Source organism: Pseudomonas pseudonitroreducens (genome assembly GCF_021603645.1).
GTDB lineage: Bacteria > Pseudomonadota > Gammaproteobacteria > Pseudomonadales > Pseudomonadaceae > Pseudomonas > Pseudomonas pseudonitroreducens.
Genome location: NZ_BQHJ01000011.1, coordinates 1 through 109,540, shown reverse-complemented (window position 1 = coordinate 109,540; position 109,540 = coordinate 1). Strand labels below are relative to the sequence as shown.

At 65.2% G+C, this 109,540-nt stretch carries 114 protein-coding genes, 1 pseudogene and 1 riboswitch (1 of these 116 cut by a window edge); of the genes and pseudogenes, 60 read left to right on the top strand and 55 right to left on the bottom strand.

From position 1 onward, the window contains the following. The 3 genes from L6D89_RS24485 to L6D89_RS24475 all read left to right on the top strand — a co-directional run. Positions 1–126, top strand: partial view of an alpha/beta hydrolase gene (locus L6D89_RS24485; protein WP_236201469.1) — the final stretch only. Its footprint begins 828 nt before the window's first position; only the last 126 of its 954 coding nucleotides appear in the window; the start codon falls outside the window, past its left edge; it ends in the stop codon at positions 124–126. After that, positions 123–593, top strand: coding sequence for a MaoC family dehydratase (locus tag L6D89_RS24480; protein ID WP_236171744.1), 471 nt, complete (start codon positions 123–125; stop codon positions 591–593). The genes L6D89_RS24485 and L6D89_RS24480 overlap by 4 nt, the downstream gene beginning before the upstream one ends. A 142-nt stretch (positions 594–735) precedes the next feature. Then, entirely contained in the window at positions 736–1,917 is a 1,182-nt protein-coding gene (locus L6D89_RS24475) for an MFS transporter (protein WP_236201468.1), read from the top strand. Here the strand turns inward: L6D89_RS24475 and L6D89_RS24470 are convergent. The 7 genes from L6D89_RS24470 to L6D89_RS24445 all read right to left on the bottom strand — a co-directional run bounded on the left by L6D89_RS24470 (position 1,898) and on the right by L6D89_RS24445 (position 6,563). Continuing rightward, entirely contained in the window at positions 1,898–2,755 is an 858-nt protein-coding gene (locus L6D89_RS24470; protein WP_236171749.1) for an efflux RND transporter periplasmic adaptor subunit, read from the bottom strand. The genes L6D89_RS24475 and L6D89_RS24470 overlap by 20 nt on opposite strands. 13 nt (positions 2,756–2,768) lie before the next feature. Next, positions 2,769–2,978, bottom strand: coding sequence for a DUF1656 domain-containing protein (locus tag L6D89_RS24465; RefSeq protein WP_236201467.1), 210 nt, complete (start codon positions 2,976–2,978; stop codon positions 2,769–2,771). Continuing rightward, positions 2,965–4,953 (bottom strand): FUSC family protein, encoded by a 1,989-nt coding sequence (locus tag L6D89_RS24460; RefSeq protein WP_236201466.1) that lies wholly within the window; start codon positions 4,951–4,953, stop codon positions 2,965–2,967. Before L6D89_RS24460 ends, L6D89_RS24465 begins: the two co-directional genes overlap by 14 nt. 182 nt (positions 4,954–5,135) lie before the next feature. Further along, the gene (ccoM, locus tag L6D89_RS32645; RefSeq protein WP_024764625.1) at positions 5,136–5,246 is read right to left on the bottom strand and encodes a cytochrome c oxidase subunit CcoM; all 111 of its coding nucleotides are present in this window, start codon (positions 5,244–5,246) and stop codon (positions 5,136–5,138) included. A 204-nt stretch (positions 5,247–5,450) separates the two neighbouring features. Next, on the bottom strand, positions 5,451–5,612 hold the full coding sequence (locus L6D89_RS24455) for a hypothetical protein (protein WP_088419735.1): 162 nt from the start codon (positions 5,610–5,612) through the stop codon (positions 5,451–5,453). Beyond that, a complete protein-coding gene (locus L6D89_RS24450) occupies positions 5,609–6,208 on the bottom strand; it encodes an alpha-ketoglutarate-dependent dioxygenase AlkB family protein (protein ID WP_236171755.1) in 600 nt (199 codons plus the stop codon). Before L6D89_RS24450 ends, L6D89_RS24455 begins: the two co-directional genes overlap by 4 nt. A 49-nt stretch (positions 6,209–6,257) precedes the next feature. Then, a complete protein-coding gene (locus tag L6D89_RS24445; protein WP_236171757.1) occupies positions 6,258–6,563 on the bottom strand; it encodes an aspartate-semialdehyde dehydrogenase in 306 nt (101 codons plus the stop codon). Between the two features lie 228 nt (positions 6,564–6,791). Here L6D89_RS24445 and rapA point away from each other — a divergent pair, with 228 nt between their 5' ends. Next, positions 6,792–9,644: an RNA polymerase-associated protein RapA gene (rapA, locus tag L6D89_RS24440; protein WP_236201465.1), complete on the top strand. Its 2,853-nt coding sequence runs from the start codon at positions 6,792–6,794 to the stop codon at positions 9,642–9,644. A gap of 499 nt (positions 9,645–10,143) precedes the next feature. Beyond that, the gene (locus tag L6D89_RS24435) at positions 10,144–10,596 is read left to right on the top strand and encodes a universal stress protein (RefSeq protein ID WP_236171760.1); all 453 of its coding nucleotides are present in this window, start codon (positions 10,144–10,146) and stop codon (positions 10,594–10,596) included. 79 nt (positions 10,597–10,675) lie between these two features. Here L6D89_RS24435 and L6D89_RS24430 read toward each other — a convergent pair whose 3' ends face one another. After that, complete coding sequence (locus tag L6D89_RS24430) at positions 10,676–12,334, bottom strand: phosphoethanolamine transferase (RefSeq protein ID WP_236201464.1); 1,659 nt, start codon at positions 12,332–12,334, stop codon at positions 10,676–10,678. A 297-nt stretch (positions 12,335–12,631) separates the two neighbouring features. Here L6D89_RS24430 and L6D89_RS24425 point away from each other — a divergent pair, with 297 nt between their 5' ends. Next, the gene (locus L6D89_RS24425) at positions 12,632–14,794 is read left to right on the top strand and encodes a putative bifunctional diguanylate cyclase/phosphodiesterase (RefSeq protein WP_236201463.1); all 2,163 of its coding nucleotides are present in this window, start codon (positions 12,632–12,634) and stop codon (positions 14,792–14,794) included. Positions 14,795–14,808: 14 nt separating this feature from the next. Here the strand turns inward: L6D89_RS24425 and L6D89_RS24420 are convergent, their stop codons facing one another. Next, on the bottom strand, positions 14,809–15,600 hold the full coding sequence (locus L6D89_RS24420; RefSeq protein WP_236201462.1) for a hydroxypyruvate isomerase family protein: 792 nt from the start codon (positions 15,598–15,600) through the stop codon (positions 14,809–14,811). Further along, positions 15,597–16,496, bottom strand: coding sequence for an NAD(P)-dependent oxidoreductase (locus L6D89_RS24415; RefSeq protein WP_236201461.1), 900 nt, complete (start codon positions 16,494–16,496; stop codon positions 15,597–15,599). Before L6D89_RS24415 ends, L6D89_RS24420 begins: the two co-directional genes overlap by 4 nt. Positions 16,497–16,661: 165 nt before the next feature. Here L6D89_RS24415 and L6D89_RS24410 point away from each other — a divergent pair, with 165 nt between their 5' ends. From L6D89_RS24410 to phnE, 4 genes are read left to right on the top strand one after another with little or no spacing between them, the layout of a single operon-like run. After that, entirely contained in the window at positions 16,662–17,519 is an 858-nt protein-coding gene (locus tag L6D89_RS24410) for a putative selenate ABC transporter substrate-binding protein (RefSeq protein WP_054907404.1), read from the top strand. Further along, positions 17,516–18,322 (top strand): phosphonate ABC transporter ATP-binding protein, encoded by an 807-nt coding sequence (locus L6D89_RS24405; protein ID WP_236201460.1) that lies wholly within the window; start codon positions 17,516–17,518, stop codon positions 18,320–18,322. The genes L6D89_RS24410 and L6D89_RS24405 overlap by 4 nt, the downstream gene beginning before the upstream one ends. Beyond that, positions 18,316–19,158, top strand: coding sequence for a PhnE/PtxC family ABC transporter permease (locus tag L6D89_RS24400; RefSeq protein ID WP_236201459.1), 843 nt, complete (start codon positions 18,316–18,318; stop codon positions 19,156–19,158). The genes L6D89_RS24405 and L6D89_RS24400 overlap by 7 nt, the downstream gene beginning before the upstream one ends. Then, positions 19,155–19,925 (top strand): phosphonate ABC transporter, permease protein PhnE, encoded by a 771-nt coding sequence (gene phnE, locus L6D89_RS24395; RefSeq protein ID WP_236201458.1) that lies wholly within the window; start codon positions 19,155–19,157, stop codon positions 19,923–19,925. The genes L6D89_RS24400 and phnE overlap by 4 nt, the downstream gene beginning before the upstream one ends. Positions 19,926–20,013: 88 nt before the next feature. Here the strand turns inward: phnE and L6D89_RS24390 are convergent, their stop codons facing one another. Further along, entirely contained in the window at positions 20,014–20,379 is a 366-nt protein-coding gene (locus L6D89_RS24390) for a DUF5064 family protein (protein WP_236171777.1), read from the bottom strand. A 66-nt stretch (positions 20,380–20,445) separates the two neighbouring features. After that, positions 20,446–20,763, bottom strand: a complete 318-nt coding sequence (locus L6D89_RS24385) for a DUF2288 domain-containing protein (protein ID WP_236171779.1) — start codon at positions 20,761–20,763, stop codon at positions 20,446–20,448. Positions 20,764–21,072: 309 nt separating this feature from the next. On the opposite strand from L6D89_RS24385, the gene L6D89_RS24380 reads away from it, so the two are divergent. The 6 genes from L6D89_RS24380 (at position 21,073) to L6D89_RS24355 (ending at position 26,538) form a co-directional block, all read left to right on the top strand. Continuing rightward, a complete protein-coding gene (locus L6D89_RS24380; RefSeq protein ID WP_236201457.1) occupies positions 21,073–22,194 on the top strand; it encodes a branched-chain amino acid ABC transporter substrate-binding protein in 1,122 nt (373 codons plus the stop codon). A 116-nt stretch (positions 22,195–22,310) separates the two neighbouring features. Continuing rightward, a complete protein-coding gene (gene livH / locus L6D89_RS24375; protein ID WP_192430664.1) occupies positions 22,311–23,234 on the top strand; it encodes a high-affinity branched-chain amino acid ABC transporter permease LivH in 924 nt (307 codons plus the stop codon). Then, positions 23,231–24,487 carry a high-affinity branched-chain amino acid ABC transporter permease LivM gene (locus L6D89_RS24370; RefSeq protein ID WP_236171783.1) on the top strand — a complete coding sequence of 419 codons (1,257 nt, stop codon included), beginning with the start codon at positions 23,231–23,233 and terminating at the stop codon, positions 24,485–24,487. Before livH ends, L6D89_RS24370 begins: the two co-directional genes overlap by 4 nt. Continuing rightward, the gene (gene livG / locus L6D89_RS24365; RefSeq protein WP_054907399.1) at positions 24,484–25,251 is read left to right on the top strand and encodes a high-affinity branched-chain amino acid ABC transporter ATP-binding protein LivG; all 768 of its coding nucleotides are present in this window, start codon (positions 24,484–24,486) and stop codon (positions 25,249–25,251) included. Before L6D89_RS24370 ends, livG begins: the two co-directional genes overlap by 4 nt. Positions 25,252–25,254: 3 nt before the next feature. Beyond that, entirely contained in the window at positions 25,255–25,956 is a 702-nt protein-coding gene (locus L6D89_RS24360) for an ABC transporter ATP-binding protein (RefSeq protein ID WP_024766892.1), read from the top strand. Positions 25,957–26,205: 249 nt separating this feature from the next. Further along, complete coding sequence (locus L6D89_RS24355) at positions 26,206–26,538, top strand: hypothetical protein (protein ID WP_236201456.1); 333 nt, start codon at positions 26,206–26,208, stop codon at positions 26,536–26,538. Positions 26,539–26,603: 65 nt separating this feature from the next. On the opposite strand, the gene L6D89_RS24350 is transcribed toward L6D89_RS24355, so the two are convergent. The 5 genes from L6D89_RS24350 to xerD all read right to left on the bottom strand — a co-directional run bounded on the left by L6D89_RS24350 (position 26,604) and on the right by xerD (position 31,910). Then, positions 26,604–26,885 (bottom strand): DUF3509 domain-containing protein, encoded by a 282-nt coding sequence (locus L6D89_RS24350; RefSeq protein WP_236171787.1) that lies wholly within the window; start codon positions 26,883–26,885, stop codon positions 26,604–26,606. A gap of 171 nt (positions 26,886–27,056) precedes the next feature. After that, positions 27,057–28,466 (bottom strand): threonine synthase, encoded by a 1,410-nt coding sequence (gene thrC / locus L6D89_RS24345; RefSeq protein ID WP_236201455.1) that lies wholly within the window; start codon positions 28,464–28,466, stop codon positions 27,057–27,059. Positions 28,467–28,556: 90 nt separating this feature from the next. Further along, positions 28,557–29,861: a homoserine dehydrogenase gene (locus L6D89_RS24340; RefSeq protein ID WP_236171791.1), complete on the bottom strand. Its 1,305-nt coding sequence runs from the start codon at positions 29,859–29,861 to the stop codon at positions 28,557–28,559. A 174-nt stretch (positions 29,862–30,035) separates the two neighbouring features. After that, complete coding sequence (locus L6D89_RS24335) at positions 30,036–30,764, bottom strand: thioredoxin fold domain-containing protein (protein ID WP_236171793.1); 729 nt, start codon at positions 30,762–30,764, stop codon at positions 30,036–30,038. Positions 30,765–31,013: 249 nt separating this feature from the next. After that, positions 31,014–31,910, bottom strand: a complete 897-nt coding sequence (gene xerD / locus L6D89_RS24330) for a site-specific tyrosine recombinase XerD (RefSeq protein WP_236171796.1) — start codon at positions 31,908–31,910, stop codon at positions 31,014–31,016. 89 nt (positions 31,911–31,999) lie between these two features. Here xerD and L6D89_RS24325 point away from each other — a divergent pair, with 89 nt between their 5' ends. Together L6D89_RS24325 and L6D89_RS24320 are read left to right on the top strand one after the other, a co-directional pair. Continuing rightward, positions 32,000–33,844 carry a cation:proton antiporter gene (locus L6D89_RS24325; protein ID WP_236201454.1) on the top strand — a complete coding sequence of 615 codons (1,845 nt, stop codon included), beginning with the start codon at positions 32,000–32,002 and terminating at the stop codon, positions 33,842–33,844. Positions 33,845–33,942: 98 nt separating this feature from the next. After that, a complete protein-coding gene (locus tag L6D89_RS24320) occupies positions 33,943–34,620 on the top strand; it encodes a cyclic di-GMP-binding domain-containing protein, MshE-related (protein WP_236171800.1) in 678 nt (225 codons plus the stop codon). A gap of 142 nt (positions 34,621–34,762) precedes the next feature. On the opposite strand, the gene L6D89_RS24315 is transcribed toward L6D89_RS24320, so the two are convergent. From L6D89_RS24315 to ffh, 6 genes are all read right to left on the bottom strand, one after another. Next, on the bottom strand, positions 34,763–35,176 hold the full coding sequence (locus L6D89_RS24315; RefSeq protein ID WP_026079396.1) for an acyl-CoA thioesterase: 414 nt from the start codon (positions 35,174–35,176) through the stop codon (positions 34,763–34,765). 159 nt (positions 35,177–35,335) lie between these two features. After that, on the bottom strand, positions 35,336–35,686 hold the full coding sequence (gene rplS / locus L6D89_RS24310; RefSeq protein WP_017522234.1) for a 50S ribosomal protein L19: 351 nt from the start codon (positions 35,684–35,686) through the stop codon (positions 35,336–35,338). Positions 35,687–35,729: 43 nt separating this feature from the next. Then, on the bottom strand, positions 35,730–36,473 hold the full coding sequence (gene trmD, locus L6D89_RS24305) for a tRNA (guanosine(37)-N1)-methyltransferase TrmD (RefSeq protein WP_024766884.1): 744 nt from the start codon (positions 36,471–36,473) through the stop codon (positions 35,730–35,732). Between the two features lie 3 nt (positions 36,474–36,476). Continuing rightward, entirely contained in the window at positions 36,477–37,013 is a 537-nt protein-coding gene (rimM, locus tag L6D89_RS24300) for a ribosome maturation factor RimM (protein ID WP_045210464.1), read from the bottom strand. Positions 37,014–37,018: 5 nt separating this feature from the next. Beyond that, the gene (rpsP, locus tag L6D89_RS24295) at positions 37,019–37,267 is read right to left on the bottom strand and encodes a 30S ribosomal protein S16 (RefSeq protein ID WP_017522237.1); all 249 of its coding nucleotides are present in this window, start codon (positions 37,265–37,267) and stop codon (positions 37,019–37,021) included. 144 nt (positions 37,268–37,411) lie between these two features. Next, the gene (gene ffh / locus L6D89_RS24290; RefSeq protein ID WP_236201453.1) at positions 37,412–38,785 is read right to left on the bottom strand and encodes a signal recognition particle protein; all 1,374 of its coding nucleotides are present in this window, start codon (positions 38,783–38,785) and stop codon (positions 37,412–37,414) included. A gap of 221 nt (positions 38,786–39,006) precedes the next feature. On the opposite strand from ffh, the gene L6D89_RS24285 reads away from it, so the two are divergent. The 3 genes from L6D89_RS24285 (at position 39,007) to L6D89_RS24275 (ending at position 42,741) form a co-directional block, all read left to right on the top strand. Then, positions 39,007–39,807, top strand: coding sequence for a cytochrome C assembly family protein (locus L6D89_RS24285; RefSeq protein WP_236171802.1), 801 nt, complete (start codon positions 39,007–39,009; stop codon positions 39,805–39,807). Positions 39,808–39,849: 42 nt separating this feature from the next. Beyond that, entirely contained in the window at positions 39,850–41,142 is a 1,293-nt protein-coding gene (locus tag L6D89_RS24280; protein WP_236201452.1) for an HlyC/CorC family transporter, read from the top strand. Between the two features lie 285 nt (positions 41,143–41,427). Next, positions 41,428–42,741, top strand: a complete 1,314-nt coding sequence (locus L6D89_RS24275; protein WP_236201451.1) for an MFS transporter — start codon at positions 41,428–41,430, stop codon at positions 42,739–42,741. Positions 42,742–42,791: 50 nt separating this feature from the next. On the opposite strand, the gene L6D89_RS24270 is transcribed toward L6D89_RS24275, so the two are convergent. Then, complete coding sequence (locus L6D89_RS24270; protein WP_236201450.1) at positions 42,792–43,805, bottom strand: alpha/beta fold hydrolase; 1,014 nt, start codon at positions 43,803–43,805, stop codon at positions 42,792–42,794. Positions 43,806–43,999: 194 nt separating this feature from the next. Here L6D89_RS24270 and L6D89_RS24265 point away from each other — a divergent pair, with 194 nt between their 5' ends. The 3 genes from L6D89_RS24265 to L6D89_RS24255 all read left to right on the top strand — a co-directional run bounded on the left by L6D89_RS24265 (position 44,000) and on the right by L6D89_RS24255 (position 46,609). Further along, positions 44,000–44,443: a CopD family copper resistance protein gene (locus tag L6D89_RS24265; protein ID WP_236201449.1), complete on the top strand. Its 444-nt coding sequence runs from the start codon at positions 44,000–44,002 to the stop codon at positions 44,441–44,443. A 113-nt stretch (positions 44,444–44,556) separates the two neighbouring features. Continuing rightward, positions 44,557–45,477 (top strand): transcriptional regulator MetR, encoded by a 921-nt coding sequence (gene metR, locus L6D89_RS24260; protein WP_236171814.1) that lies wholly within the window; start codon positions 44,557–44,559, stop codon positions 45,475–45,477. Between the two features lie 118 nt (positions 45,478–45,595). Further along, a complete protein-coding gene (locus L6D89_RS24255) occupies positions 45,596–46,609 on the top strand; it encodes a tellurite resistance/C4-dicarboxylate transporter family protein (RefSeq protein ID WP_236201448.1) in 1,014 nt (337 codons plus the stop codon). 585 nt (positions 46,610–47,194) lie between these two features. Here the strand turns inward: L6D89_RS24255 and L6D89_RS24250 are convergent. From L6D89_RS24250 to L6D89_RS24240, 3 genes are all read right to left on the bottom strand, one after another. Next, complete coding sequence (locus tag L6D89_RS24250; RefSeq protein ID WP_236171818.1) at positions 47,195–47,839, bottom strand: glutathione S-transferase family protein; 645 nt, start codon at positions 47,837–47,839, stop codon at positions 47,195–47,197. 56 nt (positions 47,840–47,895) lie between these two features. After that, positions 47,896–49,218, bottom strand: coding sequence for an APC family permease (locus L6D89_RS24245; protein WP_236201447.1), 1,323 nt, complete (start codon positions 49,216–49,218; stop codon positions 47,896–47,898). Positions 49,219–49,376: 158 nt separating this feature from the next. Further along, positions 49,377–50,198 carry a carbon-nitrogen hydrolase family protein gene (locus L6D89_RS24240; protein ID WP_236201446.1) on the bottom strand — a complete coding sequence of 274 codons (822 nt, stop codon included), beginning with the start codon at positions 50,196–50,198 and terminating at the stop codon, positions 49,377–49,379. A gap of 147 nt (positions 50,199–50,345) precedes the next feature. Here L6D89_RS24240 and L6D89_RS24235 point away from each other — a divergent pair, with 147 nt between their 5' ends. The 3 genes from L6D89_RS24235 to L6D89_RS24225 all read left to right on the top strand — a co-directional run bounded on the left by L6D89_RS24235 (position 50,346) and on the right by L6D89_RS24225 (position 54,664). Then, entirely contained in the window at positions 50,346–51,125 is a 780-nt protein-coding gene (locus L6D89_RS24235; protein WP_236201445.1) for a helix-turn-helix transcriptional regulator, read from the top strand. A 212-nt stretch (positions 51,126–51,337) separates the two neighbouring features. Beyond that, on the top strand, positions 51,338–52,717 hold the full coding sequence (locus tag L6D89_RS24230; RefSeq protein WP_236201444.1) for an L-serine ammonia-lyase: 1,380 nt from the start codon (positions 51,338–51,340) through the stop codon (positions 52,715–52,717). Positions 52,718–53,053: 336 nt separating this feature from the next. Further along, positions 53,054–54,664, top strand: a complete 1,611-nt coding sequence (locus tag L6D89_RS24225; protein ID WP_236201443.1) for an FMN-binding glutamate synthase family protein — start codon at positions 53,054–53,056, stop codon at positions 54,662–54,664. Positions 54,665–54,735: 71 nt separating this feature from the next. Here the strand turns inward: L6D89_RS24225 and L6D89_RS24220 are convergent, their stop codons facing one another. After that, positions 54,736–55,140 (bottom strand): hypothetical protein, encoded by a 405-nt coding sequence (locus L6D89_RS24220; protein ID WP_373874989.1) that lies wholly within the window; start codon positions 55,138–55,140, stop codon positions 54,736–54,738. Positions 55,141–55,325: 185 nt separating this feature from the next. Here L6D89_RS24220 and L6D89_RS24215 point away from each other — a divergent pair, with 185 nt between their 5' ends. The 3 genes from L6D89_RS24215 (at position 55,326) to L6D89_RS24205 (ending at position 58,429) form a co-directional block, all read left to right on the top strand. Next, positions 55,326–56,162: an AraC family transcriptional regulator gene (locus L6D89_RS24215; RefSeq protein ID WP_236171832.1), complete on the top strand. Its 837-nt coding sequence runs from the start codon at positions 55,326–55,328 to the stop codon at positions 56,160–56,162. A gap of 52 nt (positions 56,163–56,214) precedes the next feature. Further along, entirely contained in the window at positions 56,215–56,823 is a 609-nt protein-coding gene (locus L6D89_RS24210; RefSeq protein ID WP_236201441.1) for a LysE family translocator, read from the top strand. 67 nt (positions 56,824–56,890) lie between these two features. Then, positions 56,891–58,429, top strand: coding sequence for a diguanylate cyclase (locus tag L6D89_RS24205; protein ID WP_236201440.1), 1,539 nt, complete (start codon positions 56,891–56,893; stop codon positions 58,427–58,429). A 4-nt stretch (positions 58,430–58,433) separates the two neighbouring features. Here the strand turns inward: L6D89_RS24205 and L6D89_RS24200 are convergent, their stop codons facing one another. Further along, positions 58,434–59,342 carry a LysR family transcriptional regulator gene (locus L6D89_RS24200; RefSeq protein ID WP_236171991.1) on the bottom strand — a complete coding sequence of 303 codons (909 nt, stop codon included), beginning with the start codon at positions 59,340–59,342 and terminating at the stop codon, positions 58,434–58,436. Between the two features lie 117 nt (positions 59,343–59,459). Between L6D89_RS24200 and L6D89_RS24195 the strand changes: the two genes are divergently transcribed. Both L6D89_RS24195 and L6D89_RS24190 read left to right on the top strand, forming a co-directional pair. Further along, complete coding sequence (locus L6D89_RS24195) at positions 59,460–61,217, top strand: amidohydrolase (protein WP_236201439.1); 1,758 nt, start codon at positions 59,460–59,462, stop codon at positions 61,215–61,217. Positions 61,218–61,368: 151 nt separating this feature from the next. Further along, the gene (locus L6D89_RS24190) at positions 61,369–62,112 is read left to right on the top strand and encodes a TorF family putative porin (protein WP_236171839.1); all 744 of its coding nucleotides are present in this window, start codon (positions 61,369–61,371) and stop codon (positions 62,110–62,112) included. On the opposite strand, the gene L6D89_RS24185 is transcribed toward L6D89_RS24190, so the two are convergent. The 4 genes from L6D89_RS24185 to L6D89_RS24170 all read right to left on the bottom strand — a co-directional run bounded on the left by L6D89_RS24185 (position 62,109) and on the right by L6D89_RS24170 (position 64,327). Continuing rightward, positions 62,109–62,501, bottom strand: a complete 393-nt coding sequence (locus L6D89_RS24185) for a DoxX-like family protein (RefSeq protein WP_236201438.1) — start codon at positions 62,499–62,501, stop codon at positions 62,109–62,111. The two genes, L6D89_RS24190 and L6D89_RS24185, sit on opposite strands and share 4 nt — an antisense overlap. Then, the gene (locus tag L6D89_RS24180) at positions 62,494–62,922 is read right to left on the bottom strand and encodes a thiol-disulfide oxidoreductase DCC family protein (RefSeq protein WP_236201437.1); all 429 of its coding nucleotides are present in this window, start codon (positions 62,920–62,922) and stop codon (positions 62,494–62,496) included. Before L6D89_RS24180 ends, L6D89_RS24185 begins: the two co-directional genes overlap by 8 nt. A gap of 69 nt (positions 62,923–62,991) precedes the next feature. Then, entirely contained in the window at positions 62,992–63,447 is a 456-nt protein-coding gene (locus tag L6D89_RS24175) for a DUF3237 domain-containing protein (RefSeq protein WP_236171845.1), read from the bottom strand. Positions 63,448–63,514: 67 nt separating this feature from the next. Continuing rightward, positions 63,515–64,327, bottom strand: a complete 813-nt coding sequence (locus tag L6D89_RS24170; RefSeq protein ID WP_236201436.1) for a class I SAM-dependent methyltransferase — start codon at positions 64,325–64,327, stop codon at positions 63,515–63,517. A 352-nt stretch (positions 64,328–64,679) separates the two neighbouring features. Here L6D89_RS24170 and L6D89_RS24165 point away from each other — a divergent pair, with 352 nt between their 5' ends. Further along, positions 64,680–66,284, top strand: a complete 1,605-nt coding sequence (locus tag L6D89_RS24165) for an esterase/lipase family protein (protein ID WP_236201435.1) — start codon at positions 64,680–64,682, stop codon at positions 66,282–66,284. 19 nt (positions 66,285–66,303) lie between these two features. Here L6D89_RS24165 and L6D89_RS24160 read toward each other — a convergent pair whose 3' ends face one another. The 8 genes from L6D89_RS24160 to L6D89_RS24125 all read right to left on the bottom strand — a co-directional run bounded on the left by L6D89_RS24160 (position 66,304) and on the right by L6D89_RS24125 (position 74,136). Beyond that, entirely contained in the window at positions 66,304–66,690 is a 387-nt protein-coding gene (locus L6D89_RS24160) for a nuclear transport factor 2 family protein (protein WP_236171850.1), read from the bottom strand. A gap of 91 nt (positions 66,691–66,781) precedes the next feature. Further along, positions 66,782–67,606: an aldo/keto reductase gene (locus L6D89_RS24155; protein WP_236201434.1), complete on the bottom strand. Its 825-nt coding sequence runs from the start codon at positions 67,604–67,606 to the stop codon at positions 66,782–66,784. 102 nt (positions 67,607–67,708) lie between these two features. Further along, a complete protein-coding gene (gene ddlA, locus L6D89_RS24150) occupies positions 67,709–68,803 on the bottom strand; it encodes a D-alanine--D-alanine ligase (protein WP_236171852.1) in 1,095 nt (364 codons plus the stop codon). Between the two features lie 92 nt (positions 68,804–68,895). After that, entirely contained in the window at positions 68,896–69,765 is an 870-nt protein-coding gene (locus L6D89_RS24145) for an ABC transporter substrate-binding protein (protein ID WP_236201433.1), read from the bottom strand. Between the two features lie 131 nt (positions 69,766–69,896). After that, on the bottom strand, positions 69,897–70,601 hold the full coding sequence (locus L6D89_RS24140; RefSeq protein WP_236201432.1) for a (2Fe-2S) ferredoxin domain-containing protein: 705 nt from the start codon (positions 70,599–70,601) through the stop codon (positions 69,897–69,899). After that, positions 70,601–72,475, bottom strand: a complete 1,875-nt coding sequence (locus L6D89_RS24135) for a TonB-dependent receptor plug domain-containing protein (protein WP_236201431.1) — start codon at positions 72,473–72,475, stop codon at positions 70,601–70,603. The genes L6D89_RS24140 and L6D89_RS24135 overlap by 1 nt, the downstream gene beginning before the upstream one ends. A 175-nt stretch (positions 72,476–72,650) precedes the next feature. Further along, positions 72,651–72,857, bottom strand: a riboswitch (cobalamin riboswitch). Between the two features lie 61 nt (positions 72,858–72,918). Then, positions 72,919–73,347 carry a VOC family protein gene (locus tag L6D89_RS24130; protein WP_236171858.1) on the bottom strand — a complete coding sequence of 143 codons (429 nt, stop codon included), beginning with the start codon at positions 73,345–73,347 and terminating at the stop codon, positions 72,919–72,921. A gap of 60 nt (positions 73,348–73,407) precedes the next feature. Continuing rightward, positions 73,408–74,136 carry a class I SAM-dependent methyltransferase gene (locus L6D89_RS24125; protein WP_236201430.1) on the bottom strand — a complete coding sequence of 243 codons (729 nt, stop codon included), beginning with the start codon at positions 74,134–74,136 and terminating at the stop codon, positions 73,408–73,410. A 165-nt stretch (positions 74,137–74,301) separates the two neighbouring features. On the opposite strand from L6D89_RS24125, the gene L6D89_RS24120 reads away from it, so the two are divergent. Next, positions 74,302–74,670, top strand: a complete 369-nt coding sequence (locus L6D89_RS24120) for a cupin domain-containing protein (RefSeq protein WP_236201429.1) — start codon at positions 74,302–74,304, stop codon at positions 74,668–74,670. Positions 74,671–74,680: 10 nt separating this feature from the next. On the opposite strand, the gene L6D89_RS24115 is transcribed toward L6D89_RS24120, so the two are convergent. From L6D89_RS24115 to L6D89_RS24105, 3 genes are all read right to left on the bottom strand, one after another. Then, complete coding sequence (locus L6D89_RS24115) at positions 74,681–75,007, bottom strand: helix-turn-helix domain-containing protein (RefSeq protein ID WP_236201428.1); 327 nt, start codon at positions 75,005–75,007, stop codon at positions 74,681–74,683. After that, positions 74,991–75,245 carry a type II toxin-antitoxin system RelE family toxin gene (locus L6D89_RS24110; protein ID WP_236201427.1) on the bottom strand — a complete coding sequence of 85 codons (255 nt, stop codon included), beginning with the start codon at positions 75,243–75,245 and terminating at the stop codon, positions 74,991–74,993. Before L6D89_RS24110 ends, L6D89_RS24115 begins: the two co-directional genes overlap by 17 nt. A 91-nt stretch (positions 75,246–75,336) precedes the next feature. After that, entirely contained in the window at positions 75,337–76,335 is a 999-nt protein-coding gene (locus tag L6D89_RS24105) for a GlxA family transcriptional regulator (protein WP_236201426.1), read from the bottom strand. A gap of 102 nt (positions 76,336–76,437) precedes the next feature. On the opposite strand from L6D89_RS24105, the gene L6D89_RS24100 reads away from it, so the two are divergent. The 4 genes from L6D89_RS24100 (at position 76,438) to L6D89_RS24085 (ending at position 80,599) form a co-directional block, all read left to right on the top strand. After that, the gene (locus tag L6D89_RS24100) at positions 76,438–76,986 is read left to right on the top strand and encodes a cysteine hydrolase family protein (protein ID WP_236201425.1); all 549 of its coding nucleotides are present in this window, start codon (positions 76,438–76,440) and stop codon (positions 76,984–76,986) included. A 213-nt stretch (positions 76,987–77,199) separates the two neighbouring features. Continuing rightward, positions 77,200–77,796 carry a LemA family protein gene (locus L6D89_RS24095; protein WP_236171867.1) on the top strand — a complete coding sequence of 199 codons (597 nt, stop codon included), beginning with the start codon at positions 77,200–77,202 and terminating at the stop codon, positions 77,794–77,796. Between the two features lie 21 nt (positions 77,797–77,817). Beyond that, positions 77,818–79,728, top strand: coding sequence for a M48 family metallopeptidase (locus tag L6D89_RS24090; protein ID WP_236201424.1), 1,911 nt, complete (start codon positions 77,818–77,820; stop codon positions 79,726–79,728). A 496-nt stretch (positions 79,729–80,224) separates the two neighbouring features. Continuing rightward, positions 80,225–80,599, top strand: a complete 375-nt coding sequence (locus tag L6D89_RS24085) for a 5-carboxymethyl-2-hydroxymuconate Delta-isomerase (protein WP_236201423.1) — start codon at positions 80,225–80,227, stop codon at positions 80,597–80,599. Positions 80,600–80,659: 60 nt separating this feature from the next. On the opposite strand, the gene L6D89_RS24080 is transcribed toward L6D89_RS24085, so the two are convergent. From L6D89_RS24080 to L6D89_RS24070, 3 genes are all read right to left on the bottom strand, one after another. Next, the gene (locus L6D89_RS24080) at positions 80,660–82,039 is read right to left on the bottom strand and encodes an amino acid permease (protein ID WP_236201422.1); all 1,380 of its coding nucleotides are present in this window, start codon (positions 82,037–82,039) and stop codon (positions 80,660–80,662) included. 325 nt (positions 82,040–82,364) lie between these two features. Then, a complete protein-coding gene (locus tag L6D89_RS24075) occupies positions 82,365–83,042 on the bottom strand; it encodes a class I SAM-dependent methyltransferase (protein ID WP_236171874.1) in 678 nt (225 codons plus the stop codon). Between the two features lie 62 nt (positions 83,043–83,104). Continuing rightward, positions 83,105–83,359 carry a hypothetical protein gene (locus L6D89_RS24070; RefSeq protein ID WP_236201421.1) on the bottom strand — a complete coding sequence of 85 codons (255 nt, stop codon included), beginning with the start codon at positions 83,357–83,359 and terminating at the stop codon, positions 83,105–83,107. Positions 83,360–83,670: 311 nt separating this feature from the next. On the opposite strand from L6D89_RS24070, the gene L6D89_RS24065 reads away from it, so the two are divergent. Next, positions 83,671–86,787, top strand: a complete 3,117-nt coding sequence (locus tag L6D89_RS24065) for a transglycosylase domain-containing protein (protein ID WP_373874987.1) — start codon at positions 83,671–83,673, stop codon at positions 86,785–86,787. A gap of 222 nt (positions 86,788–87,009) precedes the next feature. Here L6D89_RS24065 and L6D89_RS24060 read toward each other — a convergent pair whose 3' ends face one another. From L6D89_RS24060 to L6D89_RS24050, 3 genes are read right to left on the bottom strand one after another with little or no spacing between them, the layout of a single operon-like run. Then, positions 87,010–87,231, bottom strand: a complete 222-nt coding sequence (locus tag L6D89_RS24060; RefSeq protein WP_236201420.1) for a VF530 family protein — start codon at positions 87,229–87,231, stop codon at positions 87,010–87,012. A 47-nt stretch (positions 87,232–87,278) separates the two neighbouring features. Continuing rightward, positions 87,279–87,587, bottom strand: coding sequence for a DMT family transporter (locus L6D89_RS24055; RefSeq protein ID WP_236201419.1), 309 nt, complete (start codon positions 87,585–87,587; stop codon positions 87,279–87,281). Continuing rightward, positions 87,587–88,225 carry an FMN-dependent NADH-azoreductase gene (locus L6D89_RS24050; RefSeq protein WP_236171882.1) on the bottom strand — a complete coding sequence of 213 codons (639 nt, stop codon included), beginning with the start codon at positions 88,223–88,225 and terminating at the stop codon, positions 87,587–87,589. Before L6D89_RS24050 ends, L6D89_RS24055 begins: the two co-directional genes overlap by 1 nt. 139 nt (positions 88,226–88,364) lie before the next feature. Here L6D89_RS24050 and L6D89_RS24045 point away from each other — a divergent pair, with 139 nt between their 5' ends. Both L6D89_RS24045 and L6D89_RS24040 read left to right on the top strand, forming a co-directional pair. Then, positions 88,365–89,279: a LysR substrate-binding domain-containing protein gene (locus tag L6D89_RS24045; protein ID WP_236171884.1), complete on the top strand. Its 915-nt coding sequence runs from the start codon at positions 88,365–88,367 to the stop codon at positions 89,277–89,279. Positions 89,280–89,438: 159 nt separating this feature from the next. Next, positions 89,439–90,635, top strand: a complete 1,197-nt coding sequence (locus tag L6D89_RS24040; RefSeq protein WP_236201418.1) for a sugar transporter — start codon at positions 89,439–89,441, stop codon at positions 90,633–90,635. Positions 90,636–90,902: 267 nt separating this feature from the next. On the opposite strand, the gene putP is transcribed toward L6D89_RS24040, so the two are convergent. Then, complete coding sequence (gene putP / locus L6D89_RS24035; RefSeq protein ID WP_169941314.1) at positions 90,903–92,420, bottom strand: sodium/proline symporter PutP; 1,518 nt, start codon at positions 92,418–92,420, stop codon at positions 90,903–90,905. 786 nt (positions 92,421–93,206) lie between these two features. Continuing rightward, on the bottom strand, positions 93,207–93,956 hold the full coding sequence (locus tag L6D89_RS24030) for an AraC family transcriptional regulator (protein WP_236201417.1): 750 nt from the start codon (positions 93,954–93,956) through the stop codon (positions 93,207–93,209). A gap of 248 nt (positions 93,957–94,204) precedes the next feature. Between L6D89_RS24030 and L6D89_RS24025 the strand changes: the two genes are divergently transcribed. Next, complete coding sequence (locus L6D89_RS24025; RefSeq protein ID WP_236201416.1) at positions 94,205–96,253, top strand: TonB-dependent receptor; 2,049 nt, start codon at positions 94,205–94,207, stop codon at positions 96,251–96,253. A gap of 3 nt (positions 96,254–96,256) precedes the next feature. Here the strand turns inward: L6D89_RS24025 and L6D89_RS24020 are convergent, their stop codons facing one another. After that, the gene (locus L6D89_RS24020; RefSeq protein ID WP_445009256.1) at positions 96,257–97,120 is read right to left on the bottom strand and encodes an ATP-binding protein; all 864 of its coding nucleotides are present in this window, start codon (positions 97,118–97,120) and stop codon (positions 96,257–96,259) included. Positions 97,121–97,219: 99 nt separating this feature from the next. Between L6D89_RS24020 and L6D89_RS24015 the strand changes: the two genes are divergently transcribed. Both L6D89_RS24015 and lon read left to right on the top strand, forming a co-directional pair. Continuing rightward, a complete protein-coding gene (locus tag L6D89_RS24015; RefSeq protein ID WP_236201414.1) occupies positions 97,220–98,026 on the top strand; it encodes an AraC family transcriptional regulator in 807 nt (268 codons plus the stop codon). Positions 98,027–98,145: 119 nt separating this feature from the next. Continuing rightward, positions 98,146–100,545: an endopeptidase La gene (gene lon, locus L6D89_RS24010; protein WP_236171894.1), complete on the top strand. Its 2,400-nt coding sequence runs from the start codon at positions 98,146–98,148 to the stop codon at positions 100,543–100,545. Between the two features lie 317 nt (positions 100,546–100,862). On the opposite strand, the gene L6D89_RS24005 is transcribed toward lon, so the two are convergent. After that, a complete protein-coding gene (locus L6D89_RS24005) occupies positions 100,863–101,087 on the bottom strand; it encodes a hypothetical protein (protein ID WP_236201413.1) in 225 nt (74 codons plus the stop codon). Positions 101,088–101,098: 11 nt separating this feature from the next. Further along, the gene (locus tag L6D89_RS24000; RefSeq protein ID WP_236201412.1) at positions 101,099–101,914 is read right to left on the bottom strand and encodes a S24 family peptidase; all 816 of its coding nucleotides are present in this window, start codon (positions 101,912–101,914) and stop codon (positions 101,099–101,101) included. Positions 101,915–101,991: 77 nt separating this feature from the next. Here L6D89_RS24000 and L6D89_RS23995 point away from each other — a divergent pair, with 77 nt between their 5' ends. The 16 genes and pseudogenes from L6D89_RS23995 to L6D89_RS23925 all read left to right on the top strand — a co-directional run. Beyond that, positions 101,992–102,330: a helix-turn-helix domain-containing protein gene (locus L6D89_RS23995; protein WP_236201411.1), complete on the top strand. Its 339-nt coding sequence runs from the start codon at positions 101,992–101,994 to the stop codon at positions 102,328–102,330. A gap of 2 nt (positions 102,331–102,332) precedes the next feature. Further along, positions 102,333–102,776, top strand: coding sequence for a hypothetical protein (locus L6D89_RS23990; protein ID WP_236201410.1), 444 nt, complete (start codon positions 102,333–102,335; stop codon positions 102,774–102,776). Further along, positions 102,773–103,012: a hypothetical protein gene (locus L6D89_RS23985; protein WP_236201409.1), complete on the top strand. Its 240-nt coding sequence runs from the start codon at positions 102,773–102,775 to the stop codon at positions 103,010–103,012. The genes L6D89_RS23990 and L6D89_RS23985 overlap by 4 nt, the downstream gene beginning before the upstream one ends. Beyond that, positions 103,009–103,203 (top strand): hypothetical protein, encoded by a 195-nt coding sequence (locus tag L6D89_RS23980; RefSeq protein WP_236201408.1) that lies wholly within the window; start codon positions 103,009–103,011, stop codon positions 103,201–103,203. The genes L6D89_RS23985 and L6D89_RS23980 overlap by 4 nt, the downstream gene beginning before the upstream one ends. Beyond that, the gene (locus L6D89_RS23975; protein ID WP_236201407.1) at positions 103,196–105,250 is read left to right on the top strand and encodes a DNA-binding protein; all 2,055 of its coding nucleotides are present in this window, start codon (positions 103,196–103,198) and stop codon (positions 105,248–105,250) included. The genes L6D89_RS23980 and L6D89_RS23975 overlap by 8 nt, the downstream gene beginning before the upstream one ends. A 17-nt stretch (positions 105,251–105,267) precedes the next feature. Further along, positions 105,268–105,987 carry an AAA family ATPase gene (locus tag L6D89_RS23970; protein ID WP_054906993.1) on the top strand — a complete coding sequence of 240 codons (720 nt, stop codon included), beginning with the start codon at positions 105,268–105,270 and terminating at the stop codon, positions 105,985–105,987. A gap of 2 nt (positions 105,988–105,989) precedes the next feature. After that, positions 105,990–106,199: a hypothetical protein gene (locus tag L6D89_RS23965; protein ID WP_236201406.1), complete on the top strand. Its 210-nt coding sequence runs from the start codon at positions 105,990–105,992 to the stop codon at positions 106,197–106,199. Further along, positions 106,192–106,986 (top strand): MarR family transcriptional regulator, encoded by a 795-nt coding sequence (locus tag L6D89_RS23960; RefSeq protein WP_236201405.1) that lies wholly within the window; start codon positions 106,192–106,194, stop codon positions 106,984–106,986. The genes L6D89_RS23965 and L6D89_RS23960 overlap by 8 nt, the downstream gene beginning before the upstream one ends. Next, the gene (locus L6D89_RS23955) at positions 106,983–107,369 is read left to right on the top strand and encodes a helix-turn-helix domain-containing protein (RefSeq protein ID WP_236201404.1); all 387 of its coding nucleotides are present in this window, start codon (positions 106,983–106,985) and stop codon (positions 107,367–107,369) included. Before L6D89_RS23960 ends, L6D89_RS23955 begins: the two co-directional genes overlap by 4 nt. After that, positions 107,353–107,679, top strand: a complete 327-nt coding sequence (locus L6D89_RS23950) for a hypothetical protein (protein ID WP_236201403.1) — start codon at positions 107,353–107,355, stop codon at positions 107,677–107,679. Before L6D89_RS23955 ends, L6D89_RS23950 begins: the two co-directional genes overlap by 17 nt. 17 nt (positions 107,680–107,696) lie before the next feature. After that, on the top strand, positions 107,697–108,314 hold the full coding sequence (locus L6D89_RS23945) for a DUF3164 family protein (RefSeq protein WP_054906990.1): 618 nt from the start codon (positions 107,697–107,699) through the stop codon (positions 108,312–108,314). A gap of 80 nt (positions 108,315–108,394) precedes the next feature. Then, positions 108,395–108,517 carry a hypothetical protein gene (locus L6D89_RS32640; protein ID WP_276574833.1) on the top strand — a complete coding sequence of 41 codons (123 nt, stop codon included), beginning with the start codon at positions 108,395–108,397 and terminating at the stop codon, positions 108,515–108,517. Then, positions 108,510–108,782, top strand: a complete 273-nt coding sequence (locus L6D89_RS23940; protein WP_236201402.1) for a hypothetical protein — start codon at positions 108,510–108,512, stop codon at positions 108,780–108,782. The genes L6D89_RS32640 and L6D89_RS23940 overlap by 8 nt, the downstream gene beginning before the upstream one ends. A 1-nt stretch (position 108,783) precedes the next feature. Further along, complete coding sequence (locus L6D89_RS23935; RefSeq protein WP_038803273.1) at positions 108,784–109,002, top strand: hypothetical protein; 219 nt, start codon at positions 108,784–108,786, stop codon at positions 109,000–109,002. Further along, on the top strand, positions 108,999–109,217 hold the full coding sequence (locus L6D89_RS23930) for a hypothetical protein (protein WP_024767767.1): 219 nt from the start codon (positions 108,999–109,001) through the stop codon (positions 109,215–109,217). Before L6D89_RS23935 ends, L6D89_RS23930 begins: the two co-directional genes overlap by 4 nt. A 1-nt stretch (position 109,218) precedes the next feature. Beyond that, positions 109,219–109,540: pseudogene (locus L6D89_RS23925) on the top strand (hypothetical protein); the annotation flags it as partial.

Sequence of the window (109,540 nt, the reverse complement as noted above, 5' to 3'; positions counted from 1 at the left end):
TATCCCGACGCCCGCCACGAGTTGTTCAACGAGAGCAACCGCGACGAGGTCACCCGCAACCTGATCGACTGGCTGGCGGCGCACTGCCCCGTCCCGCAGGTCGAGAAAACCGAGGAGCCCCTATGACTGCCGTGCAAAACATCCCCTATGAAGAACTCGAAGTCGGTCAGAAGGCCAACTTCCAGCGCAGCGTCACCGAGCGCGACATCCAGCTGTTCGCCGAGGTCTCCGGCGACCGTAACCCGGTGCACCTGGACGCCGAGTACGCCGCCACCACCCAGTTCAAGGAACGCATCGCCCACGGCATGCTCACCGGCGCGCTGATCAGCGCGGCAATCGCCACCACCCTGCCCGGCCCGGGCACCATCTACCTCGGCCAGAACCTGAGTTTCACCCGCCCGGTGAAGCTCGGTGACGAGCTGACGGTAGAACTGGAGGTGCTGGAGAAGCTGCCGAAGAACCGCGTGCGCATCGGCACCGTGGTACTCAACCAGGACGGCAAGGCCGTGGTGAAAGGCGAGGCTGAAGTGCTGGCGCCCACCGAGAAACTGAATATCGAACTGCCCGCGCTGCCGCCGATCACCGTCGGCTGACGCAGATTCCGGGGCCGGCCAGCCGGCCCCGGAAACTTGTATACAGTTTCCCGCTCAACTACCCTGCCCCCGTCACTTCACATTCATCCGGGATAACCGAAGGCTTCGTGCCCGAAACCCCTCACCGGGAATCGGAGCCGCCATGGACCTTCGACTGCTATTGCTGTCCCTCTGCACCTTCGCCGCGGGCCTCGCCGAGGCCATCCTCACCGGCATCCTGCCTTCGCTCGCCGCTGACCAGCAGGTTTCCCTCAGCCTCGCCGGCCAGCTCACCAGCCTGTTCTCCCTGAGTTTCGCCATCGCCGCGCCTGTGCTCGGCTGGCTTACCCGCGGCGCCGATTGCCGGCGGCTGCTGGTCATTACCCTGCTGGTGTTCGCCGCGTTCAATGCCGGTGCCGCACTTAGCCCCGGCTACGCCACGCTGTTGTTGATGCGCATCGGCATGGCCGCCTGCTGCGGGCTGCTGATCATGCAGGCCAGCCTGCTGGCGGTGGAACTGGCGCCGCCGGCTCAACGCGGGCGGGCCATCGGCCTGATCTTCATGGGCATCAGCGGCTCGCTGGTGTTCGGTGTTCCGGCTGGCGTACTGGTCAACGACTGGTTCGGCTGGCGCTGGATCTTCGCCGCCATCGCCCTCTACTCGCTGCCGCTGGCCGTTCTGCTGCGCCTCGCCCTGCCCCGGTGCCGCCTGGAGAGCCCGGCCAACGCTGCAGCTTACAAGCGCCAGTTGCGCAGCCCAGCGCTGAACCTGGCGCAACTGGTGTCGATCCTGCTGCTGGGCGGGCACTTCACGCTGTTCGCCTACATCACGCCGTGGTTTCAGCAGGTCGCCGGGATCACCGACAGCCAGGGCATCGCGCTCACGTTGCTGCTGATCGGCCTGGCGGCCATCGGTGGCGGCTATCTGGGCGGTTGGCTGAGCGACCACCTCGGGCACCGCCGCACGCTGCTGGTGGTCCCCGTGCTGTTCGGCCTGGCGATGCTGGCGATCCCACTGAGCCTCGGCCACCCCTGGCTGCTGCTTGGCGCACTGATGGTCTGGAGCACCATCAGCTGGATGATCTCGCCAGCGGTGCAGAGCTACCTGTTGGCCAGCGATCCGGCCAGCGGCAGCGCCGGAGTGGCGCTGAACACCTCGGCGATGCACCTGGGGGTGGCCCTCGGCGCGGCGCTGGGAGGTGCAGTGATCAGCCTGGCCGGCATCGCCTGGACGCCCTGGGTCGGCGTCAGCCTGGTAGCCGCGTCGGTGCTGTGCGCAGCGCTATCCTGCCGGTTCGGGCGTGAACCCCCGCAGGTGGAGGGGCTCAGCGCTCCTTCACGGTGACGCTGGCGGTCATCCCGGCGCTCAGGTGCACGCCCTCGGGCACCTTGTCAAGGTGGATACGCACCGGGATGCGCTGCGCCAGGCGCACCCAGTTGAAGGTAGGCTCGACATTGGCCAGCAGCTGGCTGTCGGGGATCGCGTTGCGGTCGGTGATGCCGCTGCTGACGCTCTCCACGGTGCCGTCGATGGCAATGTTGCCGCTCATCAGCACCACCTGGGCCGGCTGGCCGACGCGGATGCCGGGCAGCTTGGTTTCCTCGAAGTAGGCGGTGACGTAGAACGACTTCTGGTCCACCAGCGCCATCATCGCCTGACCAGCCTGCACATAGTTGCCCTGCGCCAGGCGCAGATTGGTGATCTGCCCGTCACGCGGGGCACGCATCTCGCTGCGGGTCAGGTTCAGTTGCGCCAGGCGCACCTGGGCCTGCGCCTCGTCGTATTCGCTCTTGGCGATGGCGGCGTTGATCTGTGAGGTTTCCTTGTCCTCGGCACTGATGGCGGCAATACCCAGCTTGCTGCGCCGCGAGGCCTCACTCAGGCGCAGCAGGTACTGCTGGTGCCGGGTTTCAGCCAGGGCCTTGGCCTGTTCCAGGTTCGCCGCGTAGCGCTCGTGATCGATGCGCATGATCAGGTCACCGGCCTTGACCTGCTGGTTGTCCTGTACGGCGAGGTCGGTGACCCAGCCGGAGACGTCCGGGGCAATCACCACCACGTCGGCGCGAACCCGCGCATCGCGGGTCCACGGCGAGAGCATGTAGTAGCGCCACAGCCAGGTACCGGCGAGCACGGCAGCGATGACCAGAATGATGGTGACAGTTACGCGAAGGTATCCGCGCATACAGCTTCTCCTCTCAAGGCGCAGTACCGAGCGCCCAGGTGATGGCGCAGAGAATCAGTACGAACAGCGCACAGTCGAACAGCGCCTCGTGCCAGATCCAGCGCCCGAAGGGGGTGGCCTGCAGCAGCAGGCGCAACACGACCGTCAGGCCCAGGGCAAGCACCGCGTAGATGAACAGCGGGCTCAGGAACACCCCGCCCCAGCCGTACTCATGCAGTCCCATTGGCGTCCTCCAGACGGCACCACTGGCGCCAGGTATGGCGCAACTGCGCCAGCGCGGCGCGGGCCAGACGGTTGGGTTCGTTGTCGCCCTGCAGATCGTGCGTGAGGGCTTCGTCCAGGGCCGGACACAGGCTTTCCAGACGCTGCTCGCGCCCTGCCCCAGGGCCCTTTTCCAGTACGCTGCCCAGGGCGCCGAGGAACTGGTCGCGACGCTTGCGCAACTGGCCCTGCGCACCGTTGAGGCAGGCACGCAGGTGAATCAGTTCGTTGCCCAGGTCAAGGGCGAACAGGCCGTCCTGCCAGCGCCGCTGCTCCTCCCTGGGCAACAGGGTGTAGTGCCGCGCCAGGCGGATCAGGCGGTCGGCCATGCGCCCGCCAAACCAGCTCTCGGCTTCAGCCAACGGCCGCCGGGTCAGGCGCCCGAGGTCTTCGCAAGTGGCCTGGATCAGCCGGCGGTTGAGCCAATCTGCAGGTAGCGTGAGCAGACGGAACACCAGAACCGCGAAGCCTACGCCGATGACGATGCCCTGGGCGGAATTGAGCAGGTTGGCCAAGTCGTACTTCATCACATTGCTCGGTGCCACCAGGGTGATGAAATGGATCGAGAAGGACGTCGCCGTGCCCGCCAGCGCCGGCGTGGCCATGCCCAGCAGGGCGAAGAACAGCGGCACGCCCAGCGCCAGGCAGAGCAGCGGGAAGCCATTCCACTGCGGCAGCAGCCACTGGCTGACGACGGCTGCCGCAGGGATCGCATAGAGAATCCCGCGCAGGAATCCCAGGCCGATGGTGACGGCATTGTCGCGGTTGGCGAACAGGCTGCAGATCACCGCCGCCAGCAGCATGCCGCCGGTAGCCGCCGGCCAGGCAGTAGCCATCCAGAAAGCCGACATGCCCAGCAGCGCCAATGCACTGCGCAGACCATAGAACAGCGCCATGAGCCAGTCGCGGTGCCAGGACAGGGTGCCAGTGGCGACATCGTCCACCCGCCCGTCGGCAACCGCACGCATGGTCTGCTCCGAGCTCAGCGCCTTGAGCAGCAGCAAGGAGCAGCGAGTCAGGCAGTAACGCAGGTCGTTGGAGTAGTTTTCATCCAGGCCGGCCTCCTGCAGGCGCTCCTGCAACGAGCGCATGGCGTCGACCTGGGGGTCCTCCAGGGTGGCGCGCAGCTCCTCGAACCAGGGTTGCAGGCGCGCCCGGTCTTCGGCATCCAGCACGCTGCGTTGACGAGCCACGCCGCGCGCGGTGCGCAGCAGGCTGAGCAGATCGCGGGAAAGAATCCGCAGCGCGCGCGAACGCATCCGCCCACGGTACCCCTCGAACCAGGCGTGGTCGCGTTGCACATCGACCTCGACGATCTTGCCCAGCGCCTGCAGCAGGCCCTTGATCTGCCGCGCGTCGGCGTCGATCTCGCTGCGCGCGGCCTGCATACCGGTGAGCCAGGTAGCGTGCGCCTGCTTGTCCAGGTTGGCCTCGACGCGCCGCGGCCAGAGGATGGCGCTGACCGCCGAGGCGCAGAGAATCCCCAGGCAGATTTCCGTACTGCGCGCCACGGCCTGGTCGAAAACGTCCAGCGGATGGCTGATCGCCGGCAGGCCGATGATCGCCACGGTGTAGCCGGACAACACGAAGGCGTAGGAGACGTGATTGCGCAGGGTCGTCGAGGCCGCCGTGCAGAGGCCGAGCCAAAGCGAGATGGCCAGCAGGAACAGCCAGGGCGTCTGGGCGAACAGCGCAATCATCACCACCGACATGATGGTGCCGACCACCGTGCCGATCAGCCGGAAGATGCCCTTGGCTACCACCATGCCCGACAACGGCTGGGACACGATGAACACCGTCATCAACGCCCACTGTGGCTGCTCCAGGTCGAAACGGAAGGCGCACCAGAGCGCCAGGCCGCCGGCAAGCAGGGTCTTGATCGCGAATTTCAGCGCCAGCGTATCCGGCGCGAGGAATGCCTGTAGCGTAGGTCGCACGCGGTCTCTCGAAAGGGTCCGGGTCTATCGCTTAACGATAGTCGGCAAAGGGAATGACGGAATCGTTGCTCATAATATTATTAGCAAGCTAACAATATGTCATCCCCACTTTCGTCGAGGCAAAAAAAACGGGCGACCTAAGTCGCCCGAAGTGCCTTGCGTGCTCTGTGTATCTGTAAGGATCAGCTCTTCTTGTGGCTGTCCTTCCAGATGAAAATTCCGACCCCACCGAAGAAAACAACCATCAGTCCGACGGTAAGGATGCCTGCTAGAACCACTTCGTCGATGAACATGATGCTGGCCTCCTGTTGCCTCACATCGTCTGGGGATGTGTGCAGATTACCGGCGGCCGGGCGGGGCAAATTGACCTGGATCAATGGTCGACAAGGCGCTTTCCGAGGAGGGCCGGAGCACTGACGCAGGTCAAGTTTCGAAGGCGATCGGGTGCGGCGGGAAGCCGCGCAGAGCGGGGCCTTGCGGCCCTGGGAGGGGATAAATCAGCGTTTCTTGGGCTTGCTCTTGCCTTTCTTGCGCGGCTTGCCCAGAGGCAACGCCTGCTCGAAGGCCTTGCGCACGTCCTGCAGACGCTTTTCGTGCACGTCGTGGATGCGCTTGTCGCGCTCGGCGGTGAAGTCGATCAGCTTGTCGTCGTTGCTCATGGCAGGGCATGCACCAGGCGGAAAGTCAGATTCAGGCGCGGCGCAACCGGACGGCGCGTCTTGGCGACCTGATGCTGCCAATAATGCTGTGTCGCGCCGGACATGACCAGCAGCGATCCACCGGGCAGCTCGATGGAATGTTCGATTGTGTTTCGCCCCTTGCGCCGCAGGTCGAAGCGACGCGTACCGCCCAGGTTCAGCGAGGCAACCAGCGGGTTGCGCCCGAGCTCGGGCTCGTCGTCGCTGTGCCAGCCCATGGAGTCCTGGCCGTCGCGGTAGTAGTTGAGCAGCACGCCGTTGAAGCGCTGGCCGGCCGCCTCTTCCACGGCGGCACGAATCTGCGCCAGCAGCGGCGTCCAGGGTAATGGTGCATGGGTCAGCCCGGAGTATGTATAGAAAGCCTCGGCGTCGCCGTACCAGTTGACCAGGCGCGGCACCGGGTAATCGCGGCCGTGCAGGTGCACCTGTGGCTGCTCCCACGGCGTCTCGGCGAGCAATTGCTCCAGCCAGCGAGCCGCACGTAATGGTGGGCACCAGTCGGGAATCAGGCGCAACTCGGCATCGGCAAGCAGGATCGGGGCGTCGTCAAAAAGCATGGAAAGCTCGCAGGAACCAGCGGTGCGGTCAGTCTACGCTGCTGCGCGGTCAGACCTCGACATCGATCCACAGCCCTTTGCGCTGGGCAGCCTGCACATCCGCGCCCAGCTCTTCCACTTCCTCCAGTTCTTCCAGCGCTTCGCCCTCCGGCGTGCCATCGGCAAGCTGGCGGCGCTTGCGCCGGCGCTGGTACTCCTCGCGCAGGGCCTCTTCATCCGGGCGGCGCTCCAGCTCAACGCCAGCATTGCCTGCGCTGGGCGCAGGCGGTGTCACCGGGGTGACATCCGGTCGCGGCTTGGGCACGTCCTGCTGCGCAGTGACAGGTGCCAGACTATGCGGAATGGGCGGCAGCATGATGCTGGGTCCGGGGCATCAGCCCCTGCAGGAAGCGCTGTGGGAAGTCCTCTGGTCAGGCTATCGGCGCAGCGGCTACAGACTTGAGCGCGCCTCGCTACACTTTCCACGATTTGCGATGAGTGCGCCTCAGCTACAGGCCCCGCCGATGATTTCGGACGACCGGAGGCGCCGACGGCCATCGCTGAACGCTGCGCGTTCCGGTACCATAGCCGGCTTTTTTGGGAGGTGTCCATGGCGCAGTATCAACCCGGTCAACGCTGGATCAGCGACAGTGAAGCGGAACTCGGGCTGGGGACCATCCTGGCGCTGGACGGCCGCATGCTCACAGTGCTCTATCCCGCCACCGGTGATACCCGCCAATACGCCGAGCGCAACGCGCCGCTGACCCGCGTGCGTTTCGCCCCGGGCGACGAGATCACCCATTTCGAAGGCTGGAAGATGACCGTCCGCGAAGTGGACGAGATCGACGGCCTGCTGATCTACCACGGCCTCACTGCGCAGAACGAGCAGCACACCGTCCCGGAAACCCAGCTGTCGAACTTCATCCAGTTCCGCCTGGCCAGCGACCGCCTGTTCGCCGGGCAGATCGACCCGATGTCCTGGTTCGGCCTGCGCTACCACACCCTGGAACACCGCACCCGCCTGCTGCAGTCCTCGCTCTGGGGCCTGGGCGGCGCCCGCGCGCAACCCATCGCGCACCAGTTGCACATCGCCCGCGAAGTCGCCGACCGCATGGCGCCGCGCGTCCTGCTGGCCGACGAAGTGGGCCTGGGCAAGACCATCGAAGCGGGCCTGGTGATTCATCGCCAACTGCTCTCCGGCCGCGCCAGCCGCGTGCTGATCCTGGTGCCGGAAAACCTGCAGCACCAGTGGCTGGTGGAAATGCGCCGGCGCTTCAACCTGGAAGTCGCATTGTTCGATCGCGAGCGCTTCGTCGAGAGCGATGCCAGCAACCCCTTCGAAGACACCCAACTGGCCCTGGTGGCCCTGGAGTGGCTGCGCGAGGATGAAAAGGCCCAGGACGCCCTGTTCGCTGCCGAGTGGGACCTGCTGGTGGTCGACGAGGCGCACCACCTGGTATGGCACCCGGAACAGGCCAGCGCGGAATACCAGCTGGTGGAACAACTTTCCCAGGTCATCCCCGGCGTGCTGCTGCTCACCGCGACCCCGGAACAGCTCGGCCTGGACAGCCACTTCGCGCGCCTGCGCCTGCTCGACCCGGACCGTTTCCACGACCTCGAAGCCTTCCGCAGCGAAAGCAGCCAGTACCGCCCGGTTGCCGAGGCGGTGCAGGAACTGGTCGACCAGGGCACTCTCTCCCCTGCCGCGCGCCAGGCCATCCACGGTTTCCTCGGCAGCGAAGGCGACGAGCTGCTGGCCAGCGTCGAGGGTGGCAACGAAGAGTCCCGTGCACGCCTGGTGCGCGAGCTGCTCGACCGCCACGGCACTGGCCGCGTGCTGTTCCGCAACACCCGCGCTGCGGTGCAGGGCTTCCCGGAACGCCAACTGCATCCCTATGTGCTGCCCAACCCCATCGAGTACATGGAGCTGCCGCTGGGCGAGCACCCGGACCTCTACCCGGAAGTCAGCTTCCAGGCCCAGGCCGAGGATGGCGACGAGAACAACCGCTGGTGGCGCTTCGACCCGCGCGTCGAGTGGCTGATCGACACCCTGAAGATGCTCAAGCAGTACAAGGTGCTGGTGATCTGCGCCCACGCCGAGACCGCGATGGACCTGGGCGACGCCCTGCGCCTGAAGTCCGGCATCCCGGCCACCGTGTTCCACGAAGGCATGAGCATCCTCGAACGCGACCGCGCCGCCGCCTACTTCGCCGATGAAGAGTTCGGCGCCCAGGTGCTGGTCTGCTCGGAAATCGGCAGCGAAGGCCGCAACTTCCAGTTCGCCCACCACCTGGTGCTGTTCGACCTGCCGGCCCACCCGGACCAGCTGGAACAGCGCATCGGCCGCCTGGACCGGATCGGCCAGAAGCACACCATCCAGATCCACGTTCCGCACCTGGAGAACAGCCCGCAGGAACGTCTGTTCCAATGGTACCACCAGGCGCTGAATGCCTTCCTCAACACCTGCCCCACCGGCAACGCCCTGCAGCACCGCTTCGGCCCGCGCCTGGTGGAGCTGCTCGACGGCGGCGACGATGACGCCTTCGCGGCCCTGCTGGCCGAAGGCACCGCTGCCCGCGAGGCGCTGGAAGCCGAGATGCACAACGGCCGCGACCGCCTGCTGGAGCTCAACTCCGGCGGCGCCGGCGAAGGCGAGGCGCTGGTAGCAGAGATCGAGGAACAGGACGACCAGTTCGCCCTGCCGATCTACATGGAGCGCCTGTTCGACACCTATGGCATCGACAGCGAGGACCATTCCGAGAACGCCCTGATCCTGCGCCCGAGCGAGAAGATGCTCGACGCCAGCTTCCCGCTGGGCGACGACGAAGGCGTGACCGTCACCTACGACCGCGGCCAGGCCCTGGCTCGCGAAGACATGCAGTTCCTCACCTGGGAACATCCCATGGTGCAGGGCGGCATGGACCTGGTGCTGTCCGGCTCGCTGGGCAACACCTCGGTGGCGCTGATCAAGAACAAGGCACTCAAGCCCGGCACCGTGCTGCTGGAACTGCTGTTCGTCAGCGAGGCCGTGGCACCGCGCAAGCTGCAGCTCGGCCGCTTCCTGCCGCCGGTGGCGCTGCGCTGCCTGATGGACGCCAACGGCAACGACCTGTCCTCGCGCGTGTCCTTCGACACCCTGAACGACCAGCTGGAAAGCGTGCCGCGCGCCAGCGCCAACAAGTTCGTGCAGGCCCAGCGCGATGTGCTGGCCAAGCAGTTCGCCGTGGCCGAGACCAAGATCACCCCGCGCCATGCCGAACGCGTGGAAGCCGCTCGCCAGCAGCTGAAAGCGACCCTGGACGAAGAGCTGGCGCGCCTGACTGCACTCAAGGCTGTCAACCCCAGCGTGCGTGACAGCGAGCTGGACGCCCTGCGCAAGCAGCGCGATGACAGCCTGGCGATGCTGGACAAAGCCTCGCTGCGCCTGGAGGCGATCCGCGTGCTGGTTGCCGGCTGACCCCGCACCCGCAATGAAGAAGCCGCCACCGGGCAACCGGTGGCGGCTTTTTTCATGGGCACCTTTCCATGCCAGCCTGTGTGGGAGCAACGGTCTTTCTCGGGAAGCCCGTGCCGATGCTTTCCCCTCACCCCAGCCCTCTCCCGGGGGAGAGGGAGCAGTCCGTACCGGCTGATACCCAAGATTCATCCCGCACCGAACGGTCCCCTCTCCCCTTGGGAGAGGGCCAGGGTGAGGGACGGCCCAAGCGCAGAGGTATCTCGTAGGAGCGAACTCCGTCCGCAATGTCGAATCGGCGGCTCCGTGGGCAAGACAGGCGCGTGGATGACACGATCGCGGACGAAGTCCGCTCCTACGCTCCGTGAGACTGAAACACCGCGTTACGCCGCTCTATTCCCGGCACGTTCGGGCACACCGTCTACCATTGACGCTGCGCAAGGGAATCTCGCCCTCGGGGGGATAGAGTTTTCTTACCAAGCCACTCATTGAGGAACACATCATGTACGAGCGCATTCTGGTAGCGGTGGACGGCAGCCCGGTTTCCGACCGTGCCCTGGTCGAAGCGGCCAAGCTGGCCCAACTCAGCGGCGGCGAGCTGCGTGTCGTCACCATCGTCGACAGCCCCCTGCGGCATCTGCCCGACTACGCCGTGTACTACAACCCGGAACCGCTGCGCGAAGCCGCGCTGAAGGCCGCCGATGACATTCTCGGCAAGGCGAAGGAGAAGATTGCCGAATACCCGGTGAAGTCCAGTTTCGAGCGGGTCTGCCAGGAACGCGCCAGCGAGGAAATCGCCGAGCGCATCGAAATCGAGGCCGAAGCCTCCAAGGCCGACATCATCGTCATGGGCACCCACGGTCGCCGTGGTGTACGCCGCCTGATGCTGGGCAGCGTCGCCGAGGGCCTGCTGCGCGTCAGCAACCGCCCGGTGCTGCTGGTCCGCGAGAAGTAACAAGCTGCACAAAGACAAAAGGCCCTGCGGCGAAAGCCGCAGGGCCTTTTTCATGGCCGCGGTTCAGGTCATCGCCGGCTCACTGGGCGGCAGTCATATCGCGCTTGCATGAGTGGAAGATGTCCAGGTCCGGCTGGTACAGGCTGGTATGCACGCCGTACAGACCGAGCACCGAGTGGAACAGGTTGTCATGGCTCAGCTCGGTGCCACCGGCTTTTTTCTCCAGGCAGCCACGATCGACACCCATGCCACCCAATGCGCCATTGCCGAACCACATCACCATGGGCACGTGGGTCTGCGCTTGCGGTGCGATGGCATAGGGCGCGGCGTGCAGATACACGCCGTTCTCACCCAGCGACTCGCCATGGTCGGAGACGTAGAGCATCGAGGTGTCGAAGCGCTCTTCGTTGTGCTTGAGCAGTTCCACCACCTTGGACAGGAAGAAGTCGGTGTAGAGAATGGTGTTGTCGTAGACGTTCACCAGCTCCTCACTGCTGCAGCTGCCCAGCTGGTTGGTGCGGCACACCGGAGTGAAGCGCTCCAGGGTCTTGGGATAGCGGTCGTAGTATTCCGGACCATGGCTGCCATCGGCATGCAGGACGATGATGGCGTTGTCCTTCAGACCGTCGATATAGGCCTGCAAGTCCTGCAGCAGAGCCTCATCCAGGCAGTTCTTGCCGTCACAGAAGGGACCGGGCTGGGTCTTGGGAATGTCGCGGTTGGGCACGCGCAGGCAGGTGCCCTTGCAGTCGCTGTTGTTGTCCAGCCAGAGCACCGAAACGCCGACGCGCTGGAGGATGTCGAGCAGCCCCTGGTTGGTCTTGCCCTTCTTGTCGCTGTAGTCCTCGCGGGGGAACTTGGAGAACATGCAGGGCACCGATACCGCCGTGGAAGTGCCGCAGGAACTGACATTGGTGAAGTTGATGATGTCCAGCTTCTTCAGTTCCGGGTTGGTGTCGCGGGCGTATCCGTTGAGGGAGAAGTGATCCGCTCGGGCAGTTTCACCCACCACGAAGATCATCAGCGACTTGCGACCGTCAGCGCTCACCTTGCGCGGCATCACCGCGTCCTCTCCGATCGGCTGCACCACCAGGTTTTCCTTGATGCCCAGGCGCTGCTTGGTGAACTTGCTCACCGCATAGATGTAGTTGGTCGGGTTGATGAAGTGGGTCAGCTTCTCTTCCTGGCGGAACACCGGGGCGTAGGTAGAGTAGAAGGCTCCCACGCAGACGGCGACCACCACCAGGCAACCGAGGATCACCAGCACCTTGTTCAGCAGGCCGCGGAAGAACGGTCGATAGCTTACCGGCGTCAGCCAGATGATCGCTGCCGGCAGGACGCCCAGCACCAGCAGGTAGCCGACCATGCGCGCGCTGAACAACGCAGTGGCCTCGCCGGGGTTGGTCTCGATGACGTTCTGCACCATCACGGTATCGATCACGACACCGTAGGAGTTCATGAAATACGCCGCTGCCGCTGAGACCAGCGCCACCAGGGTAAGCACCGGCTTGAGCAGCGGACGGAAGGACACCAGCGTCAGCAGCAGGGTGAAGGCTGCCCAGAGGAAGAAAGCGAAAGACGCGAAGAACGCCACGCCCCAGAGGCCTTCCATGGGAACCAGACTGTTCAACGCCCGCCAGGTGGCGAAGTTGTAGAACAGCACCAGTGCCAGCGAGAACAGCAGGACCAGCCGCGTGGAGCTGACCTGGGGGAAGAGGCGGCGCTTGCCCTCGGACATCGAGCGCACTCCTTACATCGATAGTCGGATAGGAATTGGGATAGCCGACCCTCGCCGGCCGGCGGCGCAACTCTAGCGGGCAGTTAGTCAAAAAAGTGTCAAGTTGGCTACAAGCTTTCGGCCAGTGGTCGGATCTGCGATCGCCTGGACAGATGGCACTACCGTACATCGTTTGGTGTTAATCAGTTTGTCGGAAAGGCCGTCGCGACCTTGCGAGCCACGGGCGACTTCCTAGACTCACATCAAAGTGATATCAATTCGCCCACTACCTCCCCCGACATCCGGAGCATCCCGCCCATGGACTGGCAGAAGGACGCCTTACCCGATGCTGTGCTGCTGGAGTGTTCCCACAACCCCGGGCTGGTCCTGCTGGCCATCCTCATCGCCTGCGTCGCCAGCTTCGTCGCCCTGAACATAACCGCACGGATGGTCCGCGCGCCGCAACACGCCCATCGCTGGCAGTGGGTCGGCGGCATCTGCCTGGGCAGCGGCATCTGGTCGATGCACTTCGTCGCCATGCTGGCCTTCCATTCGTCGGTGCCGTTGCACTTCTCCGGTGGCCTGACGCTGCTCTCGCTGCTCATTGCCATCGCCATCTGCATCATTGCCATGCGCCTGCTCGCCCACGCCGGGCTGAGCCCGATGCAATACCTGCTCGCCGCCTGCTGCATCGGCGCCAGCATCGCCGGCATGCACTACACCGGCATGGCTGCCATCGAGGCGCCGCCGATGCAGCACTATGACCCGCTGCTGGTGGCCCTCTCGGTACTGATGGCGGTGCTGGTGGCCTTCGTCGCACTGGTACTGGCGCCGGTACTCAATCGCCAGCCGGCCCGGCGCCAGTGGGTCTACCAGATTCTCGCCAGCCTGCTGCTGGGCGGTGCCATTTCCAGCATGCACTTCACCGGCATGGCCGCCCTGACCCTGACCCTGCCCAGTTGGGTAGCGCCGGTGGCGGACCTGGGGCGCAACAACGCCATCCAGCTCGGCCTGATGGTCGGCCTGCTGGCGCTGGCGGTGGTGCTGGCCGGGCTCTGGGCGGCGTGGATCGAGGACAGCCTGGAAAGCAAGGAAAGCGAGCTGAGCCGGGTCAATGCCCTGCTCAACCAGTTGGACAACGCCAACGCCTCGCTGCAGAAACTGGCGCGCTTCGATGGCCTCACCGGCCTGCATAACCGCAACGCCCTCAACGACGAGTTCGAGGCCCGCCTGCAACGCAACCGCCAGAAGGGCCAGGGCATGGCGGTGATCCTGCTGGACCTGGATCACTTCAAACGGGTCAACGACTCCCTCGGCCATGCCGCCGGCGACGAGTTGCTGTGCATCGTCTCCGAGCGAATCCGCAGCGCGCTGCGCAGCACCGATCTGCTGGCACGCTTTGGCGGCGACGAATTCTGCATCCTCGCCGATCTGGGTGAGGACCATGAGGCGCGCATTCTCGCGCAGCGTCTGATGCAGCGCATGAAGGAGCCGATCAGCACCGCCGGGCGCAACCTGGTGATGACCATGAGCGTGGGCATCAGCCTGTTCCCCAACGACGGTGAGCAACCCGAAGAGCTGCTCAAGCATGCCGACCTGGCGCTGTACCAGTCCAAGGGCAACGGCCGCAACGCCACCCACTTCTTCAGCCCGCACCTGAAGACCAAGGCGACCCAGGAACTGCAGCTGGAAGAGGAACTGCGCAAGGCGTTGTGGGATGACGAGCTGGTGCTCTATTACCAGCCGATCCTGCGCATCGGCCACGGCGAAGTGGAGCAGCTCGAAGCCCTGGTGCGCTGGAAACACCCGACCCACGGCCTGCTGGCGCCGGATCGGTTCATTGGCCTGGCGACCGCCAACGGCCTGATCGGCGCACTGGATGCCTGGGTGATGCGCCGCGCCTGCCAGGATCTGCGCCGCCTGCATGATCTGGGCTACTCGGACCTGCGGGTGGCAGTGAACTGCTGCGCCAGCAACCTGGGCCGCGAAGGGCTGGTCGATGAAGTCCAGCAGACCCTCGAGGACACGGGCCTCGCCGCGCACTACCTGGAAATGGAAGTCACCGAGAACGCCGTGATGTCCAACATCAGCCAGGCCATCCCGCTGCTCAACCGCCTGCGCGACCTCGGCGTAAGCCTGTCGATCGACGATTTCGGCACCGGCTACTCGTCGTTGTCCTACCTGCGCCAGCTGCCGCTGGATGCGCTGAAGGTGGACCGCTCCTTCATCCGCGACGTGCCGCAATCACGCCGCGACAGCGAAATCGCCCAGGCGATCATCGCCATGGCGCAGAAGCTGCACCTGAAGGTGATCGCCGAAGGCGTGGAACATGCGCAGCAACTGGCGTTCCTGCGCGACAACCATTGCGAGCTGGCCCAGGGCTATTTGTTCAGCCGCCCCCTGCCCCTCAGCGCGCTGGTGGAGTTCCTCGAGGCGTACCGCGAGGACAGCGATTCGGCGCTACTGCGCAGTCAGGCCTGAGACCCGGCGCCGCATCAGAAGTCGAACTTGCCCGCGCGCCAGCGTGGCAACCAGCGCAGGGAGTCGGCGGTGGTGCCGGTGGGACGGTACTCGGCGCCCAGCCAGCCGTCGTAGCCGACATCGTCGAGTACCTGCAGCGGCACCTCGAACTCCATCTCGCCCGAGCCCGGTTCGCCGCGCTCGGGGTAGTCGGCAAACTGCACGTGCCCGATCTGCCCCATCAGCGCATAGATGCAATCCACCAGTTCCAGGCCCATGCGTGCCATGTGGTAGAGGTCGAGTTGCGCCCGCAGGTTTTCCCGTGCCACGCGCTCGAGCATGTCCTGCAGGTGCTCCGGGGTGTTGAGCAGGAAATCCTTCATGTCATGGCAGTTGATGGCTTCCATCAGCACGTCGGTGCCCGTGCCGGCGAAGGCATCGCAGGTGCTGCGCAGGCGCTCGGCCAGCGTCTGCAGAGCGACCTCACGCTCCTGCCCCTCGACCAGCCGGCCAGCCAGCACGTTGACGTGCTGCGGCCTGGCGATGCGCGCATAGTCCAGCGCCTTGGCCAGCGCCGCCTCGAACTCCGCCGCGCGCTCGGGCACGGCAGCAATTCCCGGCCCGCCCTGCATCAGGTCCCCGGCCGGCAGATTGATCAGCACCAGCGGCATGCCGGCCTGGTCCAGCGCGGCCTTCAGCTCCTGCGCGGGGACGTCGTAGGGGAACTGGATCTCCACGCCCTCGAAACCGGCCTTGGCGGCGGCGTCGATACGCTGCAGCAGCGGGACTTCGGTGAACAGCAGGGACAGGTTGGCGCAGAGTTTCATGCGGGGAATTCCTTCGAAAGACGGTATTGCTCGACCAGGGTAGCCGGGTCGCGTTCAAGATTGCCCTGGCTGCCGTGCAGGCGCATCAGTTGCGCGGCAAGGCCGCTCATGGGCGTGGCCGAGCCTTCCTCGCGGGAAAGCTTCACGGCAGTGTCCAGGTCCTTGAGCAGCGTGCGCACGTGCCACTTCACCGGCTCGAACTGGCTCTGCGCCATCTGCGGAGCCAGGATCTGCAAGGGCTTGGAGTCGGCGAAACCGCCGGCCAGGGCGGGAGCGATCAGGCTGGCATCGACGCCGGATTTCTCCGCCAGCGCCACTACTTCGGCGATCACCAGGGCGTTGCAGGCGACGATCATCTGGTTGCACACCTTGGTCACCTGCCCCGCACCCACATCCCCCATGCGCGTCAGGCGCTGGCCCAGATGGGCGAGGATCGGCCGCACACGCTCGATGTCCTCGACGCGGCCACCGGCCATGATCGCCAGGGTGCCAGCCTCGGCGCCCGGCGTACCGCCGGAAACTGGCGCATCGACCCAGCGCATGCCGGTACGCGCTTCCAGCTCGGCGGCCATCTCGCGGGTGGCGGCTGGTTCCAGGCTGGAGAAATCCACCAGCACCTGGCCGGCGCGGGCGTTTTCGACGATGCCGCCGACGCCGAACACCACTTCACGCACGGCAGCGGTATCGGCCAGGCAGAGCATCACCACCTCGGCCTGGGCGCACAGCTGCGCGGGCGTCTCCACCGCCTGTGCGCCTTCACCGGCAAGCAGCTCGCGCTTGCCGGCAGAACGGTTCCACACGGTCAGCGGAAAACCCGCGGCGAGCAGGCGGCGGGACATGGGCACACCCATCAGGCCGAGGCCGGCGAAGGCAAGGGAGGGGCTGGCGGACGACATGGACGATCTCCGGTACAAGGGCGGGAAAGTACGGGGAGCGGCATTCTAGCAGGCACCATCACTTCCCTGCCGAACCCGGCGTGGTGAAGTCGAAGGCAGCCAAACAGGCGCGCCGCCACTATACTCCCGGAGTTTTTTCCGCCATTGACCCGGAGAACTCTCCCCATGCTCAAACGCACCCTGGCGCTCGCCGCCGGTTTCGCTCTGTCCCTGTCCGCTGTTTTCGCCCACGCCGATACACCGAAGGAACTCAAGGTCTCCGCCATTCCCGACGAAGCCCCGACCGAGCTGCTGCGCAAGTTCAAGCCGCTGGGCGCGTACCTCGAAGAGCAACTGGGCATGCCGGTGAAGTTCATCCCGGTGTCCGACTATGCCGGCGTGGTCGAGGCACTCGCCTCCGATCGCCTCGACATGGCCTGGCTGGGCGGCTTCACCTTCGTCCAGGCGCGCCTGAAGACTGGCAATGCGATTCCGCTGGTACAGCGCGAGCAGGACCAGCAGTTCACCAGCAAATTCATCACCGCCGACCCGAACGTGAAATCGATCCAGGACCTCAAGGGCAAGACCTTCGCCTTCGGCTCGGTATCGTCCACCTCCGGCAGCCTGATGCCGCGCTACTTCATGCAGAAGGACGGCGTGGTGCCCGAGCAGTTCTTCTCCCGCGTGGCCTACTCCGGCGCCCACGACGCCACCGTGGCCTGGGTCCAGGCCGGCAAGGTCGACGCTGGCGTGCTGAACGCCTCGGTCTGGCAGAAGCTGGTGGATAGCGGCAAGGTCGACACCAACAAGGTGAAGGTCTTCGCCACCACCCCGACCTACTACGACTACAACTGGACCGTGCGCGGCAACCTCGATCCGGCCCTGGCCGAGAAGATCAAGAAGGCCTTCCTCGCTCTCGACCCGAGCAAGCCGCGCGACAAGGAAATCCTCGACCTGCAGGCGGCCAGCCGCTTCATCGAGACCCAGCCTGACAACTACAAGGGCATCGAGGAATCGGCGCGCGCCGCCGGCCTGCTGAAGTGACCCTGAAACTGACCGGCGTGGAGCACATCCACGCCAACGGCCAGCGCTCGCTCGCCGGTATCGACCTCAGCGTCGAAACCGGTGAACGGGTGGCGATCATCGGCCCTTCGGGCGCCGGCAAGACCACCCTGCTGCGCATCCTCGCCACCGCACTGAAACCCGCTTCCGGCAACTACGACCTGCTCGGCCTCCAACCCTGGGCCCTGAGTGGTTCCGCACGCCAGCGCCTGCGCTCGCGCGTTGCCCTGGTGCATCAGGCTCCCCCGCTGCCACCGCGCCAGCGCGTAGTCACCGCGGTGCTCGCCGGGAGACTCGGCCAGTGGCCGCTGTGGAAATGCCTGGCGAGCCTGCTCTACCCCCTCGACAGTGCCGGCGCCCGCAGCGAGCTGCAACGCCTGGACCTGGGCGACAAGCTCTTCGAGCGCTGCGACCAGCTGTCCGGTGGCCAACTGCAACGGGTCGGCATCGCCCGTGCGCTGTACCAGCAAGCCGAAGTGCTGCTCGCAGACGAACCCGTCTCGGCCATGGACCCGGTACTCGCCAGCCACACCCTCGGCGTACTGACCCGCGAGGCACAGAATCGTGGCGTGACCTTGCTCGCCAGCCTGCATGCCGTGGACCTGGCGCTGGAGCACTTCCCGCGCATCGTCGGCGTGCGCGATGGCCGCATTGCCTTCGACAAGGCGGCGGGGAGCATCACTGCCGAAGACCTGCGTGCCCTCTACGCCAACGAGCAGCTTGGCCAGCAGGATGCTTCCTCGCCGGTGGGCAAACCGGTGGTGGTGCAGATTCCGCGATGCTGAACCAAGCGCTTGCAAAGAACCCGCCCCGCGACCCGGCGGCGCTGCCGCGCCTGCTGCTCACCCTGCTCGCACTCCTGCTGCTGTGGCCCGGCCTGCAGTTATCCGAGCTGGATATCGCCGGCCTGTTCAGCGGCGACAACGCACGGACCATGGCCAACTTCCTCGGCGGTTTCTGGCCACCGGCCCATGACGAAGAGTTCCTCGCCCTGCTCGGCCGCGCGACCCTGGAAACCCTCGCCATCGCCACCGCCGGCATGGCCCTGGCCTGGTTGATCGCCTTCCCCGCCGCCCTGCTGGCGACCCGCTCGCTGTCGATCTCCGCCCTGCCGCGCGGCGGCCTGCCGGCCTGGTGGGCGCGAGCGCTGCGCTGGCCGGTGCGCGGCCTGCTGATTGTGCTGCGCAGCGTGCCGGAGATCGTCTGGGCGCTGCTGTTCGTCCGCGCGGTGGGCCTGGGCCCCACCGCCGGCGTGCTGGCCATCGCGATCACCTATGGCGGCATGCTCGGCAAGGTCTACGCGGAAATCTTCGAGTCGGTGGACCCACGCCCGACCCGCGCCCTGCTGCTGGCCGGCGGCTCGCGCTTGCAGGCCTTCGCCTACGGCGTGCTGCCTTCGGCGGCATCGGAACTGATCTCCTACACCGTCTACCGCTGGGAATGCGCGATCCGCGCCTCGGTGGTGATGGGCTTCGTCGGCGCCGGAGGCCTCGGCCAGCAGATCGACCTGTCGCTGCGCATGTTCGCCGGTGGTGAAGTGGCGAGCATCCTGCTGACCTTCCTGGTCCTGGTGCTGGGCGCCGATCTGCTCAGCCGCTTCCTCCGCGGGAGGCTCGAATGAGCAGCCTGCTGCGCAGCCTGGGCTGGTTGCTGCTGATCCTGCTCGCCATCGGCTCGTCCTTCGCTTACCTGGAGATGGACAGCGGCGGCCTGTTCGACGCGCGCGGCCTGGGCCAGATGCTCGATTACGGGCGCGACTTCCTCTCGCCGGACCTGAGCGCAACGCATGTCGCGGCAGTCGGGCGCGGTGCCCTGGAAACCCTGGCCATGTCGGCCATTGGCACCTTGCTCGCAGCAGTGCTGGGCATGCTTCTCGCGCTGCCGGCGGCCGGGCGCTTCGGGCGCATCGCGCAGAGCCTGTCGCGGCTACTGCTCAACGCCCTGCGCGCGGTACCGGAGTTGGTCTGGGGCGCACTGATGGTGCTGGCCGCGGGCCTGGGCCCGAACGCCGGCACGCTCGCCCTGGCGCTGCACACCGGTGGCGTGCTCGGCCGGCTGTTCGCCGAGGCGCTGGAAAATACGCCGAGCGCCCCGGCCGAGGCAGTACGCCTGGCTGGTGGCGGGCGCATCGCGGCATTCAGCTACGGCACCCTCCCGGCCGTCTGGCCACAGCTGGTGGCGTACATGCTCTACCGCTGGGAGAACAACATCCGCATGGCCAGCGTGCTCGGCTTCGTCGGCGCGGGAGGCCTGGGGCAGATGCTGTATTTCAGCCTCAGCCTGTTCCAGCAGGCCCAGGCGGCAACGGTGATCATCGCCATGCTGCTCCTGGTGCTCTGTGTCGACAGCCTGAGCGCCTGGGCACGGCAGCGCTGGGTGAGCCAGTAACCTGCAGGAAACGCCTCTGGCGCTGCGGCTGAAATAGTCCACAACAAAAAGCCCGGCACATGGCCGGGCTTTTTATCGAGTACGTCGGTCACGAGTCGCCGTGGATCACCTTGTCCAGGTCGATCGGATCGCCAGGCTGGGTGCCGAGCTTCTGACGGATGTCTTCGAACATCGCGTCGTATTCCTTGTGGTTGCGCACCATCGAGCCGAATCGCGGATGCAGGCCATGCTTCTGCGCGATGCGGGTGGCATCGCTGGCGAAATTGAAGGCCTGTTCCTTGGGCATATCCCATTCTTCGGTGAAGGCATTGCCGTCGATCTCACCTTTCATGATGAAGTGGACGAGGGTGCCCTTTTCCGCATCCTTGCGCACTTCATAGTTGATGTGAGCGTCGATCTCCTGCTGCCCCAGCCCCGGCAGGGACTGGAGATGCAGATGGCCCGGTTCGAACATGGCGAATCTCCTTCTATGGAATCCCGACAGTCTAGCCGGCCTTTGCGAATTGGAAATCGCCCTGCGTCAGTGCACGGATTCTTTTCGAACTCTTTCTTGTACCAGCACCCAGGGCGCGATCACCACCGCCCAGAGTTCCGGGTCACGGTCGAGAAAATCCTGCGCCAGCTTCTCGTCGACCTTGCTCAGGTCACCACTGGCCAGCCAGGCGGCAACCTTCGCCTTGTCGTCTTCGGCCACGCCCATCGCGACCTCCACCAGATCGGCGGAACCCGCGACCTTGAGCAGGTTGCCGCGGGCGAAAAAGGGCGCGAGCTCCTGCCAGGAAATCTTCGCGGTTTCGCCAAGCAACTTGGCATAGAGGGTGCTAGCTTCTTCTGTCATGGATCTCACCTGGTAAACGAACGGCGCCATGATAGCGCCGGGACCGCGCCAGGCAAGGTTCGGACGGCGTTTTCCACGGTGACGGAAAACCTGCGGGGAGAAGTCTGAAGGCGCCGTTTTTCTGTACGTTTGTTTCAATCTTGCGACATGCCCACAGATGGCCAGCCGCCCCCCGCTTTTCAACGGGACAGGCGGCACTCTACACTGTACCGGTACAGTTGCCGGTGGGCCTGTCCGGGGCAATCCCGGTCCGGTAGCCCCTCGGCCACCAGGACTACAAAAACGAAAACACAAGAAGAGTGGAGCACTATGAAAAAGGGTACTCAGCGTCTTTCCCAGCTGTTCACCGCCATGGCCCTGGCCGGCGTTGCCAGCTTCTCCATGGCCGCGGACACCATCAAGATCGCTCTGGCCGGCCCGGTGACCGGCGCAGTCGCCCAGTATGGGGAGATGCAGTTCATTGGCGCGAAGATGGCCATTGAGCAGATCAACAAGGCTGGCGGCGTTGATGGCAAGCAACTCGAAGGCGTGGTCTACGACGACGCTTGCGATCCGAAACAAGCCGTGGCCGTTGCCAACAAGATCGTCAACGATGGCGTCAAGTTCGTCGTTGGCCACCTGTGCTCCAGCTCCACTCAACCGGCTTCGGACATCTACGAAGACGAAGGCGTGCTGATGATCACCGCCGCCTCCACCAGCCCGGACATCACTTCCCGCGGCTACAAGCTGATCTTCCGTACCATCGGTCTGGACAGCCTGCAGGGCCCGACCGCCGGCAAGTTCATCGCCGAGCACATCAAGCCCAAGACCGTGGCCGTGATCCACGACAAGCAGCAGTACGGCGAAGGCATCGCCACTGCAGTGAAGAAGACCCTGGAAGACGCTGGCATCAAGGTCGCCCTGTTCGAAGGCATCAACGCCGGCGACAAGGACTTCTCCGCGATGATTGCCAAGCTCAAGCAGGCCAAGGTCGACTTCGTCTACTACGGCGGCTACCACCCGGAGCTGGGCCTGATCCTCCGCCAGGCTGCCGAGAAAGGCCTGAAAGTCGGCTTCATGGGCCCGGAAGGCGTGGGTAACAAAGAGATCTCCGCCATCGCCGGCCCGGCTTCCGAAGGCCTGTACGTGACCCTGCCGAAGTCCTTCGACCAGGATCCGAAGAACCAGGCCCTGGTTGACGCCTTCAAGGCCAAGAACGAAGACCCGAGCGGTCCGTTCGTGTTCCCGGCCTACGCCGCGGTGCAGGTCATCGCCGAAGGCATCAAGAAAGCCGGCAGCGAGGACACCGACAAGGTAGCCGCCGCTCTGCGCTCCAACACCTTCGCGACCCCGACCGGTGACCTGGCCTTCGACGAGAAGGGCGACCTGAAGAACTTCAACTTCGTGGTCTACCAGTGGCACAAGGACGGCACCAAGACCGAAGCCAAGTAAGCCACCCGCCTCCACACAAAGCCCACTGCCCACGCAGTGGGCTTTGTTTATCCGAGTATTCCGGGGGTCCGTCGCGCCACAAGCGCCGCTTCACGCGACGCCCGAGGAGTTAGGTAATGCCTGAGCTCTATCACTACCTGCAACAGCTGATCAACGGCCTCACCGTCGGCAGCACCTATGCCCTGATCGCCATCGGCTACACCATGGTCTACGGCATCATCGGCATGATCAACTTCGCCCACGGCGAGGTGTACATGATTGGCTCGTACGTAGCCTTCATCGTGATCACGGGGCTGGCCATGATGGGGATCGTGAGTCTCCCTGTCGTTATCATCTGCACCTTCGCCGCGGCGATCATCGTCACCAGCGCCTACGGCTACAGCATCGAACGGATCGCCTATCGGCCCCTGCGCGGAAGCAACCGGCTGATTCCGCTGATCTCCGCGATCGGCATGTCGATCTTCCTGCAGAACGAGGTCTTGCTCGCCCAGGATTCCAAGGACAAGGCAATCCCCAACCTGCTGCCGGGCAACTTCATCATCGGCGCGGACGAGATGACCGGCGTGACCATTTCGTACATGCAGGTGCTGATCTTCATCGTCACCCTGCTGACCATGTACGGCCTGTCCATGTTCATTTCCCGCTCCCGCCTGGGCCGCGCCTGCCGCGCCTGCGCGGAGGATCTGAAGATGGCCAACCTGCTGGGCATCAACACCAACAACATCATCGCCCTGACCTTCGTCATCGGTGCCACCCTGGCCGCCGTCGCCGCGGTGTTGCTGGGCCTGCAGTATGGCGTGATCAACCCGCACATCGGCTTCCTCGCCGGCATCAAGGCGTTCACCGCCGCGGTGCTGGGCGGCATCGGCAGCATCCCGGGCGCCATGCTCGGCGGCCTGGTGCTGGGCGTGGCCGAAGCCTTTGGCGCCGACGTGTTCGGTGACCAGTACAAGGACGTGGTGGCGTTCACCCTGCTGGTGCTCGTTCTGCTCTTCCGCCCCACTGGCCTGCTCGGTCGCCCGGAGGTGGAAAAAGTATGAGCCAGAAACTCAAGACCGCCTTCTTCAGCGCCCTGCTGGTGATGGCCGTGGCCTATCCGGTGCTGGGCCTGAAGCTCAGCGTGATCGGCATTGGCCTGCAACTGGAGAACGTCAGCCCCACCCGGTTGTGGACCATCGCTGCCTGCGCCGTGCTGATGTTCGTCTGGCAACTGGTGCGCGATCGCTTCGCCTTCGGCGGCAGCGTGAAGCAAGCCCTGTCGCATCCGCATACCCGCCTGGCCGAACGCCTGACCCACGCCTCCGTGCAACGCAAGATCATCATGGTGCTGATTCTCGTCGCCCTCGCCTGGCCGTTCTTCGGCTCGCGCGGTGCGGTGGACATCGCCACCCTGATCCTGATCTACGTGCTGCTGGGTCTGGGCCTGAACATCGTGGTGGGCCTGGCTGGCCTGCTCGACCTCGGCTACGTCGGCTTCTATGCCGTGGGCGCCTACAGCTACGCGCTGCTGTCGCACTACTACGGCCTGGGCTTCTGGGTGTGCCTGCCGATCGCCGGCCTGATGGCCGCGTTCTTCGGCTTCATCCTCGGCTTCCCGGTGTTGAGATTGCGCGGGGACTACCTGGCGATAGTGACCCTGGGCTTCGGCGAGATCATCCGCATCCTGCTGCGCAACATGACCGAGCTGACCGGCGGCCCCAATGGCATCAGCAACATCGACAAGCCGACCCTGTTCGGCCTGACCTTCGAGCGCCGCGCCCCCGAGGGGATGCAGACCTTCCACGAGTTCTTCGGCATCGCCTACAACTCGAACTACAAGGTCGTGTTCCTCTACCTGGTCGCGCTGCTGCTGGTGCTGCTGGTGCTGTTCGTCATCAACCGCCTGCTGCGCATGCCCCTGGGCCGTGCCTGGGAAGCCCTGCGCGAAGACGAGATCGCCTGCCGCGCACTGGGTCTGAACCCGACGCTGATCAAGCTCTCCGCCTTCACCCTCGGCGCCTGCTTCGCCGGGTTCGCCGGCAGCTTCTTCGCCGCGCGCCAGGGCCTGGTCACCCCGGAGTCGTTCACCTTCATCGAATCGGCCATCATCCTCGCCATCGTGGTGCTGGGTGGCATGGGTTCCCAGCTCGGCGTCATCCTGGCCGCCGTGGTGATGATCCTGCTGCCCGAACTGATGCGTGAGTTCAGCGAGTACCGCATGCTGATGTTCGGCGCCCTCATGGTGCTGATGATGATCTGGCGTCCGCAGGGGCTTCTGCCCATGCAGCGCCCGCACCTGGAGTTGCGCAAATGAGCCGACCGATTCTTGAAGTATCCGGCCTCACCATGCGCTTCGGCGGGCTGCTGGCCGTCAACAACGTGGCCCTGAAGGTCCAGGAAAAACAGGTGATCTCGATGATCGGCCCCAACGGCGCCGGCAAGACCACCGTGTTCAACTGCCTGACCGGCTTCTACGCCCCCACTGGCGGCGAGATCCTGCTGCGCGGCGAGCCCATCCAGGGCCTGCCGGGCCACAAGATCGCCCACAAGGGCGTGGTGCGGACCTTCCAGAACGTGCGCCTGTTCAAGGAGATGACCGCGGTGGAGAACCTGCTGGTGGCGCAACACCGGCACATCAACACCAACTTCCTCGCCGGCCTGCTCAAGACCCCGGCCTTCCGTCGCGCGGAAGCCGAGGCCCTGGACTACGCCTCGCACTGGCTGGAAATCGTCAACCTCAAGGACATCGCCAACCGCCCGGCGGGCACCCTCGCCTACGGCCAGCAGCGCCGCCTGGAGATCGCCCGCTGCATGATGACCCGTCCGCAGTTGCTGATGCTGGACGAGCCGGCGGCCGGCCTGAACCCGCGGGAAACCGAGGACCTCAAGGCGCTGATCGCCATGTTGCGCTCCGAGCACGGCGTCACCGTCCTGCTCATCGAGCACGACATGAAGCTGGTGATGAGCATTTCCGACCATATCTACGTGATCAACCAGGGCACTCCCCTGGCGGACGGCACCCCGGAGGAAATCCGCGGCAACCCGGATGTGATCAAAGCCTATCTGGGGGAGTCCTGAGTCATGCTGAAGTTCGACAAGGTTTCCACCTTCTACGGCAAGATCCAGGCGCTGCACGACGTCAGCATGGAAGTCCAGCAGGGCGAGATCGTCACCCTGATCGGCGCCAACGGCGCCGGCAAGTCGACCCTGCTGATGACCCTGTGCGGCTCGCCGCGCGCCTCCTCGGGCAGCATCACCTACATGGGTGAAGAACTGGTCGGCAAGGAATCCTCGGTGATCATGCGCAAGAGCATCGCCGTCGTGCCGGAAGGCCGTCGCGTGTTCGCCCGCCTGACCGTGGAGGAGAACCTCGCCATGGGCGGCTTCTTCACCAGCAAGGGTGACTACCAGGAGCAGATGGACAAGGTCCTGGCGCTGTTCCCGCGCTTGAAGGAACGCTTCAACCAGCGCGGCGGCACCATGTCCGGCGGCGAACAGCAGATGCTCGCCATCGGCCGTGCGCTGATGAGCAAGCCCAAGCTGCTGCTGCTCGACGAGCCGTCGCTGGGCCTGGCGCCGATCATCATCCAGCAGATCTTCGACATCGTCGAACAGCTGCGCCAGGAAGGCGTCACCGTCTTCCTCGTCGAGCAAAACGCCAACCAGGCGCTCAAGCTCGCCGACCGCGGCTATGTGCTGGAGAACGGTCGCATCGTCATGCAGGACACCGGCGCCAACCTGCTGGTGAACCCCAAGGTGCGCGACGCGTACCTCGGCGGCTGATCCTCTGCGCTGCAACGAAAACGGCCCTTCGGGGCCGTTTTTCATGGCTGCCGGAATGATCCCTGTAGGAGCGAGCTTGCTCGCGAACCAGCCCAACGATTGAGCTGGCGAAAAATCTGTTCGCGAGCAAGCTTGCTCCTACAGCTTCCCCGCCCTCCTCCGCCGTTTCTCCATTCTCTCCCGACTCTGCCGACAGACAGCGCACATGCGCTCGCCAAGCATCGACGGACAAGAATCAGGAGGGCCGCCATGAGCGCCGACCACCTCGCCGACTCCCTCGTGCTGCTGCGCATGCTGGCCAACGGTATCGACCCGCGCCACGATGCACCCTTGGCGGCAGATGATGCCTGCCAGGCGCCAGCGGTGATCCGCGCGCTGTTCCACGCCATCCGCGCGCTGGAAGCGTCAGCGGCCAAGCCCCGCCTCCATCCACAGCAGGCCGGCAAACCCTGGCAGGCAGAAGAAGAACAACGGCTGCTGCAACGCTTCGAAGCGGGCGAAACCATCGCCGCGATTGCCCAGGAACACGGCCGCTCGACCGGCGGCATCCGCTCGCGTCTGAAGTACCTGGGCAAGCTCTGAGGACAAGCTTTGAGGGGCAGAAACGAAAACGCCGCCCAGTGGGCGGCGTTTTCATCACAGCGCGCTCAGGTGCCGTAGCTCAGCACCTGCGCGCGTTGGCGCAACTGGGAAACCACATCGTCCTCCATGCGACCTTCGGAGATCAGCAGGTCGCGGCGGATGGTCTGCACCGCCTCCGCACTCTGCTCATGGTCGGCCAGATGCTGGCCTTCGATGACACGCCGCAGTACTACATCTCCATCGTCGTTGGTAAGGGTCAGGATACGGCCGCCGTCGGGGCGTGCCGGGCCCAGGGAGGGAGCGTAGGGAGCGAAGGTCTCGGTCAGCAGGGCGCTTAGCCGGTCCATGTCGTATCTCCTTGTTGCGAAATGAAAAAACACAGGAAGAAGACAGCACGTTCGGCGATAAAGTTCGTGGGTTTCAGTACCGTTGGTCATGACCACATGTTTCACCAACCTGTATCACAGGCATGAAAAAGCCCGCCATGGGGCGGGCTTTTCCTGACAGCGAACCCCGGCTTAGAGCGGCTTGCCGCGGTTGCCGTGGGCGCTGACGAAGGCCTGGACCTTGGCCAGTTCGTTCGCCAGCACGGTGCAACGCTCTTCACGCTGGAACAGGTCGGCCAGGTGCGCCGGCAGTGCCGGAACAGCCTCGATACCGGCCTTCTCCACGGCTTCCGGGAACTTGACCGGATGCGCAGTGCCCAGGGTAACCATGGGCACCGCCAGGCTGCGACGGCATTCGCGGGCCGCACGTACGCCGATGGCGGTATGCGGGTCCAGCAGTTCGCCGGACTCGGCGTAGACCTGGGCGATCGTCTCGCAGGTTTCCTCGTCGCTTACCGCCAGCGAATCGAACAGGCGGCGCGCTTCGGTCCAGCGGTCATCCTCGACGGCCAGCTTGCCGGTGGCCTTGAAGTTGTCCATCAGCTCGGCGACGGCCTTGCCGTTGCGACCGTGCAGGTCGAACAGCAGGCGCTCGAAGTTGGACGACACCATGATGTCCATGGACGGCGACAGCGACGCGTGCAGGGTGTCCTTGTCGTAGCGGTTGCCGGACATGAAGCGATGCAGGATGTCGTTGCGGTTGGTCGCGACGATCAGCTGGCTGACCGGCAGACCCATGTTGCGCGCCAGGTAGCCGGCGAAGATGTCGCCGAAGTTGCCGGTGGGCACCGAGAAGGCCACGGAACGGGCCGGCGCACCGAGCTGCAGGGCGGCGTGGAAGTAGTAGACGATCTGGGCCATGATCCGCGCCCAGTTGATCGAGTTCACCGCCACCAGGCGAGTGCCTTTGAGGAAGCCCTGGTCGGCGAAGCTGGCCTTGACCATTTCCTGGCAGTCGTCGAAGTTGCCTTCGATGGCGATGTTGTGGATGTTCTCGCCGAGGATGGTGGTCATCTGCCGGCGCTGCACCTCGGACACACGGTTGTGCGGGTGCATAATGAAGATGTCGACGTTCTCGCAGGCCTTGCAGCCTTCGATGGCGGCCGAGCCGGTGTCGCCAGAGGTGGCGCCCATGATCACCACGCGCTCGCCGCGCTTGGTCAGCACGTGGTCGAGCAGGCGGCCGAGCAGTTGCAGGGCGAAGTCCTTGAAGGCCAGGGTCGGGCCGTGGAACAGCTCCAGCACCCACTCGTTGCCGTTGAGCTGGCGCAGCGGCGCCACGGCGTTGTGGGCGAAGACACCGTAGGTCTCTTCGAGAATCTTCTTGAAGTCGGCATCAGAAATACTGCCGGCAACGAACGGGCGCATCACGCGGAAGGCCAGCTCGTGGTACGGCAGGCCGGCCCAGGAGGCGATCTCCTCGACGGTGAAGCGTGGCAGGTTTTCCGGTACGTAGAGGCCGCCGTCGCTGGCCAGGCCAGCCAGCAGCACGTCTTCGAAGTTCAGCGCGGGCGCCTGGCCGCGGGTACTGATGTAACGCATGTTCAAAACCTTCGGTTTTGGCTCCAGGCTTCAGGTTTCAGGCTTCAGGCTTTTCCGCCTGCCGCCTGCCGCCTGTCACCCGCAGCCCGATTAATTCAGTTGCTCGACGCGGATGCGTACGACATTGCCGACGACGTCATCCAGCGCTTCCAGCGCGGTGATGGCTTCGATGATGCGGGACTCGAGCACGCGGTGGGTAACCAGGATCATCGGCACCAGACCGTCATGCTCTTCGACTTCCATCTGCATGATCGATTCGATGTTGATGCCGCGCTCGGAGAGGATGGTCGCCACCTGGGCCAGTACGCCCGGATGGTCTTTGGCCTGGATGCGCAGGTAGTAGGCGCTTTCGCAGGCGTCGATCGGCAGGATCGGGTGGTCGGAGAGCGAGTCCGGCTGGAAGGCCAGGTGCGGCACGCGGTTCTCCGGGTCGGCGGTCATGGCGCGAACCACGTCCACCAGATCGGCGACCACCGAGGAAGCGGTGGGCTCCATGCCGGCACCGGCGCCGTAGAACAGCGTGGAGCCAGCGGCGTCGCCGTTGACCATGACCGCGTTCATCACGCCATTCACATTGGCGATCAGGCGGTCGGCCGGGATCAGGGTCGGGTGCACGCGCAGCTCGATACCCTTGTCGGTACGGCGGGCGACGCCCAGGTGCTTGATGCGGTAGCCCAGCGCCTCGGCGTAGTTCACATCAGCAGTGGTCAGCTGGGTGATGCCCTCGGTGTAGGCCTTGTCGAACTGCAGCGGGATACCGAAGGCGATGGACGCCAGGATGGTCAGCTTGTGCGCGGCGTCGATGCCTTCCACGTCGAAGGTCGGGTCGGCTTCGGCATAGCCCAGCGCCTGGGCTTCCTTCAGCACATCGGCGAAGGCGCGGCCCTTCTCACGCATTTCGGTGAGGATGAAGTTGCCGGTGCCGTTGATGATGCCGGCCAGCCAGTTGATGCGGTTGGCGGCCAGGCCTTCGCGGATCGCCTTGATCACCGGGATACCGCCGGCCACGGCGGCTTCGAAGGCGACGATGACGCCCTTCTCGCGAGCCTTGGCGAAGATTTCGTTGCCGTGCACGGCGATCAGCGCCTTGTTCGCGGTGACCACGTGCTTGCCGTTCTCGATGGCCTTGAGCACCAGCTCATGGGCCAGGGTGTAGCCACCGATCAGCTCGATGACCACGTCGATTTCCGGGTTGTTCGCCACGTCGAAGATGTCGGCAGTAATGGGGGTACTGCCGGTTTCACACTTCGGATTGGGGCGACGGGCGGCAATCTGCGCAACCTCGATACCACGCCCGGCACGGCGGGCAATCTCCTCGGCGTTGCGTTTGAGTACATTGAAGGTACCGCCACCGACGGTCCCCAACCCACAGATTCCCACTTTCACCGGTTTCACGCTGAAACTCCCCATGATTACAGCATCGGGGCGCCTGAGACGCCGATGCCCGCAACGAGGCGGGCATGGGGGCAGGCACCATGTCAGAACAGGCGGGCTGCCTGTTCCCTAGTCAAAAGGAACCGAACATTACGAAGCGGTTCCGCATTAGTCAATCAGAGCGCAAGCCGCGGCTTACTTGGCTTCCAGCGCCAGCTTGGCGATCTGGCCGGCCGGCTGGTAGCCCGGCAGCATGGTCCCGTCGGCGAGGATGATCGCCGGGGTGCCCTGCACACCGACCATCTGGCCCAGGGCGAACTGCGCGTCCACTGGGTTTTCGCACTTGGCGGCCTTCACTTCCTTCTCGTGGAACATGTCGCTCATCGCCGCCTGTCGGTCCTTGGAGCACCAGACAGCCTGCAGCTGCGCGTCGCCCGGCGAGTTCGGACCCTGGCGCGGGAAGGCCAGGTAGCGCACTTCGATGCCACGCTTCTGCAGCTCTGGCACTTCGGCGTGCAGCTTCTGGCAGTACGGGCAGGTGGTGTCGGTGAAGACGGTGATGTGCGCCTTGGTCTCGCCCTTGGCCGGAAACACCACCATGTCCTTGGCGGCGATGGCATTGATGGTCTTGGCCACGCCGGCGCTTTCGGCCTTCTCGGTCAGGTTGGTCGGCTTGCCGTCCTTCACCTGGTAGATATTGCCCTGCACGACGAACTGGCCGTCGGCGCTGGCGTAAAGGATACGGCCGCCCTTGAGCTGCACCTGGTAGATACCGTCCAGGGGCCCCTTGGAGATGTTCTCGATGGGCAGGTCAGGCTGCAGGGACTGCAGGGTGGTGCGGATCGCCTGGTCCGGTTCGGCGGCCAGGGCGAGAGTGCTGGCGAGGCCGATAGCCATACCAGCCAGAAGTCGAGACAAACGCATGGAAAACTCCTGATGTCAGTCGGCGAAGACTATCACACCGGGCCGGCAAGACCGAGCCAAAGGCTGTAGCCGGAAGCTTCGGCGGTCTTATCGGCTTCCGCGGCTTTTCTGTAGGAGCGAGCTTGCTCGCGAACCTCACTGGCCCGCACCGCTTCCGGCTGTTCGCGAGCAAGCTCGCTCCTACAAGATCACGCTGGACACTGGCGTGAAGCCACACAACTCGAAGGATGTCTAGCGGCGCAGCGAAGCTCACCCACGGGGGTGGTGCTGGGCATGCAGGTCCTGCAGACGGGCGCGGGCAATATGCGTGTAGATCTGCGTGGTAGAGAGGTCGCTGTGCCCCAGCAGCATCTGTACCACGCGCAGGTCGGCGCCGTGATTGAGCAGATGGGTGGCAAAGGCGTGGCGCAGGGTGTGCGGCGACAGGCTTTTGCCGATGCCGGCGACCTTCGCGTGCAGCTTGATGCGGTGCCAGAAGGTCTGCCGGGTCATCTGCTCGCCGCGCAGGCTGGGGAACAGCACGTCGCTCGGCCGGCCGGCCAGCAGGTCACCGCGCGCCTCGCGCACGTAGCGCTCGATCCAGCGGATCGCCTCCTCGCCCAGCGGCACCAGGCGCTCCTTGCTGCCCTTGCCGAGCACACGCACCACGCCCTGGCGCAGGTTCACCTGCTCCAGAGTCAGGCCGACCAGCTCGCTGACCCGCAGGCCGCAGGCATACAGCACCTCCAGCATGGTGCGATCGCGCAGCCCAAGCGGATCATCGGTCTCCGGCGCCGCCAGCAGCGCTTCCACATCCGCTTCGGACAGCGACTTGGGCAGCGGCTTGCCCAGTTGCGGCAAGTCCACCAACAGGGTCGGGTCTTCGCCGATCAGGCCCTCGCGCAGGCAATAGCGGTAGAAGCCACGCACGCCCGACAGAAAGCGTGCCGTGGAGCGCGCCTTGTAGCCCTCGCCCAGGCGCCAGGCCAGATGATCGAGGATCACGTCGCGACCCGCCGCCTCCAGCTGCACCCCACGCTTGTCGAGCCAGCCGTTGAACAGGGCCAGGTCGCTGCCATAGGCGCTGCGGGTATTGTCGGAGAGGCCTTTCTCCAGCCACAGGGCATCCAGAAAACGATCGATCAGGGGATGGGGAATCGGGGTCATTTCGCGCCATGAAAAAGGAAAAAGCAGCGGCGGTAGTCTTTCATAGACAGCATCCCCCTCACCACTCCTGCCACTTCCCCGGACGGTCCATGGACGAACACAGCACCTATTACGCCTTCGCCGGTATCGGCATCGCTGCCCTCCTCAGCCAGTGGCTGGCCTGGCGCCTGCGCCTGCCGGCGATTCTCTTCCTGCTGCTGAGCGGCATCCTGGTGGGCCCGGTCCTGCATGTGCTGTCGCCGGAAGCGCTGTTCGGCCCGCTGTTGTTCCCCGTGGTATCCCTCGCGGTAGCCCTGGTGCTGTTCGAGGGCAGCCTGACGCTGCACCTGGACGAGTGGAAGGAAATCGGCACCGTGGTACGCCGCATGGTGACCATCGGCGCCCTGGTCACCTGGGGCGTGATTGCCCTGGCCACCCACTACCTGCTGGACTTCACCTGGGAGATGGCGCTGCTCTTCGGCACCCTCACCCTGGTCACCGGCCCCACGGTGATAGTGCCCATGCTGCGCGTGGTGCGCCCCAATGCCACCATCGCCAACATCCTGCGCTGGGAAGGCATCGTCATCGACCCCATCGGCGCCATTCTCGCCGTGGTGGTCTACACCTTCATCGCCGCCAGCGACGCAGGCTCCGGGTGGACGGACAGCCTCCTGACCTTCATCAGCGTGATCGGCTGCGGCATCCTCTTCGGCCTGTTCGGCGGCCAGGCGCTGGGCGTCGCGCTGCGGCGCCACTGGCTGCCGGACTACCTGCACAACCTGGCGTCACTCTCGGTCGTCCTCGGCGTGTTCGTCCTGTCGAACACCGTGATGTCCGAATCAGGGCTGCTCGCCGTCACCGTGATGGGCCTGCGCATGGCCAACATGCAGGGCGTCGACGTGCGGCACATCCTGCACTTCAAGGAGAACCTCAGCGTCCTGTTGATCTCCGGCCTGTTCGTACTGCTCGCCGCGCGCCTGGACCTGCCGGCCCTGCTCGGCCTGGGGCCGATAGCCCTGCTGGTGCTGGTGCTGATCCAGTTCGTCGCACGACCGCTGAACGTCATGATTGCCACCGCCGGCTCCACGCTGAACTGGCGCGAACGGGCACTGCTGAGCTGGATTGCTCCCCGGGGAATCGTCGCCGCGGCAGTCTCGGCGATCTTCGCCATCCGACTGCAGGAAGCCGGCCACGCCCAGGCCGGCGTGCTGGTGCCGCTGACCTTCCTGGTGATCATCGGCACAGTGATCCTGCAGAGCGCCACCGCGAGACCGCTGGCGCGCCTGCTGAAAGTCGCCGAGCCGGTGCCCACCGGCTTCCTGATCATCGGCGCCAACCCGGTGGCGCGCGCCATCGGTGCCGGCCTGCAGAACGCCGGCGTGGAGGTATTGCTCACCGATTCGAGCTGGGAGAACACTCGCGCGGCACGGATGGACAACCTGCCCACCTACTTCGGCAACCCGGCTTCGCAGCACGCCGAGGCGCACCTGGACCTGATCGGCCTGGGCCACCTGCTGGCCCTGTCGCCGAACGCCGAACTGAATGCGCTGATGTGCATGAGCTTCCGCCACGAGTTCAACCCCCGCCAGCGCTTCATCCTGCCCAGCAGCCAGGACAGCCGCCGCAGCGAGAAGCATCGGGTCAGCGACCGCCATCGGGGCCGCCCACTGGGCCAGTCGGCGGTGACTTACCCACAGATGGCCGGATTGATCGCGCGCGGTGCGGAGATCCGTTCGACGCTGCTCAGCGAGAACTTCGGCTGGGAGGACTACCAGGCCCTGCACGAAGGCCGCGCGCTGCTGCTGTTCGCCAAGGACCCGAACGGCCGCCTGCATATCGCCACCCCCGAGCGCCCGCTGGCGCCCGACACCGGCTGGACAGTGATTTCGCTCATCGAGGAGGCGCCTGGAAACACGTCGAGTACGAACGAAACGGCGCAGGCCGTAACAACCTGACGACCGGCCATGTCTGCCTATCTTAAGACTGGTGACAGAATGTGTCTGACAGACAATGATTGCACCACGCCATCATTGCGCCCCACGAAGCCCACGCCATGTCCAGTCAACAGAACTCCCGTCTCGGCCAGATCCTTGTCAGCAAGGGCCTGATCACCTCCCACCAGTTGGATAAGGCCATCCAGCTCCAGCTCACCAATGGACTGCGCCTGGGCGAAACACTGATCCAGCAGGGCTGGATCAGTGAGCGCCAGCTCGGTCGCGCGCTGAAGAAGCAGAACAACCTGCGCCTGGCGGCAACGCTGGTCGCCGCCCTGCTCAGCCCGTTCCAGCTGGCCAGCGCCGACGTGCAGCGCCAGGCACCGACGAGCATCACCCGCCACGAAGCGCCCAAGGGCCTCAAGCCGTTGAGCGACCGCGAGATGAGCGACGTCAGCGCCCAGGGTTTCGATGACACCCTGCAGAGCCTGCTGGTCAGCGCCGAGAGCGGGGATGGCGTCGGCGCCATCAAGCAGCTTTCCCGACTGGTGATGCCAGTGGTCGACAGCCTCGACGCCGAAACCTCTTTGCACGACGTCCAGTACGACACGCTGCACGCCTCCTCCAGCCTGAATGCAGACGGATCGATCAACGTGCGCCTGCCCAGCTCCATCGGCGAGGTGCGCTTCGACAACATCCGCGTCGCCGGCGCGCCGAAAACCCAGAGCATGGGCAGCCTGAGCCTGCAGAACATCGACCTGTCCCAGGCCTCGCTGAAGATCAGCCTGCGCCACTGACGCGTTGTCTTTGTAGGAGCGAGCTTGCTCGCGAACCGCACAAAACCGATGTACCCGGCAAATCTGTTCGCGAGCAAGCTCGCTCCTACAGAAAGCGGATAGGCATGAAGCAAGAAGGCGCCCAAGGGCGCCTTCTTGCGTTTCAGGCCTCGAAGCCGGGCAGGACCGGCACCGGGCGCTTCTCGTCGTCGATGGCGACGAAGCTGAACAGCCCGTGGATGGCCTTCTCGCGGCCGTCGGCGGACATGCTCTCGACGAACACCTCCACCTCGACCTTGAGGCTGGTATTGCCCACCTTCACCACCCGGCCGATCAGCTCGACGATGGAGCCAGCGGGGATCGGGTGCTTGAAGTCGATGCGGTCGGTGGACACGGTCACCAGCGGCAGCCGGCAGAAACGCGTCGCGGCGATGAACGAGACTTCATCCATCCAGGCCAGTGCGGTGCCGCCGAACAGGGTGTTGTGGTGATTGGTGGTGGGCGGGAAGATCGCCTTGGTCACGCGGGTTTCGGAAAGCTCCGTACGACGGAGGATTTCCTGCTCTCTGGGGCTCATGCCACTGCTACCTGATGCAATGAGGGTGGCTGCCGGTGCTGCGGGTGTTGTGCTTCTAATGCGCTGCCGGGGCAGAAGGGACGCCGAATTGACGGGCGAAAAACGACGGGCAAGAAAAAAGCAGCCCGTAGGCTGCTTTTTTCGGGAACAACCGGCGAATTAGGCCAGTTTTTCCTTGATGCGCGCTGCCTTGCCGGACAGTTCGCGGAGGTAGTACAGCTTGGCCTTGCGCACGTCGCCGCGACGCTTGACGGAGATGCTGTCTACCAGCGGGCTGTAGGTCTGGAAGGTACGCTCAACGCCTACGCCGTTGGAGATCTTGCGAACGGTGAAAGCGCTGTTCAGGCCGCGGTTACGCTTGCCGATCACGACGCCTTCGAAGGCCTGCAGACGCTGACGGTCGCCTTCCTTCACTTTAACCTGGACGATTACGGTGTCGCCGGGGGCGAACGCCGGAATCTCTTTGCTCATCTGTTCAGCTTCGATCTGCTGAATGATCTTGTTGGTCATTTCGTGCTCCTAAGACAAGCGCTCGGCGCTCGCCATCGATACGTTAACTATCGTTCCGCTGGCGGATGTATTCCTCCAGCAGCTTTTTCTCTTCTCCAGAAAGCGAGCGGCAATCCAGAAGATCGGCACGTCGTTCCCAGGTCCTGCCTAAGGACTGCTGCAAACGCCAGCGCCGGATGTGTTCGTGGTTGCCGCTGAGCAGCACCTCAGGAACACGTTTGTCTGCGTACACCTCGGGTCGGGTGTAGTGCGGACAGTCGAGCAGGCCATCCGTGAAGGAGTCCTCCTCGGCGGAGTCCACGTGGCCCAGTGCACCGGGCAACAACCGCGTGACCGCGTCAATCAGCACCATGGCCGGAAGCTCACCCCCGGACAGGACATAATCGCCAACTGACCATTCCTCATCGACATGCTCTTCAATGAAGCGCTCGTCGATGCCTTCGTAACGCCCGGCGATCAGGATCAGTCGTTCCTCGTTCGCCAGTTCTTTCACGGCCGCCTGCGTGAGCTTGCGACCTTGCGGCGAGAGGTAGATCACCTTCACCGGTCCGCCTGCGGCTTGCCGGGCATCGCCCAGTGCGCCTTCGAGCGGCTTGATTTTCATCACCATGCCGGGACCACCGCCGAAAGGCCTGTCGTCCACCGTCTGGTGACGGTCCTCGGTGTTGCTTCGCGGGTTGAAGCACTGAAGCTGGATCAGCTCCTGCTTGACCGCGCGACTCGTGATGCCATAGTCGCTGATGGCGCGAAACATCTCCGGAAAGATGCTGATTACTCCTATCCACATGGGCTAGAAGTCCGCGTCCCAGTCCACCCGCATCTCGCCAGCTTCCAGGTCTACCGACTGCACGCACTGATCCGTATACGGGAGCAGGCGTTCACGGTCGTCCAGGCTGCCTGCGCAGGGCTTGACTACCATCACATCGTTGGCGCCGGTCTCCAGCATGTGGTCGAGAATCCCGAACAGTTGCCCGTTCTGGTCGATCACCTTGAGACCTTCCAACTGACTCCAGTAGAACTCGCCATCGTCCAGCACCGGCAGCTCGCTGCGCGGGACCAGGATTTCGAATTCAGCGAAGGTGCGGGCGATCTCGCGATCATCCAGTCCCTTCAGCTTCGCGACCAGGACATTGCCCTGCACGCGACCTTGGACCAGTTCAGCCTGTCGAACTTCGTTGCCACGCTTGAGCGTCCAGCGGCGATAGTCCAGCAGGTTGTCCAACGGATCGGTAAAGGAATACACCTTCACCTCACCACGAATACCGTGCACCGATACGATCTTGCCGAGAACAACCATCTCCTCGGCGGGAGCAGGATTCGTGTTCATTGATCTCAGGCAGCCTTGGCGGCGTCCTTGATCAGCTGAGCAACACGCTCAGACGGTTGAGCGCCTTGGCTCAGCCAGTAGTTCAGACGCTCCTGGTTGACCGAGAACTTGACTTCGGCGCCAGTGGCGACAGGGTTGAAGAAGCCGACGCGCTCGACGAAACGGCCGTCACGAGCGTTGCGGCTGTTGGTCACGGTCAGGTGATAGAACGGGCGCTTCTTGGAGCCGCCACGAGCCAGACGAATGGTTACCATGCGTACGTTGTTCCTATGGTTTGCTTGCAAAAAAGAAATGCAGCCCTCGGGCACATAGCCCGAAAGGCCGCATATTCTATGAGCTAAAGCCCCGCGCCGCAAGCCGCAGCGCGTCCGGCCCGCCGGGCGGCGAGCCGTCTGGCCTCACATCTTGGGCATGCCGCCGGGGAACATGCTCCCCATGCCGCGCATCATCTTGGCCATGCCGCCCTTGGCGGTGACCTTCTTCATCATCTTCTGCATCTGCTTGTGCTGCTTGATGAGGCGACCAACGTCCTGCACCTGGGTACCCGAACCCATGGCGATGCGGCGCTTGCGCGAGCCGCTGATCACTTCCGGATCACGGCGCTCGGCAGGGGTCATGGAGTTGATGATCGCCTCCATCTGCTTGAACTGCTTCTCTGCCGCGTTCTGTGCGTTGCCCATCTGCGACAGGTTGACGCCGCCGAGCATCGGCAGTTTGTCCATGAGGCTGCCCAGGCCGCCCATGTTCTTCATCTGTTGCAGCTGATCGCGGAAGTCTTCCAGGTCGAAGCCCTTGCCCTTCTTGATCTTCTTCGCGAGTTTCTCGGCCTTCTCGCGATCCATGCTCTGCTCGGCCTGCTCGATCAGGCTGAGCACGTCACCCATGCCAAGGATGCGCGAGGCCACGCGGTCGGGGTGGAACGGATCGAGCGCTTCGCTCTTCTCGCCCATGCCGAGGAACTTGATCGGCTTGCCGGTGATGGCGCGCACGGACAGCGCGGCACCGCCACGGGCGTCGCCGTCGACCTTGGTCAGCACCACGCCGGTCAGCGGCAGCGCGTCATTGAAGGCCTTGGCGGTGTTGGCGGCGTCCTGGCCGGTCATGGCGTCGACCACGAACAGGGTTTCCACCGGCTTGATCGCCGCGTGCACCTGCTTGATCTCGTCCATCATGTCGGCGTCGATGTGCAGACGACCGGCGGTGTCGACGATGACCACGTCGATGAACTTCAGCTTGGCCTCACGGATCGCCGCTTCGGCGATGGCCACCGGCTTCTGGCTGGTATCGGAGGGGAAGAAGGTCACACCGATATCGCTGGCCAGGGTTTCCAGCTGTTTGATCGCCGCCGGGCGATAGACGTCGGCGGACACCACCAGCACGGACTTCTTCTTGCGCTCCTTGAGGAAGCGCGCCAGCTTGCCGGCAGTGGTGGTCTTGCCCGCGCCCTGCAGGCCGGCCATCATGATGACCGCCGGCGGAGCGGCATTGAGGTCGAGGTCTTCGTTGGCCGCGCCCATCAGCTCGACCAGCTCGGCCTGGACGATCTTCACGAAGGCCTGGCCCGGGGTCAGGCTCTTGGAAACCTCGGTGCCGACCGCGCGATCCTTGATCTTGGCGACGAAGTCCTTGACCACTGGCAGGGCCACGTCGGCCTCCAGCAGGGCCATCCGCACTTCGCGGAGCGTGTCCTTGATGTTGTCCTCGGTCAGCTTGGCCTTGCCGGTAACGTGGCGCAGCGTTTGCGAGAGGCGATCTGTAAGGTTTTCGAACATGCGCGATCCTAATCGGGCCCGGTCGGGCCAAGGTTTGGCTTGTCAGCAAGCCGGCGATTATAGCGAAGTGCGGCCAGCGCCAACACCGCCGATGATCCCGATGTGACGGAGCGCTTCGCAGGCCAGAAGCGAACTGTTCTCAGCGGCTTTCTAGGCGCGGGCGATCTGTGCCAAACTCAGCACCTTTCGGGTCCCCCGTCGAAGGACTGTTTCAAGGACTTATGCAACCTCTGCTGCCCAGCCTGATCGCCGCCGTCCTTTATATCGGCACCACCGTCTACCAGGGCGCAAGCCTGGCCCGTCGCACCCCGCCGCAGAAACCGCTGCTCCTCCTGCTGGGCCTCGTCGCCCTGCTCTGCCAGGCGTACAGCCTGAGCCAGGAGCTGCTGACGCCCGCGGGCCTGACGCTGGACTTCTTCAATGCCGCCAGCCTGATCTCCGCCGCGGTAACCGCCCTGACCCTGCTGGCCTGCCTGCGCATTCCGGTGCACAACCTGCTGATCTTCCTTTATCCGCTTGGCGCGCTGACCACCCTGCTGGCCGCGCTGATGCCCCACGGCACCATCGAGCCGATCAACGAGCAGCCCGGTATCCTCGCCCACATCCTGCTGTCGATCCTGGCCTACGGCCTGCTGACCATCGCCGTGGTCCAGGCGCTGCTCCTGCTGGTGCAGGACCATCAGCTCAAGCACAAGCACCCATCGGGCCTGATTCGCAACTTCCCGCCCCTGCAGACCATGGAAAGCCTGCTGTTCGGCTTCCTCTGGGGCGGCTGGTCGCTGCTCTCGCTGTCGCTGATCTCCGGCTGGCTGTTCGTTGACAACCTGTTCGCCCAGCACCTGGCGCACAAGACCATCCTGTCCTGCTTCGCCTGGATCGTCTTCGGCGTGCTGCTGTGGGGTCGCCACCAGCTCGGCTGGCGCGGCCACAAGGCGATCCGCTGGACCCTGGCGGGTTTCTGCCTGCTGATGCTGGCCTACTTCGGCAGCAAGCTGGTCAAGGAATTCATCCTGCACATCTGAGGCTAACGGCGGCGCCCGAGCGCCGCTGAAGGATATGCGCGCATGGAAGAGATCCACCCCGGCTACCTGATCGGCCTGCTGGTCTTCCTGATCCTCTGCTCGGCATTCTTCTCCAGCGTCGAGACCGGCATGCTCAGCCTCGACCGCTACCGCCTGCGGCATTTGTCCAAGCAAGGCAACCGTGGCGCGCGGCGCACCAGCTGGCTGCTGCTGCGCACGGACCGGCTGCTGGGCACCATCCTGATCGGCAACAACTTCGTCAACATCATCGCCTCGTCCCTGGCGACCCTGCTGGCCCTGCGCCTGTGGGGCGAGGCCGGTGTGGCCATCGCAACCATCGCCCTGACCCTGGTCCTGCTGATCTTCGGCGAGATCACCCCCAAGACCTACGCGGCCCTGCGCCCCGAGCGCGTGGCTTTCCCCGCCAGCCTGCCGCTGATCTGGATGCAGAAGCTGTTCAGCCCGCTGCTCTGGCTGATGACCGGCATCAGCAACCTCCTTCTGCGCCTGGGCGGCCTCGACCCGACCCAGCGCGGCAACAAGCCGCTGAGCAACGACGAGCTGCGCAGCGTGGTCACCGACTCCAGCGAGAAGCTCACCCATAACCGCCAGGACATGCTGCTGAGCATCCTCGACCTGGAAAAAATCACGGTGAACGACCTGATGGTGCCGCGCAACGAAGTCCAGGGCATCGACCTGGACGACGAGCTGGAAACCATCATCGGCCAGCTGCGCAACACCACCCACACCCGCCTGCCGGTGTTCCGCAACGACATCAACCAGGTCGAGGGCGTGGTGCATATGCGCCAGATCGCCCGCCTGCTGACCCACAACCAGTTGACCAAGGACAGTCTCAAGGCCGCGTGCCTGGAGCCCTACTTCGTGCCCGAGAGCACGCCGCTGTCGACCCAACTGATCAACTTCCAGAAGCAGAAGCGGCGCATCGGCATCGTCGTCGACGAGTACGGCGAGGTGATCGGCATCATCACCCTGGAAGACATTCTCGAAGAGATCGTCGGCGAGTTCAGCAACCAGAACACCCTGCGCAACCCGGACATCCATCCGCAAGCGGACGGCACCTACGTCATCGACGGCTCAGCCAACCTGCGCGACGTCAACCGCGCGCTGGGCTGGCAGCTCCCCAGCGATGGGCCTAAGACCCTCAACGGCCTGGTCACCGAAGCGCTGGAGCAGATCCCCGACTGCGCGGTATGCCTGAAGATCGGCCGCTATCGCCTGGAAATCCTCCAGTCCGGCGAAAACCGCGTGAAAAGTGTGCGCGCCTGGCTGCCTGGTGCTCCGCCTAGAGAGCCTTACGCCGACGAGCTTGCCTGAGCCGCCCTGCCCGCCCCTATAATCCAGGCGGCTTACCCAGCCTCCCGCCTGTGCCCGCCGCTACCCGCGACGCTGCACCGGCCAGTCAATCGCACGCCCCGCCGAGCCTCGACCCCGCGTCGTTGCCTTGCGAAGCAGCCGGCCTCGCCCCGACCCGCCGCGAGCCGCGCCCACCCTGCCCCGATCCCGGGCCGCGCTCGCACTCGCGCCATGGCGATGCCTCCTATGACGCTGGACATGACCAGAGAGTCGTCGCCAGCCGTGACTGCCAGGGATATTCCCCGTATGACCAGCGCCACCCTCGAAGCCGTACAACCGGCCGAACAGACCAACTCCACCACCCGCGTCGCGGTAGCCAGCTTCATCGGCACCGCCATCGAGTTCTACGACTTCTACGTCTACGCCACTGCCGCCGCGCTGGTGATCGGCCCGGTGTTCTTCCCGCAGACCTCCGGCACCGCCCAGGCGCTCAGCGCCTTCATCACCTTTGGCATTGCCTTCCTCGCTCGCCCGTTGGGCTCGGCGCTGTTCGGCCACTTCGGCGACCGCATCGGGCGCAAGTCGACCCTGGTGGCCTCGCTGCTGCTGATGGGCATTTCCACCACCCTGATCGGCCTGCTGCCAGGCTATGACAGCATTGGCGCCTGGGCGCCGATCCTGCTCTGCGTGCTGCGCTTTGGCCAGGGCCTCGGGCTGGGTGGCGAATGGGGCGGCGCCGCGCTGCTGGCCACGGAGAACGCGCCAAAGGGCCGCCGCGCCTGGTTCGGCATGTTCCCACAGATGGGCCCGTCGATCGGCTTCCTCGCCGCCAACGGCCTGTTCCTCTGCCTGGCCATGCTGCTCAGCGAAGAGCAGTTCCGCGCCTGGGGCTGGCGCATTCCCTTCGTGCTCAGCGCGGTGCTGGTCATCGTCGGCCTCTACGTGCGCCTGAAACTGGTGGAGACCCCGGTGTTCGCCAATGCCATGGAGCGCCACGAACGCGCCAGCCTGCCGATCGCCGAGCTGTTCTCGAAGCACTGGCGGCCGACCCTGCTTGGCGCCCTGGCAATGGTGGTGTGCTACGCCCTCTTCTATATCTCCACGGTGTTCTCGCTGAGCTACGGCGTCAGCACCCTGGGCTACAGCCGCGAGGACTTCCTCGGCCTGCTGTGCATTGCCGTGCTCTTCATGGCGGCAGCAACGCCGGTGTCCGCCTGGCTGAGCGACCGCTTCGGGCGCAAACCGGTACTGATCGTCGGCAGCCTCGCTGCCATCGCCTCGGGCTTTGCCATGGAGCCGCTGCTGAGCCAGGGCTCTTCGGTGGAAGTGGCGGTGTTCCTGTCGCTGGAGCTGTTCCTCATGGGCGTGACCTTCGCCCCCATGGGCGCACTGCTGCCGGAGCTCTTCCCCACCCACGTGCGCTACACCGGCGCTTCGGCGGCCTACAACCTGGGCGGCATCCTTGGCGCCTCGGTGGCCCCGTACATCGCGCAGAAGCTGGTTGGAATGGGCGGGCTCAGCTGGGTCGGCGGCTATGTGTCGGTCGCGGCGGCGCTCAGCCTGCTGGCGGTGTTGTGCCTGCGCGAGACCCGCGAGGATGATCTGAACGACATCCGCTGAGGGAAATGCCTGCGGGAGCGCGCCAGTCGGCTCCCGCAAGTCCCGCCGTTTCAGAGCTGGGCGACGTGCCCGCCGCCCTGGTGCTCTCGCAGATAAGGCAGCACGGCTCCCAGCAGCGGCTCCTTGAAGTCCTCCTGGAAACGGTGCGCCATCCCGGGAATCAGCTTGAGCACCGAACCGCGGATGTGCGCCGCCACGTGCACGCCGTGCATGACCGGCAACAGCGGGTCGGCGGTGCCGTGGACCACCAGGGTCGGCACGTTCAGGCGATTGAGCAGCTCCACGCGGCTTGGCTCGGCGAGAATCGCCAGCATCTGCCGCTGCACGCCTTCGGGATTGAAGGCACGATCGTAGGAGCGCGCCGCCTGCTGCAGCAATTGCTGGCGATCATCGCGCACTTCAGGGCTGCCCAGGGCAGCCAGCAGATCGGCCTGCTGCTCGATGGCCTGCTCACGGCTGGCCGCCTCGCGCCGGGCAAGCAGGCGCAGCAGCGCCTCACTGGGGGCCGGCAGGCCCTCGGCGCCGGAGCTGGTCATCACCAGCGTCAGGCTGATCACGCGGTCGGGCGCCATGTCGGCCACATGCTGGGCGATCATCCCACCCATGCTTGCGCCCAGCACGTGTGCGCGCTCGACGTGCAGGGCATCCAGCAGGTGCAGCGCGTCGCCGGCCATATCCGTCAGGCTGTAGGGCGCGCTAACGGGCAGGCCGAGACGATAGCGAATGACTTCGTAGGTCAGGTTGCCGCTGGGCGTAGGAACACGCCAGGACGACAGGCCGACATCGCGATTGTCGTAGCGGATCACCCGGAAGCCCTGCTGGCAGAGCGCCTCGACCACTTCGTCCGGCCAATGGATCAACTGTCCGCCCAGGCCCATGACCAGCAGCAACGTCGGGTCCTGCGGACGGCCGATGCTCTGGTAGGCCAGGCGTACATCGCCCAGGTCGACCATTTCGGTCGGCACCCGCGCATCGCAGCGCTCTGCGGCAACGGCCTGATCGGCAATAAGAGAGAGAGAGGACAGACCGCAGAACAGAGCGGCTGCCAGCAGAAAAGCACGCATGAGTGAAAATCCGGAACGCAAAACCCCAGTTGAGCGCGATTCTGATGAATTTCCGTCGCTCGCTCTGCCACAGGTCCGTGACAGTTTGATGAAAGGTGCCGAGCGGTCGCCGACGGCCCTTCCCATGACTGGGGTCAAGGGCGCCAGGCACCTTCACTGGTGAAGATAGGAACCCCCCGCTCGGAAGCCTCGCCATGGCCTACCCCATCGTTCTCACGCTGCACCTGTTCGCCGCGATCTTCTTCGTCGGTACGGTGTTCTTTGAAGTGCTGATTCTGGAAAGCATCCACCGTCAGGTGCCAGCGCGGGCGATGACCCAGGTGGAAGCGGCGCTGGGCCGGCGTCTGCGCCGGGTGATGCCCTGGGTGATCCTGACCCTGTTCGGCAGCGGCCTGGGCATGCTGCACCTGCGTTATGCGCCGCTGCTGGCCGCCCCGCTGGCCTCGCCCTTCGCCACCCTGCTCAGCCTCAAACTGCTGCTGGCCGGCAGCGTGCTGGGCCACTTCATCTTCGCCATGTATTCGTTCCGAGCCGGGCGCATGACTGGCCAGCGCTCCCGGCGCATCCACTACAGCGTATTCGCCCATGTGCTGCTGATCGTCCTGCTGGCCAAGGGCATGTTCTATCTCAGTTGGTGAGGCCGGACCGGCAAACCGTGCTGGTGAAGCGCCAGCAGCCGGCTTATCATGAGAGCGACTCAACTGTTACGCCGTTTCATCAAGATTTCCTCATATTGAGGCGAGGCCGCGCCATGCTAGAACTCCGTCACCTGAAAACCCTGCATGCCCTGCGCGAAGCCGACAGCCTGGTGGAGGCCGCCGAGCGCCTGCACCTGACGCAATCCGCCCTGTCCCACCAGTTCAAGGAACTGGAGGAACGCCTCGGCCTGTCGCTGTTCATCCGCAAGACCAAACCGGTGCGTTTCACCAGCGCCGGCCTGCGCCTGCTGCAACTGGCCGACGCCGTGCTGCCGCAATTGCGCGGCGCCGAGCGCGACCTGGCGCGTCTGGCCGGCGGCACCGCCGGGCGCCTGCACATGGCCATCGAGTGTCATAGCTGCTTCCAGTGGCTGATGCCGACCATCGACCAGTTTCGCGACGCCTGGCCGGAAGTGGAGCTGGACCTTGCCTCCGGCTTCTCCTTCGCCCCCCTGCCGGCACTGGCCCGCGGCGACCTTGACCTGGTGGTGACGTCCGACCCGGTGGAGATCGCCGGCATCACCTACGTGCCGCTGTTCACCTACGAGGCGCTGCTGGCGGTGGACAACCACCATGCGCTGGCCGGCAAGTCCTGCATCGTCCCGGAAGACCTGGCCAACCTGACGCTGATCACCTACCCCATCGAGCGGGATCGCCTCGACATCTTCACGCGCTTCCTCGAACCGGCCGACGTCGAACCGGCCCAGGTGCGCACCTCGGAACTGACAGTGATGATGATGCAACTGGTGGCCTCGGGACGCGGCGTCTGCAGCCTGCCCAACTGGGCGCTGCACGAGTACAGTTCGCGAGGCTACGTAACCGCCAAGCGCCTGGGGGAGAAAGGCCTGTACTGCACCCTGTTCGCCGCCATCCGCGCCGACATGCTGGATGCGCCGTTCATGCGCGACTTCCTGCTGACCGCCAAGGACACGTCCTTCGCGACACTGGAAGGGGTCAGCGCGGCAAAGCAATGACCTGATACCGGAAACTCTTCGCAGAGTGCGAATCGCGGACCGCCAACGCCGCAACGACGCTGCTCTCCTGCGAAGTCATGGCTATAAGAGTGGTCCTCCATTCTTGGGAGAATTTCCGGTGCTCAAAGACTTTCCACCCAGTTATTTCTCGCTGGTCATGGCGACTGGCATCGTGTCCCTGGCTTGCCACCTGGTCGGCCTCCAGCCGTTGGCCCTGGGACTGTTCTACCTCAACCTCCTGCAATACGCCCTGTGCCTGCTGTTCAGCCTGCTGCGCCTGCTTCGCTATCCGCGGCTGATGTGGCAGGACCTCACCCACCATGCGCGCGGCCCCGGCTTCCTTACGCTGGTGGCCGGCTCCAACGTGCTGGGCGTGCAGTTCATCGTGCTGGCCAACCAGCCCGCCATCGCCCAAGCCCTGTGGCTGTTGGCCGGGCCGCTGTGGCTGCTGTGCATGTATGCGATGCTCGCCGGCGTCACCCTCACCCAGCACAAGCCGACCCTGGAACAGGGCCTGAACGGCACCTGGCTGCTTTGCACGGTGTCCAGCGCCTCGGTCTGCGTACTCGGCAGCTACCTGGCGACGCGCTTTGCCGATCCGGAACTGATCCTCTTCGTCTGCGTGGCGGCCTATATGGTTGGCATCATGCTGTACGTGCTGATCATGTCGCAGATTCTCTACCGCTGGCTGTTCCTCGACCTGGAGGCTGGAGAGCTGTCGCCGTCCTACTGGATCAACATGGGCGCCCTGGCGATTTCCACACTGGCCGGAGCACGCCTGCTGACAGCCGGAGCCGACAGCGTGCTGGTCCAGTCGCTGGCACCCTTCATCCTCGGTCTGTCAGTCTTCGTCGGCGCTTTCGCCTGCTGGTGGATTCCCTTTCTGCTGCTGGTTTTCGTCACTCACCGGGTGCGCTACGGAATCGGTATCCATTACGACCTGCAGAACTGGTCGGTGGTGTTCCCGCTGGGCATGTTCTGCGTTGCCTCGTTCAACTTCCTGCCGCTGGTGCACCAGCAGGTGTTCCTGCCGCTCATCCAGGTTGTTGCCTATATCGCCCTGGCCGCCTGGGCCCTCACCTTCATCGGGTTGCTACGGCACTGCCTGCACACTTCTGCACGTATCCGCTGAGCGCCTGTTCCCTGTTCCGCAGGAAACCAATGGGAACACCCCCGCCCTCCCGACGGGCAAAAAAAAAGGCCCGCCAAGACTGGCGGGCCCGAAGTTAACGATTGACTAGTCGATCAATCATCACCGCAACGTGTAGGAACACGCCGCGGAATGCATGATCCAAGAGCCAGGATATTTCTCCAAGCCCGATCGTCTGCGTAGGAACACTCCGCGTAACTTTGCGAAATCGGCCACAGCGTCAGCAATTTCCCTCACCAACATTCGCGGGCTCGGTGCGCACCAGGGCGCCCTCCTGCCGAAAAGACCGTGGCAGACGGCTCGGGCTACTGGCGCATCGCAAAAAAAAGGCCCTTCCTCGCGGAAGGGCCCTGGGGACCTAAGTCAAGAAACGGCTTGTTGTCGTTATGCTTGCCGACGCCACGCGATGGGGGGCGCAGCGCTGGAAGAATCATCGATCAAGCCGATAGCGTGGGAAATATAGCTACATCAAAAAAGGAATTTTCCCAGGCGACTTGAGACTTTTTTCTCAAATCCAAGGACCCATGCCCTGACTTTGGAGCAAGTCTGCATCATCTCGCCCAGGCCTCAGGTCGCCTTCGCGTCAGCAGCCTTCGTATGCTCCTCGACCCATTGCTTGTCGCGCTCCCACACACGGGCGAACGCCGGACGCGACGTCACCAGTTCGACGTAGCGTTCAAACACCGGCAGCTTGGGCACCACGCCGAAGCCGATGGTCCAGCGCAGGGCCGCACCCCATAGCACGTCGGCAGCGGTCATGCGGTTGCCCAACAGGTAGGGGCCGGTTTCCAGTTGTTCGGCAATCGCGCGCATCACGCTGTCGTAGTCGCCATAGGGGCTCATGGCCTGCGGCGCCGCCTCGCGCTTGAGGGCGCGGTCGACGATGGCCGGCTCGAAGCTGGAGCCATAGAACACCAGCCAGCGCAGGTAGGGACCACGCAGCGGGTCATCGAGGGCGGGAGCGAGGTTGGCCCGCGGGAACAGGTCGGCGAGGTAGATGAAGATGGCGCCCTGCTCGGTGACCAGCGATTCGCCAATGCGGATCGCCGGGACCTTGCCCAGCGGGTTGAGCGCCAGATATTCCTGCTTGCGCTGCTCGCCGGCCTTCATGTTGATCAGTTCGAGGTCGTACTCGGCACCCAGCTCCTCCAGCAGCACCAGGGTGCCGCTGGAACGTGTCTGGGGCGAATGGTAGAGGGTGAGGCGGGGCATGGCGGGTCTCCTCGGTCTTCACGGCTCGGAGTCCCCAGCATAGCCCCGCGCGGGGCTCACGCCTCCTCGAAATGCATCTCCGGTGGTTGCTGGCGGAAGCCGCCGGTGATCACCGCGAGGTAGATCACGCCGAGCACCAGCCAGGTGGCGCCGAGCCAGATCGCCAGATGGTCGAGGCTGACCATCAGCCACAGGTCGGCGAGCAGGCCGATCAGCGGGAACAGCAGGAACAACACCAGCTCGCGCAGGCCGCGACGGTCGGCATTCAGGTAGTAGTGGAAGATCACCGAGAGGTTCACCAGGCTGAAGGCGAGGAAGGCGCCGAAGTTGATGAACGAGGTAGAGGTGGTGACGTCCATGTGCAGCGCCAGCAGGGCCACCACACCGCACAGCACGATGCTGTTCACCGGGGTCTCGAAGCGCTTGCTGATGCGCCCGAAGAACGGACGCGGCAGCACGCCGTCGCGGCCCATGGCGAACAGCAGGCGTGAGGCGCTGGCCTGGGCCGACAGGCCGGAGGTGAACTGGCCGACGATCAGGCCGATCAGGAAGAAGCTGACGAACAGGTCGCCGCCGATGTTGCGGGCAATTTCGTAGGCGGCGGAATCGGCGTTCTGGAATTCCACCGACGGGTGCGCGAGCTGTACGAAGTAGCTGGCGGCGATGAAGATGCCGCCGCCGATCAGGGTGATCAGCAGGATCGCACGCGGAATGGTCTTGCGCGGCTCGTGGGTTTCTTCGGTCAGGGTACTGACCGCGTCAAAGCCCAGGAACGAATAGCAGGCGATGGCTGCGCCACCCATGATCAGCGGCAGTTGGGTGCCTTCCTTGAGGAAGGGCTCCAAGGTCCACAGCGGACGGCTGCCGTCGCCCATGATGTAGTGGATGGCCAGGCCGACGAAGGCAATCAGCACGAGGAACTGCACCAGCATCAGCACGCCGTTGATGTTCTTCGCCAGGCGCAGGCCAACGACGTTGATCGCGGTAGTCACGCCGATGAAGGCCAGCACCCACAGCGCTTGCGGTACGGCAGGGAAGGCGGAATGCAGGTAGGCCGCGCCGATCAGCCAGATCGCCATGGGCAGGAACAGGTAGTCCAGCAGCACCGCCCAGCCGGCAAGGAAGCCCAACTTCGGGCTGATCGACTTGCGCACGTAGGTATAGGCCGAGCCGGCAACCGGGAAGGCGGCGGCCATGCGCCCGTAGCTGAGCGCGGTAAAGAGCATGGCGACAGAGGCCACGAGGTAGGCCGAAGGCACTACGCCGCGGGTGACGTCGGCGAGGATGCCGAAGGTGCCGAGGACGATGATCGGGGTCATGTAGGCGATGCCGAACAGCACCACCGAACCCAGCGACAGGGTTCGTTTGAGTCGAGCCATTACTGCTTACTCCGCGTTGTGTTTGTTATGGCAGTACAAGTTGCTGGCCTGCGCTCACCCGCAGGCCTCGCGGGCGCTCAAGTCGCCCGTCGATAGTGGAATAGCGCTGTATCGGCGCGGCCCTGCGCCCCGGCCCTGCAGAAAGCCGGATGGGAACCTCAGGCGGGAATGATCAGCTCGCGCAGGCCATCGTCGTGCTCGCGCATCTCGCCGGGCAGTACGAAGCGGCGCTCGGCCAGGTAGCTGTAGTCGCGGCGCGATTGCGCCAGGCGTTCAAAGTCCAGCTCGACGATCTGCCGGCACTCTTCGCGGCCGGCTTCGACGATCAGTTGGCCGTAGGGGTCGACCACGGCGCTGCCGCCAGCAAAGACCAGGCCGTCATCACCTTCGCCGACACGGTTGACCATCACGGCGTAGGCCTGGTTTTCCATGGCGCGGCCCATGATCGCGGTGCGGTGGGTCGGGCCGTAGGGGTCCATGTTGCCGTTGGTCACGATGATCAGCTCGGCGCCCAGTTGGCCGAGGGCACGGGCGGACTCGGGGAACTCGATGTCGAAGCAGATCACGATGCCGACGCGGATGCCATTCCACAGGCAGGTGGTGTAGCGGTCGCCGGGGGTGAAGATGCCGCGGTCCGACGCCCACAGGTGCGTCTTGCGGTACTTCATGGCGATGCCTTCGGGGGTGATCAGCAGCGTGGTGTTGTAGAACCGACCATCGTCAGCGGCTTCGGCGAAACCCACGGCGACGGCGATGTTCTTCTCCCGCGCGGCACGCTGCACGGCCTGCACGCTGGGGCCGTCGACCGGCTCGGCGATGGCGGCGATGTTCGCCTCGGTGGGGAAGCCGGTCAGCTGGGTCTCGGGGAACACCACCAGTTGGGTGTCGTCGGCGCAGGCGTGGATGGCCTCCAGGGTGCGGGCCAGGTTCCAGGCCACATCGCCATCACGGCCGGCGAGTTGGACGAGTTCTACTTTCATGGGGCTTCCTCGGATTCTTGTCTTTGCGGTGACCGGGCGCTGTCGGTCAGAATGCGCACCGCGCCGGCTCAAGGCATCCAGCGAGTATGCCGGGCGTGCCATCACCGGGTAATTACGCCCGCGTGGTAACCCATCGGGGGTAGAGTCATGAGCCTTTCCCTTCAGGATATCGCCTGGCACCGCGCAGTCGGGCAGCTGATCGAAGCGCTGGACAAGCCGAACTTCTGGACCTCGCTGGTGCGCCTGCTGGGCCAGTATGTGCCCTTCGACAGCTGGGTCGTGCTGCTTTTCAGCAATGGCAGGCCACAGGTGTTCGCCGAATGCCCCGGCGAGGACGGCGGCCCCGACTCGCTGTTCCAGGACTACCTCAAGGGCCTCTACCTGCTCGACCCGTTCTACATCGCCAGCCGCGAGGCCCCCGGCAGCGGGCTGTTCCGCCTGGACGACGTGGCGCCGGAAATGTTCGAGCAGACCGACTACTACCAGCGCTACTTCAGCCTCAACGTGGTCGCCGACGAAGTGCAGATCAACGTGCAGCTCGACGGCGAGCGCACCCTGTGCTGCTCGGTGGGCAGCAAGGGCCGCTTCACCCCGGAGCAGATCGCCCTGCTCGCCCTGGTGCAGCCCTGGGTTGCCGGCCTGATGCGCCAGCGCATGGCCTTCGAGCGCGAAGTGCAGGAAGCGCCGCCGCCCCCGCGCTGGCAGAACCGCCTGGAATCCACCGCCCAGCAGGTGGAATCCCCGCTCACCGCCCGCGAACTGGAAGTGGGCCGGCTGATGCTCAGCGGCTGCTCCAGCAAGGAAATCGCCCGCAAGCTGGCGATCTCCGCCGAAACGGTGAAGGTCCACCGCAAGCACATGTATTCCAAGCTGGGGATCAAGTCGCAGTCCGAGCTGTTCTCGCTGTTCCTTCAGGCGCAGGGCTGAGGCTGCTTGCGTAGGATGGCGTGGAGCGCAGCGATACCCATCAATCGCTGCCGGGACAGCATGGGTATCGCCTAGGCTCCACCCATCCTACGATGCTCTCCCTGCAGGAGTGGCCCATGCCCGCGAATGGTCTCCAACGGACGCCAGCCGTCGAGCGGTCGGTGAGCATTCGAGGCGACGCGGGTCCATGCTTGAGGGCAGGAGGAATTCCCATGACCCTCAGCGTCTTCGACATGTTCAAGCCCGGCGTCGGGCCATCCAGTTCGCACACCGTGGGGCCGATGCGCGCCACCCGCGAGTTCGTCGACCGCCTGCGTGACGACGGCCTGCTGGCCCGAACTGGTGCCCTAGAGGTGCACCTCTACGGCTCCCTCAGCGCTACCGGCAAAGGCCACGCCACCGACCGCGCCTGCCTGATCGGCCTGCTCGGCATCGACCCGGCGGAAGCCGACCCCGCCGCTCTCGCCCCGCAGGTGGATGACATCCTGCTGCGCCATCGCCTGCGTCTGGGCGGCGTGCAGGAGATCGATTTCGACCCGGCGCGGCAACTGGTCTTCCACGACGACAGCCTGCCCGCCCACCCCAACGGCCTGCACCTGCGGGCGCTGGACGCAAAGGGCGAACTGCTGGCCGAGCGAGTCTGCTACTCGGTCGGCGGTGGCTTCGTGGTGGATGCGGCGGACTTCAACACCGACCGCGCCCTCCCGGACAATCCGATGCCCTACCCCTTCCACAGCGCCGAGGAACTGCTGCGCCTTTGCCACGAGCACGGCTTCGGGCGCATCAGCGACCTGATGTGGGCCAACGAGCTGGCCGTGCGCAGCGCGGCGGAAATCCACGCCGGCCTTGCGCATATCTGGGAGGAAATGCAGGCCTGCGTGAACCGCGGCCTGGAAACCGAAGGCACGCTGCCCGGCGGGCTCAAGGTTCGACGCCGCGCGCCCATGCTGTTCCGCCGCCTGAACGAAGCGGACAGCGGCAACCTGATCGCCACCACCCTGGGCGCCCTGGACTGGGTGGACCTCTGGGCACTGGCAGTCAACGAGGAGAACGCCGCCGGCGGCCGCGTGGTCACCGCCCCCACCAACGGCGCAGCCGGGATAGTCCCGGCGGTGCTACACTACTACGCGCACTATGACGGCAGCGCCAACGCCGAAGGCATCGAACGCTACCTGCTGACCGCCGCCGCCATCGGCATCCTGTGCAAGCTCAACGCCTCCATTTCCGGCGCCGAAGTCGGCTGCCAGGGCGAAGTGGGCTCCGCCTGCGCCATGGCCGCCGGGGGCCTGGCGGAAGTCCTCGGCGGCAGCCTGGAGCAGGTGGAGAACGCCGCCGAGATCGGCCTGGAACATAACCTCGGCCTGACTTGCGACCCGGTGGCCGGGCTGGTCCAGGTGCCCTGCATCGAACGCAATGCCATGGCCTCGCTCAAGGCCATCAACGCCGCCCAACTGGCCCAGCGCGGCGACGGCCAGCACCTGGTCAGCCTCGACAAGGCCATCGACACCCTGCGCGATACCGGGCGCGACATGATGGACAAGTACAAGGAGACCTCGAAGGGTGGGCTGGCGGTCAATGTGATCGCCTGCTAGTCCGGCGGGTTGCGGGTTCGCGAGCAAGCTCGCTCCTACGAAGAGCGCATCAACGTCAAGTCTGTGGGAGCGAGCTTGCTCGCGAACAGCCCCGGGACGAATGCCACCGTTCTTGCAGCGCTTGAAACAGGCTTTCTCAGCGCCGGAGAAAATCGTTAGCTAGCTTTCTTTTTCCACCACTTCGGGCTACCGTCGATGCCCGCCAGAACTAGAAAGACTTCCGAAAGTCCGCCGCATTGACCTTTGCCCAGGCACGTTCGCGCGATGCCTGCCATGCTCTGTGGCGGCCCTTTTGGCCAACCTGACCGTGATCAAAGCCCGACGACTGGAGATTCCATGAACCTGTCGCTCCTAAGCCGCTACGCCTTCTTCGCCGCCTGCGTCCTGTTCACCGTGCTCAGCCTGCCCTTCCTCGGGCATGACTGGGTGTGGCCCTTCACCCTCACCACCCTCGCCCTGAGCGTGCTCGGCGTCTTCGACCTGCTGCAGGAACGCCACGCGGTAAGGCGCAACTACCCGATCCTGGGCAACATCCGCTACCTGGTGGAAGCCATCCGCCCGGAAATCCGCCAGTACCTGCTCGAAGGCGACCAGGAAGCCCTGCCCTTCTCCCGCGCCCAGCGCGCCCTGGTGTACTCGCGGGCGAAGAACGAGACCGCCGACAAACCCTTCGGCACCCTGATCGATGTCTACCAGTCGGGCTTCGAGTTCATCGCCCACTCCATCCGCCCGGCCCCGGTGGCCGACCCTTGCACCTTCCGCGTCACCGTTGGTGGTCCGGAGTGCAAGCAGCCCTATTCCATCTCGGTGTTCAACATCTCGGCGATGAGCTTCGGCTCGCTGAGCGCCAATGCCATCCGCGCGCTGAACAAGGGCGCCAAGCTCGGCGGCTTCATCCATGACACCGGCGAGGGCAGCATCAGCCCCTACCACCGCGAGTACGGCGGCGACCTGACCTGGGAACTGGGCAGCGGCTACTTCGGCTGCCGCAACGACGATGGCAGCTTCAGCCCCGAGCGCTTCGCCAAGCAGGCAGTCGACCCGCAGGTGAAGATGATCGAGATCAAGCTCAGCCAAGGCGCCAAGCCCGGCCACGGCGGCATCCTGCCCAAGCACAAGGTGACCCCGGAAATCGCCGCCACCCGCGGCGTGCCCATGGGCCAGGACTGCATCTCGCCGTCTTCCCACAGCGCCTTCGACTCGCCCCACGGCCTGCTGAACTTCATCGTCCAGCTGCGCGAACTCTCTGGCGGCAAGCCGGTGGGCTTCAAGCTGTGCATCGGCCACCCCTGGGAGTTCATGGGCATTGCCAAGGCCATGCACGAGACCGGCATCCTCCCCGACTTCATCGTCGTCGACGGCAAGGAAGGCGGCACCGGCGCCGCGCCCCTGGAGTTCACCGACCACATGGGCCTGCCGATGCGCGAGGGCCTGCTGTTCGTGCACAACACCCTGGTCGGCCTGAACCTGCGCGACAAGATCCGCATCGGCGCCAGCGGCAAGATCGTCAGCGCCTTCGACATCGCCAGCGTGCTGGCCATGGGCGCGGACTGGGCCAACTCGGCGCGCGGCTTCATGTTCGCCATCGGTTGCATCCAGTCGCAGTCCTGCCACACCAACAAGTGCCCCACCGGCGTCGCCACCCAGGACCCGCTGCGCCAGCGCGCACTGGTAGTGCCGGACAAGGCCGAGCGGGTCTACCACTTCCACCGCAACACGCTCAAAGGCCTGGCCGAGATGATCGCCGCCGCCGGCATCCAGCACCCTTCGCAGCTGGAGGCCAAGCACCTGGTTCGCCGTGTCACCGCCACCGAGATCCGCCTGTTCTCGCACCTGCACTACTTCCTCAAGCCGGGCGAACTGCTCTCGGGCAACATCGAGGGCGAGTTCTACGAGCGCATCTGGCGCATGGCTCGCAGCGACAGCTTCGACGCCGCCGCCGGCTGATTCCGCGAAAGGTGGAGCGCCCGCAATGGGCGCCCCCCTGAATACGGGAATCATGCTGCGAGGAAAGCTTACTAACCCAAGCGACTCCACACCTGCACCAGCCCCAGCAGGTGCACCAGTGCGAAGGCCAGGCAGATCGCCGAGCTGACGTAGATGAAGCGCTGACTGCGCCCGGTGTCTTTCAGGATGAGCGGGCCGGCCGCGCCGCGCAGCAGGTAGACCAGCGAGATCGCCACCAGCGCGGGGCGCAGCAGCGGCAACGGCCCCAGCACCCCGGCCCCGGATAGCGCATAGGCAGCCCAGGCGAACAGCACGAAAGCGATGCCGAAGGTGATCAGCGCCGGGTAGACCCGCCCCGCCTCGGCGGCCCGGGCGAGCTTTTCGCCAGCGCCAAACAGGCGGTACCAGCGCGGTCCGACCAGCACCACGCCAATGTGCAGCGCACCCGCCATGGCGCTGAGCGCCGCCGCAATCATCAATGCCAGGTTGTATTCCTGTCCCACGCTCGGCTCCCTCCTGGAGTTCGGCTCTTTGCAGTGGCTGCATCCTACCGTCGGCGCGAAGGATTCACGACACTCGACCACCGGCTGCACGAATCTTCCAGACAGCCCGCCTGCGCGCGCTATGCTGGCCGACCGGGCAAGCGGCGTGGAGGCGGCCCATGCACAAAGACAACTGGATCGACCTGCTGCAGGATGCCGACACCGGCATCCAGAGCCTGCGCGCGCATTTCAAGGGCCACGCCTATGACCCGCACTGGCACGACAGCTACCTGATCGGCTTCACCGAATCCGGCGTGCAGCAGTTCAACAGCCGCAACCAGCGCCACGTCAGCACCGCCGGCAAGGTGTTCTTCCTCGAGCCCGGCGACATTCACGACGGCGACGCGCCCACCGAGGGTGGCTTCACCTACCGCATGCTCTACCTCGATGCCCCCTGGCTGGAGCGCGAGATCGGCACGCTGTTCGAAGAGGCGCCGGGCAGCTGTCAGTTGAGCGTGCCCGAGCTGCTGATCGACGATCCGCGCCTGACGCGGCGGATCGACAATGCCTTCCAGGCGGTGCATGGCAACGACCTGAAGATCGTCCGCCAGAGCGCCATGGACGAGCTGCTCGACGGCATGACCCAGCACCTGCACTGGCGCCAGCGCGATGCCACGACGGCGCAGCTGCCACTGGTGGCGCAGCGCGCGCGGGACTTCCTGCACGCCAACCTGAGCGCCGACATCGGCCTCGACGACCTCGCTCGCGCCACGGGTTGCGACCGCTTCCGCCTGACCCGCGCGTTCAAGCAGGCGTTCGGCCTGCCGCCCCACGCTTACCTGATCCAATTGCGCCTGGCCCGCGCGCGCCAGTTGCTCGGCCGCGGCCTGGCACCGGCGGATATCGCCGCCGACCTCGGCTTCGCCGACCAGAGCCACCTCGGGCGCTGGTTCCGCCGCGCCTACGGGGTAACGCCGGCCTACTACCGCAAGCGCTGCTCAAAGCTTCCAGACTGAGCCCGCGCCACTGGCGAAGATGAGCTCCCACGGATTCACCGGAGTTCCCGCCATGTACTTTGCGCAGCTCAGCCAATGGCTGCCGTTCGTCCTTTTCGCCTTCGTCGCCTCGATCACACCGGGGCCGACCAATCTGCTGATCTTCAGCAACAGCGCGCGCTTCGGCTGGAGCGCCGCGCTGCCGATCATGTTCGGCGGCTGTGCGGCCGCCGCCGCGCTGGTGCTGGCGGTGGGCAGCGGCCTGGGCGAGGTGCTGGCCAGCCTGCCGCGCGTACAGCAGGCGATGAGCCTGCTCGGCGTGCTCTGGCTGAGCTGGCTGGCCTGGCAGATATTCCGCAGCCCACCGGCAGACCTGGAGCGTGACACCAACGCCGCGCGCCTGGGCGCGCTGGGTGCCGCCGCGCTGCAACTGGTCAACCCCAAGACCTGGATGATGGCACTGGCAGTCATCAGCGTTTATGCCGGGCACGGCGTGGATCGGCTGGACCGCGTGCAACTGCTGTCACTGCTGTTCTTCCTCGTGTCGATACCCTGCACGGCGGTCTGGGCCGGCCTGGGCATCGGCAGCCAGCGCCTGCTCTCCGCCACGCAGATGCAGCGGCTCAACCAGTTGATGGCGGTCCTGCTGCTGATCTCGGCCTGGGCCGGGGCGCTGCTCTGAGCGCCCACTGACAAAGCTCCGCCAGCGCTGGCAGAATTCGCGGCAACCACACAAGGAGGTTGGGGCCGTGGAATCCCTGTACTTCTCGCCGATGCTGCTCGGCCTCAACCTGATGCTCGCCAGCGCCATTGCCTGTACCGGCCTCTGGTACTTTGCCCGGCCCTATCGCGGGCCCGGCCTGTGGATGGGCGGGGCCTGGACGCTGATCCTCGGCATCCTGCTGTTCATGGGCTTCATGGCCAGCGGCAGCAAGCTGCTGAACATCGCCGGCAATGCCACCCAACTGGCCGGCGAGGCGCTATTGATGTTGGGCGTCTACCGCTTTCTCGGCCTGCCGCCGCCCTGGTGGACGGTGCCCGCCAGTGCGACCGCCATGGCTCTGGCGCTCAGCTGGCACTGGTGGGTGGCGCCGATCAACTCGGAATACCTGATCGCCATCTATGCCACCATCGGCGGCCTGCTGCCGATCCAGGCGAGCCTGGTCCTGCTGCGCGCGCCTGGTGAAAGCGAGCTGCGCGGCGTGCGCCGCTTCGTGGCGGTGGCGCTCGGCGCCTATGCGCTGGTCACCCTGGCGCGCGCCGCCATCGGCCTGCACGATGGCCTGCACGGAATCGAACATGCAGACGTCACGCGCTCCTTCAGCTACCTGCTGCCCTACAACTTCGGCGTTCCCCTGTGGGTGATCGCGCTGGTCGGCATGGCCCTGATGACCATGCGCCGCATCCTCGCCGACAGTCAGCGCCACGCCAGCGAGGCGCGAGCCAGTGCCGAGCGCTTCGAGCGCCTGATGCAGGTCGCCAATGCCGGCATGCTGGTGCTGCGCGATGGCAAGGTGATGGATGCCAACCCGATGCTCGAACGCATGTTGCTCTGGCCCCGCGAGCGCCTGCTTGGCCAGGACTTCGCCGAACTCTTCGTCAGCGAAGCGCAAGGCGACCTGCAGGACCTGCTGGCCGGCGCGGATGGCAAGCCGCACGACATCCTGGCCATGCGTGAGGATGGCAGCACCTTCGCCGCCGAACTGAGCATCGAGCGCCTGGCCGGCGGACAGCGGGTCGCGGAAATCCGCGACGTCAGCCACCACAAGGCGCTGGAGAACCAGCTGCGCCAACTGGCCACGCTCGATCCACTGACCAGCGCGCTCAATCGACGAGCCTTCCAGGTCCAGGCCGAACGCGAGCTGGCCCGCAGCGCACGCTATGGCTCGCCATTGAGCCTGGCCGTGCTCGACCTCGATCACTTCAAGCGCATCAATGACCAGTACGGCCACGCCGCCGGCGACCGCGTGCTGTGCCAGTTCAGCGAGCTCTGTCGGCGGCAGGCGCGCAGCACCGACCTGTTCGCGCGCTTCGGCGGCGAGGAGTTCGTTTTCCTCCTGCCCAGCACCCACGCCGATGCGGCCCGGCACCTGCTCGATCGACTGCGGCAAAACCTGCAGGAGCTGCCCCTGGATATCGGCGCCGGCGAACTACGCGTCAGCGTCAGCATCGGGCTGGTCTCGGCGGACCAGGCCCGTGACCTCGCACAACTGCTCGAAAGCGCCGACCGGGCGCTTTACCAGGCCAAGGCCAACGGGCGCAATCGCCTGGAAAGCACCAGGCTCTGAGCGCTCAGAGAATGCCGTCGCGGCGCAGGTAATCGCGCAGGTGCTCGATGAAGGCGTGGATCTTGCGCGTCGCCCGGCGATTGCTCGGGTACACCGCGAGAATCTGCGCGCCGAAGGTGTCCGGCTCGAAGAAGTAGTCATCCAGCACCGTCACCAGGCGCCCGCTGCGCAGGTGCTCCAGCACGCTCCAGTGCGGGCACGGCAGCAGTCCATGGCCGGCGAGGCAGGCAGTCAGCAGCACGGCCTGGTTGTCGCTGTTCAGGCGGCCATTACGCGGAGTGGAATAGCGCTCGCCTTCGACGTCGAACCACCAGCGGTCGTCCAGCGCCGGATGGCGATAGACCAGGCAATCGTGGTCGATGATCTGGTTCGGATGCCGTGGCGTGCCGCGGCGTTGCAGGTACGCCGGGCTGGCGCACATGATCAGCCGGCTTTCCGCCAGCGGCTGGGCGATCAGCCCGGGGAGATCGCTGTTGCCCATGCGCAGGGCGAGGTCGTAGCGGCCGTCGAGCAGGTCGACGTAGCTGTCGGAAAGGTCCACCTGCAAACGCACGTCCGGGTGCTGGTCGAGGAACTCGGCGCAGGCCTGGTCGAGAAACACCGGGCCGACGATCAGCGGCCCGGTGATGCGCAGCACGCCGCGCAAGCTGTGTTGCAACTGGGCGATTTCCTCGGTGGTCTCGCGCATCCGCGCCAGCACCTCGCGGGCCCCATCGAGATAGAGCTGGCCGGCTTCGGTCAGCGACATGCTGCGCGTGGTGCGCTCGAACAGGCGCGCGCCAACTTCGATTTCCAGCTGGCCGACCGCCTTGGTCACGGCCGACGGCGTCTTGCCCAACTGCTCGGCGGCGCGGCTGAAACTGCCGGTCTCGGCACTGGCGACGAACATCGCCAGGCTGCTGAATCTGTCCATCGTCATTCGTGCCAATCCTTCACAAGTGTTATGCCTGACAGCGACTTCCGCACACCTCGGTCCGCCAGTAGCCTGCGCCGCAGACCAACAATAATCCAACGAAAGCAAGGGGAAGTCATGCACGGCATGCTCAAGGGCGCGCTGGCGCTCGCCATCGCACTCGGCACTTTTGAAGCTCAGGCACAGAACGCGGACCTGATCCTGTACAACGCCAAGGTCTTCACCGCCGAGCCCGGCCAGCCGCTGCAGCAGGCCGTCGCGGTCGCTGGCGGCAAGGTGCTGCAGGTGGGCTCCAACGAGGACATCCGCAAGCTCGCCGGCAGCGGCAGCAAGCAGGTCGACCTCGGCGGCAAGGTGCTGATGCCCGGCTTCATCGACAGCCACTCGCACTCCATCTTCGGCGGCCTGGAGCTGATCTCCGCCAGCCTGCTGGACGAGCAGATGGACCTCGACGCGTTCGAGAAGCGTCTGAAGCAGGACCGCGACAGCGGCAAGGCCAAGGTGCATGACACCGTGGTCATGAACGGCATGAACTCCAGCTACTGGTCTCAGGCCGAGGGCCTGGCCAAGCGCTTCAACCAGGGCGAGTGGAAGGACACCCCGGTGGTGCTGATCGGCAGCGACCACCACACCGCCTGGGCCAACGCCGCCATGCTCAAGCGCGCCGGGCTGGACGCCAAGCGCCTGCGCGGCCTGAGCCCGCTGGAGCAGCAGAACGTCGCCCACGACAAGGACTTCAACCCCACCGGCTTCCTGGTCGACTCCGGTTTCGACCTGGTGGCCGCCGCCATGCCGGTTCCGGACACCGCCACCATGGACCGCGCCGGCGTGGCCGCGGTGAAGTACAACAACAGCCTGGGCATCACCGCCTGGATGGACCCGGCCGCCAACGGCACGCCCGGCGAAGCGCTGTTCGCCATCAAGCCCACCGAGAAGACCGTCGGTGTGCTGCCGGTCTACCGCGACCTGGCCCGCGACGGCCAGCTCAGCGCCCACGTCGCCGCGCTGCTGGTGGTCAACCCGCAGAGCCGCCCGGCCGATCTCGACGTCATCGACAAGGTGCGTCAGCAGTTCCAGGGCATCCCGAACCTGACGCTGCCGGGCATCAAGGTCTTCGCCGATGGTGTGATCGAGTTCCCTGCACAGTCCGCTGCGCTGCTGGAGGACTACAAGAACAGCCACAAACCGGGCGAGCTGCTGATCGATCCGAAGCACTTCGGCGAACTGGTCAGCGCCGCCGATGCGCGCGGCTGGCTGGTGCACGTGCACGCCATCGGCGACCGCGCGGTGCGCGAGTCCCTCAATGGTTTCGCCCAGGCGCGCAAGGACCGGCAGAGCGGCGTGACCCACTCGATCACCCACCTGCAACTGGTCAACCCCAAGGACTTCCCGCGCTTCAAGGAGCTCGGGGTGATCGCCTCGATGCAACTGGACTGGGCCACCTCCGAGGTCTACACGGTGGAACTGGTGAAGCCCTACATCGCCGACGAAACCTACCGCTACATGTACCCGGCCAAATCCCTGCTGGACAATGGCGCCACCATTGCCGGCGCCAGCGACTGGCCGGTGTCCACGCCTGATCCGCTGAAGGCCATCTACCAGGCGGTCACCCGCCAGGGCGAGGAAGGCGTGCTCAACGCCGCCGAGCGCGTGGACCGCCAGACCATGTTCTACGCCTACACCCGCAACGCCGCGCAGACCATCGGCCTCGGCGACAAGATCGGCACCCTGGCCCCCGGCAAGCAGGCCGACATGGTGGTGCTCGACCGCGATGTGTTCAGCGTGCCCGACCAGCAACTGGACGAAGCCCGCGTGCTCCGCACCCTCTTCGAAGGCCGCGAAGTCTACCGCGCCGACGACGTGCCGGCTCTGTAAGGAGCCGGGCTCCTGCGCCGGGGCGTGAACACCCCCGGCGCCCTGCCCGCCAGCGCCCCCCTTGCCGCCGCTTCCCGAGTGACCGGGAGGGTGGGCGCTGCGCGGGATTTTTCATCTGCCCACAGACAATCACAACAAAGGGACTCCCCACATGAATCGCCCCAACTGGCTGATGGGCGCGCTGCTCGCCTGCGCGCCATTCACCTCCGCCCTGGCCGTCGAACTGGGCCACGACTTCAACCTGCAGATCGATACCGCCCTGGTCAGCGACTACCGCACCCGCGGCATCTCGCAGACGCAGAACGACCCGGCCGTACAGGTTGGCCTCACCCTGCAGCACGCTTCCGGCGCCTACCTGGGTGTGTGGAGCTCCAACGTCGACTTCGGCGCCGACTTCAAGACCCGCCAGGAAGTGGACTACTACGGCGGCTGGTACTGGCAGGCCAATGACGACATCGCCCTGGACCTGGGCTACATCAAGTACGCCTACCCGAAGGAAGCCCAGTTCAACCAGAGCGACACCTACGCCATCCTCCACGCCTACGGCTTCGAAGTGGCGGCCTATTACGGCAACGACTACCCGACCTACTTCGGCGAGGACCAGGCCAACCTCTACACCTACCTGGCCTACAACGCCGAGCTGCCGGCCGAGTTCAAGTTGCGCGTACGCTACGGTCGCAATGACGCCAAGGACCCGCTCTACCTGTCCGGCAGTGGCGACACCCGCGACACCTACCATGAATGGGAAGCCAAGCTGAGCCACGAATGGGTGGGCTTCGACTGGGCGGTGAGCTACATCGACACCGACCTGTCGCAGAACGAGTGCCGCACCCAGTTCGGCTTCGGCGATGTCTGCACGGCCACCGTGGTGGCCAGCGTGTCGCGCAGCTTCTAATGCCGCGAAGGCGAACGGGGCGATGCGGCGCTCCGTTCGCCCTGCAGAGCAATCGCGCACAGCGCCAGCGCGGCGACGTTGGTGGAAACTGGATTGAAGGCGCCCAGCAGCAACTCCGAGACGAACAGCGCCACATCCACCAGCAAGCCGAGCAGTGCCGCCACCGCCAACCAGAGTGGCCAGCGGCTGCGGCGCAACAGAAGGATCGCCAGGCCGAGGACGATCTCGGCGGCACCGGCCACCTCGGCGATGCGCTGGGTCGACAGCGGCCAGCCGTGAGCCTCGATCATGCGCACTTCATCGGCGCTGAGGAACAGCAGCTTGGGCACCAGGCCGTGGTAGAGGAACACCACGCCCAGCGCCAGCCGCGCGATGGCCGCGCTAGTCATTGCCGAGGAAACGCCCGCGATACTGCGGCGAAGGCACCAGGCAGACGTCTTCACGGCCGAACAGGCGGTAGCGATTGAGCGCGATGCGGTCGTAGCACCAGTCGCGCAGCGGCCGGGGGATCAGCCAGAGCACGCGCAGCCAGTTCCACGGTGCCGGCAACTGGCCGATCACCCGCAGGAAGGCGTCGCTGCGCTCGAAACCTTCGCGACCATCGACGTAGAGCATGGTGTCGAAGTATTCGGTGGGCAGGCCGAACCAGTCGAGAATCGCCTGGCCCTCGGCAGACTGCACGCTGCACAGCTTCACCCGCTGCATGCGGTCGTGCAGCAGGAGGAAGCGGCTCCAGCCGTTGCACAGGCGGCAAGTGCCGTCGAACAGCACGACTTTGTCGTCGGGCTGCATGTTGGGGGGCAGAGCCATGGCGTCGTCTCCTGATCCCTGATGCGCCAACTGTGCCCGCCGTGTGTGACAAGTCCTGCTGTTCATCGCTCATCCATTGGCGAGTGAATACAAACGGTACTCGACCCAGCCCGGCCCCAGCCGGCCCTCGCCCACCGCCAACTGGTGGTTGAGCCAGCGATAGCGGTCGTCGCCGACCTCGAAGCGCGGCTGGATCATGAAATAGGTATCGCCAAACTCGGTGCTGTCGCCCCGCGAGACCGCATGAATGATCTTCGGGTTGGCCACCAGCAGTCCGTTGTGCTGCATCAGGATACGCGCGCCGTCGTCGGTGCGCAGTACCAGGCGCACCTCCAGGTGCCAGCCGCCATCGCTGTCCACCAGGATCCAGTCGCCGCCGCCGGGCAGCACCTCGCCGTTCAGGCGCTGGCCCTTGAAGGTGCCGCCACCGGCCGCCGAGATCAACCGCCGGCCCTGCGGCACGCGGCCAATCTCCAGCGGCACGCTGGCCTTCACGTTCATTTCCATCAACGGCTCGAGCTTCATCGCCGGCTCCTGCGCAAGGTCGTCGTAGAGGAATGAGTAAAGCAGCCAGCGGCCAAATCGGCCTGGCCTAGCCGAAGTGATAGCGCAGCAGGCGCCCCATGCGGCGCATCGCTGGAATAGCCAGGGTGATCCCGTAGAGCAGGCGCATGCCCAGCGACAGCCGGGCGATCTGCGCACGGTCGTAGGCGGCAATGGCCTCGACGAAGCGCAAGCCCGGGACCTGCCGCTGCAGTTCCTGCGGCTCGTCGATTGCCCAGTGCAGCACTGCGCCGGTACGGCGGATCATCGGGTTCCACTGCAGCAGGCGGATACCCAGGCGACTGTAGCCATCCAGCGCCAGTTCACCCTGGCCGAAGTGTGCAACCAGACCACGCAACAGTCGCGGAACCTCGTCCGCCGGCACGTAGGGCAGCACGCCCTCGGAAAGAATCAGCACCGGCCGTCCGCTCGGCAGCGCACGCCACCAGTCAGGCGACGTCAGGGAGCAGGCCATCAGGTGGCAGTTTTCCCGCGCGGGATACAGGCGCTCGCGCAGGGCGATCACTTCCGGAAAGTCCACCTCGAACCACTGCACGGTGGCCGGCGGGTCGATGCGCAAGACCCGACTGTCCAGCCCGCAACCCAGCTGCAGCACCACACAGGCCGGATAGCGCGCCAGGAAGTCGCGTACCCAGTCGTCGAACAGCTTGGCCCGCAGGGCGATGCCCACCTGCTCGGCGCGGCCGATGTGCAGGCGGGCGAAGTCGTAGTCGATCTGCGCCACGGCGCGGCGCGAGAAACGGTCGCGCAGCAGGCTGTCGGGCAACTCGCTCTCCATCGCCTTGGCATAGAGGGTGATCAGCAGGGTTTCCGGCGTGCCCTTGAGCCCGACCTTGTGCATGACGATCTCCCATCACTGGAGTGCTCCATGTAACGCCCGCGGCGGCTGCAACTCAAGCGTTGCAAATGAGCCCCCGACAGGCAGGGGCCGAGGCCCGTCAGGCCCGCTGGCTAAAGCCCGGTGCCAGGCGATCCGTCCGCAAGCCCCGAACCTGAAAAGCGGCATGGCCAAGGAGACTCGGAATTCCCTGAAGGAAACGTACCTCGGCCTCGGCAAAGTCGACGGCGAGTACAGCCCACATGCCACGGCAACCGTGGTTGCCTCCCAGCAGCCCACCGTCTGGTGGCAAACGGCGAGGTTGCTGCTGCTGCCGCCCTCGCGCCAAGGATCGACTGGCCATCAGGAGACTGCCATGGAAAAGATGAAAGCCCCGTTCTTCCCGATCATTTACGTACGCGGCTACGCCATGACGCGCGGCGAAATGGACGAGACTACCGCCGACCCGTTCTGCGGCTTCAACCTGGGCTCCACCGTGATGCGCGCGGTGCCCGAGCGCAACCGGCCGCCACGCAAGTTCGTCTTCGAATCACCCGTGGTGCGCCTGGGCAGCGACTTCGGCTACAGCGACGTCTACGAGGACGGCTACGACATCCTCGACCCGGAGTGGAGCGATCCGGCGGCCGGCAACCTGCTCGGCGCACGCTCGATCATCATCTACCGCTACTACGACCCGGCCTCGGCCCTGCTGGGGATCGGCAAGACACCGACCATGGAGGCGTTCGGCAAGGGCCTGAGCGAGCTGATCCTGAAGGTGCGCGATCTCGCCTGCGCGAACCCGGCCAACGGCATCACCAAGAGCACCTTCCGCTGCTACCTGGTCGCCCACTCCATGGGGGGCCTGGTCTGCCGCACCTTCCTGCAGAACCCGAAATGCGGCTCGGACGAAGCGCGCCGCGCCGTGGACAAGCTCTTCACCTACGCCACCCCGCACAACGGCATCGACGTGGCGGGCAGCAACGTCCCGGCCTTCCTCAGCCTCAACGACATCAGCAACTTCAACCGCGGCACGCGGATGCCCGAGTACCTCAACCTGGCGAAGTCGCTTGGGCGCGTCGACCTGCTGGCGGAATCGGAGCTCGCCCCGCGCAAGGTCTTCTGCATGGTTGGCACCAACCGCAGCGACTACGAAGCAGCGGCAGGCCTGTCACGAACCTTCGTCGGCAATGGTAGCGATGGCCTGGTGCGCATCGAGAACGCCACGCTCAGCGGGCTGAGGGGCAAGACCGTCGGCGAGGAATGCGCCAAGGCCTTCTGTTATCGCTCGCACTCGGGGTTCTTCGGTATCGTCAACAGTGAAGAGGCCTACCAGAATCTCACGCGCTTCCTGTTCGGCGACGTGCGCGTGGACATCTGGCTGGACATCGCCGATCTGCGCCTGCCCAAGGCGGTACAGGATGCCGCTGGTGGAAGGCCGGTGAACGCGCTGTACCAGATAGAACTGCTCGCCGCGCCGCGCGGCAAGCTCTGGTACCTGACCCGCCGCACCGCCGAAGAGGACTCCGCCGCCTGCGTGACCCACGCGACCTGGAAGAACAAGCCGAAGCACTACCTGTCCAGTGTGTTCCTCGCCAACTATGCGCGGGTCAATCCGCGTCGCCACACCCTCGCCTATAGCCTGACCCTGGGCGTGCGCGTGCCCGACTACGAGATCGAGAAACGCCTGTGGCCCAACGAGCACTACGAGGGCAGTTATCTGTTCCGTAACACGGTGATCATCGAGTTGCAGCCGCCACGCAGCGCCGCCGAGACCTGGAAAGTCGCCTATGCCTGGCAAGGCACGGGGGTCAACAGCGTCAGCAGCGAACTGGCGCCGGAGCAGTTGAAGAACGGCTACGTGCAGGTAGCCCTGCCCATCGATAGCGACCGCGACGGCAAAATCACCGATCCAGCCATCAAAGGCACCCTGCGCTTCGTGGTGTCCGGCTGGAACGACGGTGGCGACTGGAGCAACGTCTGACCGAGCCTGGCGGCGGCGCTCAGTTGTCCAGCGCGCCGCTATGCAGGTAATAGAGCTTGTTGATGATCTGCCAGCCACTGCCAACCTGCAGCAGCGACAGGTAATCGGTGAAATGCATGCCGAGAAACTCGTCGGTGACCTTGGCCACCGCGCTGTCGCCGGTGATGTCCAGGGACTTCAACTCCCACGCCGGCGGCGCGCCTTCCGAGGGCGGCGATTCGGCCTTGATCGCGCCGATGAACTCATCCAGCGAGGACCACTCCAGCGCGCCGTGGTAGTTGCCGATGATCTTGCAGGAAGGATGGAAGGCCTGGCGCAGCCTCGCCTCGTCGCCGAAGGTCATGCCTTCGACATAGTCCGTGAGTACCCGGTTGATGGCGGCACTGTCCGCCGTGTAGTTGCTCATCGCCTCTGCCCTCCCGGCCATCTTGGCCATGGGGGAAGGCTAGCACCCGGCCCCGGCCGCGCCCCGGAGGGCGACGACCGGAGCCCAGGCTTCAAACCACGGCCAGGTGACGCTTGCGGGTGGGTGGCGGGAAGGCAGCGTCGAGGGCTTCGATATCCGCGGACGTCAGGCGAAGCTCCAGCGCCGCCGCATTGTCGCGCACATGCATGGGCTCCACGGCCTTGGGAATGGCAATCACGCCCGGCTGGTGGATCAGCCAGGCCAGCGCCACGCGCGCCGGAGTGGCGTCGTGGCGACCGGCGATCTCCTGCAGCACCTGGTGGCGCAGCAGCTTGCCGCCCTGCCCTACCGGACAGTAGGCCATCAGCGGCATGCGCTCTTCCTGGCACCAGGGCAGCAGGTCCCATTCGATGCCGCGCTCCTCCAGGCTGTACTGCACCTGGTTGGTGGCGCAGGCCGGTTCGTTCAGCTCGTGCATGTCGTCGAGGTCGAAATTGGAGACGCCCCAGCGCTTGATCTTGCCCGCCTCGCGCAGGCGCTCGAAGGCATCCACGGTTTCATCCAGCGGGTACTGGCCGCGCCAGTGCAGCAGGTAGAGGTCCAGGCAGTCGGTGCGCAGGCGTTTGAGACTGCGCTCGCAGGCTTCGGGGACGCCGCGTCGGCTGGCGTTGTGCGGGTAGACCTTGCTGACCAGGAAGACCTGCTCGCGCAGCCCGGCCAGCGCCTCGCCGACCACCTCTTCCGAGCCGCCCTCGGCGTACATCTCGGCAGTGTCGATCAGGGTCAGGCCGCGCTCGATGCCTTCGCGCAGGGCAGCGACTTCGCGCTTGCGCTGCAGGCGATCCTCGCCCATGCGCCAGGTGCCCTGGCCGATGGCGGGTACGGCGGTGCCGTCGGCAAATACTACGGTGTTCATCTCGTGCTCCTTCTGACGGTTCGTTACGGGACACGGGGCCGGCCGCCCGGATCGGGCGGCGGGGTGTCAGGGTAGCGCATGCGCAAGGAGCCCGGCGAAGGATCAGCGGTTGGTCTGCAGGTTGCGCCGGGCAGCGTGGCGCTCGATAGCCAGGTCGATCAGACGGCTGACCAGCTCGCTGTAGGTCATCCCGGCAGCCTGCCAGAGCTTGGGGTACATGCTGATGCGGGTGAAGCCGGGCAGCGAGTTCAGCTCGTTGACCAGCACCTCGCCGCGGTCGGTGAGGAACACGTCGACCCGCGCCAGCCCCGAGCACTCCAGCGCGAGGAAGGCGTCCACGGCGAGCTGGCGGATACGCTCGCTGGCCTCGGCCGGAATATCCGCCGGGACCACTACCTTGGCAGCGTCCTCGTCGATGTACTTGCTGTCGTAGGAATAGAAGCCGCTACCGACGACGATCTCGCCGCAACCACTGGCGATCGGCTGTTCGTTGCCCAGTACCGCGCACTCGATCTCGCGGCCCTTCACGGCGGACTCCACCAGTACCTTGTCGTCGAAGGCCAGCGCCAGGCGCACGGCTTCGTCGTAAGTGGCCTCGTCCTCGACCTTGCTGACACCCACCGACGAGCCCATGTTGGCCGGCTTGATGAACAGCGGCAGGCCGAGCTTGCGCTGTGCCTCGGCGAACGGCGTGCGGGCGGCATTGGCGCGGGTCAGGGTGATGAAGGGCGTGATGGCGATGCCGGCGTCGCGCAGCAGGCGCTTGCTCACGTCCTTGTCCATGCAGATCGCCGAGCCCAGCACGTCGGAGCCGACGAAGGGAATATCGGCCATGCGCAGCAGGCCCTGCAGGCAGCCGTCTTCGCCCTGGGTGCCATGAACGATGGGGAAGATCACGTCGACATGATCGAGCAGCTGGCGGCTGCCGGTTTCTACCAGTTGCTGCTCGGCCTTGCCCGGCACCACGGCCAGCTCGCGGTTGGAGCGGTTCAAGGCAATCAGCGCCGGGTTTTCCTGGTTGAGCAGGTAGTCGGAGGCATCGTTGAGGTGCCAGCGGCCCTCCTTGTCGATGCCGATCAGCACCGGCTCGAAGCGCTCGCGGTCCAGTGCATCGACGATGTTCTTCGCCGATTGCAGCGACACCTCGTGCTCCGCCGAACGCCCACCGAAAATCACTCCAACGCGCAACTTGCCCATGACAGCCTCCGCATGATCGATGGGCGCTTTCTAACACGGGCTCCGGTACTTGGGTAGGAACAGTGGCCGGCGAACAGACGAGCCGCCTCTGCTCAGAACCGGCTCAGAGCCTGCGCCAGTTCACGAGCCGCCTGGCCGCTGTGCACGCCAGGGAACAGATGAGTGAACGGCAAGGCGACGAAGCGTCCTTCGCGCACGGCGCGCAGGCGCGACAACACCGGGTCGGCGCGCAGCGTCTTCTTTTTCTGCTCGGCCGTGGACCACAGCGCATCGGCCAACAGGATCACGTCCGGGTCACGCGCCAGCAGTTGCTCGGCATTGGCGGTGAAGCTGCCCAACTCGACATCCTCGAACAGGTTGTGCGCGCCGGCCGCATGCAGCAACTGGGTGATCACACCGCGCCGGCCCTGGCTCTCCAGTCCGCTGCTGGCGCTGTCGAGGTAGAAGACGTCCAGCGGCTCGTTGTCGGCAAAGAGACGGCGGGCTTCGGCCAGCTCGGCGCGTTGCTGGCGGATCAGTGCCTGCGCCTTTTCCTGCTCGCCGAGCAGGACGCCGAGTGTTTCCAGATCCACTTCGACGCCCGCAAAAAGATCACCCTGCCGCGCCAGGCAGCCGGCATCCAGCAGATAGCTGGCGACACCGTGCCCAGTCAGTTCCTCGCGGGACAGATTGCCCAGGCGGAAGGCCGAGGCGAAGCCGGCCACCACCAGGTCCGGCTGCTGCGCGTAGACCGCCTCCGCCGACGGGTACTGGCGCGCCAGCAGCGGCACGCCGCGATAGCGGCCGCCACTCAGGTTGAGGTCGTCATCGATGTAGGCCACGCCGATCAATCGCGACCCGGCCCCCAGCGCCAGCAGCAGGTCGGCGGCGTGCTGGTTGAGGGCGAGGATGCGCTGCGGCGGGTGGTCGATGTGCCAGTCCTGTCCACAGTTGCGGTAGTCCTGGGCGGACGCCGTCGCCATGCCCAGCATCCCCGCCACCCCAAGCGCCAATGCCAATGCGTAGGAGCGAGCTTGCTCGCGAACCCTCCCGGGCGCCCAAGGCATCAAGCGGTTCGCGAGCAAGCTCGCTCCTACGAAAAGCAGTCGGCGCATCATGGCTCTCCATCCACGCGCAACTCGGCCACCGGCACGCCATCAAGCAGATGTTCCTGCACCACCCGGCAAACCTGCTCATCACTGCGCAGGCCGTACCAGACACGCTCGGGGTAGACCGTCAGCACCGGCCCGCGATTGCAGGGAAACTGGCAACCGGTGCGGGTCAGCAAGGCGCCCTCGGCGTTCTCGTAGAGGTCATGGCGAATCAGCTCGCGACGCAGGGTCTTCCACAACGGTAATGCGCCCCGGCGCACGCAGCGTGGCCCTGCGCAGAGGAACAGGTGATGACGATGTGGCGGCGGAGCGGACCAGTCCGGCTGCGACGGCACCGCACCGACACCCCGGCATTCCAGCTGTTGCGCCGGATCATCGATAGCCGCCAGCACCGCGCCGACGTCGAGCCCGCGCCGGCCGAGCGCCGATGCCGTGATGCTCGGCACCGGCGCCTGCGGAAACTCGTCCGCCAGTACCGCCAGTTCGGCGCGCAGCCAATCGAGGTAGGCGCCGTCGGTGGCGGGTTCCAGGTCGACCAGCAACAACGCCACGCCATCGGCAAGCTGCGCGCTCGCTCGGGCCCAGAGCCCATCGAAACCCTCGCTGGTGTCGATACTCTCGACACCCGCCAGACGCGCCGACACCTCGCGGTGCAGTCGCTCGCCCTGGGCGCCGGCCAGTGGGCCGACCAGCAGGATGGCCTTCATCAGAAGCTGAAGGTGTAGCGCAGCTCGGCGCTGCGCGGCCGGCCGAGGTTGTCTACCTGGCGGATGCCGTTGCTGGTGCGGCCGGTGGCGTAGTCGCGGTCCAGCAGGTTCTCCAGCAGCAGGCTCAGGCGATGCGCGCGAGCCGCGTCGAGGTAGCGATAGGCATCGCCGTCGAGCACCGTGTAATGGCCGTAGTCGTCGTCCTGGGCGCTGACGATGGAACCCACGTAGCGCGTGGCAAGACCGGCGCCCCAGAGGTTGTCGTCATAGCCGGCACGCACGCGGGCGAAGAAGTGCGGGATGTTGTTCACCGTCACCCCCTCGCGGCTGTCCACCAGGTTGCGCGTGGCGTCGGCCGAGACCTGCCAGTTCCGGCCGAACTGCCACTGGCCGTTGGCTTCCACGCCGCGCACTTCGATCTCGCCGTTGCCGTTCACCCATTGATCGCCCGCGAGGGTGATGAGGTCGGTGATCTCGCGGCGGAACAGCGTGACGCTGCCGCTCCACGGCTGGTCGAACAGCTCGCCGGTGTAATCCAGGCCCAGCTCGGCATTGCGGCTGCGCTCAGGCTTGAGGTCGCGGTTGCCGACTTCGTCGCCCGGCTCGTTGACGAACAGCTGCTCGGCGGTGGGCAGCTTGAAGGCGGTGCCGAACTGGCCGCGCAGCTTGAGCTGCTGCGTGAGGTCATACAGCGAGGTGAGCATCCACACCGTGGCGCCCTCGCCGCCGGAGATTTCCTCGCGGCGCACGCCCAGGCTCGGGTGCCAGTCGGGCAGCGCGTCGATGCGCGGGCGCAGCTGGGCGTACAGCGCATGGGACTCGGCCTTGTCGTTGTCGATGATCAGCACATCGTCCTGGCCCTTGTACCACTGGTTGTCGCTGCCGAAGACCAGCTCGTGGCCGCCGCCGAACCTGGCCTTGCCTTCCAGTTGCGCGCCCCAGTCGGTGAAGCCCCAGTAGTCATTGTGATTGAGCACCTGGGTGCCGCCGCCCTGCAGGTTGTAGACGCGGTCGTAGCGGGTGTCCCAGTCGTTGAGGTGGGTCTTGGCGAACCAGCTGAAGTCGTCGCTGACGCTCTGCTGGAAGGTCGCCGTGGCGATCTGCTGCACGCGGTTGTTGCTGGTGTGGTGGTTCGATGTCGGCCGGGCGAAGTCCAGCTCGGCGTCGGCGTACTGGTAGAACAGCTCCAGCCGCGAGGCGTCGCCGATGGCCTGGATGGCCTTGGCGCCGAACACGTTGACGTCATAGGAGCGGCGCTTGTCGCTGACCGTGCTGGTCATGTCGCGGTCGCGGTATGGCTGGTAGCCGTCGGAGCGGTTGTGACTGACGTAGGCCATCAGGCCGAGGTCGCCCAGGCCGTTGTGCACGACCTTCTCCGCGCGGGCATCGCCGCTGCGGCCCTTGAAGGTATCCAGGCCGAGGTTGACCTCGCCGGACGCCTCGCGAGAACGCGCGCTGCGGGTGACGATGTTGATCACCCCGGACACCGCCTGGGTGCCGAACAGCAGGCCCTGGCCGCCCTTGAGCACCTCGATGCGCTCCACTGCGGTGGTCGGCAGAGTGTCGATGTAGATGCCGCCGTAGAGGCGATTGTTCAGGCGCACGCCGTCGAGCAGGATCAGCGTGTCGTCGTTGCGCCCGCCCAGCAGCGAGTAGGTGCCGTAGTCGAACGGGCCGTTCTTCGGCGCGACGAACAAGCCCGGCACGTACATCTGCAGCACGCGGGTGAGGTCGGCGCTGGGGCCGGCGCGCTCGATCTGCTGGCGATCGATGACTTCCAGCTTGCTGCCGTAGCGGGCCATGTCGGCCACCGTGGTGGACTCCACGGAAGGCGCGCTGACGATTTCGTCCGCGAGATCGAGCGGAGCCGCCACAAGCTGCGAACTCAGGGCACAGAGGGAGAGAACAGGAGACCAGCGCAGGGCGCGCCGGGCGTTGGAAACAGGAGAATGCAAGGTGATCGCCTCGAAATCGGGATTTCGCAGGCGGCGCAGCGACACCCGGAACGAGCGCGCCCCGGGAACCGGCTCACGCCCGCCCACCGCGGGTTTGCCAAACAGGTTCCAGGCCGGTCTCCGGGCTTGCGAGGGGCCTGGGGCATCCGCCTTCCCATGCTTGCGCACAGTGGCCTAGTGGATGCTCCGCTCGCTTACCGTTGCGGGGGCAGCGCCGGACTGATCGCACGAAGGCGACGCACCGGCTTCCCGTTTCACCTCACGCACGGCGGCGTGAGGCACCTGGAACGGGGCGCATATCAACATTTGCGGTGGGAAAGCGTCAAGCTCGGGGCTTGGGCAGGATGTTGCGGACGTAGCCTTCAGTGCCACGGATCGTAGGTGCCGAAGCTCCAGATGTGCCCTTCCGGGTCGCGGCAGGTGAAGCCCTGGCCGCCGTAGTCTTCGTCCTTGATGTCGATGACGATCTGCGCAGCGCCGGCCACCGCTGCGCGGTACATCGCTTCGGCATCCTTCACCACCACGTAGATGCTCTGGGTGCAACCGCCGATCTCGTCGGGCTGGCGCATCAGCCGTCCGTACTCGTTGTCGTGCAGCGAGCCGAGCATTACCAGGCCGCTGCCATCGGCCAGCGCCAGCTGCGCGTGGGCGATACCGCCGTGGTCATCGGCGACCACCAGTTGCCGCTGGAAGCCGAAGGTCGCACACAACCAGTCAATGGCCTGGGGCGCATCACGGTAGCGCAGGCAGGGAATGACGCTGGGGCGGGCGATGGGAGCGGGCGTGGACATGGCGGTCTCCGGCGAGGAACGGGCGCAATGTTCTGAGCATAGTCGCGCGCTTTTCGCTCCTCAGCGCTGCGCGGCGACCAGCAGCAACATCGGCCGCTCGCGCTCTTCGGCCAGAGCCGGATTGGCCTGCACCTGTCCGGCGCTCGGGCCCCAGTCCTCGACGTGACGCAACGTCAGCCCCGCGCCGATAACCGCATTCAGGATGCTGCCGAGGGTGCGATGGTGCTTGAGTACACCCTTGGCCAACCAGTCGGTGCGGCGCTCGCCTTCGTCCTGATAATGGTCCACCGGCCAGCAGCGGCGTCCATCACCGTCGACGACCCAGCCGGGCTTGACCGAGGCCATGTAGATCGGGTGTTCGATGGAGAACACCAGGCTGCCGCCGGGGCGCAGCGCGTCGTGCACGTTGCGCATGAAATGCGCCAGGTCTGCGAGGTAATGCAGGGTCAGCGAGCTGTAGGCGAGGTCGAAGGCCGCGGTGGGCAATTCGAGCTGGTCGAGGTCGGCATGGAAGTAGCTCACCTGTGCGGCGTCGGTGTTCGCCCGTGCGTGGTCGAGCATCTTCTGCGACACGTCCAGCCCGCTCACCGTGCGCGCGCCCTGCTCCGCGGCGTAACGGCTGAACCAGCCGTAGCCGCAACCGAGGTCGACCACGTCGAGGCCCTCCAGCGGCGGCAGCAGCGAACGCAGCGCGGCCCACTCCGGCGCGCCGTCCAGACCGTGCTGCGAGCGTGGCAGCTGGGCGTAGCCAGCGAAGAATTCGGGATTGTCGTAGATGTTCTGCGCCATGGATCGGCACTCCTTTCTGACGGACCAAGGACCGATTGTCTGCGTCAAGGGCGAGGGCGGCAACCCGATGAGGTCAATGCCGTGGCGATCGAAGCGCAATTTCCTGCAAGACCACTTGCCGGGGCCGCCGTAGTTTCGGGAGAAAGATCCCCAGGAGGAAACACCGTGACCCAACGCCAACCGATCAACCTGCAGGACAAGCTCGCCCTCATCCAGGAAACCTGGCAACCGCGGGTGATCGCCGAGATGAACGACTACCAGTTCAAGGTGGTGAAACTGCACGGCGACTTCGTCTGGCACAGCCACGCCGACACCGACGAGACCTTCATCGTGCTCGACGGCGAACTGCGCATCGACTTTCGCAACGGCCCGCTGACCCTGCGGGCTGGCGAGCTGTATGTGGTACCGCGCGGCGTTGAGCACAAGCCGTACGCCGAGCAGGAAGTGCAGGTAATGCTGATCGAGCCCCGCGGTGTGCTGAATACCGGCGACCAGGGCGGCGAGCGGACGGCGGAGAATGATCAGTGGGTGTGACCGCCGCTACTCAGAGATCCAGCAGATCGGCGTGAACGCCCAGAGCCTTGGCGACCCTTTCTCGCGTTGGTTTTCGCGGTCGGGTCGCAGTTTCCTGCTGGGCATAGGCGGACTGGCTGATACCGATACGCTCGGCGACTTCCGCCTGGGTCAGGCCTAGATGTCTGCGCCAGGCGCCGATGGCGGTAAGCCCTTCCTTGACCATGAAGCCCACTACCTCATTGGGCACCAAGTCCTCTTTCGGGTGGTTGGCGATGTACTCCGCGTAGGGAATGACCACGAAGGCCGGCACGCCGTCCGGCCCATTGATGATCTGCACGTTAGTACGTGTGCTCATCGCGCTTGCTGACCTCTTCAATATTCACGATGCGGATGCCTCCATCCCAATCGAACAACACCCGGTAATTACCCACCCGCAAACGGTAGCCGTATGCATGATTGGAAAGCCTCTTCACATTCCGGACATCCGGCATCCGGGCAAGCGCCTGAACGGCATCGTAGATTGCCGGCTGGTCCGCCTTGTTCAGCCTGCCGAGCTGCTTTACTGCCTTTCGGGTCCAGTTGATCCGGTTCATGGCTGCCTCGCTGAGGAGGCAGCCAATATAAGACTTTCAATAAGTATATTAGCCCGAGCGCGGCGGTTTGGGATAAGGGTCTCAGCAGCGCTCAGCTCTTGTCGGGCACTTCCGCCGCTTTTGCCCCGAAACGCTTGCGGTAGTCGCTCGGCGCCATCCCGGTGATCTTGCGGAAGGTGCTGCGGAACGAGCCCGGATCGAGGTAACCCACCGTGTAGGCGATGTGGTCCACCGTGCCGTTGGTGAACTCCAGCAACTCGCGCGCCTTGCCCACCCGCAAGTGCTGGCAGTACTCGGTGGGCTTGAGCCCGGTGGCGGCGCGGAAGCGGCGCAGGAAGGTGCGCTCTTCCAGCCCGGCCTGGGCGGCCATGGCGGCGAGGCTGACGTCCACCGCGCCGTTGCCCTGCAGCCAGTGCTGCACCTTGAGGATCGCGGCGTCGCCATGCCCCAGCAGTGGTGCGAAGTTGCTGCCGCATTGCTGGGCGCTGTCGCTGTGCTCCACCACCAGGAAGCGCGCAGTGCGGTTGGCGATGCTCGGGCCGAGCAGACGGTCGACGACGCGCAGGCCCAGTTCGGACCAGGCCATCAGCCCGGCAGAGGTGATCAGGTCGCCGTCATCCACCATCGGCTTGTGGGGTTCCAGGCGCACCTTCGGGAAGCGCTGGGCAAACGCCTCGGCACCGCTCCAGTGAGCGGTGGCGCTGCGCCCATCGAGCAGCCCGGCCTCCGCCACCAGCAGCCCGCCGATGCAGACCGAGCCGACGATGGCGCCCTCGCCATGGCGAGCGGCGAGCCAGTCGGTGAGGTTGCGCAGTGGCGCCGCGTCGGGCAGGCCGAACAGTGACGGCGGCACCAGCACGGCGACCAGGCGGCTGTCAGAGCCGGGATGCGTATCGAAGACACGATGAGGTTCGCTGCCTGCCTCCCCGGACCAATGGCTGACCCGCAGCGCCGGCAATTGCCCGGCGGCCTCTTCGGCAGCGATGCGTTCAGCCACCGCGAACAGGTCGGTGAGCCCATGCAGCGCCGCCGTCTGCACACCGGGATAGAGCAGCAACCCGATCTCGACGACGCTTCGTTGCACAACCATTGTCAGTTTTCCCCCGGTTATTGTCGTTCCGCCTGATCCCCGCCTGGCGCGCGGCGAACCATACTGGCTGCACTTCCTCACCACTCACAAAGGAATTTGGACATGGCAAAGCAAGCGCTCATCCTAGTGGATATCCAGAACGACTACTTCCCTTCCGGCAAGTGGCCGCTGGTTGGCATCGAAGCCGCCGCCGACCAGGCCGCCAAGGTGCTGGCGGCGTTCCGCGAGCGCGCTGACCTGGTGGTGCACGTGCGCCATGAATTCGACAGCGCCGACGCGCCGTTCTTCGCCCCCGGAAGCGAAGGGGCGAAGATCCATGGCAAGGTCGCCAGCCTGCCCGGCGAACCGGTGGTGCTCAAGCACTTCGTCAACGCCTTCCGCGACACCGATCTGAAGGGCATCCTCGACCAGCACGGCGTGGAATCGCTGGTGGTGGTCGGACACATGAGCCACATGTGCGTGGATGGCGCGGTGCGCGCCGCCGCCGACTTCGGCTACCCGGTGACCGTGCTGCATGATGCCTGCGCCACCCTGGACCTGGAATTCAACGGCGTGAAGGTGCCGGCAGCCCAGGTACACGCGGCCTACATGGCCTCCCTGGCGTTCGCTTACGCCGACGTGGTGTCCGTCGCCGAGTACCTGAACCGCTGATCCGGAGCGCTGCTACCAGCAGACCTGAAGCTGGGCGATACCTGTAGGAGCGAGCTGGCTCGCGAACCGCTTGATGCCGAGGCGCCAGGCGAGTTCGCGAGCCAGCTCGCTCCTACAGCTGCGGGCAGTCTCCCGCCCCCTGCAACGAGGCGACCCGTTTCATTGGCTTTCCGCTATTATCGACGCTCGATCGCCTGCCGATAAGGACATCCCATGAGCGTCTCCTCGATCATCACCCTCGCCATCATCGCTGGCGTCATCTTCCTGCTGATCAGCGTGTTCAACCGCCTGGTGGCGCTGCGCAACCGCTACCAGAACGCCTTCGCGCAGATCGAAGTGCAGCTCAAACGCCGCTACGACCTGATCCCCAACCTGGTGGAAACCGCCAAGGCCTACCTCAAGCACGAGCGCGAGACCCTGGAAGCGGTCATCGCTGCGCGCAACGCTGCGGTGGCCGGTCTGAAAGCCGCTTCCGAGCAACCCGGCGACGCCGGCCGCATGGCCCAACTGGCCGCCGCCGAGAACGCCCTGGGCGGCGCGATGGGGCGCCTGAACGTGACCCTGGAGGCCTACCCGGACCTCAAGGCCTCGCAGAACCTGCAGCAAGTCAGCGAGGAGCTGTCGAGCACCGAGAACAAGGTGGCCTTCGCCCGCCAGGCGTACAACGACGCGGTGATGGAATACAACACCTACCGCCAGTCGTTCCCCGCCAACTTCCTCGCCACCACCTACGGCCACAGCAAGGACGCCAGCCTTCTGGAGTTCGAAGACAGCAAGGAAATCCAGGCCGCGCCGAAAGTCGCTTTCTAAAAACCCGGCGCAGGACGCGCGATGAACTTCTTCGAACACCAGGACCGCGCCCGCAAGCAGACCGGGCGCCTGGTCCTGCTGCTGACCATCGCTGTGGTCTGCCTGGTGACCATCACCAGCTTCGCCCTGGGCTGGCTCTGGCGTCACCTGGGTGAGCCGGCGCTGCACCTGACCTCGCGGGCCTCGCTACCCGATCCGGAGCTGTACCTGTCGGTAGCCGCGGTGATCGTCGGCGTGGTGGTCCTCGGCGCGCTGTACAAGCAGGTGCAGTTGAGTGCAGGCGGCAAGGTCGTGGCCGAGAGCCTGGGCGGCCGCCTGCTCAACCTCAGCGCCAGCAACGCCGACGAGCGTCGGCTGCTCAACGTGGTCGAGGAAATGGCCCTGGCCTCCGGCTCGCCGGTGCCGCCGGTGTATGTGCTGGAAGACGGCTCGATCAACGCCTTCGCCGCTGGCCTGACCCCGCGCGACGCGGTGATCGGCATTACCCGCGGCGCCATCGAGCAGCTCGAGCGCAACGAACTGCAGGGCGTGATTGCCCACGAATTCAGCCATATCCATCACGGCGACATGCTGCTCAACACGCGCCTGACCGCCCTGCTCCACGGCATGCTCCTGCTCGGACTGATCGGTGGGATGCTCCTGCGCGGCTGGAGCGAAACCAGCAGCGGGGTGCGCATCAGCACCCGCAGCAGCAGCAACGACAAGAACGGCGGCGGCAGTGTGGTACTGCTGGTGATCGGCGCCGGCGTGGTGCTCTACGTGCTGGGCTATGTCGGGACCTTTTTCGGCCAACTGATCAAGGCTTCGGTCAGCCGCCAGCGCGAGTACCTGGCCGACGCCTCGGCGGTGCAGTTCACCCGTGATCCCTCGACCATCGCCGGTGCGCTCAAGAAGATCGGTGGCAACCCGTTGGGGGCGCTGCTCAGCGCGCCGCGCGCCGCCGAGTTCAGCCATATGTACTTCGGCGATGGCGTGGGCAGCAGCTGGTTCGACACTCACCCGCCACTGAAGGACCGCATCCGTCGCGTCGATCCGGGCTGGGACGGTCGCTACCCGAAATTCGAACCATGCCTGGATGTGCCGCTGATGAACAAGGAGGCCTGGACTGCCGCCGTCACCGGCCAGCCTTACCAGCCCAGCGCCGTGGAAGTGGCCGTGGCCTCCGTGGGCGCGCCGACCGTCGCGCACCTGCAGGAAGCCCGCAGCACCCTGCAACGCCTGGACGAGCGCCTGCAGCGCGCCGCCCACGACAGCGAAGGCGCCGAGGCCCTGGTCTACGGCCTGCTGCTGGACAGCGAACCCGGCCTGCGCGCGCGCCAGTTGGAGGCGGTCAAGCAGCGCCTGAACCTCAGCCTGGCGCTGCAACTGGACCTGCTGGAGGAGTCGCTCCAGCACCTGGACCCCGGCCAGCGCCTGCCACTGCTCGACCTGGCCATGCCGGCGCTGAAGCAACTGGACACCAAGGGTTTCCTGGCCCTGCGCGAGAACATGGCGCTGCTGATCAAGCTCGACGGCAAGGTGAAACTGCTGGAATGGACGCTGCTGCGCATCATCGAGCGCAACCTGCGGCCGGGCAGCGGCAAGCTCGGCAACGTCGCGCTGGCGGACCTGGCCGATGCCTGTGCAACGCTGCTGGCCTTCCTTGCGCGCGTTGGTGAAACCAGCGACCTGCAGACCGAGCAGGCGTTCGCCGATGCCTGGGGCGGCCTGCCCTTCCCGCCCCGCCCACTGCCGGCTGCCGCCAGCCTGCGTGATCTGGAAAACGCGTTGAAACAACTGGAGCAACTGCGTCCGCTGCAGAAACCGCAACTGCTCAAGGCACTGGCGCGCTGCATCGAGCACGACGGACGCATCACCGCCGGCGAAGCGGAGCTGATGCGTGCGGTGGCCGACATCCTGGATTGCCCGATGCCGCCGTTGCTGGCGGGCTGAAGCGCCCTCAATCCAATCTGCAGGAGCGAGCTTGCTCGCGAACCCGATTCCGCAGCGGAGTCCGTTCGCGAGCAAGCTCGCTCCTACATAAAGCCCCCTCCCTCTGGCTCTGGCTTTAAAGGACTTCCAGAGAAACATCCACACGCTCCGGAATGCCCCTTTCAGGAGGCCTCGTTGAAGCGGAGTTTCAGGGGTTGAGCGGCATGGATGCCGCGAGAGCCACGATGGGCCAGGGATGGCTCGTCGTGGCGGGCCCCTGAAACTTCGCTTCAACGAGGGAATTTTTCGCCTAAGCGAAAAACCGGATGGAGGGGCAAGACTTTTTGGTTCCTTTTGGGGCGTTTGCCAAAAGGGACTCGCCGAGAGGCGAAACACGAACCATCCGAACACGCCGACGCGGCGCAGCATCACCTAGCTCCAACTAAGTGATCACTCGTATGTCCTGCTCAGTTACGCCCTCCTAGGATGGTCGCACCGAGCCTAGGACAAAAAGCCCATGCCCCACATCGCCATCGACTACACCGCCAACCTCACCGACGACCTGCTGCCTCTGGAACTGCCTGCAAAACTCCACAAGGCAGCACAAGACCTCGGCGTGTTCCCCAGCAACGGCCTGCGGACCTTCGCCCGTGCCATCGACCAGTTCCACGTCGGCACCGCCACCCAGGACGAAGCCTTCATCAACATCCAGATCCGCATCGCCCCAGGCCGCCCCGAGGAGCTACGCCAGCGCATCGTCGACAGCCTGTTCGCCAGCGCCGAACAGACCCTAGCCGCGCTCATCGAAAAGCGCCCCGTCGGCCTGCAACTGGAAATCACCGAACTCGACCGCAGCCTCACGCGCATGGCCGGCAGCCTGCCCACCACTTGACCCGGCATGAAAAGAAAAAGGGCCTCCGAAGAGGCCCTTTTTCATTCGCTCAACCGCCCGTCAGGCACGGCTGGCAACGCTGCCCTGCTCCTTGGGAGCCAGGTTCAGCGCGTAGTACAGCACCGTCAGCAGCACCAGGAAGGCCGGGCCGATGTACAGCGCAATGCGGGTGTCCTCGAAGAACGCCATCAGCACCACCACCAGCACCAGGAAGGCCATGGCGAGGTAGGAACTGATCGGGTACAGCCACATCCTGAACTGCAGCTTGCCGGCTTCGGCGGCGGAGAGGCCGCGGCGGAATTTCAGCTGCGCCAGCAGGATCATCGCCCAGGTCCAGATCGCCCCGAAGGTGGCGATGGAGGTCACCCAGGTGAACACCTTCTCGGGCACCAGGTAGTTCAGCAGCACGCCCAGCAGCAGCGCGAAGATCGACAGCAGCAGCGCATTGCGCGGCACGCCGCCGCTGGAGGTCTTGGCGAACACCGCGGGAGCCTGGCCATGCTGGGCGAGGCTGTAGAGCATGCGACCGGTGCTGAAGATGCCACCGTTGCAGGACGACAGCGCGGCGGTGATCACCACGAAGTTGATGATGCCGGCGGCGGTCTTGATGCCCATGCGCTCGAAGGTCATCACGAAGGGGCTGCCCTGGGTGCCGATCTCGTTCCACGGGTAGATCGACATGATCACGAACAGCGCGCCCACGTAGAACAGCAGAATGCGCCAGAACACCGAGTTGATCGCGCCGGGGATGGTCTTCTGCGGGTTTCTCGCTTCACCGGCAGTAAGGCCGATCATTTCCACGCCCAGGTAGGCGAACATCACCATCTGCAGCGACATCAGCACGCCGGTGATGCCGTGGGGCATGAAGCCGCCGTTGCTCCAGATGTTGGAGATGCCGGTGGCGATGCCACCGTTTCCCAGGCCGAAGAGGATCATGCCGGCGCCGGCCAGGATCATGGCGACGATGGTGACGATCTTGATCAGCGCGAACCAGAACTCGAATTCGCCGAAGGCACGCACGGCGATGAGGTTGATGGTGCCCATGCTCGCCAGTGCGGCCAGCGCCCAGATCCAGCGCGGCACATCGGGGAACCAGATGCCCATGTAGATGGCCACCGCGGTGATCTCCGCGACACAGGTCACCAGCCAGAGGAACCAGTAGTTCCAGCCGGTCAGGTAGCCGGCCAGCGGGCCCAGGTAGTCCTGCGCGTAGCGGGCAAAGGAGCCGGCCACGGGATTGTGCACGGCCATCTCGCCGAGGGCGCGCATGATCACCAGGATGGCGAGACCGCCGATGATGTAGGAGAGCATGATGGCCGGGCCGGCCATCTGGATGGCCTTGGCGGAGCCGAGGAACAGGCCGACGCCGATGCAGGCGCCGAGGGCCATGAGACGGATGTGCCGCTCGTTGAGATCCCTTTGGAGATCGTGGGACGACATGCTGATGCAACCTCATTTTGTTCTTGGGAGTAATCAGCTGCGGACTCTGAGTGCAGTCAGGGTGCGGAACCACCGGAAAGGCTTCGCCACCGCGCCGGTCGGCACGGAGGGAGAAGTGTCTGGCAGTTCCAGGACGGCACACCGGAAGAGGCTGCCCGCTCTTGTGAAGCGGACGTGGGCATTGCGGGAGGACCACGGCTGAGGTCGCGGGCGAGTGTTACACAAGTGTGTGGGAAACGTCTGCACCACCAAGGTGCAATGTGACCAAAGGAATAGCGGCGTATCGCCACATCTGTCCGCGCCAACAGGGCCGGTGCAGAGCGCTTCAGCCTGTCAGCGGCTGCAACTCCAGCAGCAGCGAGCAGGGCTGGGCAGTGACCGGATGGCGCGGCTCACGCAACTGCCGCAGACGCCAGCCGCTGGCGGCCAGCAGCGCCAGCCAGGACTCCAGGGTGCGGAAGAACCAGGGCATCGGCGCGCGGAACTCAGCACCGAAGGCAGCGAAGGTTTCCAGCCGCCAGCCGTCCGCATAGGGCTCTTCACCGCAGGCTGCCCAGGGGTGCACGGTCTGGATCAGCAGGCGTCCGCCGGGGTTGAGGCGCTCGCGAAGTGCGCCGAGCAAAGGCGCGATGTAGTCGTCGAGCAGGGCAAAGTTGCACACCAGCGTATCGAACTGGCCGAGCGTCTGGCCCTGTTCGACCAGCGTCGCGTAATCCATCACCTCGAAGCGCCCGCCACCAGCCACCTGCGCGGCTTCGATCAGCGGCGCGGAGGCATCCACGCCGACACACTCGCTGCCGTTCTCGGCCAGTGCACGACAGAGCCAGCCTTCGCCGCAACCGATATCCAGCACACGCTGCGCCGTGCCCTCGGCGATAGCGCTGAGGATAGCCGCATCAGTAACCAGCCTTCGGCTCTCGATGCGCTGCTCGCGCACGGTGCGGGTCCAGGCTTCGGCGTTGGTCTGCCAGCTCTGGCGGATTCGGGCGTCGTGGTCGGTCATGGCGATATCCGTGAGTTGGGCGAAGGGATCGCGGATGAATCCGCTCCTGCGCAGGTGCCGGGCTACGGCGTCCTGAACGCCTTGGGTAGCGCCAGGCCCTTGGGCGGTGGGGTCTGCGGCAGCATCTCACGGCAACCGGCATCGCGGAATGGTCCGCCGATCTTCTGCCATCCCTCTCCCGGCGACGTCTGCTGGCAGGTATAGGCGCCGTCGAGCTTGCTCTGCCAACGGTAGAACGGCATGGGCGCCGCGTGAACGCTCTCGGTCAGCAGCAGAGCAACCAGCGGCAAGGCGAAGGGCAGAAAATGCGAACGCATGGGCGAGGGTTCCTGTCGAAGTCAGTACATTGCACCTGCTGGCCGTCGGCAAATCAATCCGGCGAGTCACCAACGGTGCCTTGCGGCGCGCAGATTTTCCGCCGCCGACTACGCTGGAGAATAGGAAAGCCGCTGGGACGGGGCTTTCGCGGCGCCGGGAGGGGCGTCGGCCATCACGTGGGCGGAGTCCGCTGACCTGAGGGCCTGTTGGCGTTTCGCCGTGTCTGCGACGTCGCCACCTTTGCGCAGAACTACGGCCTACCTCGAGACGCCAACAGAACCTCGCTGTTGAGCATGGGCAGGGCGTGAAGATGGGCAACTCGAAGCATTCCGGTACGCAAGCAGCAGGTCAACCGGGACGTCTGGGGCCCGGTATTTCCCCGCAGAAAGTCCACCATCACCGCTTCCTGATCCTGTTTCTCTTTCTCCTGCCGCTGCTTGCCGCGATGGGCGCTGCGCTGCTTTACGAAGCGCGCACCTCCAAGCTGCAGGCGCGCGAGCTGGCACGCTACGCCAGCGGCCTGACCTGGAGCCTGGAACAGGGCAGCAGCGACGATGTGGTGTATCCACAAGGCGGCCCCTTCGACCGGCGTCTGGGCTATCAACAGTTGCCGAACTTCCTGGGCCGCCTGCACGAGCGCAACTTCGTCACCCTGAGCCAGGCGCGCTTCTCCGATCCGCTGCTGCAGTACACCGGCCACGGCATGTTCCCGCCCTACCCGGAGAAGGCCCAGGCCGGCGTCGACATCGCCGACTGCCGCGGCCTGCCGATCTACAACTTCCGCTATCCGCAGCGTCTATACGCCAACTTCGAGAGCATCTCGCCGGCCATCGTCAACAGCCTGCTGTACATCGAGAACCGCGACCTGCTCGACCCCGACCGCCCCTACCTGAACCCGGCCATCGACTGGAGTCGCTTCACCCAGGCCTCGGTGGCGCAGGTGGGCAAGCTGGTCGGGCTGGGCAACCACGCCCCCGGCGGCAGCACCCTGGCCACGCAGATCGAGAAATACCGCCACTCCGAAGATGGCCGCACCAACTCCGTCACCGACAAGCTGCGGCAGATGGCATCGGCGAGCGTACGCACCTACCAGAACGGTGCGGAGAACATGGCCGCACGGCGCAACGTCGCCCTCACCTACCTCAATTCGGTGCCGCTCTCGGCGCAACCGGGCTACGGCGAAGTGAGCGGCCTGCCCGATGGCCTGTGGATCTGGTACGGCGCCGACTACCAGCAGGTCAACAAGCTGCTCAACGCTCCCCCCGCCTCCGGCGCGGAGCTGGCCGCGCAGGGCAAGGCGTTGCGCCAGGTGGTGTCGCTGATGATCGCCCACCGCCGACCCTCCTGGTACCTCGCCCGTGGCCGCGACCAGCTCGCCGTGCTGACCGACAGCTACCTGCGCCTGCTCGCGCAGAACAACGTGATCGCCCCGGAACTGCGCGACGCGGCGCTCAAGCAGAAGCTGGTGTTCCGCGACCCGCGCAGCGAACCGAGCTTCACCCCGCTGGAGAACAACAAGGGCATCGGTCTTGCGCGCACCCGCCTGGCCGGCATGCTCGACGTGCCGCTGTACGACCTCGACCGCTTCGACATGAGCTTCACCACGACCCTGCAGCATGAACTGCAGGAACAGGTCACCGGTTACCTGCGGCACCTGTCCGACCCCGACTTCGCCGAGCAGATCGGCCTGTTCGGCGAGCACCTGCTGTCCAGGGACAAGACCAGGGACGTGCGCTACAGCTTCACCCTGTTCGAGCGCACCCCCAGCGGCAACCGCGTGCGCGTGCAGACCGACAGCACCGAGCAGCCCTTCGACATCAACGAAGGCAGCAAGCTGGAACTGGGCTCCACCGCCAAGCTGCGGGTGCTCTCCACCTACCTGGAAACCATCGCCGACCTGCACGACCAATACGCAGCGATGAGCGTCGCCGAACTGAAGAAGGTGGATATCGAGCCGCTGGACATTCTCAGCCGCTGGTCCATCGACTACCTGATCGCCGCCAAGGACCGCAACCTGCCGGACATGCTCGCCGCCGCGCTGCAGCGCAAGTATTCCGCCAGCCCCTATGAAAGCTTCTTCACCGGCGGCGGCGTGCATACCTTCAGCAACTTCCGCAAGGAGGACAACGGCCGCATCCCGACCCTGCAGGACGCACTGCGCGAATCGATCAACCTGCCCTTCGTGCGCCTGCTACGCGACCTGGTACGCCACGACATCTATGCCAACGAGGGCAGCAAGGTCGCCGTGCTGGCCGACGACAAGGACCCGCGCCGGCAGGACTACCTCGACCGCTTCGTCGACAAGGAAAGCCAGGTCTACCTGCTGCGCTTCTGGCAGAAGTACAAGGGTAAGGACAACGACGAGCGCCTCACCACCTTCCTCGATGGCCTGCGCGCCTGGCCGGTGCGCCTGGCGGCGATCCACCGCTACCTGCAGCCACAGGCCGATATCCCGACCTTCGCCGCCTTCCTCCAGGATCGCCTGAAGCAGGGCAAATACGCCGGCGACAAGCTCACCGACAAACGCATCGAGGATCTGTATACGCGCTACGGTCCGGGCGCCTTCGACCTCAATGACCAGGGCTATGTCGCCCGCGTGCACCCGCTGGAACTGTGGCTGCTGGGCTACCTGCAGCGCCAGCCGGCGGCGACCTTCGCCGATGCCGTGGCCGCCAGCAGTGCCGAACGCAAGGAAGTCTACGGCTGGCTGTTCAAGTCGCGGCACAAGTACGCCCGCGATAAACGCATCCGCATCATGCTGGAGGTCGAGGCCTTCCTCGACCTGCATGAACAGTGGAAGCGCCTGGGCTATCCGTTCGATCACCTGGTGCCGTCACTGGCCACCGCACTGGGTAGTTCCGGCGACCGCCCGGCGGCGCTGGCGGAGCTGATGGGGATCATCCTCAACGACGGCGTGCGCCTGCCGACCCTGCGCATCGACAGCCTGCACTTCGCCGCCGCCACGCCCTACGAAGTCACCCTTGGCCCGGAGTCCGGCAATGGCCGCCAGGTGATGCGTTCGGAGGTCGCCCAGGCACTGCGTACCGCGTTGTCGCAGGTAGTCGACGCGGGCACTGCGCGGCGCTTGTCCGGCACCTTCAAGCTGGCCGATGGCAATGCGCTGGTGATGGGCGGCAAGACTGGCACGGGTGATAACCGCATCGAAAGCGTCACCCGCAGTGGCTGGGTGAAGAGCTCGAAGGCGATGAACCGCACGGCGACCTTCGTTTTCTATATCGGCCCGCGCCACTTCGGCACGCTCACCGCCTATGTGGCCGGCAGCGAGTCGGACAACTTCAAGTTCACCTCGGCGCTACCGGTGCAGGTGCTCAAGGGCATGGCGCCACTGCTGACCAGCTACCTGGAGCCGGGGATCAGCACCGGCTGCCAGGAGCGCCTGGATAATCTGCGGGTGAGTTGGCGCTGAGCGCCAAAACGTAAGCTGAATCTGTAGGAGCGAGCTTGCTCGCGAACAGCCTGATGCCCAGGTGCCAGGCGGGTTCGCGAGCAAGCTCGCTCCTACGCAAAGAACAGCCCGCTGCGCCGGAGACCTGCCGGCATGCGCCGCAGGAGCGGACTCCGTCCGCGATGGTTTCCGGCGCGATGCGGGTCTATCGCGGACGGAGTCCGCTCCTACGACACCCCAACCTCACCTGCCTTGGACGCTCTTCACATACAACGCTTCGACCTGCTCGCGCGCCCATGGGGTGCGACGCAGGAAGGTCAGGCTGGACTTGATGCTCGGGTCGTTCTTGAAGCAGCGCACGTCGATGCGCTTGGCCAGCCCGTCCCAGCCGTACTGCGCCACCAGCTGGTTGAGGATGGCTTCCAGGGTCACGCCGTGCAGCGGATTCTTCGGTTTGTCGGTCATGTCGGTGTCGTCGTGCGGGGAATGCGCGGCACCTTAACACCAAGCGATCAGGCCCGCAGCCCGGCCACACCGGTGATGATCAGGGCGACCGACGCCAGCTTGGTCAGGGTCAGCGCCTCGCCCAGCAGCAGGAAGCCGAAGAACACCGTGCCCAGCGTGCCGATGGCCGTCCAGATCGGGTAGGCGATGCTCACCGGCAACTGACGCATCGCCAGGGTGAGGAAGAAGATCCCGCCGATCACCGCGAATACCGTCACCATAGTGGGCAGCGGCCGGGTGAAGCCCTCGGCGTACTTCATCGACACCGCGAACATCACCTCGAACACCGCGGCCACCATCAGCATGGCCCAGGCCATCACGCACGCGCCCACTCGCTCTCGGCGAGATCGGCCAGGGCCTGTTCAGCCTGTTGATAGGACGCGCGGAAGGCTTCGGGATTGCCCTCCTCGCCTTCGGCGGCGATCACCTGCACATCGTGGATGCCGATGAAGCCCAGGGCCACACGCAACCAGACGTCGGCGTGATTCATCCATTCGAGTGCGCCGCCCGGCCCCATGCCTGCACCACCACGGCTGGTGATGATCAACGCCTTTCGCCCCGTGACCAGCGGTTTGTATTCCGCCTCGCCATCTTTCACAAGCAGGTCGACCGTGCGGCCGACACGGACGATCTGGTCGACCCATGCCTTCAGCCCGCTGGGTACGCTGAAGTTGTACATCGGCGCAGAAATCACCAGCAGATCGTGGGCGAGCAGTTCGTCGACCAATTCATCGCTCAGTGCCAACTCGGCCTGCAACTCGGCGGGGCGTTGTTCACCCAGCGGGTGGAAGGCGGCAGCAATGAATCCTTCGCTGACATGCGGCAGGTTCGCGCGGCCAACTTCACGGCGGGTGATCTCGGCTTGCGGCAGCGCGGCGAGAAAGCCCTCCACCAGGCGGCGGGAATGGGAACGGTCGGCGCGGGGGCTGGCGTGAATGGCAAGAACTCTGTTCATCTGTCTTTCCTTGCTTGAGGTGTACACTGCGAAGGTCCTGAATGGCCTCCAATTGCTGCCTAAGCTATTTCCAGGTGGAAAGACGGACAACTGAGGGAATTTCCCTCCAGATGAATTCAACTCATCCATGGAGCACCGAATGTTCGCCAACCTGCCGCTTCCCGCCCTGCGCACCTTCGAATCCGCTGCGCGCCAGCTGAGCTTCAAGGCCGCCGCCGAGGAACTGGCGGTGACGCCCACGGCGGTTTCCCACCAGGTCCGCGCGCTGGAGGAATGGCTGGGCCTGCCGCTGTTCGAGCGCCTGCCACGCCAGGTGCGCCTGACCGAGGCCGGCGAACGCTTGTTCCGCAGCCTGCACGGCGCGCTGCTGGAGGTCTCGCAGTCAGTGGACAGCCTGCGTCCGCAGCGCAGCGCCAGCAGCCTGACGATCTCCACCACCCCCGCGTTCGCAGCGCTCTGGCTGGTGCCGCGCCTGGGGCGCTTCTATGCGCGCCATCCGCACATCCGCCTGCGCCTGGACAGCCAGTGCGAACTGCTCGACCTGCAGCAGGACGCCAGCGTCGACCTGGCGATTCGTTACGGTTTCAGCGACTACCCGCGCATGCACAGCCAGTTCCTTCTGGCCGAACGCTTCGCCGTGTACGGCGCGCCGGCGCTGGTGGCCAGCGCCGACGTGGAAGTACCGGAGATGATCAGCGTGCGCTGGCACAATTCCGAGCTCTACGAACGCGGCTGGAAAGCCTGGTGCCAGATGGCCGGCGAGGAATGCCTGCTGACCTGTGCCGTGCAACGCGAGTACGACGAGGAGTTCTACGCCCTGCAGGCGGCGATCGCCGGCCAGGGCCTGGTACTGGCCAGCTCGCTGCTGGTATCCGAGTGTGTGGAGAAGGGCCTGCTGGTGCCGTATCGCCCGGAGATCAACGTGCCCGGTGCCCGCTATACCGCACTGTGCGTGCCAGGGCGCGAGCGCCATCCGCCAGTGCGCGCGTTCCTCGACTGGCTGGCCGAGGAAGCGACGCAGGCATCTGATCCGCTGATCGACACTGCCGCCTGAGCCTGCCGCTGCGCCCGCGCAGGCGTCCCTTTGCCGTGCGCGGAGCGGGATGCGTGGTTAGAATTGCACTCCGCCGCAACAACAATTCTTCTTTGCCCGCGACACGCCCCTGCGTGATCCCAAGGCACGGCCTGAGCCCCCTCTCACCTCAGGATTCCCATGACAACCGCGCAAGACACCCGTACCGGCAGTTGGCTGAACGTCATCGCCCTGGCGATCGCCGCCTTCATTTTCAACACCACCGAGTTCGTCCCGGTGGGCCTGCTCAGCGACATCGGCCGCAGCTTCGACATGCGCCCGGAACAGACCGGGCTGATGCTTACGCTCTACGCCTGGGTCGTGTCGCTGGCCTCGCTGCCGCTGATGCAACTGACCCGCAACATGGAACGCCGCCGCCTGCTGGTGGTGATCTTCTGCCTGTTCATCGTCAGCCACGTGCTCTCCGGCTTCGCCTGGAACTTCACGGTGCTGATGATCAGCCGCTTCGGCATCGCCTTCGCCCACGCGGTGTTCTGGTCGATCACCGCCTCACTCGCCGTGCGCGTGGCGCCGCCGGGGCAGCAGGCGAAAGCCCTCGGCCTGCTGGCCACCGGGACCATCCTGGCGATGGTGCTGGGCATTCCGCTGGGCCGCGTGCTGGGTGAAGCGATGGGCTGGCGCACCACCTTCCTGGCAATTGCCGGCGTTTCGGTACTCGTCGTGCTCTGGCTGGCCCGCGCGCTACCGCTGCTGCCGAGCCAGAACTCCGGCTCGTTGCGCAGCCTGCCATTGCTGCTGCGCCGTCCGGCGCTGGTGTCGATGTACGTGCTCACCGTGCTGGTAATCACCGCGCAATTCACCGCCTACAGCTACATCGAACCGTTCGCGCGGGAGATCGCCGCGCTGGACAGCCAGCAGACCACCCTGCTCCTGCTGCTGTTCGGCGGCGCCGGAATGTTCGGTTCGATCCTCTTCAGCCGCTACAGCGAACGCTTTCCGCGCGCCTTCCCGTGCCTGGCCATCGCCGTGCTTGGCGGCTCGCTCCTGCTGCTGATGCCGCTGGCGCACTCGCCCACGGCGCTGCTGGGCCTGAGCCTGTTCTGGGGCGCGGCGATCCTCTGCTTCGGCCTGGCGCTGCAGGCCAAGGTGCTGCAGCTGGCCCACGATGCCACCGACGTGGCCATGGCGATGTTCTCCGGCCTGTACAACGTCGGTATCGGCGGCGGCGCGCTGCTGGGCAGCCGCGTGGCGGTGGGCATGGGGCTGGAATGGATCGGCTATGTCGGCGCTGCGCTGGCAGTGGTCGGCCTGCTGCTGTGCCTGTTCGCCTGCTGGCGGTATGCGGCGGCGATGAGTGGCGGGCACGCCTCGCATTAATCGCCACACGCCAGACTCACCGAATAGCGTAGGAGCGGACTCCGTCCGCGATAGATTCGCATCGCGCCGGTGGGCATCGCGGACGGAGTCCGCTCCTACGCACAGGTCAGCACGGAGCCATGATCTGTAGGAGCGGAGCTTGCTCGCGAACCCCCTTGATGCCATGGGTGTCGGGCGAATTCACGAGCAAGCTCGCTCCTACAAAGAGCCCCAATGAAAAAGGCCGCGCCCCTTGCGGGAGCGCGGCCTTTTTCATTCAGCGCAGGATCAGCGGCTGGTCACGGCAGTGCCGGCCGGCTGAGTGGCCTCGGCGTATTCCGCCTCGGCTTCCTCGAAGCGCTGGATCATCGCCTTCGACGGTGCCGAGCCGATCAGGCTGAACACCACGATGGAAATGCTGGAGAGGATGAAGCCCGGGATGATCTCGTACAGGCCGAGCCAGCCGAACTGCTTCCAGACGATCACGGTGACCGCACCGACGATGATGCCGGCCAGCGCGCCGTTGCGGGTCATGCCCTTCCACAGCACGGAGAACAGCACCAGCGGACCGAAGGCGGCGCCGAAGCCGGCCCAGGCGTAGGACACCAGGCCCAGCACGCGGTTTTCCGGGTTGGCAGCCAGGGCGATGGACACCAGCGCCACCAGCAGCACCATGGCGCGACCGACCCACACCAACTCGAGCTGGCTGGCGTTCTTGCGCAGGAAGGCCTTGTAGAAGTCTTCGGTCAGCGCCGAGGAGCACACCAGCAGCTGGCAGCTCAGGGTGCTCATTACCGCGGCGAGGATGGCGGACAGCAGCACGCCGGCGATCCACGGGTTGAAAAGGATCTTCGCCAGTTCGATGAAGATGCGCTCGTGGTTCTCGCCCACCGCGCCGGCCTGTTCCGGATGCGCCTGGAAGTAGGCGATGCCGAAGAAGCCCACGGCGACGGCGCCACCCAGGCAGAGGATCATCCAGGTCATGGAGATGCGGCGGGCAGCCGGGATCGATTTCACCGAATCGGCGGCCATGAAGCGCGCCAGGATGTGCGGCTGGCCGAAGTAGCCCAGGCCCCAGGCCATCAGCGACAGCACGCCGACGAAGGAAGCGCCCTTGAACATGTCGAAGTTGGCGGCGTCCTTCAGCTCGATGGCGGCGAAGGTCGGTTCCACGCCACCGGTGGCGAACAGCACGATCACCGGGGTGAGGATCAGCGCAAAGATCATCAGCGAGGCCTGCACGGTGTCGGTCCAGCTCACCGCCAGGAAACCACCGACGAAGGTGTAGGCGATGGTCGCGGCAGCACCGGCCCACAGCGCGGTCTCGTAGGACATGCCGAAGGTGCTTTCGAACAGGCGGGCGCCGGCGACGATGCCGGAGGCGCAGTAGATGGTGAAGAACACCAGGATCACCAGCGCGGAGATCACCCGCAGGATGCGGCTGTTGTCCTCGAAGCGGGTGCTGAAGTAGTCCGGGAGCGTCAGGGCGTTGCCGTTGTGCTCGGTGTGCACGCGCAGGCGGCCGGCGACGAACAGCCAGTTCAGGTAGGCGCCGCAGATCAGGCCGATGGCGATCCAGCTTTCCGAGATGCCCGACAGGTAGATGGCGCCCGGCAGGCCCATCAGCAGCCAGCCGCTCATGTCCGAGGCACCGGCCGACAGCGCGGTGACGAAGCTGCCGAGGCTACGGCCACCGAGGATGTAGTCGGAGAAGTTGTTGGTCGAACGATAGGCGGCCAAGCCGATCAGAACCATGGCCGCGATGTAGATCACGAAAGTGATCAGTGTTGGCGTGTTGACGCTCATGGGGACTCCCCTACAGCTTGTTTTTATCCAGGCTCGCGGGGTATCGCGAACCCTTGACTGGCAGCCGGCGTGGTTGACGCCGGCCGGTTAGCGCTTGCTCACAGGCAAACCGGGTTGCGCGTGATGCCAAACAGGCACCGAACCGCTACGCATCCCGACGCAGGCACGCCCTCGTCCTTGCTGGCGTCTTCCTGCAGCCGCCGTCTCACCACGGCGACTTCCGTCCCGCCTTCGCCGGTAAGCGAGGTGCGGGCCGTTTCCCGGGCCAGGCCCGGTCATCCTTCAGGCGCCGGAGTGGGCGCCCCGCTCCCGACGAATTTCCCCCAGCCGCACAATACGGGGCTGGCGACGAAGCTCGTCGGCAGTAACTGAAATTGAGCACACGCACGCATGAAGAAGCGGCAGGGAGTGGCCGGCGCGCGAGGGCGCGGATTGTACAGAAAGCAGGCGATGCGGTTGCACCGGTCCGACCGGTGACGGCGCGAGGCCACGGGCAGGCGCTGCAGGCCGGGCCGTGAAGGAAGTGGCGCGGCCAGGTGCAGGCGCGCGACAGGCAAAGACAGAACCGGTGATGGGCATGGCGCCCCTCCCGCGTATCGAGCTGGCTGTTGTTCTTGGTCTGACCGGGTTGCACCTTGGAACACCAGCAACGCGGTGGGCGGACTCTATGGGTTGCACCCAAAGGAATTCTTGCTGAAAGCTCTGGAGTTCTTGCAAAAGGCTCCGGCCCCACAGGCCAACAATTGACCATTCGATCAGCAATCAGGCCGGCACAGGCTAATGAAATCAGCTGCGCCGCAGGCTGCCCGGGGTCAATCCCAGGTAGCGACGCATTGCCGTGGTCAGCGCGCTCTGGCTGGAGAAACCGCACTCGCCGGCCACCCCGACCAGCGGCAGGTCGGTTTCCCGCAGCAGCCGCGCGGCACGGTCGAGACGCTGGCGCAACAGATATTGGTGCGGCGTTAGACCGACGCGATCCTTGAACTGCGCATGGAAGTGGCTGGGGCTCAGGCAGGCGACCTGCGCCAGCTCGGCCACGGTGATGCGCCGGGAAAGATGATCGGTGATGTAGCCGTCCAGCCGCTGCAGATCCAGCGGCCCGTTGCGCGGCGCACGCTCCTCGCCGAACAGTCGCAGATGCAGTGCGCGCAGCAACACACCGCCCAGAGCACGGGCGAGCAGCGGGTCATCACCGTAGCGGGCGATCTCCGCTCCGGCGTAGCTGAGCAGGTGCTGGAAATCTGCATCCAGGGTCGGGTAGCGCGGCACCTCGAACAGCCGCGCCAACAGTTCGCGGTCCTGTTCAGCAGCACCGGTTTCATCGAGGTCGACGATCAACATGCGGTTATCACCGAGCCCGGCGAACTCGTGGTCGATATCCCCCGGCACCAGGCAGGCGCGCATGCGGCAAACCTCACCAGCGGCGCCGCCGATCTCGAATTCCGCGCGGCCGCTCAGAGACATCACCAACTGGTGATGGTCATGGGCGTGCTGGTCGGTCTGGTCGGACAGCGTGGCGAGGCGGGTATCGAACATGGCGCAAGCTGATCAAATTTTGAGCATGGTACGAAATTTCGTTCAGCCTGCCCAGCCGAGAGGTGCAACCCGGCGCAACTGCAAAGAAGCAAAAGCACCAAAGCATCTAAGCCAGAAAGTCTTGCTAACCAACAGATATGTTATGTTATAACAAATAACGTTTCCCCATAGCCCCTTCCCCGCCGCCTGGCGCATCCCTGACCACCAGGGAGGGGTTCGCTTTGCCAGAAGAAAACCAGGAGTTCGTCATGCCCCCATTCCTTCCCCGCCCGCGCTGGCGCCTTGCACCGCTGGGCCTGGCCCTGTGCGCCGGCGCACCCTCGCTGGCCGATGCCGCCCCCACCGAGCTGGAGCCACAGGTAATCACCGCCAACCCGCTGGGTGATGCCTCCCCCGCTGCTCCCAGCAGCGTGCTGACGGGTGATGAACTGACCCTGCGGCAGAAAGGCAGCCTGGGTGAAACCCTCAATGGCACGCCGGGCGTTTCCTCCACCTGGTTCGGTCCCGGCGCCAGCCGCCCGGTGATCCGCGGCATGGACGGCGACCGTATCCGTATCCTGCGCAATGGCGTGGGCGCGCTGGACGCCTCGTCACTGTCCTACGACCATGCCGTGCCGGAAGACCCCAACGTGGTCGAACGCATCGAAGTCGTGCGCGGCCCGGCCGCCCTGCTCTACGGCGGCAACGCCATCGGCGGCGTGGTCAACAGTTTCGACAACCGCATCCCCAGCGAACCGGTGGACGGTATCCACGGCCAGGGCGAGCTGCGCTACGGCGGCGCGGATACCACCCGCAGTGCTGCCGGCGCGCTCGAAGCCGGCGACGGCAACTTCGCTCTGCACCTCGACGCAGGCTCCCGCGAGTTCAACGACCTGCGCATTCCCGGCTACGCCCACTCCGCGCGCCAGCGGCAGAGCGACGGCGACGACGCCAAGCACCGCGTGAACAACAGCGACGGCCGCCAGGACAGCGGCGCCATCGGCGGCAGCTACCACTGGGATCACGGTTATGCGGGGCTGTCCTACAGCGGATATGACAGCAACTATGGGTCACCCGCCGAGGACGACGTACGCCTGAAGATGCAGCAGGACCGTTACGCCTTCGCCTCGGAAATCCGCGACCTCGACGGCCCCTTCAGCTCGGTCAAGCTGGACGCGGCCTACACCGAGTACCAGCACAAGGAAATCGAGGACGGCGAGACTGGCACCACTTTCAAGAACGACGGCTACGAGGCGCGCATCGAGGCCCGACACAAACCGATCGGCCCGGTTGAAGGCATCGTCGGCGCGCAAGTGGCCAACAGTCGCTTCTCGGCGCTGGGCGAAGAGGCCTTCGTGCCGCATACCGAGACCGACAGCGCCGCGCTGTTCTTCCTGGAGAACTGGCAGGCCACCGAGCGCCTGGCGCTGAACCTCGGCGGCCGCGCCGAGCACACGCGCATCGAGCCGAACGCCAAGGACAATGAACGTTTCGCCGAGAACGACGGTTCACGCAGCTTCACCGCGGGCAGCCTGTCCACGGGCGCGGTGTACCAACTGACGCCGATCTGGTCGCTGGCTGGCACTCTGGCCTACACCGAACGCGCGCCGACCTTCTACGAGCTGTACGCCAATGGTGCTCACGCGGCCACCGGCACCTATGAAGTGGGTGACGCGAACGCGAGCAAGGAAAAAGCCGTGTCCACCGACCTCGCCCTGCGCTTCGACAGCGGCCGGCACAAAGGCAGCGTCGGCGTGTTCTACAGCCGCTTCTCCAACTACATCGGCCTGCTGGCGAGCGGGCGCTACCGCGACGAGGAAGGCGCGGTGGTGGACGCTGGCGACGACGAGGCGTTGCCCGAATACCTCTACAGTGGCGTGAAGGCAGACTTCTATGGCGTCGAGGCGCAGGATCGCATCCACCTGCTGGACAGCCCCTATGGCCGTTTCGATCTGGAACTGTCCGGCGACTACACCCGCGCCAAGAACAAGGACACCGGCGAAGCCCTGCCGCGCATCGCCCCGCTGCGCCTGAACAGCGCGCTGCTCTGGGAACTGCAGCAGTGGCAGGCGCGGCTCGACGTGGAATACGCCGCCAAGCAGAACCGCGTGCCGGAGAACGAACTGCGCACCGACGGCTACACCACCCTCGGCGCCAGCCTCGGCTACCGCTTCGACCTGGGCGACAGCCGCTGGCTGGCCTTCGTCAAGGGCGAGAACCTGACCAACCAGACCGTGCGCTACGCCAGCTCGATCCTGCGCGACAGCGTGCCGGCTGGCGGGCGTGGTATCCAGGCGGGGGTAAAAGTGGCCTTCTAAAGGCTAAGGCCGACGCCCGGCGTAATCCCGGGCGAACTGCGCGGCGATCCGCCCGGACCGCGACCCGCGATGGGTCGCCCAGCGGATCGCCGCCTGTTCCCACTCTTCCTGCGCTATGCCACCCAGGCCGTGGTATTGCAGCCAGCGGGCGACTGCCTCCAGGTACTGCTCCTGGCTGAAGGCATAGAAAGATATCCACAGGCCGAAGCGCTCGGAGAGCGAGATTTTCTCCTCCACCGCCTCGCCCGGGTGCAACTCGCCGCTCTCGCTGCGCTGGAAGGACAGGTTGTCCTCGGCACGCTCGGCGAGCAGGTGGCGACGGTTGGAAGTGGCGTAGATCAGCACGTTGCCGGACTGCCCGGCCACCGAGCCGTCGAGCACGGTCTTCAGGCCCTTGTAGCCGGTTTCGCCATCCTCGAAGGACAGGTCGTCGCAGAACAGGATGAAACGCTCCTGGCGCTGGCGCAGCAGGTCGATGATCTGCGGCAGGTCGGCCAGATGCTCCTTGTCCACCTCGATCAGGCGCAACCCTTCGGCATGAAAGGCATGCAGGCAGGCCTTCACCAGGGAACTCTTGCCAGTGCCGCGGGCGCCGGTCAGCAGCACGTTGTTGGCCGGGCGGCCGGAGACGAACTGACGGGTGTTCTGCTCGATCAGCGCCTTCTGCCGGTCGACATTGCGCAGGTCATCGAAGGCGATCAGCGCCGGCTCGATCACTGGCGTCAGGCGCGGCTGGCCCTGGCGGTATTCCCACAGGTGGGCGATGGCGCCCTCCGCCAACGCCAACTCGGCGCGCGCAGGCAGGGATTGTTCAAGCAACCGGGCAATGCGGGCCAGTTGCTCGGTGATGGAGGCCAGTGCGTTCATGGAAAGTTCGGTCATAGCAGGATCATCAGGGCAGATGGGGACTGTTCAGCAGCCTAGCGATGAAGGAAAGTGGTCGTCTAACGACAAACAGGCACCCACATGCGCAAAAAGGACACCGCAGGCCAACTGCCGGAAAACCACGGCGACGAACGGGCCGCCAGCCCGGTGGCGGCCATTGCCCTGGACTTCCCCGACGGCCATCAGGTGCCCGCACACAGCCACCATCGCGCGCAGTTGCTCTATGCCGTGCGCGGCGTGCTGGTGGTGGGCAGCGCCAGCGGCCAGTGGGTGGTGCCGGACAACCGCGGCCTGTGGATACCCGGCGGCGTGGAGCACTGGACGCGGATGGTCGGCGACGTGCAGGTACGCACGCTTTATGTGGAGCCGGGCAGCGCCCCGCACCTGCCGCCGGACTGCTGTGTACTGGCAGTCTCGCCGCTGCTGCGGGAGTTGATCCTGGCCGCGCTGTCGATCAGTGGCGAGGTCACCCCGGACTCCCGCGACGGGCGCGTCCTCGGTCTGATGCTGGATGAACTGCGCGAAGACCCCATGTTGCCGTTGCACCTGCCGCTGCCCGCCCATCCGCGCCTGCGCGCGCTGTGCCAGGCCATCCAGGCGCAGCCCGGCGACAACGCCGGCCTGGACGAGTGGGCGGCGAAACTGAACGTGGACAGCAAGACGGTTCAGCGCTGGTTCTCCCGCGAAACCGGGCTGACCTTCGGCCAATGGCGGCAACAGGCACGCCTGCTGGCCGCGCTGGAACGCCTGGCCCTGGGCGAGAGCGTGCTGAACGTGGCGCTGGAAGTCGGCTACAGCACGCCCAGCGCCTTCAGCGCGATGTTCAGCCGCCACTTCGGCCGGCCTCCCAGTGATTTCCTGCGCCCGCGCCCGCTAATCCGTTCGTAAGCTCAAGTCGGACACAATCGGCCGCAACATGCTCCAGACACATCCTGCAGCAGCATGGGATTGAAACCCCGAGCCGGTTTCCCCATCTAGACTGTCATGTTCAATCAGTCAGGTGCCTCATGAGCGACCACGACGAGATTCACGATATCCATAGCGCCGAAGAGGTCAGCAACACCGGGCTGGTGTTGCCGGGGCAGAACCTGCCGACCACGGTCTACGTCATTCCGATCCACAACCGGCCCTTCTTCCCGGCGCAGGTCCTGCCGGTGATCGTCAACGAGGAGCCCTGGGCGGAGACGCTGGAACTGGTCGCCAAGACCGAGCACCACAGCCTGGCGCTGTTCTTCATGGAGAATCCGCCGGACGACCCGCGCCACTTCGACCCGGACAGCCTGCCCGAGCACGGCACGCTGGTGCGCGTGCACCACGCCAGCCGCGAGGGCGGTAAGCTGCAGTTTGTCGCCCAGGGCCTGTCGCGCGTACGCATCCGCGGCTGGATCAAGCGCCATCGCCCGCCTTTCCTGGTGGAGGTGGAGTATCCGCACACCCCCAGCGACCCCAGCGATGAGGTGAAGGCCTACGGCATGGCCCTGATCAATGCGATCAAGGAGCTGCTGCCGCTCAACCCGCTGTACAGCGAAGAGTTGAAGAACTACCTCAACCGCTTCAACCCCAACGACCCATCGCCGCTGACCGACTTCGCTGCGGCGCTGACCACCGCCCCCGGTGCCGAGCTGCAGGGCGTGCTGGATACCGTGCCGATCCTCAAGCGCATGGAGAAGGTGCTGCCGCTGCTGCGCAAGGAAGTGGAAGTCGCGCGCCTGCAGAAGGAACTGTCTGCCGAGGTGAATCGCAAGATCGGCGAGCGCCAGCGCGAGTTCTTCCTGCAGGAACAGCTGAAGATCATCCAGCAGGAGCTGGGCATCACCAAGGACGACAAGAGCGCCGACTCCGACGAATTCCGCGCGCGCCTCGAAGGCAAGGTCCTGCCCGAGCAGGCGAAGAAGCGCATCGACGAAGAGCTGAACAAGCTGTCGATCCTGGAGACCGGCTCGCCGGAGTACGCCGTCACGCGCAACTACCTCGACTGGGCGACCTCCGTCCCGTGGGGACTGATGGGCGTCGACAAGCTCGACCTCAAGCACGCGCGCAAGGTCCTCGACCGCCACCATTCCGGCCTGGAAGACGTGAAGGACCGCATCCTCGAATTCCTCGCGGTGGGCACCTTCAAGGGCGAGATCGCCGGCTCCATCGTGCTGCTGGTGGGCCCGCCCGGTGTGGGCAAGACCAGCATCGGCAAGTCCATCGCCGAGAGCCTGGGGCGGCCGTTCTATCGCTTCAGTGTGGGCGGCATGCGTGACGAGGCCGAGATCAAGGGCCATCGCCGCACCTACATCGGCGCCCTGCCCGGCAAGCTGGTGCAGGCGCTGAAAGAGGTGGAGGTGATGAACCCGGTGATCATGCTCGACGAGATCGACAAGCTCGGCAGCAGCTACCAGGGCGACCCTGCCTCGGCGCTGCTGGAGACGCTCGATCCGGAGCAGAACGTGGAGTTCCTCGACCACTACCTGGACCTGCGCCTGGACCTGTCCAAGGTGCTGTTCGTCTGCACCGCCAACACCCTGGACTCCATCCCCGGCCCGTTGCTCGACCGCATGGAAGTCATTCGCCTGTCCGGCTACATCGCCGAGGAAAAGCTCGCCATCGCCAAGCGCCACCTGTGGCCCAAGCAGCTGGAAAAGGCCGGCGTGCCGAAGAACCGCGTATCGATCAACGACGCTGCCCTGCGTGCAGTGATCGAGGGGTACGCCCGCGAAGCCGGCGTGCGCCAGCTGGAGAAAGTGCTCGGCAAGCTGGTACGCAAGTCGGTGATGAAGCTGCTGGAGAATCCCGAATCGACGGTGAAGATCGGTGCCAAGGACCTCGAGGAGTACCTGGGCATGCCGGTGTTCCGTACCGAGCAGGTGCTCTCCGGCGTCGGCGTGATCACCGGCCTGGCCTGGACCAGCATGGGCGGCGCGACCCTGCCCATCGAGGCGACGCGCATCCACACGCTGAACCGCGGCTTCAAGCTGACCGGGCAACTGGGCGACGTGATGAAGGAATCGGCGGAGATCGCCTACAGCTACATCAGCTCGAACCTGAAGAAGTATGGTGGCGAGCCGACCTTCTTCGACCAGGCCTTCGTCCACGTGCACGTGCCCGAAGGCGCCACGCCCAAGGACGGCCCCAGCGCCGGCGTCACCATGGCCAGCGCCCTGCTGTCCCTGGCGCGCAAGCAGGCGCCGAAGAAGGGCGTGGCGATGACCGGCGAGCTGACCCTCACCGGGCAGGTCCTGCCGATTGGCGGGGTGCGCGAGAAAGTCATCGCGGCGCGCCGGCAGAAGATCTTCGAGCTGATCCTGCCCGAGCCCAACCGCGGCGACTTCGAGGAACTGCCGGAGTATCTGAAGGAAGGGCTGACGGTGCATTTCGCCAAGCGCTATGGGGATGTGGCGAAGGTGTTGTTCCCCGGCTGACTGGCTGCGTCCGGCTGATCGCGGGCATGCCACGCTCCTGCAGCGGATTCGACCTGTAGGAGCGAGGGGGACGCCTAGTTCTTGCTCGCGAACACGTTCCGTTGCGAGGCCAGGTTCGCGAGCAAGCTCGCTCCTACGAAAAGCCTTATCTCCTCTTGTGAGCTAGTGGGAGTATTGGCACAGGGCAGGAGGAAGCCGGAAGAAACCGGAAGTAGCTGGAGAGCCCCGGACGGCGGTGCCTTCAATGAGCGAAGCGGAAAAGTAGTGCCAAAACTACTGAATGGCCTGGACGGAAAATTTAGCGGGGGTAATTGGCACTACTGCTTGAGCCGCAGAATATGCCCCTGCTTCACCTCATCAGCCAAGGCCTCAAGCTGATCGGCCTCCGCGTAGACGTCAGCGAGAAGGCCAAGCAGCTTCATCCCTTCAGCCTCTGGCAGGTCCTTCGCTATGAAGGTGATGCTACCTGCGAGCGATTCTAGGCGGCGCGACAAATCGAGTAGCTCGCGCCGCAAACTCTGCGTGGGCCGGTTCAGTCCCATGCTTCAGCCCTCTAGATCAGCCAGCCACCAGCCCAGACCGCCCGGCCCACTACCTGGAGCTGATCAGCTCCAGACTTCGGAACGGTCATCATTGGATAGGCCTTGTTCTCGCTGATGATATGAATTGCTCCGTCAAACTGACGTTGCAGCCGCTTAGCGAACAAGTGGTCATCCAGCAGGATCACATAGACACCCTCACCCTCAAGGCTGTCGCGACTCAGATCAATCATCACAGTGTCGTCATCATCGATCAGCCCCAGCATCGAGTCGCCGTCGTTCCTTAGGCACGCCAGATTCTCAGGGCTGAGTCCCTTCTTCCGAAGCGAATAGCGCGTGAACGCCAGGTGCGTGAGGATGCGAGCGCGCTCATTCCACGATCCGTGCCCGGAGCTGCAACGTGCATCGTAGAGAGGGATATAGGCATAGACACCATCCTCGCCGGAGTATGCCGCCTCCTTTTGCAGAACCTTCTGCCCCTCACCTGCTGCTAGCCAGGCGATGCTGACTTTTGCCGCCCTTGCCATGGACACCAGGTTATCCGTACCAGGGAGCGAGCCAGCAAGGTACTTCCTAATCAGGCTGTCGCTTATCCCGCACTCTTTAGAGAACGCCAGAACGGACTGAGCGCCAATCGCCTCCTTCAGTCTTTCGCTGAATTTTCCGCTTTCAAGCTCGGTGCGCGAACTTGAAAGCGAGACACCGCCAGGGCGATCCGCTTTCAAGTTCTCGTAACCGATTGATTTATCTGTATTTTCCAATCTTATAGCACCATTAAGTTGAAAGTCGGACTTGAAAGAAGCTCCCTGGTATTGATTTTCAAGCTCCATGGTTCTATGTTTATGTCGTTGGACACGTTAAACATCACCTCATGACCACCCCGCCAGGCGGTCTATGGATCAACGACATGAACACAGCGGAAATCCCATCTGACCCAGGTCTGCGCTGGGAGTGGATCAAGTTCCAGCTACGGGCCAAGGGCACGTCGCTGGCGAAGCTCGCGCGCGATCTGCACGTCTCCGGCCCTGCCGTGAAGAACGTGAAGCGAACTGCTTACCCGCGCATGGAGCGGGCTATCGCCAAGGCGCTGAGCCTTGACGTCCAGGACATCTGGCCGGAGCGCTGGGACGCCAACGGCAACCCCAATCGCATGCGCCCCAAACGCTCCGAAGTTATGCCGGCGCGTACTCAAAAGAATAACCCAGCTTATGTCCTTGGGCACCGTAAAACCGGAACGGAGGCATAAACATGCGTCACGGAAAAGACGACCGCACCATAAACATCGACTTCGATGTACCGCAGCCCCAGCTGGTTAGCGCCTGCGACTTCCGCGTCCAGGTAAGCGAAATTGTCAGCGAGATGCTGAGCGGGGCAAAGACCACCGGGCTTGAACGCTTTGACGTTGCCGCGCAGATGTCACGCCTGTCGGGCGAAGACATCAGCAAAGCCATGCTGGATGCCTGGTCCTCGACCGCTCGCATCGATCACAACCTGCCTTTCTACCGCGCGGCCCTCCTGGAGCAAGTCTGCGGCAGCCATCAACTGACTGACCTGATCGTCACCGTTCGTGGTGGTCGGGTTAGCTGGGGGCGCGATGCCTTGCTAGCTGAGTTGGGCCGAGTGGAGAGCATCAAAGAAGAAGCTACACGCCAGGCACGTGCCCTGCGCCGTCAGATCGGAGGTGCAGCATGAGACCGTCGCACTTGAAGCCAGGTACTTGGCTGATGATTCGCGAGGCCTTTGGCACAGATGAATATCGTGCCCGCTTCGAGGGGCGTACTCCAGCTCAAGGCAAAGGGCGCCCTGCGGTCAACCATCTGTTCAACCCTGAATGGGTCGGCCTGTCCGGCGCGGATGATCGTGGCATGGCGACCATTAGCGACTACGAACTGGCTCGGCGTGGGCGCCTGCTGGGAGGTCGCCCATGACCCGTATTCATCAGGCACTACTAGACGACCTGCGCCATGCAACCGAGTTCTACAAGTGCGTAGAGGCTGAAGGCGCCGCTGTAGAAATAGGCGCATGGAATGATGCCAGAGAGTGGCTTCGCACTGCGGCCCTGAACCTTGGAGCAGCCTTGATTGCCGATCTTGAGGCAGGTGAGGCGTCCCATGAGTAAGTGGTTTTCCGCACAGGAACTCGCCGGTCTGCCAGGCCTACCCGGAACAGTCCAGGGCATCAACCATCGCGCCAGACGCGAAGGCTGGGAGGCACAGCTACGGCTTGCTCTAGGCGGCGGTCGTGAGTACTCCTTCGACGTCCTGCCAGTAGAGGCCCAGGCAGCGCTGTTGGCTCGCATGGTTGAAGCGGACCAGCCTCAGGTAGCACCTCAGCCGACAGCGCCGCACACATTGATTACGCCGAAGCGTGACGGTATTTCCACGTCACGCTTGAACGATGATCAGCGGGAAGTGATGACCGCGCGCGTATCCCTGATCCGTGAAATCGAACGGATGAGTCAGTTTGTCAGCCAACAGCGCTCCATCCTGACGCTGGTTGCTGCCGCACGTGACAACACCCTTAGCCCCTACCTCGCGGAGCGTGTTGAGCGCGCCAACGACCGCAAGACTGCGGATCGCACACTGAGCGAGAGAACCCTCAAGCGCTGGCTGGCGGACTTCCGCAAGCACGGTGAGATAGCTCTAGCGCCTGTCCGCCGCAAACCGGACATGACCCTGCCAGTGTGGGCGCCCGCGTTCCTGAAGCACTACCAGCGCCCACAGAAGCCCAGCGTTGAAGCGGCTTATGCACTGTTCAAGGCCGAGTACCAGGGAGCGCCCAGCATTCATGCTGTGCGGCGAATGCTGGCCAAGCTGGCGCCGCAGGTGCGAGAGCAGGGCCGCATGGGCGCAAGGGATATCAAGTCCTTGAAGGCGCATAAGGATATGAATGCCGACGTTCTGTGGCCCAACGATGTGTGGGTAGCAGACGGCCACAAGTTCGATGCCGAGGTGATCAACCCAGACACCGGCCAGATATTCCGCCCCGAGGTAACGACGATCATCGACTGGGGAACCCGTCGTATCGTTGGCTTCGCGGTCAACCTGGCGGAATCCACGCTGGCCACGCTCGATGCTCTACGCGAAGCCCTTACCCGTGTTGGCATGTACGCAGTGTTCTACGTCGATAACGGCAAAGGCTTCAAGAACGAGATCATCTATGAGGTAAACGACCGCCTGGGCGGCACCATTACTCACTCGCTGCCGTACAGCTCGCAGGCACGTGGCGTTATCGAGCGCTCGCACCGGACGATTCTGGTGCGGCTGGCCAAAACCTACGACAGCTACATCGGTGCAGACATGGACAAGGAAGCGTCCACCCGTGTGTATCGGCTGTCGCGCAAGGAATTGGACCTGGGCATCAAGCCCAAACAGGTTCCCGAGTTCGCGCAATTCGTCTCTGACCTTAGCAATGCACTGGACGAGTACAACTACCGTCCACATCGGGGCCTGCCTAAGGTTCGCGATATCGAGACAGGCAGGCTGCGGCACCAGAGTCCAATGGAGTCCTGGAAGTCGGCCATGGCCGAGGGCTGGGAGCCCATCATGGCGGATGCCGATGTGGTGGCCACCATCGTGCGGCCACAGGAAGTCCGGACAACACATCGCGCCAAAGTGCAACTGCATGGCCACTCCTACTTCCTGGAGGCGCTGGAGCCACACCACGGTCAGGAAGTGCGCGTGGGCTACGACTTCCGCGATGCCAGCCGGGTATGGGTTCACACCTTGGATGGCGAGCTGATTGGCGAGGCGCTGATCAACGGCAACGCCGTCGGCGCCAAGCCGAAGAGCCTGATGGATAAGGCCAAAGAGCGCCGTGAGAAGGGCCAGTTCAACAGGGTCGCTAAGAAGGCAAAGACCTTGACCGGCGAAAACGTCGAGCTGCGCGTTGTGCCAAAGGCCGCGCCAACTGCCGACCTGAGTGCCGAGCAGATCAGTGAGGCACGCCGCTATGCCGCCGCGCTGGCCGCTCCCAGCACCTTCGAGATTCCGACCGACTCCATGGCGCGCTATCGCCTGTGGAAGCGCGTCGACCGCCGCATCACCGCTGGCGAGCAGATGGAGCCCGAGGCCCATCGCTGGCATGGCGAATACCCCCGCACCGATGAATTCAAGTCCACCCAGGACATGTACGACTTTGCCGAGGCCGGTCTGGCCCGCGCTTGACCACAGGAGTAACAACTATGAGTGCCAAGAAAATCGTTCCGCTGACCAACGTCGGTCTTCTCGCCAACGCTATCGACCGCGCCATGCGCCGTCCCGTGGGCCTGCCGGGCCTTGTGGTTGCCTACGGCAAGACCGGTTACGGGAAGTCCTTCGCAGCGGCGTTCGCTGCCACCAAGCACCGCGCCTACTACGTCGAGTGCCGTGAGACCTGGACTCGGAAAGCCTTCCTGCAGGCGGTCCTGCGCGACATGGGCATCACTCCGGCCAGCACCTTGTCCGAGATGGTCGACCAGATCGCCGAGCAGCTCAGCCGCAGCAACCGTCCGCTGCTGATCGACGATGCGCAGTACCTGCTGGACAAGGCTGCCGCGAACGTCATCACCGACATTTTCAACGCCAGCCAGGGAACCATTGTGCTGATTGGGGAAGAGCGCGTGCCGACCAGCCTGGCCAAGCTGGAGCGCCTGCACAACCGAGTCCTGGAATGGGTCCCCGCACAGCCGGCCACCGCCGACGACCTGCGCGACCTGGTAGACGCCACTTACCCCCATCTCACCATCGCAGACGAGCTGCTGGACGATCTGTGCGCGAAGACCCAGGGCTGCCTGCGCCGCGTCGCCGTGAACCTCTACCGCGTCCACACCGAGGCCCAGGCCATTGGCACCGACACGATTGACCTGGCCACCTGGGGTAATCGCGGCTGGTTCACTGGCGAAGCCCCGGCGCGGAGGGCTTGAGCATGGCTAACCATGTAGACCTCACCGAGATCGCTTGTGCGGGCTGTGGCAGCGAACACCACATCGCCTATGTGAACCCCGCCGCACACGATCCTAAGCTGATCGACCTGGTTGTTGAGTGCGCCGAGTGCGGCCGCACTCTCAATGAGTTCGTGACCGTCAGTGAAATGCTTGTCGTGAGCCAGGGCTCCAAGGCGGTGGGCAATGCGTAAGGCCATTCACCTCACCATGACTGGCGGTAAGAGCCCGCGCCAGCACATGTGGGAAGCCATCCGCTCGCTGTCCCGCGACCCGAAGGGCCTGACCACCTACAACGTGTCGCGTTTGTCCGGCCAGGAAGATCAGGCCGTGAGCAGCTACCTGCGCGACCTGAAGAAGGCCGGCATCGTCGAGCGTGTAGAGGTCCTGGTCCAGCGTGATGCCCGCTGGAAGCTGCTGGCGGATGAAGGCGCCGAGGCTCCGCGCGTCAACAAGAAAGGCGAGCGGGTTCCCCCGTCTGCCGTCGAGAACATCTGGCGCACCCTGCGCATCCTGGGCGAGATGAGCGCCGCCGAGGCAGCGGAGCACGCCAGCGTCAACGGCGTGACCATGACCGAGCTGGCCGCCCGCACCTACCTGCAGGGGCTGACCCTCGCCGGCTACGTCACCCGTACCGATGGGACCCCAGGCAAGCCTGCCCGCTACCACCTGGTGCGCCAGCGCTACAGCGGCCCGCAGCACCCGGTCTATCAGCGCAGCACCTTCGAACAGGTCTACGACCCGAACCTGGACCAAGTGGTCTGGACCAAGGACATACCGGACAGCCCCGAGCTGGCTGGCCTACGGCTGGAAAAGGCTTGCTTGGAGAAAGCACTAGCCGACCTGCTCGCAGCAGCTAAGCCCATCGAGCGCCTGGCCGGCCGCATGGTCGCCCAATTCCACCCCGACGACAGCGAGCGCACGGAAGGCATCGAGGCGTTGCGCCTGTTCAACGACCTGGCGCGTGAGGTGAGTGCATGAATGCCCGCGTCGATCTGTCCGCTTGGGGCGAGCAGCCCCCGCAGTGGGTCTGCCTGCTGGCCGCCGAGGTCGAGCAGACCAACCGCACCCGTGCCGGTGAGCGCATCGGCATGAGCCGCTCTGCGGTCAGCCTGGTGCTCTCCAATCGCTACCCGTCGCCGAGCACCTCGGCGGTCGAGCGCCGGGTGGTGGCCGCCCTGGGCGCCCTGGACTGCCACGCCCAGGGCGAGCCCATCAGCCTGATCGAGTGCCAAAGCTACCGCGAAAAGAAGGCTCCGACGCACAACCCGCAGGCCATGCAGCAGTGGAAGGCCTGTCAGCACTGCACCCACAACCCCAACTGCGCGAATGCCCTGGAGGCGAGCCATGCAAGCCAGCACTAACGCTGTCCTGAAAGTCCTGACCCCGCGCCTGGCTGATCGGCTGCGGACCTTCAACAGCGCGGCGCGTGATCTGCAGCGCATGGGTATCCGCCTGCACCGCATCGAGCCGGCCGAGAACCGCCTGACCATCAGTCCCGAAGGCGGCCGGCTAATGGAACAGCTGCGTCTTGTGGCCGGTTTCCAGCGCCACGGCACGGCAGGCAGCACACGCTGGAGTGCGATTTTCCAGGGCGTGGAAGTCACCTGGTCCGAGCCGATCAGTTACCGCGACTTCGCCAGCCCGTCCCCCATCGACCTCACTTTCCACTGATCAACAGGAGCCATCCCATGAACCAAATCGCAATTCCTGAAGGCTTTCGTCTGGATGCGCAGAAGCGCCTGGTCCACGAAAGCCTCATCAAGCCCATCGACCAAGCACGCGACCAGTTGGTCCTGGAGCTTGTGGAGAAGGCCAAGCAACTGCACAGCCTGATCGCCGAGTTCAAGGTGTCGGCGTTCGGTGACGTCGCCGCTTTCGTGGAGCTGTCCGCCGATCAGTACGGCGTCAAGCTGGGCGGCAAGAAAGGCAACGTCAGCCTGGTGTCGTTCGATGGACGCTTCAAGATCACCAAGGCCGTACAGCAGTCCATCCAGTTCGATGAGCGCCTGCAGGCGGCCCGCGCCCTGATTGACCAGTGCCTGCTGGAATGGACCGAGGGCGCCCGCCCGGAGGTCGTCACCCTGGTCAACGACGCTTTCCGCACCGACACCAAAGGCGAGGTACGTACTGCCAACGTCCTTGCGCTTCGCCGCTTGGAAATCACTGACGAGCGCTGGCAGCGCGCAATGAAGGCCATCGCAGAGGCCTGCCAGGTCGTCGGCTCCAAGGACTACATCCGCGTCCATGAGCGTGTGGGCGACTCTGACCAGTGGCGGGCGATCCCGCTCGACATCGCGGGGGTGTGACCGTGGCCACTCGGACAGAGAAGCAACTAAACGCGGGGCACCGCCGCAGCCTAAACGCCATGCGCGAGAAGCTCCTGGCAATGGCTGCCGCGTGGGAGGAAGTCGACCAGTACCACGTGAACATCATCACCGAGGCGGCCGACAAGCTGGGGGACGTGAGTGACGAGATGCGGGAAACCTCAAAGGAGAATCACCATGGTTAAGACCTATGCCGTGTGCCGCATAGACGGCCTGATCGAGCTGCACGACGAGCACCCCGGTGACGGCTACTTCGCCCTCGCCGTGGGTGACTCGGACGAGCTACGCCGCGTGATCGACCTCAGTGCCGACCCCGTTGCCGGGCTGGCCTGGCGCGTTCCAGGTGTTCGTGCTGGTGCCGAACCGCGCACCAACCTCGGTGCCATCGCTCGCTATATCCGCGACCTGTCCACCCACGATGCGCCCGGTGTTCGGGCGCTGGGGGTGTGACATGGGACAAGCACCTCTGCTCGATGACATGAACCTGGACAAGAGCGTCCGCCAGATGATCGACGAGGCCGAGCAGCTCGATGCCGACGCCTTCGACGTCATGCACCTGACGCTGGACAACGGCAACGAGCTGGTAGTGGTTGCCATCACTGGCGAGTACCTGGACCCCGTGGCAAAGGTCTTGGAAGCCCTCCGGGAAATGCGGGAGGCCAGGTCATGAGCGACTCCATCGAGTTCAACATGCGCCGCGCTGGCGACGGCTACACCGCCACCAGCAAGGGCAAGTCGGCCAGCTGCAGCTGGAGCCGCGAGCAATGCGCCAAGCGCCTGGGCCACAAGCTTTTCCCTGATGCCGCCCTGCGCGTCGAGTGCATCGAAGACGTGCGCGAAGGCAGCCGCGACAGCCGCTGGCGGATCACTGCGGAGGGGCACTGACATGCACGAGCGTGCTGCACAGCTGATCTACCGGACGCTCTGCCGCGTCGAGGCACGCCTGGCGCGTCAGGCCCTGGGCATGGACCAGGTGCCGCCAATGCCAGCGCTCCAGATCGAGGAAGTCGCTGCAGTCGAGCCGGCCGAGCTGGAGGAAGTACTCCAGCCGGAGGCCGCGCCTGTCGACGCCTTCGACGACGAGCCAGCACCGTCGCCCAGCCCGCTCTTGCCGCCGATGGCCGCACGGATCGAGGCGATGGCCAAGCGCGGATGGACGCCGCAGATGGCGGCCCATGACTTGCGCCTTCATCCCAAGCGGGTGCGCC

Bases quoted from the DNA above. Each gene is read 5' to 3' on its own strand.
- L6D89_RS24285 (WP_236171802.1), top strand. From the start codon at position 39,007: ATGCAACCTCTGCTGCCCAGCCTGATCGCCGCCGTCCTTTATATCGGC.
- rplS (WP_017522234.1), bottom strand. From the start codon at position 35,686: ATGACCAACAAGATCATTCAGCAGATCGAAGCTGAACAGATGAGCAAA.
- L6D89_RS24355 (WP_236201456.1), top strand. From the start codon at position 26,206: ATGAGCGCCGACCACCTCGCCGACTCCCTCGTGCTGCTGCGCATGCTG.
- L6D89_RS24025 (WP_236201416.1), top strand. From the start codon at position 94,205: ATGCCCCCATTCCTTCCCCGCCCGCGCTGGCGCCTTGCACCGCTGGGC.
- L6D89_RS24080 (WP_236201422.1), bottom strand. From the start codon at position 82,039: ATGTCGTCCCACGATCTCCAAAGGGATCTCAACGAGCGGCACATCCGT.
- L6D89_RS24100 (WP_236201425.1), top strand. From the start codon at position 76,438: ATGGCAAAGCAAGCGCTCATCCTAGTGGATATCCAGAACGACTACTTC.
- L6D89_RS23960 (WP_236201405.1), top strand. From the start codon at position 106,192: ATGCGTAAGGCCATTCACCTCACCATGACTGGCGGTAAGAGCCCGCGC.
- L6D89_RS24095 (WP_236171867.1), top strand. From the start codon at position 77,200: ATGAGCGTCTCCTCGATCATCACCCTCGCCATCATCGCTGGCGTCATC.
- L6D89_RS24240 (WP_236201446.1), bottom strand. From the start codon at position 50,198: ATGAAAGTAGAACTCGTCCAACTCGCCGGCCGTGATGGCGATGTGGCC.
- xerD (WP_236171796.1), bottom strand. From the start codon at position 31,910: ATGACCCCGATTCCCCATCCCCTGATCGATCGTTTTCTGGATGCCCTG.
- ccoM (WP_024764625.1), bottom strand. From the start codon at position 5,246: ATGTTCATCGACGAAGTGGTTCTAGCAGGCATCCTTACCGTCGGACTG.
- L6D89_RS24470 (WP_236171749.1), bottom strand. From the start codon at position 2,755: ATGCGCGGATACCTTCGCGTAACTGTCACCATCATTCTGGTCATCGCT.
- L6D89_RS24455 (WP_088419735.1), bottom strand. From the start codon at position 5,612: ATGAGCAACGACGACAAGCTGATCGACTTCACCGCCGAGCGCGACAAG.
- L6D89_RS24065 (WP_373874987.1), top strand. From the start codon at position 83,671: ATGGGCAACTCGAAGCATTCCGGTACGCAAGCAGCAGGTCAACCGGGA.
- L6D89_RS24320 (WP_236171800.1), top strand. From the start codon at position 33,943: ATGTCCAGTCAACAGAACTCCCGTCTCGGCCAGATCCTTGTCAGCAAG.
- L6D89_RS24090 (WP_236201424.1), top strand. From the start codon at position 77,818: ATGAACTTCTTCGAACACCAGGACCGCGCCCGCAAGCAGACCGGGCGC.
- metR (WP_236171814.1), top strand. From the start codon at position 44,557: ATGCTAGAACTCCGTCACCTGAAAACCCTGCATGCCCTGCGCGAAGCC.
- L6D89_RS24430 (WP_236201464.1), bottom strand. From the start codon at position 12,334: ATGTCCGAGGGCAAGCGCCGCCTCTTCCCCCAGGTCAGCTCCACGCGG.
- L6D89_RS24160 (WP_236171850.1), bottom strand. From the start codon at position 66,690: ATGAGCAACTACACGGCGGACAGTGCCGCCATCAACCGGGTACTCACG.
- L6D89_RS32640 (WP_276574833.1), top strand. From the start codon at position 108,395: ATGGCTGCCGCGTGGGAGGAAGTCGACCAGTACCACGTGAACATCATC.
- phnE (WP_236201458.1), top strand. From the start codon at position 19,155: ATGAGCAGCCTGCTGCGCAGCCTGGGCTGGTTGCTGCTGATCCTGCTC.
- L6D89_RS24145 (WP_236201433.1), bottom strand. From the start codon at position 69,765: ATGGCGACGGCGTCCGCCCAGGACTACCGCAACTGTGGACAGGACTGG.
- L6D89_RS24275 (WP_236201451.1), top strand. From the start codon at position 41,428: ATGACCAGCGCCACCCTCGAAGCCGTACAACCGGCCGAACAGACCAAC.
- L6D89_RS24225 (WP_236201443.1), top strand. From the start codon at position 53,054: ATGAACCTGTCGCTCCTAAGCCGCTACGCCTTCTTCGCCGCCTGCGTC.
- trmD (WP_024766884.1), bottom strand. From the start codon at position 36,473: ATGTGGATAGGAGTAATCAGCATCTTTCCGGAGATGTTTCGCGCCATC.
- L6D89_RS24380 (WP_236201457.1), top strand. From the start codon at position 21,073: ATGAAAAAGGGTACTCAGCGTCTTTCCCAGCTGTTCACCGCCATGGCC.
- livH (WP_192430664.1), top strand. From the start codon at position 22,311: ATGCCTGAGCTCTATCACTACCTGCAACAGCTGATCAACGGCCTCACC.
- L6D89_RS23965 (WP_236201406.1), top strand. From the start codon at position 105,990: ATGGCTAACCATGTAGACCTCACCGAGATCGCTTGTGCGGGCTGTGGC.
- L6D89_RS24445 (WP_236171757.1), bottom strand. From the start codon at position 6,563: ATGCTGCCGCCCATTCCGCATAGTCTGGCACCTGTCACTGCGCAGCAG.
- L6D89_RS24175 (WP_236171845.1), bottom strand. From the start codon at position 63,447: ATGAAGCTCGAGCCGTTGATGGAAATGAACGTGAAGGCCAGCGTGCCG.
- L6D89_RS24200 (WP_236171991.1), bottom strand. From the start codon at position 59,342: ATGGACAGATTCAGCAGCCTGGCGATGTTCGTCGCCAGTGCCGAGACC.
- L6D89_RS24335 (WP_236171793.1), bottom strand. From the start codon at position 30,764: ATGCGTTTGTCTCGACTTCTGGCTGGTATGGCTATCGGCCTCGCCAGC.
- L6D89_RS24060 (WP_236201420.1), bottom strand. From the start codon at position 87,231: ATGACCGACAAACCGAAGAATCCGCTGCACGGCGTGACCCTGGAAGCC.
- L6D89_RS23970 (WP_054906993.1), top strand. From the start codon at position 105,268: ATGAGTGCCAAGAAAATCGTTCCGCTGACCAACGTCGGTCTTCTCGCC.
- L6D89_RS24390 (WP_236171777.1), bottom strand. From the start codon at position 20,379: ATGTTCGAACCGGGCCATCTGCATCTCCAGTCCCTGCCGGGGCTGGGG.
- L6D89_RS23950 (WP_236201403.1), top strand. From the start codon at position 107,353: ATGCAAGCCAGCACTAACGCTGTCCTGAAAGTCCTGACCCCGCGCCTG.
- L6D89_RS23975 (WP_236201407.1), top strand. From the start codon at position 103,196: ATGAGTAAGTGGTTTTCCGCACAGGAACTCGCCGGTCTGCCAGGCCTA.
- L6D89_RS24475 (WP_236201468.1), top strand. From the start codon at position 736: ATGGACCTTCGACTGCTATTGCTGTCCCTCTGCACCTTCGCCGCGGGC.
- ffh (WP_236201453.1), bottom strand. From the start codon at position 38,785: ATGTTCGAAAACCTTACAGATCGCCTCTCGCAAACGCTGCGCCACGTT.
- L6D89_RS24030 (WP_236201417.1), bottom strand. From the start codon at position 93,956: ATGTTCGATACCCGCCTCGCCACGCTGTCCGACCAGACCGACCAGCAC.
- L6D89_RS23955 (WP_236201404.1), top strand. From the start codon at position 106,983: ATGAATGCCCGCGTCGATCTGTCCGCTTGGGGCGAGCAGCCCCCGCAG.
- L6D89_RS24350 (WP_236171787.1), bottom strand. From the start codon at position 26,885: ATGGACCGGCTAAGCGCCCTGCTGACCGAGACCTTCGCTCCCTACGCT.
- L6D89_RS24370 (WP_236171783.1), top strand. From the start codon at position 23,231: ATGAGCCAGAAACTCAAGACCGCCTTCTTCAGCGCCCTGCTGGTGATG.
- L6D89_RS24480 (WP_236171744.1), top strand. From the start codon at position 123: ATGACTGCCGTGCAAAACATCCCCTATGAAGAACTCGAAGTCGGTCAG.
- L6D89_RS24465 (WP_236201467.1), bottom strand. From the start codon at position 2,978: ATGGGACTGCATGAGTACGGCTGGGGCGGGGTGTTCCTGAGCCCGCTG.
- L6D89_RS24270 (WP_236201450.1), bottom strand. From the start codon at position 43,805: ATGCGTGCTTTTCTGCTGGCAGCCGCTCTGTTCTGCGGTCTGTCCTCT.
- L6D89_RS24400 (WP_236201459.1), top strand. From the start codon at position 18,316: ATGCTGAACCAAGCGCTTGCAAAGAACCCGCCCCGCGACCCGGCGGCG.
- L6D89_RS24165 (WP_236201435.1), top strand. From the start codon at position 64,680: ATGGAAAAGATGAAAGCCCCGTTCTTCCCGATCATTTACGTACGCGGC.
- thrC (WP_236201455.1), bottom strand. From the start codon at position 28,466: ATGCGTTACATCAGTACCCGCGGCCAGGCGCCCGCGCTGAACTTCGAA.
- L6D89_RS24415 (WP_236201461.1), bottom strand. From the start codon at position 16,496: ATGTCGTCCGCCAGCCCCTCCCTTGCCTTCGCCGGCCTCGGCCTGATG.
- L6D89_RS24185 (WP_236201438.1), bottom strand. From the start codon at position 62,501: ATGACTAGCGCGGCCATCGCGCGGCTGGCGCTGGGCGTGGTGTTCCTC.
- L6D89_RS23985 (WP_236201409.1), top strand. From the start codon at position 102,773: ATGAGACCGTCGCACTTGAAGCCAGGTACTTGGCTGATGATTCGCGAG.
- L6D89_RS24020 (WP_445009256.1), bottom strand. From the start codon at position 97,120: ATGAACGCACTGGCCTCCATCACCGAGCAACTGGCCCGCATTGCCCGG.
- L6D89_RS24325 (WP_236201454.1), top strand. From the start codon at position 32,000: ATGGACGAACACAGCACCTATTACGCCTTCGCCGGTATCGGCATCGCT.
- L6D89_RS24385 (WP_236171779.1), bottom strand. From the start codon at position 20,763: ATGACAGAAGAAGCTAGCACCCTCTATGCCAAGTTGCTTGGCGAAACC.
- L6D89_RS24420 (WP_236201462.1), bottom strand. From the start codon at position 15,600: ATGAAACTCTGCGCCAACCTGTCCCTGCTGTTCACCGAAGTCCCGCTG.
- L6D89_RS23930 (WP_024767767.1), top strand. From the start codon at position 108,999: ATGAGCGACTCCATCGAGTTCAACATGCGCCGCGCTGGCGACGGCTAC.
- livG (WP_054907399.1), top strand. From the start codon at position 24,484: ATGAGCCGACCGATTCTTGAAGTATCCGGCCTCACCATGCGCTTCGGC.
- L6D89_RS24265 (WP_236201449.1), top strand. From the start codon at position 44,000: ATGGCCTACCCCATCGTTCTCACGCTGCACCTGTTCGCCGCGATCTTC.
- L6D89_RS24085 (WP_236201423.1), top strand. From the start codon at position 80,225: ATGCCCCACATCGCCATCGACTACACCGCCAACCTCACCGACGACCTG.
- L6D89_RS24215 (WP_236171832.1), top strand. From the start codon at position 55,326: ATGCACAAAGACAACTGGATCGACCTGCTGCAGGATGCCGACACCGGC.
- L6D89_RS24170 (WP_236201436.1), bottom strand. From the start codon at position 64,327: ATGCACAAGGTCGGGCTCAAGGGCACGCCGGAAACCCTGCTGATCACC.
- L6D89_RS24245 (WP_236201447.1), bottom strand. From the start codon at position 49,218: ATGGCTCGACTCAAACGAACCCTGTCGCTGGGTTCGGTGGTGCTGTTC.
- L6D89_RS24140 (WP_236201432.1), bottom strand. From the start codon at position 70,601: ATGAAGGCCATCCTGCTGGTCGGCCCACTGGCCGGCGCCCAGGGCGAG.
- L6D89_RS24435 (WP_236171760.1), top strand. From the start codon at position 10,144: ATGTACGAGCGCATTCTGGTAGCGGTGGACGGCAGCCCGGTTTCCGAC.
- rpsP (WP_017522237.1), bottom strand. From the start codon at position 37,267: ATGGTAACCATTCGTCTGGCTCGTGGCGGCTCCAAGAAGCGCCCGTTC.
- L6D89_RS23935 (WP_038803273.1), top strand. From the start codon at position 108,784: ATGGGACAAGCACCTCTGCTCGATGACATGAACCTGGACAAGAGCGTC.
- L6D89_RS24280 (WP_236201452.1), top strand. From the start codon at position 39,850: ATGGAAGAGATCCACCCCGGCTACCTGATCGGCCTGCTGGTCTTCCTG.
- L6D89_RS24235 (WP_236201445.1), top strand. From the start codon at position 50,346: ATGAGCCTTTCCCTTCAGGATATCGCCTGGCACCGCGCAGTCGGGCAG.
- L6D89_RS24250 (WP_236171818.1), bottom strand. From the start codon at position 47,839: ATGCCCCGCCTCACCCTCTACCATTCGCCCCAGACACGTTCCAGCGGC.
- ddlA (WP_236171852.1), bottom strand. From the start codon at position 68,803: ATGGGCAAGTTGCGCGTTGGAGTGATTTTCGGTGGGCGTTCGGCGGAG.
- L6D89_RS24075 (WP_236171874.1), bottom strand. From the start codon at position 83,042: ATGACCGACCACGACGCCCGAATCCGCCAGAGCTGGCAGACCAACGCC.
- L6D89_RS24125 (WP_236201430.1), bottom strand. From the start codon at position 74,136: ATGGCGCAGAACATCTACGACAATCCCGAATTCTTCGCTGGCTACGCC.
- L6D89_RS23940 (WP_236201402.1), top strand. From the start codon at position 108,510: ATGGTTAAGACCTATGCCGTGTGCCGCATAGACGGCCTGATCGAGCTG.
- L6D89_RS24045 (WP_236171884.1), top strand. From the start codon at position 88,365: ATGTTCGCCAACCTGCCGCTTCCCGCCCTGCGCACCTTCGAATCCGCT.
- L6D89_RS24015 (WP_236201414.1), top strand. From the start codon at position 97,220: ATGCGCAAAAAGGACACCGCAGGCCAACTGCCGGAAAACCACGGCGAC.
- L6D89_RS24450 (WP_236171755.1), bottom strand. From the start codon at position 6,208: ATGCTTTTTGACGACGCCCCGATCCTGCTTGCCGATGCCGAGTTGCGC.
- L6D89_RS24040 (WP_236201418.1), top strand. From the start codon at position 89,439: ATGACAACCGCGCAAGACACCCGTACCGGCAGTTGGCTGAACGTCATC.
- L6D89_RS24130 (WP_236171858.1), bottom strand. From the start codon at position 73,347: ATGTCCACGCCCGCTCCCATCGCCCGCCCCAGCGTCATTCCCTGCCTG.
- L6D89_RS24105 (WP_236201426.1), bottom strand. From the start codon at position 76,335: ATGGTTGTGCAACGAAGCGTCGTCGAGATCGGGTTGCTGCTCTATCCC.
- L6D89_RS23945 (WP_054906990.1), top strand. From the start codon at position 107,697: ATGAACCAAATCGCAATTCCTGAAGGCTTTCGTCTGGATGCGCAGAAG.
- L6D89_RS24000 (WP_236201412.1), bottom strand. From the start codon at position 101,914: ATGGAGCTTGAAAATCAATACCAGGGAGCTTCTTTCAAGTCCGACTTT.
- L6D89_RS24220 (WP_373874989.1), bottom strand. From the start codon at position 55,140: ATGATTGCGGCGGCGCTCAGCGCCATGGCGGGTGCGCTGCACATTGGC.
- L6D89_RS24195 (WP_236201439.1), top strand. From the start codon at position 59,460: ATGCACGGCATGCTCAAGGGCGCGCTGGCGCTCGCCATCGCACTCGGC.
- L6D89_RS24070 (WP_236201421.1), bottom strand. From the start codon at position 83,359: ATGCGTTCGCATTTTCTGCCCTTCGCCTTGCCGCTGGTTGCTCTGCTG.
- lon (WP_236171894.1), top strand. From the start codon at position 98,146: ATGAGCGACCACGACGAGATTCACGATATCCATAGCGCCGAAGAGGTC.
- L6D89_RS24230 (WP_236201444.1), top strand. From the start codon at position 51,338: ATGACCCTCAGCGTCTTCGACATGTTCAAGCCCGGCGTCGGGCCATCC.
- L6D89_RS23980 (WP_236201408.1), top strand. From the start codon at position 103,009: ATGACCCGTATTCATCAGGCACTACTAGACGACCTGCGCCATGCAACC.
- L6D89_RS24115 (WP_236201428.1), bottom strand. From the start codon at position 75,007: ATGAGCACACGTACTAACGTGCAGATCATCAATGGGCCGGACGGCGTG.
- L6D89_RS24050 (WP_236171882.1), bottom strand. From the start codon at position 88,225: ATGAACAGAGTTCTTGCCATTCACGCCAGCCCCCGCGCCGACCGTTCC.
- L6D89_RS24360 (WP_024766892.1), top strand. From the start codon at position 25,255: ATGCTGAAGTTCGACAAGGTTTCCACCTTCTACGGCAAGATCCAGGCG.
- L6D89_RS24425 (WP_236201463.1), top strand. From the start codon at position 12,632: ATGGACTGGCAGAAGGACGCCTTACCCGATGCTGTGCTGCTGGAGTGT.
- L6D89_RS24180 (WP_236201437.1), bottom strand. From the start codon at position 62,922: ATGGCTCTGCCCCCCAACATGCAGCCCGACGACAAAGTCGTGCTGTTC.
- putP (WP_169941314.1), bottom strand. From the start codon at position 92,420: ATGAGCGTCAACACGCCAACACTGATCACTTTCGTGATCTACATCGCG.
- L6D89_RS24190 (WP_236171839.1), top strand. From the start codon at position 61,369: ATGAATCGCCCCAACTGGCTGATGGGCGCGCTGCTCGCCTGCGCGCCA.
- L6D89_RS24155 (WP_236201434.1), bottom strand. From the start codon at position 67,606: ATGAACACCGTAGTATTTGCCGACGGCACCGCCGTACCCGCCATCGGC.
- L6D89_RS23995 (WP_236201411.1), top strand. From the start codon at position 101,992: ATGAACACAGCGGAAATCCCATCTGACCCAGGTCTGCGCTGGGAGTGG.
- L6D89_RS24410 (WP_054907404.1), top strand. From the start codon at position 16,662: ATGCTCAAACGCACCCTGGCGCTCGCCGCCGGTTTCGCTCTGTCCCTG.
- rimM (WP_045210464.1), bottom strand. From the start codon at position 37,013: ATGAACACGAATCCTGCTCCCGCCGAGGAGATGGTTGTTCTCGGCAAG.
- L6D89_RS24005 (WP_236201413.1), bottom strand. From the start codon at position 101,087: ATGGGACTGAACCGGCCCACGCAGAGTTTGCGGCGCGAGCTACTCGAT.
- L6D89_RS23990 (WP_236201410.1), top strand. From the start codon at position 102,333: ATGCGTCACGGAAAAGACGACCGCACCATAAACATCGACTTCGATGTA.
- L6D89_RS24055 (WP_236201419.1), bottom strand. From the start codon at position 87,587: ATGGCCTGGGCCATGCTGATGGTGGCCGCGGTGTTCGAGGTGATGTTC.
- L6D89_RS24210 (WP_236201441.1), top strand. From the start codon at position 56,215: ATGTACTTTGCGCAGCTCAGCCAATGGCTGCCGTTCGTCCTTTTCGCC.
- L6D89_RS24315 (WP_026079396.1), bottom strand. From the start codon at position 35,176: ATGAGCCCCAGAGAGCAGGAAATCCTCCGTCGTACGGAGCTTTCCGAA.
- L6D89_RS24110 (WP_236201427.1), bottom strand. From the start codon at position 75,245: ATGAACCGGATCAACTGGACCCGAAAGGCAGTAAAGCAGCTCGGCAGG.